The organism is Actinomadura sp. B10D3, assembly GCF_039871695.1.
GTDB lineage: Bacteria > Actinomycetota > Actinomycetes > Streptosporangiales > Streptosporangiaceae > Spirillospora > Spirillospora madurae.
Genome location: NZ_JBDPLY010000021.1, coordinates 1 through 110,008, shown reverse-complemented (window position 1 = coordinate 110,008; position 110,008 = coordinate 1). Strand labels below are relative to the sequence as shown.

Annotated in this window: 113 protein-coding genes and 1 riboswitch (1 of these 114 cut by a window edge); of the genes, 60 read left to right on the top strand and 53 right to left on the bottom strand. The window is 73.6% G+C overall.

Annotated features, from left to right (window positions below):
• From uvrC to whiA, 4 genes are all read left to right on the top strand, one after another.
• A protein-coding gene (gene uvrC / locus ABGB11_RS27955) for an excinuclease ABC subunit UvrC (protein WP_347637409.1) crosses the window boundary here: on the top strand, nucleotides 1-170 show its end. 1,840 nt of this gene lie to the left of the window's left edge; 170 of the gene's 2,010 nt are visible here — the last part of the coding sequence; the start codon falls outside the window, past its left edge; it ends in the stop codon at nucleotides 168-170.
• Nucleotides 167-1,045, top strand: a complete 879-nt coding sequence (gene rapZ, locus ABGB11_RS27950; protein WP_347637407.1) for an RNase adapter RapZ — start codon at nucleotides 167-169, stop codon at nucleotides 1,043-1,045. Before uvrC ends, rapZ begins: the two co-directional genes overlap by 4 nt.
• A 52-nt stretch (nucleotides 1,046-1,097) precedes the next feature.
• A complete protein-coding gene (yvcK, locus tag ABGB11_RS27945; protein ID WP_347637503.1) occupies nucleotides 1,098-2,063 on the top strand; it encodes a uridine diphosphate-N-acetylglucosamine-binding protein YvcK in 966 nt (321 codons plus the stop codon).
• A gap of 61 nt (nucleotides 2,064-2,124) precedes the next feature.
• Nucleotides 2,125-3,105, top strand: a complete 981-nt coding sequence (gene whiA, locus ABGB11_RS27940) for a DNA-binding protein WhiA (RefSeq protein WP_347637405.1) — start codon at nucleotides 2,125-2,127, stop codon at nucleotides 3,103-3,105.
• 127 nt (nucleotides 3,106-3,232) lie between these two features.
• Here the strand turns inward: whiA and ABGB11_RS27935 are convergent, their stop codons facing one another.
• From ABGB11_RS27935 to ABGB11_RS27925, 3 genes are read right to left on the bottom strand one after another with little or no spacing between them, the layout of a single operon-like run.
• On the bottom strand, nucleotides 3,233-4,435 hold the full coding sequence (locus ABGB11_RS27935) for a hypothetical protein (RefSeq protein WP_347637402.1): 1,203 nt from the start codon (nucleotides 4,433-4,435) through the stop codon (nucleotides 3,233-3,235).
• The gene (locus ABGB11_RS27930; RefSeq protein WP_347637400.1) at nucleotides 4,425-5,684 is read right to left on the bottom strand and encodes a hypothetical protein; all 1,260 of its coding nucleotides are present in this window, start codon (nucleotides 5,682-5,684) and stop codon (nucleotides 4,425-4,427) included. The genes ABGB11_RS27935 and ABGB11_RS27930 overlap by 11 nt, the downstream gene beginning before the upstream one ends.
• Nucleotides 5,681-6,388, bottom strand: coding sequence for a hypothetical protein (locus tag ABGB11_RS27925; protein ID WP_347637398.1), 708 nt, complete (start codon nucleotides 6,386-6,388; stop codon nucleotides 5,681-5,683). The genes ABGB11_RS27930 and ABGB11_RS27925 overlap by 4 nt, the downstream gene beginning before the upstream one ends.
• Before the next feature lie 172 nt (nucleotides 6,389-6,560).
• On the opposite strand from ABGB11_RS27925, the gene gap reads away from it, so the two are divergent.
• The 7 genes from gap to ABGB11_RS27890 all read left to right on the top strand — a co-directional run bounded on the left by gap (nucleotide 6,561) and on the right by ABGB11_RS27890 (nucleotide 12,550).
• The gene (gene gap / locus ABGB11_RS27920; protein WP_347637395.1) at nucleotides 6,561-7,565 is read left to right on the top strand and encodes a type I glyceraldehyde-3-phosphate dehydrogenase; all 1,005 of its coding nucleotides are present in this window, start codon (nucleotides 6,561-6,563) and stop codon (nucleotides 7,563-7,565) included.
• A 78-nt stretch (nucleotides 7,566-7,643) separates the two neighbouring features.
• On the top strand, nucleotides 7,644-8,876 hold the full coding sequence (locus ABGB11_RS27915) for a phosphoglycerate kinase (RefSeq protein ID WP_347637393.1): 1,233 nt from the start codon (nucleotides 7,644-7,646) through the stop codon (nucleotides 8,874-8,876).
• A 3-nt stretch (nucleotides 8,877-8,879) separates the two neighbouring features.
• Entirely contained in the window at nucleotides 8,880-9,689 is an 810-nt protein-coding gene (gene tpiA / locus ABGB11_RS27910; protein ID WP_347637390.1) for a triose-phosphate isomerase, read from the top strand.
• Between the two features lie 138 nt (nucleotides 9,690-9,827).
• On the top strand, nucleotides 9,828-10,067 hold the full coding sequence (gene secG, locus ABGB11_RS27905; RefSeq protein WP_250355740.1) for a preprotein translocase subunit SecG: 240 nt from the start codon (nucleotides 9,828-9,830) through the stop codon (nucleotides 10,065-10,067).
• A gap of 81 nt (nucleotides 10,068-10,148) precedes the next feature.
• The gene (locus ABGB11_RS27900) at nucleotides 10,149-10,520 is read left to right on the top strand and encodes an RNA polymerase-binding protein RbpA (RefSeq protein ID WP_075024192.1); all 372 of its coding nucleotides are present in this window, start codon (nucleotides 10,149-10,151) and stop codon (nucleotides 10,518-10,520) included.
• Nucleotides 10,521-10,775: 255 nt separating this feature from the next.
• Complete coding sequence (locus ABGB11_RS27895; RefSeq protein WP_347637385.1) at nucleotides 10,776-11,963, top strand: MFS transporter; 1,188 nt, start codon at nucleotides 10,776-10,778, stop codon at nucleotides 11,961-11,963.
• A 95-nt stretch (nucleotides 11,964-12,058) separates the two neighbouring features.
• The gene (locus ABGB11_RS27890; protein WP_347637383.1) at nucleotides 12,059-12,550 is read left to right on the top strand and encodes an Lrp/AsnC family transcriptional regulator; all 492 of its coding nucleotides are present in this window, start codon (nucleotides 12,059-12,061) and stop codon (nucleotides 12,548-12,550) included.
• 613 nt (nucleotides 12,551-13,163) lie between these two features.
• Here the strand turns inward: ABGB11_RS27890 and ABGB11_RS27885 are convergent.
• On the bottom strand, nucleotides 13,164-13,430 hold the full coding sequence (locus tag ABGB11_RS27885) for a hypothetical protein (protein ID WP_347637380.1): 267 nt from the start codon (nucleotides 13,428-13,430) through the stop codon (nucleotides 13,164-13,166).
• Between the two features lie 135 nt (nucleotides 13,431-13,565).
• Nucleotides 13,566-13,652, top strand: a riboswitch (ZMP/ZTP riboswitch).
• 53 nt (nucleotides 13,653-13,705) lie between these two features.
• On the opposite strand from ABGB11_RS27885, the gene glyA reads away from it, so the two are divergent.
• Nucleotides 13,706-14,977 carry a serine hydroxymethyltransferase gene (glyA, locus tag ABGB11_RS27880; RefSeq protein WP_347637378.1) on the top strand — a complete coding sequence of 424 codons (1,272 nt, stop codon included), beginning with the start codon at nucleotides 13,706-13,708 and terminating at the stop codon, nucleotides 14,975-14,977.
• Between the two features lie 18 nt (nucleotides 14,978-14,995).
• Here the strand turns inward: glyA and ABGB11_RS27875 are convergent, their stop codons facing one another.
• Both ABGB11_RS27875 and ABGB11_RS27870 read right to left on the bottom strand, forming a co-directional pair.
• Nucleotides 14,996-15,778 (bottom strand): class I SAM-dependent methyltransferase, encoded by a 783-nt coding sequence (locus ABGB11_RS27875; protein ID WP_347637375.1) that lies wholly within the window; start codon nucleotides 15,776-15,778, stop codon nucleotides 14,996-14,998.
• The gene (locus ABGB11_RS27870) at nucleotides 15,762-16,844 is read right to left on the bottom strand and encodes a GNAT family N-acetyltransferase (RefSeq protein WP_347637373.1); all 1,083 of its coding nucleotides are present in this window, start codon (nucleotides 16,842-16,844) and stop codon (nucleotides 15,762-15,764) included. Before ABGB11_RS27870 ends, ABGB11_RS27875 begins: the two co-directional genes overlap by 17 nt.
• A gap of 164 nt (nucleotides 16,845-17,008) precedes the next feature.
• Here ABGB11_RS27870 and ABGB11_RS27865 point away from each other — a divergent pair, with 164 nt between their 5' ends.
• From ABGB11_RS27865 to ABGB11_RS27855, 3 genes are all read left to right on the top strand, one after another.
• The gene (locus tag ABGB11_RS27865; protein WP_347637370.1) at nucleotides 17,009-17,689 is read left to right on the top strand and encodes a carboxymuconolactone decarboxylase family protein; all 681 of its coding nucleotides are present in this window, start codon (nucleotides 17,009-17,011) and stop codon (nucleotides 17,687-17,689) included.
• Nucleotides 17,682-18,269, top strand: a complete 588-nt coding sequence (locus ABGB11_RS27860) for a GNAT family protein (RefSeq protein WP_347637368.1) — start codon at nucleotides 17,682-17,684, stop codon at nucleotides 18,267-18,269. The genes ABGB11_RS27865 and ABGB11_RS27860 overlap by 8 nt, the downstream gene beginning before the upstream one ends.
• Nucleotides 18,270-18,446: 177 nt before the next feature.
• Nucleotides 18,447-19,757 (top strand): FAD-dependent oxidoreductase, encoded by a 1,311-nt coding sequence (locus tag ABGB11_RS27855; protein WP_347637366.1) that lies wholly within the window; start codon nucleotides 18,447-18,449, stop codon nucleotides 19,755-19,757.
• 18 nt (nucleotides 19,758-19,775) lie between these two features.
• Here the strand turns inward: ABGB11_RS27855 and ABGB11_RS27850 are convergent, their stop codons facing one another.
• Complete coding sequence (locus ABGB11_RS27850) at nucleotides 19,776-20,270, bottom strand: MarR family winged helix-turn-helix transcriptional regulator (protein ID WP_347637364.1); 495 nt, start codon at nucleotides 20,268-20,270, stop codon at nucleotides 19,776-19,778.
• Between the two features lie 93 nt (nucleotides 20,271-20,363).
• Between ABGB11_RS27850 and ABGB11_RS27845 the strand changes: the two genes are divergently transcribed.
• Entirely contained in the window at nucleotides 20,364-21,455 is a 1,092-nt protein-coding gene (locus tag ABGB11_RS27845; RefSeq protein WP_347637358.1) for an amidohydrolase family protein, read from the top strand.
• Here ABGB11_RS27845 and ABGB11_RS27840 read toward each other — a convergent pair.
• The gene (locus ABGB11_RS27840) at nucleotides 21,445-22,176 is read right to left on the bottom strand and encodes an amino acid racemase (RefSeq protein ID WP_347637355.1); all 732 of its coding nucleotides are present in this window, start codon (nucleotides 22,174-22,176) and stop codon (nucleotides 21,445-21,447) included. The genes ABGB11_RS27845 and ABGB11_RS27840 overlap by 11 nt on opposite strands.
• A gap of 98 nt (nucleotides 22,177-22,274) precedes the next feature.
• On the opposite strand from ABGB11_RS27840, the gene ABGB11_RS27835 reads away from it, so the two are divergent.
• A complete protein-coding gene (locus ABGB11_RS27835; protein ID WP_347637352.1) occupies nucleotides 22,275-22,820 on the top strand; it encodes an XRE family transcriptional regulator in 546 nt (181 codons plus the stop codon).
• Nucleotides 22,821-22,822: 2 nt separating this feature from the next.
• Here the strand turns inward: ABGB11_RS27835 and ABGB11_RS27830 are convergent, their stop codons facing one another.
• Genes ABGB11_RS27830 through ABGB11_RS27815 form a run of 4 tightly spaced genes read right to left on the bottom strand, consistent with a single transcriptional unit; the run spans nucleotide 22,823 to nucleotide 27,052 of the window.
• Complete coding sequence (locus ABGB11_RS27830; RefSeq protein ID WP_347637349.1) at nucleotides 22,823-24,217, bottom strand: MmgE/PrpD family protein; 1,395 nt, start codon at nucleotides 24,215-24,217, stop codon at nucleotides 22,823-22,825.
• On the bottom strand, nucleotides 24,214-25,026 hold the full coding sequence (locus ABGB11_RS27825; RefSeq protein ID WP_347637346.1) for a cyclase family protein: 813 nt from the start codon (nucleotides 25,024-25,026) through the stop codon (nucleotides 24,214-24,216). The genes ABGB11_RS27830 and ABGB11_RS27825 overlap by 4 nt, the downstream gene beginning before the upstream one ends.
• Nucleotides 25,023-25,868 carry a CoA ester lyase gene (locus tag ABGB11_RS27820; protein ID WP_347637343.1) on the bottom strand — a complete coding sequence of 282 codons (846 nt, stop codon included), beginning with the start codon at nucleotides 25,866-25,868 and terminating at the stop codon, nucleotides 25,023-25,025. The genes ABGB11_RS27825 and ABGB11_RS27820 overlap by 4 nt, the downstream gene beginning before the upstream one ends.
• Nucleotides 25,865-27,052, bottom strand: a complete 1,188-nt coding sequence (locus tag ABGB11_RS27815; RefSeq protein WP_347637340.1) for a CoA transferase — start codon at nucleotides 27,050-27,052, stop codon at nucleotides 25,865-25,867. The genes ABGB11_RS27820 and ABGB11_RS27815 overlap by 4 nt, the downstream gene beginning before the upstream one ends.
• 241 nt (nucleotides 27,053-27,293) lie before the next feature.
• Between ABGB11_RS27815 and ABGB11_RS27810 the strand changes: the two genes are divergently transcribed.
• Genes ABGB11_RS27810 through ABGB11_RS27765 form a run of 10 tightly spaced genes read left to right on the top strand, consistent with a single transcriptional unit; the run spans nucleotide 27,294 to nucleotide 37,716 of the window.
• Nucleotides 27,294-28,544, top strand: a complete 1,251-nt coding sequence (locus ABGB11_RS27810) for an ABC transporter substrate-binding protein (protein ID WP_347637338.1) — start codon at nucleotides 27,294-27,296, stop codon at nucleotides 28,542-28,544.
• Complete coding sequence (locus ABGB11_RS27805; RefSeq protein WP_347637335.1) at nucleotides 28,541-29,557, top strand: branched-chain amino acid ABC transporter permease; 1,017 nt, start codon at nucleotides 28,541-28,543, stop codon at nucleotides 29,555-29,557. Before ABGB11_RS27810 ends, ABGB11_RS27805 begins: the two co-directional genes overlap by 4 nt.
• Nucleotides 29,554-30,609, top strand: coding sequence for a branched-chain amino acid ABC transporter permease (locus ABGB11_RS27800; protein WP_347637333.1), 1,056 nt, complete (start codon nucleotides 29,554-29,556; stop codon nucleotides 30,607-30,609). Before ABGB11_RS27805 ends, ABGB11_RS27800 begins: the two co-directional genes overlap by 4 nt.
• Nucleotides 30,606-31,340: an ABC transporter ATP-binding protein gene (locus ABGB11_RS27795; protein WP_347637331.1), complete on the top strand. Its 735-nt coding sequence runs from the start codon at nucleotides 30,606-30,608 to the stop codon at nucleotides 31,338-31,340. Before ABGB11_RS27800 ends, ABGB11_RS27795 begins: the two co-directional genes overlap by 4 nt.
• Complete coding sequence (locus tag ABGB11_RS27790; RefSeq protein WP_347637329.1) at nucleotides 31,327-32,025, top strand: ABC transporter ATP-binding protein; 699 nt, start codon at nucleotides 31,327-31,329, stop codon at nucleotides 32,023-32,025. The genes ABGB11_RS27795 and ABGB11_RS27790 overlap by 14 nt, the downstream gene beginning before the upstream one ends.
• A complete protein-coding gene (locus ABGB11_RS27785; protein WP_347637327.1) occupies nucleotides 32,022-33,380 on the top strand; it encodes an MmgE/PrpD family protein in 1,359 nt (452 codons plus the stop codon). The genes ABGB11_RS27790 and ABGB11_RS27785 overlap by 4 nt, the downstream gene beginning before the upstream one ends.
• Nucleotides 33,380-34,024 (top strand): aspartate/glutamate racemase family protein, encoded by a 645-nt coding sequence (locus ABGB11_RS27780; protein WP_347637325.1) that lies wholly within the window; start codon nucleotides 33,380-33,382, stop codon nucleotides 34,022-34,024. The genes ABGB11_RS27785 and ABGB11_RS27780 overlap by 1 nt, the downstream gene beginning before the upstream one ends.
• On the top strand, nucleotides 34,021-35,424 hold the full coding sequence (locus ABGB11_RS27775) for an FAD-binding protein (protein ID WP_347637323.1): 1,404 nt from the start codon (nucleotides 34,021-34,023) through the stop codon (nucleotides 35,422-35,424). Before ABGB11_RS27780 ends, ABGB11_RS27775 begins: the two co-directional genes overlap by 4 nt.
• 11 nt (nucleotides 35,425-35,435) lie before the next feature.
• On the top strand, nucleotides 35,436-36,905 hold the full coding sequence (locus ABGB11_RS27770) for a dihydroorotase family protein (protein ID WP_347637321.1): 1,470 nt from the start codon (nucleotides 35,436-35,438) through the stop codon (nucleotides 36,903-36,905).
• Nucleotides 36,906-36,927: 22 nt separating this feature from the next.
• Nucleotides 36,928-37,716 (top strand): IclR family transcriptional regulator, encoded by a 789-nt coding sequence (locus tag ABGB11_RS27765; RefSeq protein ID WP_347637319.1) that lies wholly within the window; start codon nucleotides 36,928-36,930, stop codon nucleotides 37,714-37,716.
• Here ABGB11_RS27765 and ABGB11_RS27760 read toward each other — a convergent pair.
• A complete protein-coding gene (locus ABGB11_RS27760; RefSeq protein ID WP_347637317.1) occupies nucleotides 37,701-38,429 on the bottom strand; it encodes a phosphodiesterase in 729 nt (242 codons plus the stop codon). The two genes, ABGB11_RS27765 and ABGB11_RS27760, sit on opposite strands and share 16 nt — an antisense overlap.
• Nucleotides 38,430-38,476: 47 nt before the next feature.
• Here ABGB11_RS27760 and ABGB11_RS27755 point away from each other — a divergent pair, with 47 nt between their 5' ends.
• A complete protein-coding gene (locus ABGB11_RS27755; RefSeq protein WP_347637315.1) occupies nucleotides 38,477-39,787 on the top strand; it encodes a PLP-dependent aminotransferase family protein in 1,311 nt (436 codons plus the stop codon).
• On the top strand, nucleotides 39,754-39,912 hold the full coding sequence (locus tag ABGB11_RS27750; protein WP_347637313.1) for a hypothetical protein: 159 nt from the start codon (nucleotides 39,754-39,756) through the stop codon (nucleotides 39,910-39,912). Before ABGB11_RS27755 ends, ABGB11_RS27750 begins: the two co-directional genes overlap by 34 nt.
• Before the next feature lie 65 nt (nucleotides 39,913-39,977).
• On the opposite strand, the gene ABGB11_RS27745 is transcribed toward ABGB11_RS27750, so the two are convergent.
• The 11 genes from ABGB11_RS27745 to ABGB11_RS27695 form a co-directional block, all read right to left on the bottom strand.
• Nucleotides 39,978-40,271 carry a hypothetical protein gene (locus ABGB11_RS27745; RefSeq protein WP_347637311.1) on the bottom strand — a complete coding sequence of 98 codons (294 nt, stop codon included), beginning with the start codon at nucleotides 40,269-40,271 and terminating at the stop codon, nucleotides 39,978-39,980.
• A 160-nt stretch (nucleotides 40,272-40,431) separates the two neighbouring features.
• A complete protein-coding gene (locus tag ABGB11_RS27740; protein WP_347637309.1) occupies nucleotides 40,432-41,019 on the bottom strand; it encodes a TIGR03086 family metal-binding protein in 588 nt (195 codons plus the stop codon).
• Nucleotides 41,003-41,488 (bottom strand): SRPBCC family protein, encoded by a 486-nt coding sequence (locus ABGB11_RS27735; protein ID WP_347637307.1) that lies wholly within the window; start codon nucleotides 41,486-41,488, stop codon nucleotides 41,003-41,005. Before ABGB11_RS27735 ends, ABGB11_RS27740 begins: the two co-directional genes overlap by 17 nt.
• Complete coding sequence (locus ABGB11_RS27730) at nucleotides 41,421-41,816, bottom strand: metalloregulator ArsR/SmtB family transcription factor (protein WP_347637305.1); 396 nt, start codon at nucleotides 41,814-41,816, stop codon at nucleotides 41,421-41,423. The genes ABGB11_RS27735 and ABGB11_RS27730 overlap by 68 nt, the downstream gene beginning before the upstream one ends.
• 11 nt (nucleotides 41,817-41,827) lie before the next feature.
• Entirely contained in the window at nucleotides 41,828-42,184 is a 357-nt protein-coding gene (locus ABGB11_RS27725; protein ID WP_347637303.1) for an SDR family NAD(P)-dependent oxidoreductase, read from the bottom strand.
• Between the two features lie 27 nt (nucleotides 42,185-42,211).
• Nucleotides 42,212-44,320 carry an MMPL family transporter gene (locus ABGB11_RS27720; RefSeq protein ID WP_347637301.1) on the bottom strand — a complete coding sequence of 703 codons (2,109 nt, stop codon included), beginning with the start codon at nucleotides 44,318-44,320 and terminating at the stop codon, nucleotides 42,212-42,214.
• A gap of 1 nt (nucleotide 44,321) precedes the next feature.
• Entirely contained in the window at nucleotides 44,322-44,534 is a 213-nt protein-coding gene (locus tag ABGB11_RS27715) for a hypothetical protein (RefSeq protein ID WP_347637299.1), read from the bottom strand.
• A gap of 90 nt (nucleotides 44,535-44,624) precedes the next feature.
• Entirely contained in the window at nucleotides 44,625-45,299 is a 675-nt protein-coding gene (locus ABGB11_RS27710) for a response regulator transcription factor (RefSeq protein ID WP_347637297.1), read from the bottom strand.
• Nucleotides 45,296-46,435, bottom strand: coding sequence for a sensor histidine kinase (locus tag ABGB11_RS27705; RefSeq protein WP_347637295.1), 1,140 nt, complete (start codon nucleotides 46,433-46,435; stop codon nucleotides 45,296-45,298). The genes ABGB11_RS27710 and ABGB11_RS27705 overlap by 4 nt, the downstream gene beginning before the upstream one ends.
• Before the next feature lie 128 nt (nucleotides 46,436-46,563).
• Entirely contained in the window at nucleotides 46,564-47,244 is a 681-nt protein-coding gene (locus ABGB11_RS27700) for a permease prefix domain 1-containing protein (protein ID WP_347637293.1), read from the bottom strand.
• Nucleotides 47,241-47,564 carry a helix-turn-helix transcriptional regulator gene (locus ABGB11_RS27695; protein ID WP_347637291.1) on the bottom strand — a complete coding sequence of 108 codons (324 nt, stop codon included), beginning with the start codon at nucleotides 47,562-47,564 and terminating at the stop codon, nucleotides 47,241-47,243. The genes ABGB11_RS27700 and ABGB11_RS27695 overlap by 4 nt, the downstream gene beginning before the upstream one ends.
• 115 nt (nucleotides 47,565-47,679) lie before the next feature.
• On the opposite strand from ABGB11_RS27695, the gene ABGB11_RS27690 reads away from it, so the two are divergent.
• Together ABGB11_RS27690 and ABGB11_RS27685 are read left to right on the top strand one after the other, a co-directional pair.
• Nucleotides 47,680-48,123: a hypothetical protein gene (locus ABGB11_RS27690; protein ID WP_347637289.1), complete on the top strand. Its 444-nt coding sequence runs from the start codon at nucleotides 47,680-47,682 to the stop codon at nucleotides 48,121-48,123.
• Nucleotides 48,124-48,128: 5 nt separating this feature from the next.
• On the top strand, nucleotides 48,129-48,383 hold the full coding sequence (locus ABGB11_RS27685; protein ID WP_255267695.1) for a DUF3817 domain-containing protein: 255 nt from the start codon (nucleotides 48,129-48,131) through the stop codon (nucleotides 48,381-48,383).
• Here ABGB11_RS27685 and ABGB11_RS27680 read toward each other — a convergent pair.
• Nucleotides 48,371-48,826: a MarR family transcriptional regulator gene (locus ABGB11_RS27680; protein WP_347637287.1), complete on the bottom strand. Its 456-nt coding sequence runs from the start codon at nucleotides 48,824-48,826 to the stop codon at nucleotides 48,371-48,373. The genes ABGB11_RS27685 and ABGB11_RS27680 overlap by 13 nt on opposite strands.
• Before the next feature lie 85 nt (nucleotides 48,827-48,911).
• Between ABGB11_RS27680 and ABGB11_RS27675 the strand changes: the two genes are divergently transcribed.
• Nucleotides 48,912-50,429: an MDR family MFS transporter gene (locus tag ABGB11_RS27675; protein ID WP_347637285.1), complete on the top strand. Its 1,518-nt coding sequence runs from the start codon at nucleotides 48,912-48,914 to the stop codon at nucleotides 50,427-50,429.
• Nucleotides 50,430-50,454: 25 nt separating this feature from the next.
• On the opposite strand, the gene ABGB11_RS27670 is transcribed toward ABGB11_RS27675, so the two are convergent.
• The 7 genes from ABGB11_RS27670 to ABGB11_RS27640 form a co-directional block, all read right to left on the bottom strand.
• On the bottom strand, nucleotides 50,455-51,219 hold the full coding sequence (locus ABGB11_RS27670) for a hypothetical protein (protein ID WP_347637282.1): 765 nt from the start codon (nucleotides 51,217-51,219) through the stop codon (nucleotides 50,455-50,457).
• A 334-nt stretch (nucleotides 51,220-51,553) separates the two neighbouring features.
• Nucleotides 51,554-51,790 (bottom strand): hypothetical protein, encoded by a 237-nt coding sequence (locus ABGB11_RS27665; RefSeq protein ID WP_347637280.1) that lies wholly within the window; start codon nucleotides 51,788-51,790, stop codon nucleotides 51,554-51,556.
• A 244-nt stretch (nucleotides 51,791-52,034) separates the two neighbouring features.
• Nucleotides 52,035-52,700: a response regulator transcription factor gene (locus ABGB11_RS27660; protein ID WP_024935121.1), complete on the bottom strand. Its 666-nt coding sequence runs from the start codon at nucleotides 52,698-52,700 to the stop codon at nucleotides 52,035-52,037.
• A 28-nt stretch (nucleotides 52,701-52,728) separates the two neighbouring features.
• On the bottom strand, nucleotides 52,729-53,157 hold the full coding sequence (locus tag ABGB11_RS27655) for a pyridoxamine 5'-phosphate oxidase family protein (RefSeq protein ID WP_347637278.1): 429 nt from the start codon (nucleotides 53,155-53,157) through the stop codon (nucleotides 52,729-52,731).
• The gene (locus ABGB11_RS27650; protein WP_347637276.1) at nucleotides 53,138-54,337 is read right to left on the bottom strand and encodes a histidine kinase; all 1,200 of its coding nucleotides are present in this window, start codon (nucleotides 54,335-54,337) and stop codon (nucleotides 53,138-53,140) included. Before ABGB11_RS27650 ends, ABGB11_RS27655 begins: the two co-directional genes overlap by 20 nt.
• Nucleotides 54,338-54,462: 125 nt before the next feature.
• Entirely contained in the window at nucleotides 54,463-55,986 is a 1,524-nt protein-coding gene (locus ABGB11_RS27645) for a DHA2 family efflux MFS transporter permease subunit (protein WP_347637274.1), read from the bottom strand.
• Nucleotides 55,987-56,059: 73 nt separating this feature from the next.
• Nucleotides 56,060-56,590 (bottom strand): TetR/AcrR family transcriptional regulator, encoded by a 531-nt coding sequence (locus ABGB11_RS27640; RefSeq protein ID WP_347637272.1) that lies wholly within the window; start codon nucleotides 56,588-56,590, stop codon nucleotides 56,060-56,062.
• Nucleotides 56,591-56,757: 167 nt separating this feature from the next.
• Between ABGB11_RS27640 and fdxA the strand changes: the two genes are divergently transcribed.
• Together fdxA and ABGB11_RS27630 are read left to right on the top strand one after the other, a co-directional pair.
• Complete coding sequence (gene fdxA, locus ABGB11_RS27635) at nucleotides 56,758-57,081, top strand: ferredoxin (RefSeq protein ID WP_347637270.1); 324 nt, start codon at nucleotides 56,758-56,760, stop codon at nucleotides 57,079-57,081.
• A gap of 5 nt (nucleotides 57,082-57,086) precedes the next feature.
• The gene (locus ABGB11_RS27630; RefSeq protein WP_347637268.1) at nucleotides 57,087-57,746 is read left to right on the top strand and encodes a helix-turn-helix domain-containing protein; all 660 of its coding nucleotides are present in this window, start codon (nucleotides 57,087-57,089) and stop codon (nucleotides 57,744-57,746) included.
• On the opposite strand, the gene ABGB11_RS27625 is transcribed toward ABGB11_RS27630, so the two are convergent.
• The 9 genes from ABGB11_RS27625 to tkt all read right to left on the bottom strand — a co-directional run bounded on the left by ABGB11_RS27625 (nucleotide 57,724) and on the right by tkt (nucleotide 70,899).
• On the bottom strand, nucleotides 57,724-58,926 hold the full coding sequence (locus ABGB11_RS27625; protein WP_347637266.1) for an Ig-like domain-containing protein: 1,203 nt from the start codon (nucleotides 58,924-58,926) through the stop codon (nucleotides 57,724-57,726). The genes ABGB11_RS27630 and ABGB11_RS27625 overlap by 23 nt on opposite strands.
• Before the next feature lie 129 nt (nucleotides 58,927-59,055).
• Nucleotides 59,056-59,841, bottom strand: coding sequence for a 6-phosphogluconolactonase (gene pgl / locus ABGB11_RS27620; RefSeq protein ID WP_347637264.1), 786 nt, complete (start codon nucleotides 59,839-59,841; stop codon nucleotides 59,056-59,058).
• A complete protein-coding gene (locus tag ABGB11_RS27615) occupies nucleotides 59,838-60,887 on the bottom strand; it encodes a glucose-6-phosphate dehydrogenase assembly protein OpcA (RefSeq protein WP_347637262.1) in 1,050 nt (349 codons plus the stop codon). Before ABGB11_RS27615 ends, pgl begins: the two co-directional genes overlap by 4 nt.
• On the bottom strand, nucleotides 60,888-62,414 hold the full coding sequence (gene zwf, locus ABGB11_RS27610) for a glucose-6-phosphate dehydrogenase (protein WP_347637260.1): 1,527 nt from the start codon (nucleotides 62,412-62,414) through the stop codon (nucleotides 60,888-60,890).
• A gap of 141 nt (nucleotides 62,415-62,555) precedes the next feature.
• Nucleotides 62,556-64,169, bottom strand: coding sequence for a glucose-6-phosphate isomerase (locus ABGB11_RS27605; protein ID WP_347637258.1), 1,614 nt, complete (start codon nucleotides 64,167-64,169; stop codon nucleotides 62,556-62,558).
• The gene (locus tag ABGB11_RS27600; protein WP_347637256.1) at nucleotides 64,166-65,872 is read right to left on the bottom strand and encodes a phosphoheptose isomerase; all 1,707 of its coding nucleotides are present in this window, start codon (nucleotides 65,870-65,872) and stop codon (nucleotides 64,166-64,168) included. The genes ABGB11_RS27605 and ABGB11_RS27600 overlap by 4 nt, the downstream gene beginning before the upstream one ends.
• A gap of 124 nt (nucleotides 65,873-65,996) precedes the next feature.
• Nucleotides 65,997-67,652: a glucose-6-phosphate isomerase gene (locus ABGB11_RS27595; protein WP_347637254.1), complete on the bottom strand. Its 1,656-nt coding sequence runs from the start codon at nucleotides 67,650-67,652 to the stop codon at nucleotides 65,997-65,999.
• A complete protein-coding gene (gene tal / locus ABGB11_RS27590; RefSeq protein WP_347637252.1) occupies nucleotides 67,649-68,764 on the bottom strand; it encodes a transaldolase in 1,116 nt (371 codons plus the stop codon). Before tal ends, ABGB11_RS27595 begins: the two co-directional genes overlap by 4 nt.
• An 83-nt stretch (nucleotides 68,765-68,847) precedes the next feature.
• Entirely contained in the window at nucleotides 68,848-70,899 is a 2,052-nt protein-coding gene (tkt, locus tag ABGB11_RS27585) for a transketolase (RefSeq protein WP_347637501.1), read from the bottom strand.
• A gap of 723 nt (nucleotides 70,900-71,622) precedes the next feature.
• Between tkt and ABGB11_RS27580 the strand changes: the two genes are divergently transcribed.
• The 3 genes from ABGB11_RS27580 to ABGB11_RS27570 all read left to right on the top strand — a co-directional run bounded on the left by ABGB11_RS27580 (nucleotide 71,623) and on the right by ABGB11_RS27570 (nucleotide 74,928).
• Nucleotides 71,623-72,549, top strand: coding sequence for a heme o synthase (locus tag ABGB11_RS27580; RefSeq protein ID WP_347637499.1), 927 nt, complete (start codon nucleotides 71,623-71,625; stop codon nucleotides 72,547-72,549).
• Between the two features lie 85 nt (nucleotides 72,550-72,634).
• On the top strand, nucleotides 72,635-73,855 hold the full coding sequence (locus ABGB11_RS27575; protein ID WP_347637250.1) for a PrsW family intramembrane metalloprotease: 1,221 nt from the start codon (nucleotides 72,635-72,637) through the stop codon (nucleotides 73,853-73,855).
• 53 nt (nucleotides 73,856-73,908) lie between these two features.
• Nucleotides 73,909-74,928 carry a COX15/CtaA family protein gene (locus ABGB11_RS27570; protein WP_347637248.1) on the top strand — a complete coding sequence of 340 codons (1,020 nt, stop codon included), beginning with the start codon at nucleotides 73,909-73,911 and terminating at the stop codon, nucleotides 74,926-74,928.
• A gap of 36 nt (nucleotides 74,929-74,964) precedes the next feature.
• On the opposite strand, the gene polX is transcribed toward ABGB11_RS27570, so the two are convergent.
• The 5 genes from polX to ABGB11_RS27545 form a co-directional block, all read right to left on the bottom strand.
• Nucleotides 74,965-76,683: a DNA polymerase/3'-5' exonuclease PolX gene (gene polX, locus ABGB11_RS27565; RefSeq protein WP_347637246.1), complete on the bottom strand. Its 1,719-nt coding sequence runs from the start codon at nucleotides 76,681-76,683 to the stop codon at nucleotides 74,965-74,967.
• 39 nt (nucleotides 76,684-76,722) lie between these two features.
• Nucleotides 76,723-77,559, bottom strand: coding sequence for a proteasome subunit beta (prcB, locus tag ABGB11_RS27560; protein WP_347637244.1), 837 nt, complete (start codon nucleotides 77,557-77,559; stop codon nucleotides 76,723-76,725).
• Nucleotides 77,560-77,640: 81 nt separating this feature from the next.
• A complete protein-coding gene (locus ABGB11_RS27555) occupies nucleotides 77,641-78,609 on the bottom strand; it encodes an EamA family transporter (protein WP_347637242.1) in 969 nt (322 codons plus the stop codon).
• 29 nt (nucleotides 78,610-78,638) lie between these two features.
• A complete protein-coding gene (locus tag ABGB11_RS27550) occupies nucleotides 78,639-79,355 on the bottom strand; it encodes an ABC transporter permease (RefSeq protein ID WP_347637497.1) in 717 nt (238 codons plus the stop codon).
• Between the two features lie 80 nt (nucleotides 79,356-79,435).
• Nucleotides 79,436-80,374, bottom strand: a complete 939-nt coding sequence (locus ABGB11_RS27545) for an ABC transporter ATP-binding protein (RefSeq protein ID WP_347637240.1) — start codon at nucleotides 80,372-80,374, stop codon at nucleotides 79,436-79,438.
• 304 nt (nucleotides 80,375-80,678) lie between these two features.
• Here ABGB11_RS27545 and ABGB11_RS27540 point away from each other — a divergent pair, with 304 nt between their 5' ends.
• From ABGB11_RS27540 to ABGB11_RS27505, 8 genes are all read left to right on the top strand, one after another.
• Nucleotides 80,679-81,470 carry a metalloregulator ArsR/SmtB family transcription factor gene (locus tag ABGB11_RS27540; protein ID WP_347637495.1) on the top strand — a complete coding sequence of 264 codons (792 nt, stop codon included), beginning with the start codon at nucleotides 80,679-80,681 and terminating at the stop codon, nucleotides 81,468-81,470.
• Complete coding sequence (gene sufB / locus ABGB11_RS27535) at nucleotides 81,467-82,879, top strand: Fe-S cluster assembly protein SufB (protein ID WP_347637238.1); 1,413 nt, start codon at nucleotides 81,467-81,469, stop codon at nucleotides 82,877-82,879. The genes ABGB11_RS27540 and sufB overlap by 4 nt, the downstream gene beginning before the upstream one ends.
• The gene (gene sufD / locus ABGB11_RS27530; protein ID WP_347637236.1) at nucleotides 82,879-84,015 is read left to right on the top strand and encodes a Fe-S cluster assembly protein SufD; all 1,137 of its coding nucleotides are present in this window, start codon (nucleotides 82,879-82,881) and stop codon (nucleotides 84,013-84,015) included. The genes sufB and sufD overlap by 1 nt, the downstream gene beginning before the upstream one ends.
• Entirely contained in the window at nucleotides 84,012-84,326 is a 315-nt protein-coding gene (locus ABGB11_RS27525) for a non-heme iron oxygenase ferredoxin subunit (protein ID WP_347637234.1), read from the top strand. The genes sufD and ABGB11_RS27525 overlap by 4 nt, the downstream gene beginning before the upstream one ends.
• Before the next feature lie 26 nt (nucleotides 84,327-84,352).
• Nucleotides 84,353-85,117: a Fe-S cluster assembly ATPase SufC gene (gene sufC / locus ABGB11_RS27520; protein WP_347637232.1), complete on the top strand. Its 765-nt coding sequence runs from the start codon at nucleotides 84,353-84,355 to the stop codon at nucleotides 85,115-85,117.
• A 107-nt stretch (nucleotides 85,118-85,224) separates the two neighbouring features.
• On the top strand, nucleotides 85,225-86,490 hold the full coding sequence (locus ABGB11_RS27515) for a cysteine desulfurase (protein ID WP_347637230.1): 1,266 nt from the start codon (nucleotides 85,225-85,227) through the stop codon (nucleotides 86,488-86,490).
• A 55-nt stretch (nucleotides 86,491-86,545) separates the two neighbouring features.
• On the top strand, nucleotides 86,546-87,004 hold the full coding sequence (sufU, locus tag ABGB11_RS27510) for a Fe-S cluster assembly sulfur transfer protein SufU (protein ID WP_347637228.1): 459 nt from the start codon (nucleotides 86,546-86,548) through the stop codon (nucleotides 87,002-87,004).
• Entirely contained in the window at nucleotides 87,001-87,366 is a 366-nt protein-coding gene (locus ABGB11_RS27505) for a metal-sulfur cluster assembly factor (protein ID WP_347637226.1), read from the top strand. Before sufU ends, ABGB11_RS27505 begins: the two co-directional genes overlap by 4 nt.
• Nucleotides 87,367-87,415: 49 nt before the next feature.
• Here the strand turns inward: ABGB11_RS27505 and ABGB11_RS27500 are convergent, their stop codons facing one another.
• A complete protein-coding gene (locus ABGB11_RS27500; RefSeq protein WP_347637224.1) occupies nucleotides 87,416-87,988 on the bottom strand; it encodes a hypothetical protein in 573 nt (190 codons plus the stop codon).
• Nucleotides 87,989-88,141: 153 nt separating this feature from the next.
• Between ABGB11_RS27500 and ABGB11_RS27495 the strand changes: the two genes are divergently transcribed.
• On the top strand, nucleotides 88,142-89,323 hold the full coding sequence (locus ABGB11_RS27495; RefSeq protein WP_347637222.1) for a histidine kinase: 1,182 nt from the start codon (nucleotides 88,142-88,144) through the stop codon (nucleotides 89,321-89,323).
• Nucleotides 89,320-89,997, top strand: coding sequence for a response regulator transcription factor (locus tag ABGB11_RS27490; protein ID WP_347637220.1), 678 nt, complete (start codon nucleotides 89,320-89,322; stop codon nucleotides 89,995-89,997). The genes ABGB11_RS27495 and ABGB11_RS27490 overlap by 4 nt, the downstream gene beginning before the upstream one ends.
• Nucleotides 89,998-90,085: 88 nt before the next feature.
• On the opposite strand, the gene ABGB11_RS27485 is transcribed toward ABGB11_RS27490, so the two are convergent.
• Nucleotides 90,086-90,481: an ABC transporter permease gene (locus tag ABGB11_RS27485; protein ID WP_347637218.1), complete on the bottom strand. Its 396-nt coding sequence runs from the start codon at nucleotides 90,479-90,481 to the stop codon at nucleotides 90,086-90,088.
• Between the two features lie 68 nt (nucleotides 90,482-90,549).
• Between ABGB11_RS27485 and ABGB11_RS27480 the strand changes: the two genes are divergently transcribed.
• From ABGB11_RS27480 to ABGB11_RS27470, 3 genes are read left to right on the top strand one after another with little or no spacing between them, the layout of a single operon-like run.
• Nucleotides 90,550-91,188 carry an AIM24 family protein gene (locus ABGB11_RS27480; RefSeq protein WP_347637216.1) on the top strand — a complete coding sequence of 213 codons (639 nt, stop codon included), beginning with the start codon at nucleotides 90,550-90,552 and terminating at the stop codon, nucleotides 91,186-91,188.
• Nucleotides 91,188-91,841 (top strand): AIM24 family protein, encoded by a 654-nt coding sequence (locus ABGB11_RS27475; protein WP_347637214.1) that lies wholly within the window; start codon nucleotides 91,188-91,190, stop codon nucleotides 91,839-91,841. The genes ABGB11_RS27480 and ABGB11_RS27475 overlap by 1 nt, the downstream gene beginning before the upstream one ends.
• A 3-nt stretch (nucleotides 91,842-91,844) precedes the next feature.
• On the top strand, nucleotides 91,845-92,606 hold the full coding sequence (locus tag ABGB11_RS27470) for an AIM24 family protein (RefSeq protein ID WP_347637212.1): 762 nt from the start codon (nucleotides 91,845-91,847) through the stop codon (nucleotides 92,604-92,606).
• Nucleotides 92,607-92,646: 40 nt separating this feature from the next.
• On the opposite strand, the gene ABGB11_RS27465 is transcribed toward ABGB11_RS27470, so the two are convergent.
• Nucleotides 92,647-93,441, bottom strand: a complete 795-nt coding sequence (locus ABGB11_RS27465) for a VOC family protein (protein ID WP_347637210.1) — start codon at nucleotides 93,439-93,441, stop codon at nucleotides 92,647-92,649.
• 318 nt (nucleotides 93,442-93,759) lie between these two features.
• Here ABGB11_RS27465 and ABGB11_RS27460 point away from each other — a divergent pair, with 318 nt between their 5' ends.
• From ABGB11_RS27460 to ABGB11_RS27450, 3 genes are all read left to right on the top strand, one after another.
• Complete coding sequence (locus tag ABGB11_RS27460) at nucleotides 93,760-95,358, top strand: ABC-F family ATP-binding cassette domain-containing protein (RefSeq protein WP_347637208.1); 1,599 nt, start codon at nucleotides 93,760-93,762, stop codon at nucleotides 95,356-95,358.
• Nucleotides 95,359-95,474: 116 nt separating this feature from the next.
• Nucleotides 95,475-95,687 carry a helix-turn-helix domain-containing protein gene (locus tag ABGB11_RS27455; RefSeq protein WP_021596738.1) on the top strand — a complete coding sequence of 71 codons (213 nt, stop codon included), beginning with the start codon at nucleotides 95,475-95,477 and terminating at the stop codon, nucleotides 95,685-95,687.
• A gap of 146 nt (nucleotides 95,688-95,833) precedes the next feature.
• On the top strand, nucleotides 95,834-96,670 hold the full coding sequence (locus ABGB11_RS27450; protein WP_347637205.1) for an enoyl-CoA hydratase/isomerase family protein: 837 nt from the start codon (nucleotides 95,834-95,836) through the stop codon (nucleotides 96,668-96,670).
• A gap of 42 nt (nucleotides 96,671-96,712) precedes the next feature.
• Here the strand turns inward: ABGB11_RS27450 and ABGB11_RS27445 are convergent, their stop codons facing one another.
• Nucleotides 96,713-98,674, bottom strand: coding sequence for a Xaa-Pro dipeptidyl-peptidase (locus ABGB11_RS27445; protein ID WP_347637203.1), 1,962 nt, complete (start codon nucleotides 98,672-98,674; stop codon nucleotides 96,713-96,715).
• 191 nt (nucleotides 98,675-98,865) lie between these two features.
• On the opposite strand from ABGB11_RS27445, the gene ABGB11_RS27440 reads away from it, so the two are divergent.
• Nucleotides 98,866-100,815, top strand: coding sequence for an ABC transporter ATP-binding protein (locus ABGB11_RS27440; protein WP_347637493.1), 1,950 nt, complete (start codon nucleotides 98,866-98,868; stop codon nucleotides 100,813-100,815).
• A 6-nt stretch (nucleotides 100,816-100,821) separates the two neighbouring features.
• Here ABGB11_RS27440 and ABGB11_RS27435 read toward each other — a convergent pair whose 3' ends face one another.
• Nucleotides 100,822-101,790 (bottom strand): sulfotransferase, encoded by a 969-nt coding sequence (locus tag ABGB11_RS27435; protein ID WP_347637201.1) that lies wholly within the window; start codon nucleotides 101,788-101,790, stop codon nucleotides 100,822-100,824.
• 188 nt (nucleotides 101,791-101,978) lie between these two features.
• On the opposite strand from ABGB11_RS27435, the gene ABGB11_RS27430 reads away from it, so the two are divergent.
• From ABGB11_RS27430 to ABGB11_RS27415, 4 genes are all read left to right on the top strand, one after another.
• Nucleotides 101,979-102,701 carry a Sir2 family NAD-dependent protein deacetylase gene (locus ABGB11_RS27430; protein ID WP_347637491.1) on the top strand — a complete coding sequence of 241 codons (723 nt, stop codon included), beginning with the start codon at nucleotides 101,979-101,981 and terminating at the stop codon, nucleotides 102,699-102,701.
• A gap of 88 nt (nucleotides 102,702-102,789) precedes the next feature.
• Complete coding sequence (locus ABGB11_RS27425; RefSeq protein WP_347637199.1) at nucleotides 102,790-103,908, top strand: LD-carboxypeptidase; 1,119 nt, start codon at nucleotides 102,790-102,792, stop codon at nucleotides 103,906-103,908.
• On the top strand, nucleotides 103,905-104,795 hold the full coding sequence (locus ABGB11_RS27420) for a hypothetical protein (protein WP_347637197.1): 891 nt from the start codon (nucleotides 103,905-103,907) through the stop codon (nucleotides 104,793-104,795). The genes ABGB11_RS27425 and ABGB11_RS27420 overlap by 4 nt, the downstream gene beginning before the upstream one ends.
• 28 nt (nucleotides 104,796-104,823) lie before the next feature.
• Nucleotides 104,824-105,951, top strand: coding sequence for a glycerate kinase (locus ABGB11_RS27415; RefSeq protein WP_347637195.1), 1,128 nt, complete (start codon nucleotides 104,824-104,826; stop codon nucleotides 105,949-105,951).
• A gap of 10 nt (nucleotides 105,952-105,961) precedes the next feature.
• On the opposite strand, the gene ABGB11_RS27410 is transcribed toward ABGB11_RS27415, so the two are convergent.
• Nucleotides 105,962-106,948, bottom strand: coding sequence for a helix-turn-helix domain-containing protein (locus ABGB11_RS27410; protein WP_347637193.1), 987 nt, complete (start codon nucleotides 106,946-106,948; stop codon nucleotides 105,962-105,964).
• A 228-nt stretch (nucleotides 106,949-107,176) separates the two neighbouring features.
• On the opposite strand from ABGB11_RS27410, the gene ABGB11_RS27405 reads away from it, so the two are divergent.
• Nucleotides 107,177-107,671, top strand: a complete 495-nt coding sequence (locus ABGB11_RS27405; protein ID WP_347637191.1) for an ATP-binding protein — start codon at nucleotides 107,177-107,179, stop codon at nucleotides 107,669-107,671.
• Here ABGB11_RS27405 and ABGB11_RS27400 read toward each other — a convergent pair.
• Entirely contained in the window at nucleotides 107,668-108,300 is a 633-nt protein-coding gene (locus ABGB11_RS27400) for a hypothetical protein (RefSeq protein ID WP_347637190.1), read from the bottom strand. The two genes, ABGB11_RS27405 and ABGB11_RS27400, sit on opposite strands and share 4 nt — an antisense overlap.
• A 94-nt stretch (nucleotides 108,301-108,394) precedes the next feature.
• Here ABGB11_RS27400 and ABGB11_RS27395 point away from each other — a divergent pair, with 94 nt between their 5' ends.
• Nucleotides 108,395-109,876 carry a PLP-dependent aminotransferase family protein gene (locus tag ABGB11_RS27395; RefSeq protein ID WP_347637188.1) on the top strand — a complete coding sequence of 494 codons (1,482 nt, stop codon included), beginning with the start codon at nucleotides 108,395-108,397 and terminating at the stop codon, nucleotides 109,874-109,876.
• Nucleotides 109,877-110,008: the final 132 nt, after the last annotated feature.

Genomic DNA, 110,008 nt, shown 5'->3' with positions numbered 1-110,008 from the left:
TCAAGCACTTCGGCTCGCTCAAGCGGCTGAAGGACGCGACGCCCGAGCAGGTCGCCGAGGTCCCGGGCATCGGCATGCGCAGCGCCGAGAGCATCGTCGCGGCACTGCACGGCGGCGCCGTCCCGGCGGGCGGCGCGGGCGACGGGGAGCACAGGGGGAGACGGTCATGACGAGCGAGACGAAGATCCCGGACATCGTGATAGTCACCGGCATGTCCGGGGCGGGCCGCAGCACCGCGGCCAAGTCCCTGGAGGACCTCGACTGGTTCGTGGTCGACAACCTGCCGCCGGGACTGCTCGCCACGATGGCCGACCTCGGCGGCCGGGTGAAGGACGCGGTGCCGCGCATCGCCGTCGTCGTCGACGTCCGCAGCCGCGCGTTCACCGAGGACCTGCACTCCTCGATCGCCGAGCTGGAGGCGCGCGGCGTCCACCCGCGGGTGGTGTTCCTGGAGGCCGGCGACGCCGACCTGGTGCGCCGCTTCGAGAGCGTCCGCCGCCCGCACCCCCTCCAGGACGACGGGCGCCTGGTGGACGGCATCGCCCGCGAGCGCGATCTCGTCCGCGAGGTCCGCGCCGAGGCCGACCTGGTCATCGACACCAGCGGCCTGAACGTGCACGAGCTGCGCAACAAGATCATCGGTTTCTTCGGCACCGACACCGGCGAGTCCAGCCTGCGCGCGACCGTCGTGTCGTTCGGCTACAAGTACGGCCTGCCCGTCGACGCCGACCTGGTGGTCGACTGCCGGTTCCTGCCGAACCCGCACTGGGTGCCGGAGCTGCGGCCGAAGACGGGCCGCGACGCCGCCGTCCGCGACTACGTCCTCGGGCAGCGCGGCGCAAAGGAGTTCCTGGACGCCTACTCCGAGGTGCTCCGGCTCCTCGCCGACGGCTACGAGCGCGAGGGCAAGCACTACGTGACCCTTGCCGTGGGATGCACGGGCGGAAAACACCGTAGTGTGGCCATGGCGGAACAGATCGCCGCCCGGCTGCGGGACGAGGGCATCGAGGTGCAGGTCGCCCATCGTGACCTCGGCCGCGAGTGACAGCCCGCGCCGGGTCCCGGCGGGGCACCCGGACGAGGAGAGAAACGGCACGGTGAAGCCGCCAGGCCCGAAGGTCGTCGCTCTCGGCGGGGGCCACGGCCTCTACGCCTCGCTGTCGGCGCTCCGCCGCGTCACCGACCGGCTGACGGCGATCGTCACCGTCGCCGACGACGGCGGCTCCAGCGGACGGCTCCGCCGCGAGCTCGGCGTGCTGCCGCCCGGCGACCTGCGCATGGCGCTCGCCGCCCTGTGCGGCGACGACGAGTGGGGGCAGACCTGGCGGGACGTTGTCCAGCACCGTTTCCGCAGCCAGGGCGACCTGCAGGACCACGCCGTCGGCAACCTCCTCATCGTCGCGCTGTGGGAACTGCTCGGCGGCGGCGCCGCACCCGGCTCCACCGTCGCCGGCCTCGACTGGGTCGGCCGGCTGCTCGGCGCGCACGGCCGCGTCCTGCCGATGGCCGCCGTGCCGATGGACATCGTCGCGGAGGTCCGCGGCGCCGACCCGTCCCGTCCCGACGAGATCACCCACGTCAAGGGGCAGGTGGCCTGCGCGAAGACGCCCGGCAGCGTGCTCGGGGTGTCGCTCGTGCCCGCCGACCCGCCCGCCTGCCCGGAGGCGCTCGCCGCCGTCGACGACGCCGACTGGATCGTGTTCGGCCCCGGCTCCTGGTTCACCAGCGTCCTGCCGCACCTCAAGGTGCCCGCGCTGGTCCGCGCCCTCACCACCTCCCGCGCCCGCCGCGCCGTCGCGCTGAACCTCGCCCCCCAGCCCGGCGAGACCGACGACTTCTCGCCGCAGACCCACCTGGAGGTGCTCCAGGCGCACGCGCCCGACCTGCGCGTGGACGTCGTCCTCGCCGACCGCGGCGTGGTGGACGACACCGCGGCGCTCGACAAGGCCGTCCAGGACCTCGGCGGGCGCCTCGTCCTCGCCGACGTCGCCGCCGACGACGGCTCGCCGCGTCATGAACCCGCCCGCCTGGCCCAAGCCTTCGTACAGATATTCGCCGAGTGACGACCGGCGCGGCCGTCATCGGCCAGACTGCTGGAAGTCCGATACGGGGAGGGTTCAACAGATGGCGATGACCGGTGTGGTCAAGGACGAGCTGAGCAGGCTCACGGTGCTGAAGCCGTGCTGCCGCAAGGCCGAGGTCTCGACGCTGCTGCGGTTCGCGGGCGGCCTGCACCTGGTCAGCGGCCGCATCGTGATCGAGGCGGAGATCGACACCGGGGTCGCCGCCCGGCGCCTGATCAAGGACATCGCGGAGGTGTTCGGGCACACCTCGGAGGTCGTCGTCCTCGCGCCGAGCGGCCTGCGCAAGGGCAACCGCTACGTGGTCCGCGTCTTCCGGGACGGCGAGTCGCTGGCCCGCCAGACCGGCCTCATCGACAACAACGGCCGCCCCGTCCGCGGCCTGCCCCGGCACGTCGTCGCGGGCGGCGCCTGCGACGCCGAGTCGGCCTGGCGCGGCGCGTTCCTCGCGCACGGCTCGCTCACCGAACCGGGCCGCTCCATGTCCCTCGAGGTGACCTGCCCGGGCCCGGAGGCCGCGCTCGCCCTCGTCGGCGCCGCCCGCCGCCTGAAGATCCACGCCAAGGCCCGCGAGGTCCGCGGTGTCGACCGCGTCGTCGTGCGCGACGGCGACGCCATCAGTGCCCTGCTCACCCGGCTCGGCGCCCACGACAGCGTCCTCGCCTGGGAGGAGCGCCGGATGCGGCGCGAGGTCCGCGCCACCGCCAACCGCCTCGCGAACTTCGACGACGCCAACCTCCGCCGCTCCGCCCGCGCCGCCGTCGCCGCCGGCGCCCGCGTCGCCCGCGCCCTGGAGATCCTCGGCGACGACGCCCCCGAGCACCTCGTCAATGCCGGCCGCCTCCGCCTGGAGCACAAGCAGGCGTCCCTGGAGGAACTCGGCCAGCTCGCCGACCCGCCCCTCACCAAGGACGCCATCGCCGGCCGCATCCGCCGCCTCCTCGCCATGGCCGACAAGCGCGCCGGCGACCAGGGCATCCCCGGCACCGATGCCAACCTCACGGCCGACATGCTGGCGCCGTAGTTCATTGGGGGGCGACACCCCATACCCCCCGGTCACGACCGGCCTGCGCTCGCTCCGCGCGCCTGCCCGTGACCCCGGCTGAGGTCGAGTCCTGGAGGGGACCTTGTGCTTCAGCCGAGAGGGTTTTCTAATCGCCTCTCAGGATGCGGGGGATCAGGTCTTCGCGTAGTTGGCCGTAGCCGGTTTCGGCCCAGACGCTCTGGGCGGGGTCGGCCTCGTAGTAGGGGACCGTGCGGCCGGCGCGGCGGTCGGTGAGGACGTCGGGGGTCTGCTTGTCGCGGGTGGCGCGGGCGCACGCGCGGCAGGTCCGGACGCGGAGGCGCTCGCGGGAGCCGACGGGGCGCCAGTCGAGCTTGTTCGTGGCGTCGCCGTGGAGGGGGTTGAAGAAGCACAGGGGGACCGGCGGGATCTCCGGCTTGCCGTTCGCCAGGGCCTGGGCGGAGGCGAGCGCGTCCCGGCCCTGGTCGACCAGGACGAGGACGCCGGCCAGGTCGGGGACGCCGTCCGCGGCGTCGAGGGTCTTCCCGGCGGCCTGGTAGGCGTCCAGGGCCTTGGCCATCAGGGCGCGGGTCCGCTCGTCGGTGGTGGGGACGGTGGTCTCGTCCAGAAGCTCGCCGAACGCGATGACCTCGTGGGACGCCTGCTCGCGGAGCTGGTCCCGCGTGGCGCGGCTCGCCGTGGCGAAGACCGTGCGCGGCATCAGCAGGCCGTCGCCTTCGCGGCGGACGGACGCCATGCGGCGGCGCCGCCACAGGAGGAGGCCGGCGACGCCGAGGACGGCCGCGCCCGCCGCGCCGGCGCCGAGCGGGACGAGCGAGCCGCCGTCCTCGTTCTCTGTCTCCTCGGATGCCGGCTGCGTGCTGCGGCGTGCGTTGACGCGCTCGTGGAGCTCGTCGGAGAGGCGGTCGTACTCCCGTGCGGCGGTGCCGGAGATGATCAGGTCGAGGGCGCGGGTGAGCCGGGCCGCGAGCGGCGCGTCGTCCATGGCCTGGTCGATGGTGACGGCGCCGGTGGCGTCGCGGGCGCCGTGGTCGCCGCCCCACTCCCGGGCCGTCAGGTTCTCGGTGTCGTCGTCGAAGGTGATGAAGATGCCGTCGCGGCCGAGGCGGTCGTGGACGACGGTCGCGAGCTGGTCGGCGTCCGTCCACGTGCCGCCCTTGACCATGGGGACCAGCACGATGAAGACCCGGGTCGGCGCCTTCTTCAGCTTCGTGAGGAGCTTGCGGCGCTCCGCGGCGGGGAGCGCGGAGGCCAGGGACGGGTCGACGTGGATCGGGGAGCGGCGCAGGGACGCGGCCAGCCGTTCGCCGGGGGACGGTTCAGTCAACACCGAGGTACCTCATCACGCTGGGGAGGAAGTTCTTGCCGCGGCTGCCCCACGCCGTGTCCTGCCACACTCCGGGGACGAGGGTGTGCGGGCGGCGGCCGTCCGGGCCGGGGATCGTGAGGAGGTGCTGCTCGCCGAGGCCGTACCGCTTGTCGAACTCGCGGCAGCGCTTGCAGAGCGGGCACTCACGGGGCACGCCGTTCTCCTCCAGCTTCCGGACGCGCTTACGGACGACGGACTCCCCGTGGAGCGGATTCACCAGGCAGGGCGCGGGCGGGGACGCGATGTCGCGGGTGAGCGCGATCTGTCCCTGCCGGGCGAGGACGATGGCGCCGACCAGGTCGATCGCCTTGTTCTCGTCGTCCTTGGCGTCGTCGTAGAGGATCTGGGCGGCGTCGTAGGCGGAGACGGCGTAGCGGCGCCCGCGTCCTTTGTCCGTGGCGGCGAGCAGGCGGTTCAGCCGTTCGACCTCCTTGGCCGCCTCGCGCCGGAGGCGGCGCATGCCGGGCTTGCGGCTCGTCCAGGAACTGCGGCGGACCTTGGTCTCGTCGCCGCGGCCGAGGAGAGCGAGGACGCCGATGCCGAGCCAGTACAGGACCGCGGCGCCGGCCGGGCCCGCGAGGAGGAGGCCGGTCAGGAGCGGAGACCTGATCTCGGGCTCGGCCGGCGTGAACTCGTTCTCCTTCCCGAACGGGTCGGGGGTGGAGTACATCTCCGGCGTCTCCGGTGATGCCGTGGGCGCCGTGGCGTAGCCGTCCAGGTGCCGGGAGATCCGGTCCGCAAGCCCGGTGAACGGACGCTCGGGGTCGGGCGGCTCGTAACCGCCCGGGTCGCCCTCGTCGAGGGGGGCGTAGGGGGGTCGGCGGGGGACGCGGAAGGCCATCGACTCCAGGTAGCCGCGGCCGTTGACCATCAGGTAGAGCCCGTCCCGGCCCGTGCGGTCGCGGAGCATGTGCAGGAACGCCTTGTCGTCTCCCTGCGACTCCGATTCGCTCGGGTTCGGCATCAGCACGACGTACACCGGCGTGCCGATCGATTTCGCGGTCGTGCCGATGGCCGCGTCGAGCCGTGCCCGGTCGGGCGCGCCGAGCGCTGCGGAGACGTCCGGGTCGACGAACAGCGGGTCCTTGGCGAGCGCCGCGGCGACACGTTCGAGCCGGTGGTAGGCGTGCGGCGGCGGTGCCTCCGCGGAGGCGGCGGACGGCCACGCGGCGAGGGCGACGGCGGCGAGCAGGACGAGGACCCGTCTCATCGGCGCCCCTTCGCCGGCGTCTTCTTTCTCTTCTTCTGTTTCACACGGTGGCGGATGAGCAGGGCGAGGATCGCCCCTCCGCTGAGGGCCGTCCCGGCGCTGAACACGCCCCGTTCGATGGAGGCCGCGCGCCGGTCGGCCGCGTCATCGGCGTCCAAGGCCTTTCTGAGTTCGGACTTGGGCTGCGGGCGCGGATGGTCGCGCCGCTCCCGGGCCCGGCCCGACAGGGCGATCTCCACGAACCGCTCGATCATCTCGGGCGCGCTCGCGTCGTGGGGGAGTTCGAACTTCGCGGCCCACCAGGCGTCGTCGACCTGGAGGCGCCGGCCCCCGCCGAACTGCCTCGCCTCGCCGTAACCGCCGGACGGGGCCACCACGATGTACACGCCGTCCTTGCGCAGCCGGTCCCGGAGCAGGGACACCAGGGAGGCGGTGGGGTTCTCCTCCCCCAGTCCGGAGGTGGGCGTCACCGCCACGTACGCGGGGACGCCGAGCCGCGCGACGGACGCCTTGATCCGCGCGGCCGCGTCGGCGGACAGGACGCGCGGAGCGTGGTCGGTCACATAGACGGGATCGCGGCGGAGCGCGGCGGCGAGGTTGTCCGCCCTGCTCACCGGCTTGGCGCGGTCCACCGCTGACGAGGGGGCAGGAATCAGCATCACTCCCACCAGCCCCACGAACAGGACGAAGCACCCACGCCACATGGTCGGGGAGTGTAGTGATGATCGTGCCGGATCCCCCCATCGGGGGAGCGGTGGATCACCCTGGAATCCCACGCGACCGGTGTCGGGCTACCCGTGGGTCATTGGATAGGGTCTGAGATGGGGGTGAACCCCGGATCGACCGTAGCTAACGATGTACGAGGAGAGCCGTTCCGTGACCATCCGAGTAGGCATCAACGGGTTCGGCCGGATCGGCCGTAACTTCTACCGCGCGGTGAAGGCGTCCGGGGCCGACATCGAGGTCGTGGCGGTCAACGACCTGACGGACAACGCCACGCTGGCCCAGCTGCTCAAGTACGACAGCATCCTCGGCCGCTTCCCCGAGGACGTGCGCGCCACCTCCGACGAGATCGTCGTCGGCGGGAAGGCGATCAAGGCCTTCGAGGAGCGCGACCCCGCGAACCTCAAGTGGAGCGACGTCGGCGCCGACGTCGTCGTGGAGTCCACCGGCTTCTTCACCGACGCCACCAAGGCCAAGGTGCACGCCGACAACGGCGCCAAGAAGGTGATCATCTCCGCGCCGGCCAAGAACGAGGACCTCACCGTCGTCCTCGGCGTGAACGAGGACAAGTACGACCCGGCGAACCACACGGTGATCTCCAACGCGTCCTGCACCACCAACTGCCTGGCCCCGCTGGCGAAGGTCCTGCACGACAACTTCGTCATCGAGAAGGGCCTGATGACGACGATCCACGCCTACACGCAGGACCAGAACCTGCAGGACGCGCCGCACAAGGACCTGCGCCGCGCCCGCGCCGCCGCGGTGAACGTCGTGCCGACCTCCACCGGAGCCGCCAAGGCGATCGGCCTGGTGCTGCCCGAGCTGAACGGCAAGCTCGACGGCTACGCGCTGCGCGTCCCGGTGCCGACCGGCTCGGCCACCGACCTCACCGCCACGCTGTCCCGCGAGGTGACGGCGGAGGAGGTCAACGAGGCGTTCAAGGCGGCCGCCGAGGGCCCGCTTAAGGGCTACCTCACCTACACCGAGGACCCGATCGTCTCCAGCGACATCGTCACCGACCCGGCGTCCTGCATCTTCGACTCCGGCCTGACCAAGGTCATCGGCGACCAGGTGAAGGTCGTCGGCTGGTACGACAACGAGTGGGGCTACTCCAACCGCCTCGTCGACCTCGTCAAGCTCGTCGGCGCGTCGCTGTAATCGACCGCCACCCGCGCCGTGGCCGCGCACGAACACGCGGCCACGGCGCGGCCGTGTACGGAAGGACATCGCAACCCGATGCGCACCATCGACGATCTCGACGTCGCCGGCCGGCGCGTCCTCGTCCGCGCGGACCTGAACGTTCCCCTGGAGGACTCCGGCCCCCGTCCGGGGGGTGTGGGGGGTCGCCCCTCCACCTTGATGCGGATCAGCGACGACGGCCGGATCCGGGCCAGCCTGCCGACCATCGAGGCCCTGCGGGCCCGGGGCGCCAGGGTCATCGTCTGCGCCCACCTGGGCCGCCCCAAGGGCCAGGTCAAGCCCGAGTTCTCGCTGGCCCCGGTGGCCGCGCGGCTCGGCGAACTGCTGGGCACGGACGTGGCGTTCGCCGCGGACGTCGTCGGCGACTCCGCCCGCGCCGCGGCCGAGGGCCTCTCCGACGGCGGGGTCGCGCTGCTGGAGAACCTGCGGTTCGAGCCGGGCGAGACGAGCAAGGACGACGCCGAGCGCGGCGCGCTGGCCGACCGGCTGGCCGCCCTCGCCGATGTGTACGTCGGCGACGGCTTCGGCGCGGTGCACCGCAAGCACGCGTCGGTGTACGACGTGCCGGCGCGGCTCCCGCACGCCGCCGGAGGGCTGATCGCCGCCGAGGTCGCGGTGCTGAAGCGGCTCACCGAGGACGTTGAGCGCCCCTACGCGGTGGCCCTCGGCGGCTCCAAGGTGTCCGACAAGCTCGGGGTGATCGACAACCTGCTCGGCAAGGCCGACCGCATCCTGATCGGCGGCGGCATGGTGTTCACCTTCCTCAAGGCCCAGGGGCACGAGGTCGGCAAGAGCCTCCTGGAAGAGGACCAGCTCGGCACCGTCCGCGAGTACCTGCGGCGCGCCGAGGAGACCGGCGTGGAGTTCGTGCTGCCAATCGACGTCGTCGCGGCCGCGGCGTTCGCCGCCGACGCCGCCCACGACGTGGTCGCGGCGGACGCGATCCCGTCCGACCGGCTCGGCCTCGACATCGGCCCGGAGTCGGGCAAGCTGTTCGCCTCGCGCCTCGCCGGCGCCAGGACGATCTTCTGGAACGGCCCCATGGGCGTGTTCGAGATGGAGCCGTACTCGCACGGCACCCGTGCCGTCGCGCAGGGCCTCATCGACTCGGGCGCGTTCACCGTGGTCGGCGGCGGCGACTCCGCCGCGGCCGTCCGGCGGCTCGGCTTCGACGAGGCCGCCTTCTCCCACATCTCGACCGGCGGCGGCGCGAGCCTCGAATACCTCGAAGGCAAGACGCTGCCGGGCCTGCAGGCTCTGGAGGACTGACCGATGGCCCCCGCGACACCGTCCGGCAGGCAGAGCGGCCGCAAGCCGCTGATGGCCGGCAACTGGAAGATGAACAAGACGCACCTCGAGGCGATCGCGCTCATCCAGAAGATGGCGTTCGCGCTCAAGGACGCCGACTACGACGCCGTGGACGTCGTCGTGCTCCCGCCGTTCACCGCGCTCCGCTCGGCGCAGTCGCTGATCGAGGCGGACAAGCTCGGCATCCAGTACGGCGCGCAGGACGTCTCCCAGCACGCCTCCGGCGCCTACACCGGCGAGATCTCCGCCGAGATGCTGGCCAAGCTCGGCTGCTCCTACGTCACCGTCGGGCACTCCGAGCGCCGCCAGTTCCACGCCGAGGACGACGCGGTCGTCAACGCCAAGGCCAAAGCCGCGCTCGCCGCCGACATCACCCCGATCGTGTGCATCGGGGAGGGGCTGGACGTCCGCAAGGCCGGCGGCCACGTCCCGCACTGCATCGAGCAGCTCGACGGCGGGCTGGAGAAGATCCCCGCCGAGCAGGTCCGGCGCACCGTGATCGCCTACGAGCCGGTCTGGGCGATCGGCACCGGCGAGGTCGCCACCCCGCAGGACGCGCAGGAGGTCTGCGCGGCCGTCAGGACGCGGCTCGCCGAGCTCTACGACGGCGGAGTGGCCGACGAGGTGCGTATCCTGTACGGCGGTTCGGTCAAGGGCGGCAACGTCGCCGGGATCATGGCGCAGGACGACGTGGACGGCGCCCTGGTCGGTGGTGCCAGCCTGGACCCGGGAGAGTTCGTCAAAATCTGCCGGTACCGGGATCTGCCCGCCTGATCAAAACTGATCAATTCTGCGTGAACTGGGGGTTCTTGCCGAACCAGCGGGCACTTCGTCGTACCCTTCGTAGCTGACGGGTAAACCGCCCGGCCCGACCCCCAGGTCCCTGAACTACAGACAAGGCGCTGAAGAAACGTGATCATCGCATCTTCCATCGTGCTCATCGTCACGAGCCTGCTGATGGTCGTCCTCGTCCTGATGCACAAGGGCAAGGGCGGGGGGCTGTCGGACATGTTCGGCGGCGGGGTCTCGTCCTCCCTGGGCGGGTCGTCGGTGGTCGAGCGCAACCTCGACCGGCTGACCGTGGGGGTCGGCGTGGTCTGGTTCGCCTCGATCATCGTGCTCGGGCTGCTGTTCAAGCACAAGGGCGTCTGAGCCGCCCGTCCAACACATGCGAGCGCCGCGCCGTCCCAGGAGGTCACGGGCGGCGGCGGAACACCAAGCGAGGAGTAATCCGTGGGTAGTGGCAACGCGATCCGGGGCAGCCGTGTCGGGGCCGGTCCGATGGGAGAGGCGGAGCGGGGCGACGCCGCCCCCCGCGTCTGGGTGACCTTCTACTGCGCCAACCGGCACGAGACCCGCCCCAGCTTCGCGACGGACGTCGCGGTTCCCGAGACCTGGGACTGCCCGCGCTGCGGGTTCCCGGCCGGGCAGGACGCGGACAACCCTCCGGCCCCGCCGAAGACCGAGCCGTACAAGACGCACCTCGCGTACGTGAAGGAGCGCCGAAGCGACGAGGACGGCGAGGCCATCCTCGAGGAGGCGCTGGCCAAGCTGCGCGAGAAGCGTGCCGCCGTGAAGCAGGCCATGCAGGCGGCGGCCCGCTGACGACCCTGCTCCACCCTGTGGCCCGGCCCCGCTGAGGGGTGCGGGCCACACGTCGTTCCCGGGCCTGCCGCCCGGCCCGTCAAGGGGTGTGACCTGGTTCGATATCGGCTTGCCTATCGGTTCCGGGTGGATATCCATATTGGACACCGCATGATCGGCTCTGGTCTGCTGGGCGGCGTCGGAACCACCTCCCGGGGGAAGCAGGTGCCGCCCCACGGGCCGCCGCGAAATGAGCCTGCCTGAAGTGAGAAGGCCATGACGGTCGCCGCTCCCGCGCCCGCCACCGCGCCGCCCGCCGCGGACCCCTCCGGCCGCCGGGTGGTCGTGACCGTCGTCGCGATCCAGCTCGCCGCCTGCCTGGGGTTCTTCTCGGTCATGGCGCACCTGGTCGCGCATCTCCGGCACGACCTCGGGCTGCTGGCCGGCACGGTCGGGCTCGTCCTCGGGGTGCGGGTCGGCCTGCAGTACGCGCTCCTGCTGCCCGTCGGGGCGGTCACCGACGCGATCGGCGCGCGGCGCACCGGGGCGATCGCCTGCGCGGTCCGCGCGGCGGGCTTCGCGCTGCTCGGCGCCGCCGGTGGGGTCGGCGCGCTGCTGTGCGCGGCCGTGGTCCTCGCCGTGGGCGGGGCGCTCTACAACCCCGCCGCCCAGAGCCTGCTGGCGGGGGTGGAACCCACCCGCCGGTCCGGAGGGTTCGCCGCCTACGTCGCGACCCAGCACATCGCGACGGTCGCGGGCCCGCCCGTGGGGCTCGCCCTGGTCACCCTCGGGCCGGGGTTCGGTGCCCTGGCGGGCACGGCCGCCGCCCTTTGGACGATCGCCGGGGGCCTGTTCCTCCTCCTGCCCCGGTCCGGCGGGAGGCCGGCGCCCGTCCGGTTCGGCGCCATCGCCGCCGGGGCGCGGGCGGCGCTCGGCGACCGCACGTTCCTGCTGTTCGCGCTGATGACCGCCCCCACGACGCTGCTCGCCACCCACATCATGACCGCCGTGCCGCTCCTCGGGTTCACCTCCGGCGCGGCGACCCTCGCCTTCTGCGTGTTGGCCGCGGTCGCGGCGGCCCTCCAGCCGCTGGTGGCGGCCGGGCGGCGGGGCGAGCGGCCGTGGGTGCTGCGCCTCGGGCTGCTCTGCGCCGCGGCGGCGTTCTGTGTCCTCGCCCCGCTGGACGGGACGCAGTCCGGCCCGCTGCTGCTCGCGGCCGTCCTGAACGGCGTGGCGAACGGCCTCATCCAGCCGGCGATCTTCCAGCGCGCCGCCCGGCACGCGCCGTCCGGACGCTTCGGCTCCTACTACGGAGTCCTGGCGTTCTGCGCCGGCATGTTCGCGTTCGCGGGGGACCTGGTGATCGGACGGATGTTCGACCTCGGACCGGCGGGCGCGGCGGGGGCGCTGCTCGGGGTCGGCGCCTTCGCGCTCGCCGCCGCGATCGGCACCCGTGGCCCGTGACTCCCGGCGTCGAATAATCTTCGGAGTACGGGACGTCCGGGCGCGTTGTCCGCACGGGAGTTCGGCGTCCGGCGGCGAGTTCGGGAGGCGGGGACGTGGACGCGATCGACCAGGCGATCCTCCGGCGCCTGCAGCGCGACGGGCGGCAGACCAACCGGGAACTGGCCGAGGCGGTGGGGATCGCGCCGTCCACCGCGCTCGAGCGCACGCGGGCGCTGCGTGCCCGGGGCGTCATCACCGGCGTCCACGCGGCCGTCGACCTGGAGCGGCTGGGGCGCGGCGTCCAGGCGCTGATCTCGATCAGGATCCGGCCGCAGTCGCGCGAGGCCATCGAGTCCGCCCGGGACAGCATGGCGTCGATGCCCGAGACGATCGGCGTCTTCGTCGTCACGGGCAACGAGGATTTGCTGGTGCACGTGGCCGTGTCGAGCACCGCCTACCTGCGCGACTTCGTCCTCGACCGGCTGGCCCGCCGCAAGGAGTACGTGGACGTCCGGACGATCGTCGTGTACGACTACGTCCAGCCGGTGGAGCAGTCCGAACTTCCGTCGGCGGGGCCGCCCGAGACCCGAACCTCGTACAGATGAGCGACGGTTCCGGTGCGCCTCGTCGAATGAATGACCGGCATGCGATGGCTGAGTCGAACGAACGACGTCGTGTCGGATGATAGGCCGCATATTTTCCTAGCGTCGGTCGCATGTACCGACGAAACACTTCCTTCGGCACGGGGTCGGTTCTGGCCGCGGGCGTGCTGTGGGGGACGGTCGGTCCGGCGCAGGTGCTGGCCGAGTCCTCCGCCGGTGCCGTCGCGGTCGGCGGCGCCCGGATCTTCTCCGGCGGGCTGATCCTCGCCGTACTGGTCCTGGTGACGGACCGGCGCGCCTTCGGCGCGCTGACCCGGCGGGCCTGGCCGCCCGTCGCGGCGGCCTCGGCCGCGACCGGGATCTTCCAGGCGTCGTTCTTCAGCGCGGTCGACCGGACCGGCGCCGCCGTCGCGACCGCCGTGGTGTTCGGGCTCGCCCCCGTCTCCACCGGCCTCTGCGAGCGGCTCGTCCTCGGCACCCGGCTCCGCCGCCGCTGGTGGGCGGGCACGGCCTGCGCGATCGGCGGCGTGGCGCTGCTGATGGTGCCCGCGTCGGCCGTGCGCGTCGACCCGGCCGGGATCGCGCTCAGCCTCGTCGGCGGCACCTGCTTCGGCGTCTACACGGTCTCGGCCAAGGTCCTGACCGGCCGGGACGTGGCGATGACCGCCGCGGTGTCGGTCACGCTGCTGGCCGGGGGAGCGGCCCTGCTGCCCTGGACGCTCGCCGAGCTGCCGGCCCTGGCCGAGCCGCGGTCGGCGGCGCTGGTGGCCTGGCTCGGCGTCGCCGCGACGGCCGTCGCGTACATGGCCTTCGTCGCCGGCCTCGGCCGCGTGACGGCCGCGACCGCGGGAACGCTCAGCCTCGCCGAGCCGCTCGTGGCCACCGCGCTCGCGATCGCCGTCCTCGGGGAACGGCTGTCGGCGCCCGTCGCGGCCGGATCGCTGCTCCTGCTCGGAGGCCTGTTCGTCGTCTCGGTCCCGGCGAAGGCCCGGCGCCGGCGGGAGGCGGCTCGGTATGATGGCGGGTACGCGACTGGCGCAGTCAAGGTGGAGACGACCACCGGGGAGCGAAAGTAGTCCGCACACCGCGCGCCTGGGTGTACGGGTCCCCGTCGCCGGGGCGCCCGAAGTCCCGGCGCCAACAGCGCGGAGGCTTGCGATGCACGAACCGGCCGTACCTCACCTGCAGGGTCAGGACCCCGAGATCGCCGGGCTGGTGGAGGCCGAGGCCCGCCGCCAGTACGAGAAGATCCGCCTGATCGCCTCGGAGAACTACGTCTCGACCGCGGTGCTCGAGGCCGCCGGCACCGTCCTGACCAACAAGTACTCCGAGGGCTACGCGGGCAAGCGGTACTACGAGGGCCAGCAGAACGTCGACCCGATCGAGCTGCTCGCCATCGAGCGGGCGAAGGAGCTGTTCGGCGTCGAGCACGCCAACGTCCAGCCCTACTCCGGCTCGCCCGCCAACCTCGCCGTCTACATGGCCTTCCTGGAGCCCGGCGACCCGGTGATGGGCCTGTCGCTGCCGATGGGCGGCCACCTCACGCACGGCTGGTCGGTGTCGGCGACCGGGAAGTGGTTCCGCCCCGTCCGGTACGACGTGCGCGCCGACACCGGCCGGGTCGACATGGACCAGGTGCGCGACCTCGCCCTCAAGGAGCGGCCGAAGCTGATCTGGTGCGGCGGCACCGCCATCCCGCGCACGATCGACTTCCCCGCGTTCGCCGAGATCGCCCGCGAGACCGGCGCGGTGCTCGCCGCCGACATCGCGCACATCGCGGGCCTCGTCGCCGGCGGCGCCCACCCGTCCCCCGTCGGCCACGCCGACGTGATCACCACGACCACGCACAAGACGCTGCGCGGCCCGCGCGGGGCGATGATCATGTCGACCGCCGAGCACGCCAAGGCGGTCGACAAGGCCGTCTTCCCCGGCCTGCAGGGCGGCCCGCACAACCACACCACCGCCGCGATCGCCGTCGCGCTGAAGGAGGCCGCGCGGCCCGACTTCACCGGGTACGCCCGGCAGGTCGTCGCGAACGCCAAGGTCCTCGCCGCCGCGCTGCTCGACCGCGGCTACGACCTGATCTCCGGCGGCACCGACAACCACCTGATTCTCATCGACCTGACGAACAAGGGCGTCGCCGGCAAGCCCGCCGCGCAGGCCCTCGACCGCGCCGGGATCGAGCTGAACTACAACGCCGTCCCGTTCGACCCGCGCAAGCCGTTCGACCCGTCCGGGCTCCGGCTCGGCACCGCCGCGATCACCACCCGCGGCGTCGGCGAAGACCGGATGCCGCGAATCGCGGAGTGGATCGACGAGGTCGTCCAGGCCGCCGCCAAGCAGGACGAGACGGTCGTGGACCGGGTCGCCGGGCAGGTCCGCGAGATGCTCGCGGCCTACCCGATGCCCGGCTGGAAGGCCGCGCCCTGACCCCGGCGGGGGAGGGCCTCAGCGCGGGCGCAGCAGTGTGATCATGCGCCAGGCCTCGGGGTCGGTGAGGGCGACCGCGCCCTCGCCGGCCCCGAAGTCGCCGTACTGCGCCACCGCCTCCAGGCCGCCGGCGAGGCGGAGCGCGGCGTCCAGCTCGGTGGCGCTCCAGAACCGGTAGGGCACCACGTCGCGGATCACGCGCGTCGCCCCGTCCCCGGTGATGGTCAGGGTGACGTGGTCGTCGGAGATCTGGGTGACCGGGTCCAGCCGGTCGGAGGGCTCGCCCCACCGCACGCCCGCCTGCACGCCGTCCCGCTCGACCGTCCAGCCCGTGCTGACGCTCGGCTCGTCGCCCAGCCGGTCCCGCGGGTGCGACATCTCCACGATGTAGAGGCCGCCGGGAGCGAGGTGCGCGGCCACGCGGCGCAGGTGCGCGACGAACGCGTCCAGCGTCATCAGGTGGGACGTGGAGTCCAGCATGGTCACGACGAGGTCGAACCGGCGGCCGAGGGCGAACCGCGTCATGTCGTCCTGGACGACCTCCAGCTCGACCCCGCCGCGCTCCGCCTCGCGGGCGGCGTAGGCGCACATCCGCGGGTTGAGGTCGAGCGCCGTTGCGGCCACCCCGCGGCGGGCGAACTCGCGGGCGTGCTCGGCGGGCCCGGCGGCCAGCTCCAGCACCGTCGCGGGCGCCGCGCCCCGTTCGGCGCACCAGGCGAGGAGCACGTCCACCTCGGCCGGCACGTCGCGGAACGAGCACGCCAGGTCGTACGCCCACGGGTCGTCATAGATGCCGCTCACCCGCCCATCCTGCCAGCGCCCCGCCGGTCCCGGCGGGGCGGCCGTCGAGCCGCAGCCTGATCTCCACGACCTCGGTGTCCTCGGTGCGGCGCGTCCGCCCGCCGAGCGAGGTCAGCAGGCGCCGCATCCGCGCGTTCTCGCTGAGCGCCGTCGCGCGCACCTCCACCAGGCCGCGGTCGCGGGCCAGCGCCAGCAGCAGCCCGGCGAGCCAGCGGCCGAGCCCCCGCCCCTGCCAGGCGTCCTCGACCAGGAGCGCGAGCTCCGCGACGCCCGGATCGACGACGTGGATGAGGTGGGCGAGCGCGAGCAATGACCCGTCCGGCCCCTCCGCGACCAGCGTCAGGCCGCGCGACCGGTCGCAGAACCGCTCGATGACCCGCCGCGGCGGGTACGGCTTCGGGCTGAAGTACCGCATCCTCCGGCTGTCCTGCGAGCAGCGCTCGTGCAGCGCCCGGACGGCCTCGGCGTCGCGCCGCTCGATCGGCCGGACGACCACTTGCGTGCCGTCGCGCAGCACGATCCGTCGGGACGCGGGACGGCGGGACGCGGCGGGCCGCGCGGCCCGCACCAGCGCGTCCGCCCGTGCCGCCTCGGTCGCGGTGAACGGCAGCCCGAACCTGCGCAGCCGCACGGAACGGCCGCGGACCGGCACGTCCAGGACGCACCGGTCCGGTTCCCCTTCCTCGCGGGGCTCGTCCGCGGGCGAGGCCCACCGCGCCTCGTCGGCGCGCAGCAGCTCGCCCAGGACCTCGGGCACCGCGTGCGGCTCGGCGCGCAGGCGGGCGGCCAGGGCGAGGGCGCGGGTCGGCTCGTCCACCAGCTCGTGCGGCCGGGCGGGGAGCACCGCGGTGCGCGCCCCGCCCGCCGCGCCCAGCGTCTCGGCGAGGGTCCGCGCGTCCGCGCCGCCCCGCGGCACGTCCACGATGAACTCGTCCACCACCCCGTCGGCGTCGAGCTGGACGGACAGCCCGAGGATGTTGGCGCCGCGCCGGCCCAGCGCGGCGGTGAGCAGGGCCAGCCGGCCGGGCCGGTCCTCGATCTCGGTGCGGATGCGGAACAGCGGCATGGGAACGTTCCCTCCGGGGTCCGGGAGCCCCGTTCGTGCCCGGTGCGGTCGCCGACCAGGCTCGCCGACGCGTGTTACGCGACCGCTACGTCATCGTGTGCCAGGGGTTTCACATTCCGGACGGGGGGTTGAGCCGCCCGCGCCGACCGCCTAGCGTGCGGTAAGTGATCGACCCCGTGAGCGGTGAGCACGTCAACGATCGACCCCGGCCCGGCCCGTCCACGACGCGGCTGCCGCTGCTGCTCCCCGGCTCGCTCAGCGACGAGCAGCGAGCCGTGTACGAGGCGGTGACGGGCGGCCCCCGCGCCGCCGGCCGCACCCCGCCGTTCGGGCTCGCCGACGACATCGGCAGGCTCCAGGGCCCGTTCAACGCCATGCTGTACAGCCCGGCCGTCGGGCTCCCGCTGCAGGACCTCGGCGCCGCGCTGCGCTTCCGGACCGGGTTCACCAAGCGCGAGCGGGAGATCGCGACGCTGGTCGTCGCGGCGCACGCCCGGTCCGACTACGAGTGGTACGCGCACGAGCGGATCGGGCGCCGGCACGGGCTCGGCGACGACGAGATGGACGCGCTGCGCGAGGGCCGCGCGTCGATGTTCGCCGACGTCCGGGAGCGCGTGGTCTACGAGGCGGCGCGGCAGCTCGCCGCCGAGGGCGACCTGGCCGACGCGGTCTTCACCGAGGCCGCCGCGACGCTCGGCCGCGCGGCCGTCGTCGAGCTGGTCGCGCTCGTCGGCTACTACCAGGCGCTCGCGCTGCAGCTGCGCGTCTTCCGAGTGGGCGTCCCGGAGGGCGAGCCCACGCCCGAGTGGCCCGCGGAACCCGCCGCGGGGGACGGCGATGTCTGAGGTGCTGCGCACGGTGCGGCTCGTGCTGCACCCGGTGTCGATGCGCGACCACCGCGCCCTGCTGACGCACTGGACGGGGCCGCTCGTCCGGCGCCACCTGTTCGACGACCGGATGGTCACGCCCGTCCAGGTCAGCGAGATCATCGAGGCCAGCGAGCGGGACTTCGCGACCGAGGGGTACGGGCTGTGGGCGCTGCGCCCCGCCCGCTGGTCCGCGGGCGCCGACGACCCGGCGCCGGGCGACCCGCTGGTCGGCGTCGCCGGGCTGAGCCACCACGAGGGGCCGCTCGGCCACGGCGTAGACGTGGAGATCCTCTACAGCCTGGAGCCGGACCACTGGGGTCGGGGCCTGGCCGCCGAGGCGTCCCGCGCGGTGCTCGACTACGCGTTCGGGGTGGTCGGGGTGCACCGGATCACCGCCGAGATCGACATGGCCAACGCCGCGTCGGCGGAGATCGCCCTGCAGCTCGGGATGCGCCGGTGGCGGGACGGGCCCGCCGGTCCGGACGGCGCCGCCTATTACGCGGCCGACCGGTCACGCTGGATCGGATCCCGTCGAATCGTCGATGCGGTCCCATAGATTCCGTCGTCAAAGGTTGATTTCGGTGCGGAATACAGCAGTATGAGCCCATGAGTTCCTCCACGGGCCGGGCGCCGCTCGCCCCCGGCTTCGTCAACGGCGGCGTGTCCTTCTGGTACCGGGACGCCGGGCGCCCCGTCCCCGGGGCCCCGCCTGCCGGGCCCGCGCACCGCCGACGTGTGCGTCGTCGGCGCCGGGTACACCGGGCTCTGGACGGCCTACTACCTCAAGCGCGCCCGCCCCGACCTGCGGATCGTCGTGCTGGAACGCGAGTTCGCCGGGTTCGGCGCGTCGGGCCGCAACGGCGGCTGGGTACTGGGCGAGATCGCCGGGTCCCGGGAGCGCTACGCCGCCCGGCACGGCCGGCCCGCCGCGATCGCGCTGCAGCGCGCCATGTTCGGGGCGGTGGACGAGGTCGTCCGGGTCGCCGCCGAGGAGGGCATCGGTGCCGGGCTCGTCAGGGGCGGCGTCCTGCACGTCGCCCGCAACGCCGCCCAGCGCGCCCGGCTCGCCGCCATGGTCGCCGAGGCCCGCTGCTGGGGCTGGACCGACGACGACCTCGTCCCGCTGCCCGCCGGGGAGCGCGACGACCGGCTGCGCGTCGAGGGCGCGACCGGCGCCGCCTGGAGCCCGCACTGCGCCCGCGCGCAGCCCGCGGAGCTCGTCCGCGGCCTCGCCGGGGCGGTCCGGGACCTCGGCGTACGGATCTACGAGGGGACGCCCGTCGTCCGCATCAACGCGCGCCGCACCGGCGGGCCCGCCGCCGCCGTCACGCCGTACGGGACCGTCACGGCCGGGTACGTCCTGCGCGCCACCGAGGGGTTCACGGCCGCGCTCCCCGGGCACCGCCGCGACTGGCTCCCGATGAACAGCTCCATGATCGTCACGACCCCGCTGCCCGCCCGGACCTGGAAGGCGATCGGCTGGGAGCGCCGCGAGCTGCTCGGCGACATGGCGCACTACTACATGTACGCCCAGCGGACCGCCGACGACCGGATCGCCTTCGGAGGCCGGGGCCGCCCCTATCGCTACGGGTCCCGCATCGACGACGGAGGCCGCACCGAGCCGGCGACGATCGACGCGCTCTGGACGATGCTGACCGCGATGTTCCCCGCCGTCGCCGACGAGGGGCAGGTCGACCACGCGTGGTCGGGCGTCCTCGGCGTGCCCCGCGACTGGTGCGCGACGGTGGTGCTCGACCACGGGACCGGCCTCGGCCACGCCGGAGGCTACACCGGGCACGGCGTCGCCAGCGCGAACCTCGCGGGCCGCACCTTCCGTGACCTCGTCCTGGGGGAGGACACGGAGCTGACCGCGCTGCCCTGGGTGAACCGGCGCGTCCGCCGCTGGGAACCGGAACCGCTGCGCTGGCTCGGCGTCCACGCGATGTACGCCCTCTACCGCGCGGCCGACGCCCGCGAGACGTCCGCCGGGTCGGCGCGGACGTCGTCCCTGGCGCTCCTCGCCGACCGGATCACCGGCCACTGACGAGGGACCCGCCCGGGGTCAGGAGCGCCCGCCCTCCTCGCCGGGCGCAGGGGCGGCCGCGTGCTCCACGATGCCGGTGAGCAGCGCGACGAGCCGTTCACGGTCGCCGGGGGAGAGCCATCCGAACAGCCGCCCCCCGACGGCGTTCGCCGTCTCCGCGGCCGAGCGCGCGCGCCGCCGTCCCTCGGTGGTCAGCTCGATCGCGTAGGCGCGCCGGTCGCGGGCGCTGCGGTTGCGCACCGCGAGCCCGAGCCGCTCCAGCTCGTCCATGATCCGGACGACCGCGGACTTGTCCAGGCCGAGGAGCGCGCCGAGGCGCCGCTGGCTGGTGGGCCCGAGCCGGTCGAGCGCGGATAGCACGGCCGAGTGCCTGGTCTCGATCCCCAGCGGCCGCAGCTCGTCGCTCAGCGCGCCGCGCGCCGCCTGGTGGGCGGAGGCGAGCAGAAAGCCCAGCGCGGCGTCGTCCGTCCGCGGGTCGCCGAGCGGGGTCGGCTCCGGAGGTTGGTTGTCCACTCCGTGGATTTTAGTGCCCGTCGATATAGTCTCAAGCAAGACATTCTCATATACTCCTAATCGGGCGGCCGCGACGAGAGGTTGGAGGCACGGATGCGCGCTGAGGACGAGGACCGCGCGGCCGGCGGTCCGAGCCGGCGGCGGGTACTGGCGTCGGCCGCGGCCGCCGGCGCCGTCGCCGTGACCGGGCTGGGCACGGCCGGCGCCGCCGCGGCGCCGGGGCGCGGCCCGCGGGCGGGACGGATCGACACCCACCACCACGCGCTCCCGCCCGCGCTGCGGGCGTGGGCCGTCGAGCACGGCCTGCTGCCGCCCGAAGGCGGGCCGAACTGGGGCCGCTGGGACCTCCACCGGACCCTCGACACCATGGACGCCCTCGGCATCGCCGCGGGGGTGGCGTCGGCGCCCGCGCCGCCCGAGGCGCTGCGCGACCGGGAGGTCGCCGTCTCGGGGACGCGCGTGTTCAACGAGTCGCTCGCCGGCCTGATGCGCGACCATCCCACCCGGTTCGGCTTCTTCGCCTACCTGCCGCAGTTCCACGTCGACCTGGCGATCAGGGAGGCCGCCTACGCCCTGGACGAGCTGGGCGCCGACGGCGTCCTGCTGATGGCCAACGCGGGCGGCCGCTACCTGGGCGATCCCGTGTTCGAGCCGCTGTTCGCCGAGCTGGACCGGCGCCGCGCGGTCGTGTTCGTGCACCCGGCGGGGCTCGCCGACGCGCGTCCCGTCCCGGGCATCGAGGAGTGGATCGCCGACTTCATGCTCGACACGACCCGCACCGCGCTCAGCCTTATCACCGCGGGGACCCTCGACCGGCACCGGCACCTGTCGGTGATCCTCTCCCATGCCGGGGGCTTCCTGCCCTATCTGGGCGGGCGGGTCGAGCATGCGGGCCGCGAGGGCGAGGGGCCGAGCCCGGAGGCGTTCCGGCGCGCCGTGCGGCGCTTCTACTACGACACCGCCATGCCCGCCTCCCCGTACGCGACGCCGACGCTGCTGGCCGCGGCGGGCGCGGGGCGGCTGCTCTTCGGCACCGACTGGCCGCAGATCGACCGCCCCGAGGTGGACAGGACGGTCGCGCTGCTCGACCGCGATCCGTCGCTGACCCGGCGGGCGCGCGCCGCCGTCGACCGGGAGAACGCGCTGCGACTCCTGCCGACCCTGGCGCGGCGGCTCAGGGGGTGAGAGCCGGGCCGCCGCGCCACGTAGGGATGGCGCGGCGGCCCACCGCCGCGTCGAACGCGGCACGAGCCAGCAGGCGCGTGGAGTCCAGGGTCGGCAGTGGCGAGACGTCCGGCGTGACCAGCAGCGGGATCTCGGTGCACACCAGCGCGACGGCGTCGCAGCCCCGCTCGGCGAGCCGGCCGATGATGCGCACGTACTCGCGCCGCGAGTCCTCGGTGAGGACGCCGTTGACCAGCTCCTCGAAGATGATCCGGTTGACGGTCTCCCGGTCGGCGGCCTCCGGGACCTCGGCGGCGATGCCGCGCGCGGCCAGCTCCCGCGGGTAGACGGGGCCGTCCATCGTGTAACGGGTGCCGAGCACGCCGACCCGCGTGCGGCCGTCGCGGGCGGCCCGGTCGGCGACGACCTGCGCGATGTGCAGGCCGGGCAGCGCGAGGTCCGCGCCGGGGCGTTCGAGGGCCATGTGCGCGGTGTTGTCCGGGCACACGAAGAAGTCGGCGCCCGCGGCGGCGAGCCGCCGGACGCTCTCGGCCAGGGTCTCCCGGATCGAGTCGTGGTCCCCGGCGTCCCAGGCGGGCATGCTGCGCGCCAGCGCGATGAGGTCGAGCGTCACGTCCGGATGGTCGTCGGGGCCGAGCTCCCGGAAGCCCTCGTGGCAGAAGGTCCGGAAGCACAGCGCGGCGCCTTCGGCGCTGTGGGCGAGGATGCCGAGATGCCTCATGGTCCCGCTCCCGTTCGATATGGCGAACAAACGTCCAGTAGCCTGAACATACCTGACATGTTCGCTGTGTCGAACACCCGGACTTCTGGAGCGAACACATGGACCTGATCGCGCTGATCGCGGCGTCGATCCGCCGCGAGCGCGAGCGCTCCGGGCTCTCCCAGACCGAGCTGGCCAGGCGGGCCGGGCTGGCGAAGTCGACGCTCTCCCAGCTGGAGTCGGGCACGGGCAACCCGAGCGTCGAGACCCTCTGGGCGCTGAGCACCGCTCTGAACGTCCCGTTCAGCCGCCTCGTCGACCCGCCGCGCCCGGCCGTGCGGGTGATCCGCGCGGGGGAGGGGCCGGCCGCGCACTCGGACACGTCCGACTACACGGCCGCGCTGCTCGCGTCCTGCCCGCCGAACGCCCGCCGCGACCTTTACCGCGTCACCGCCGAGCCCGGGGCGCCGCGCCTGTCCGACCCCCATCCGCCGGGCACCACCGAGCACGTCGTGCTGAGCGCGGGGCGCGCCCTCGCCGGGCCCTCGGCCGAGCCGGTCGAACTGGCCCCGGGCGACTACATCACCTACCCCGGCGACGCCCCGCACGTCTTCGAGGCCCTGGCCCCCGGCACCTCAGCGATCTACCTCATGGAGCACACCTGAGGTCAGGCCAGAAGGGACGTCAGCGAGCGCACGTCCTCCACGCCGGCGAGGCCGTAGACGGTCTCGGTGATCCGCTCGGCCCGGGACTCCGTGACGCGGCGCAGGGCGTTCAGCCGGAACTTCGTCGCCAGCTCGTCCGCCGAGAGCGGGTTGCCGGGACCGCCCCGGTTGGCGTCCACCCGCTCCTCCAGGAGCGCCCCGTCCCGGGTGCGGACGCGCAGGACGGCCGGGAACTGGTGCGGGAAGATCTCGTCGCAGCGGGCGTCCGGCACGCAGCGGACCTTCGTGGCCAGCGCCAGGCGACGGGGGTCCGCGGCGGCCTCGTCGGTGAAGTCCTCGTGGAAGACCCCGAGCCCGCCGCCGCCGAGGAGGGCGGCCGCGACGGTGTAGGGGCCGGAGAACGCGGCGTGGTACCCGGACTCCGGACGGGCCTTGTCCTCGTGCGGCTCGCCGATCGTCCGCAGGACGGGTGTCGGCGCGCCCAGCTCGATCGACTCGACGTCGTCGGGGTCCAGGCCGCGGGCACGCAGGCGCAGCGCGGCGTCGATGCCGGCGTGCGTGAAGTGGTTGCACGGATACGGCTTGAAGAAGATGCCGGGAAGCTCCCAGTGCTCGCCCAGGCCGGACGTGAGCGCGTCCAGGTCGACCCGGTCGCCGCAGAACGCCTGGAGCAGGCCGAAGCGGCCTTCGAGGACGGTCGGCGGCCCCGTGATCCCCGTGCGCGCGAGCCCGGCCGCGGTCACGGCGGCGTGCGCGGCCCACCCGCAGTGGATCCGCTTCACGGTGCCGCCGGTGCGGTTGGCCTCCAGGATCCCCGAGCCCATGCTCGCCGCGATGCCCATGGCGTGGGCGATCCCGGCGGCGTCCAGGCCGGACAGCACGGCGGCGGACGCGGCGGCGCCGACCGCCCCGCAGATCGCCGTGGCGTGCTGGCCGCGCTCGAAGAACACCGAGTTGCCGAGCGCGCGGTCGTACCCGGCCATGCCGAGCCGGACGGTGATCTCGACGCCGGCCCCGACCGCGTCCAGCAGCCGGGCCCCGCTCTCCCCCCGCGCCTCCGCGACGGCCAGCGCCGCGGGCACCACGGACGCCGACGGGTGCAGGACGGACGGCAGGTGCGTGTCGTCGAAGTCCAGCGAGTGGGCGAGCGTCCCGTTGAGCAGGGCGGCGCTCGGCTCCGGGAGCCGCGCGCCGGTGCCGATCGCCGTGGCCCGGCCGGCCCCGCCCCACTCGGCGACCAGTTCCCCGACGGCCCTGGCCGGGCGCTCCCCGGTGGCCGCCAGGCTGTTGCCGAGCGCGTCCAGGACGCGCCGGGCGGCGTCGGCGCGCAGGTCCGCGGGCAGGCCGCGGGACGCGGCGGACGCCGCCAGTTCCGCGAGCCGCTGGACGGGCGTCATGCCGACACCGCGGCGAGGGGGCGGACGGGGGAGCCGGTCCCGCCCTTGATCCGCAGCGGGGCCAGCACGAACACGAACTCGTGCAGCCCGGCCTCGGCGAGCGCCTCCAGGTTCAGGTGCTCCAGGATGAAGATCCCCGACTCGACCAGCAGGATCCGGTGCACGGGCAGCACCGCGTGGCCCGCGCCCTCGGGGATCTGTTCGTAGGCGGTCGTGTCGGCGCCCGTCGCGGTGATCCCCCGCTCGGCCAGCCACCGCGCGGCGGACGGGGTCGCTCCCGGCACGCCGGTCTCCCTGCCGAGGTAGGCGGTCGCGTCGCCGAAGGCGCGGGCCCACCCGGTGCGGATCAGCGCCACGTCGCCGGGCCGGGGCTCCGCGCCCGCACGCTTGGCGGCGAGGTCGAGGTCCTCGGCCGTCACGCCGTGGCCGGGCGGCAGCGTCGCCACCTCGTGGACGGCCGCCACGTCCAGCAGGACGCCCCGGCGGAGCAGGCCGGGGAGGTTCTCGGCCCCGTGCCGGGTGAAGACGCCCCCGCGCTGCGCGTCGGCCGCGGAGACCCCGCCGTGCAGCCTCCCGTCGTGGCTGACGTGGGAGAGCGCGTCGATGTGCGTGCCGACGTGCCCGCCCGTCACGATGATCTCGTTGGCGGCCGAGCCGCCGTCGGGGCGCTCCATGTCGCCGTGCCGCCGGATCAGCGTCATCCGGAATCCCGGATGGTTGGGGGAGCAGGGCATGCCGGTGAAGAACGGCTGGCCCAGCTCGATGAGCCGGACACCTCCGGCCACGGCGGCGAGGAGCGGGTCGGTCATGGGGTGCGGCCTTCCTTGAGAGGGCGGGCGGCGGACTCGGCGGAGGCGGCGGCGTCGAGCAGCCAGGCGGCGCGCTCGACGACGGCCCTGTCCACGAACCGGCCGGCGGAGTCGATCCACGCGGCGTCGCCGCGCTCGGTCACCTGGCTCATCAGCTCGCGCGCCCAGGCGACGTCGCCGGGGTCGGGCGCGCAGGCCTCGTGCACGACGGGGATCTGCGCGGGGTGGATCACCGAGCGGCCGAAGAACCCGGCTCGGCGCCCGGCGAGGGTTTCGGCGCGGAGCCCGTTCAGGTCGCGGACGGCGGTCCACACGCTCTGCGGCGGGGACGGGAGCCCGGCGGCCCGCGCCGCCACCACCACCCGCGACCGCGGCCACGCCAGCGCGTCGCCGCCGGACACCCGCAGGTCGGCGGCCAGGTCGGCCTCGCCGAGCGAGATGCCGGCGACCAGCGGGTGCGCCGTCGCGAGGGCCATGGCGTTCTCGACCCCGAGGGCCGACTCCAGGACGGGGAACACCGGGACGCCGAGCGCGCCGGCGACGCGGCGCAGCTCGTCCGGGTCCTCGCACTTGGGGATCCGGACCCCGGCGAGCCCGCCCGGCGCGCTCGCGAGCAGGGCGATGTCGTCGGCGCCGTCCGGCGTGGCGGGCGCGTTGATCCGCACGTGGGCGCCGTGCCCGGCGGCGAGCGTGTCGAGGACGGCGCGCCGCGCCCGCGCCTTGGCGGACGGGGCGACCGCGTCCTCCAGGTCGAGGACCACCGCGTCCGCCTCCGACGCGAGCGCCTTGCCGATGCGGTCCGGCCGGTCGCCCGGGACGTAGAGCCACGAGCGGGGCGTCACTTGATCACGCCCTTCGCGCGCAGGTCGTCCAGGCCGGCCCCGTCAACCCCGTAGCGGGCGAGGATCTCGGCGGTGTGCGCGCCGAGCGGCGGCCCGGCCGACTCGATCCGCCCCGGGGTCCGGGACAGGCGGAACAGGATGTTCTGCATCCGCACCGGCCCCAGCTCGTCGTCGGGGACGGTCGCGATCGTGCCGAGCGCCTCGAACTGCGGGTCGGCCATGACGTCGGCGGCGGTGTAGACAGGAGCGACCGCGGCCTGCGCCTCCTCGAAGGCCTTGACGACCTCGTCCCGGTCGCGCGCGGCGATCCACGAGCCGACGGCCTCGTCCAGCACGTCGGCGTGCGCGGCGCGCTCGGCTCCGGTGCCGAACCACGGCTCGTCGATCAGCTCGGGCCGGCCGACCAGCCGCATCACGCGCTCGGCGATCGACTGGGCGCTGGTGGAGATCGCGACCCAGCCGCCGTCGCGGGTCCGGTAGGTGTTGCGCGGCGCGTTGTTGTGGGAGCGGTTGCCGGTGCGGGCCTGCAGCTCGCCGAGCTGGTCGTAGGTGATGATCTGCGGGCCGAGCAGGGTGAGGATCGGCTCGATGATGGCCAGGTCGACCACCTGCCCCTCGCCGGTCGCCTCCCGCGCCCGCAGCGCCGTCATCACCGCGAACGCGGTGGTCAGCGCGGCGATCCCGTCGGCGAGGCCGAACGGCGGCAGGGTCGGCGGGCCGTCCGGCTCCCCGGTGATCGCGGCGAACCCGCTCATCGCCTCGGCGAGCGTCCCGAACCCGGGCCGCCCGGCGTACGGGCCGGTCTGCCCGAACCCGGTCACCCGCGCGAGGACGAGCCGCGGGTTGACCTCCCGCAGCTCGTCGTAGCCGAGGCCCCAGCGCTCCAGCGTCCCCGGCCGGAAGTTCTCGATCACCACGTCGGCGTCGGCGGCCATGCGGCGGAACAGGCCCTGCCCCTCGGGCGAGCCGAGGTAGAGGGTCATCGCCTTCTTGTTCCGGCCGAGCATCTTCCACCAGAGCCCGACACCGTCGCGCTGCGCGCCATGGCTGCGCACCGGGTCGCCGCGCGGGTGCTCGATCTTGACGACCTCGGCCCCGAAGTCGCCGAGCAGCGTCGCGGCGAGCGGGCCGGCGAACAGCGTGGCCGCGTCGAGGACCCGGACTCCGGACAGGGCGTCGGTCATGGACGGTACCGCCTTCGAGGGAAGATCGTTCCGCTAAGAGAAACGGTGGTCGGTCATTCGGCCGGTTCGCGGACGCGCCCCGGACTTTCCAAATTCGCACTGCTTGTTGAGTCACGTCAAGTTAGCTCTAGATATTGACCGGGTGGCGTGACGGGTGCCACGATGGCGCATCAGTGACCTGTTGTTCCTCCTAGCGGAACATGGAAGGGCGGAACATCGGGCAGAGCGGCGGGAGAGATGAATGTCGGCTCGAAAGCTCGCCGCCGGGCTCGGGGCCTGTGCGGTCCTGCTGGCCGCGGCCGGCTGCGGCGGCTCGGCGCCGTCCGGCGCGGCCGGAGTCGCGGCCGGACGCGACGAGGGCCCGGTCAAGATCGGCGCGCTGCATCCGGTCAGCGGCGCCAACGCGGCGGACGGCCAGCAGATGCGGCGCGGCGCGCGGATGGCGGTGGAGGCGATCAACGCCGCGGGCGGCATCAGGTCCCTCGGCGGACGCAAGGTCGAGCTGGAGACCGGCGACACCCAGGGCAAGGCGGAGGTCGGCCAGAGCGAGGCCCAGCGGCTCATCTCCGAAGGGGCGGTCGGGCTCGTCGGCACCTATCAGAGCGCCGTCAGCACCAACGTCGCGGTCGTCGCCGAACGCAACCGGGTGCCGTTCGTCATGGACGTCACCGCCTCGGACGCGATCTTCGCGAACGGCTACCGGTACTCGTTCCGGGTGCAGCCCGGCAGCGCGGCCATCGCGGGCGCCGCCGCCCGCTATCTCAAGGAGGTGTCGGACCGGGCGGGCAAGCCCGTGCGGAAGGTCGCGTTCCTGCATGAGCAGACCGACTTCGGCAGCGGCGCCGCCGAGGCGTTCACCAAGGCGGCCGCGAAGCTCGGCATCGAGGTCGGGCCGGACATCAGCTACGACGCGCTCACCGTGTCCGACCTCACCGCGCAGGTCACCCAGGTCAAGGCGTCCGGCGCGGACGTGCTGGCCGTCGCGGGCTACTACCGCGACAGCCTGCTCGCCGCCAAGGCGATCGCCGCGGTGAAGCCGGACCTGAACGCGGTCTGGGGCGTCTCGAACGGCGCCTTCGACCAGCCGAAGTTCGTCACCGACGGCGGCGCCACCGCCGAGCGGATCTTCAGCACCAACTACCACTTCGACGCCAGGAACCCGAACACGGCCCGGCTGCGGGCGGACTTCCAGCGGCGCTACGGCGCCCCCATGCGCACGGGCGCGGTCCTCGCCTACGACGCGGTCCAGGTGATCGCGCAGGGGGTGGAGCGCGCGGGCACCACCGACGCGGAGAAGGCGCGCGACGCCATCGCGTCCTCGAAGGTCGAGCCCCTCACGGTCGGGACCGGCCCGATCACGTTCGCCCCCAACGGGGACAACAGCAACGCCCTGCCCGTCCTCATGCAGGTCCAGGGCGGCCAGGTCAGGCAGGTCTATCCGCAGGAGAAGGCCGAATCCCAGCCCAACTACTCGGTGACGTGGCGGTCATGAGCAACATCGGAACCAAGGCCCAGTCCCCTCCCGCCCCCGCCGTCCGCCGCCTCCTCGGCGGCGACGGGACCGGGGCCCTCCTCAAGCGCGCCGCCGTCACCGGCGGCCTGGTGGCCGCCGCGATCGCGGTCGCCCTGATCAAGTCCGGCAGCGGCCTGGTCGTCTGGCAGTCGGTGGTCACCGGCCTGCTGATGGGCGGGCTCTACGGCCTCATCGCGATGGGCCTCACGCTGATCTTCGGCGTGCTGGACATCGTCAACTTCGCGCACGGCGCGCTGCTCGCCATCGCGATGTTCATCTCGTTCGGCGTCGTGCAGGGCACCGGCCTGCACCCCTACCTGACCCTGCTGGTCGCCGTGCCGGCGCTGTTCCTCATCGGCGCGGTCGCGCACCGCGGCCTGCTCGCCGGGGCGGGCGGCGCGTCCCTGGAGAACCAGCTGCTCATCACGCTCGGCCTGTCGCTGCTGCTGGAGAACGGGCTGCTGATGTTCTTCGGAGCCGAGCCCAAGAACGTCGCACTCCCCGGCGACTTCCAGTTCTCGCTGTTCGGCGCGGTCGTGCCGGGCGCCCGGCTGTACGCCTTCGTCGGCGCGGTCCTGATCGGCGCCGCGCTGTTCTGGCTGCTGCGCCGCACCCGGCTCGGGACGGCGATCCGCGCGGTCGCCGCGAACGGGCAGGGCGCCGAACTGGTCGGCGTGAACGTCCGGCGCGTCCACACCCTCACGTTCGCGATCGGGACGGCCTGCGCCGGGGCCGCCGCGGTGCTGGCCGCGCCGCTGGTCACCGTCACGCCGACGCTCGGCGAGCAGTTCAACATCACCGCGTTCGTCGTCGTGGTGCTCGGCGGTATGGGCAACGTCGCCGGCGCGCTCGCCGGCGGGCTGCTGATCGGGCTGGTCGAGCAGCTCACCACGATCTACATGGACGGCCAGAGCTCGCTGCTCGGCGTGTTCGCCGTCTTCCTGGTCGTGCTGTTCCTCCGGCCGCAGGGACTCTTCGGGGGGCGGTCATGACGGGCATCACGCTGACCGGACGCCCCGGCGCGGGCGCCGCCCGCCCGGCCAAGGCGCCGCCGCTGCGGCCGCAGAACCGGCAGCTCGCCGTCCTCGCGGTGCTGCTGGTGGCCGCGATCCCGCTGCCGCTGGTGCTGCCGCCCGCGCAGGGCGCCGTCGCCGTCCGCATCCTGATCTTCGCGCTGACGGCCATCGGCTGGAACGTGATGAGCGGGTTCGGCGGGATGTTCAGCTTCGGGCACGCCGCGTTCTTCGGCCTCGGCGCCTACACCAGCGCCTACCTGCTGGTCGAGCACGATGTGTCGCCCTGGATCGGGATGCTCGCCGGGATGGCGGTCGCCGCCGCGGTCGCCGTCGTCATCGGATTCTTCGCGTTCCGGTACAAGCTGAAAGGCGCCTACTTCGCGCTGGCGACGTTCGCGTTCGCCGAGATGCTGCGGCTGGTCGTCACGACGACGGAGTTCACCAACAAGGCGGTCGGGTTCACCGTCCCGCTCATCCAGGGCGCGTCGTTCTGGAAGATCCAGTTCGCGGCGGACTCGCCCGCCTACTTCTGGATCGCGCTCGGACTCGCCGGCCTGGCCGCCCTGGCCAGCATCCTGTTCCTGCACTCGCGGACCGGCCGCTACGTCACCGCCATCCGCGACGACGAGCTCGCCGCGGCGTCCCTCGGCACGCCCGTGATGCGGTACAGGCTGGTCACGGTCGCCCTCTCGGCCGCGATCACCGCGGTCGCCGGCGCCTTCTACACGCAGTACTACCTGTTCGTGAACCCGGACCTGGCGTTCGGGTCGGCGGTGTCCATCCAGGCGATCGCGACCGTCGTCATCGGCGGCATCGGCACGATCTGGGGCCCGGTCGTCGGCGCGGTCATCCTCGGCGCGCTGTCGGACGTCACCGCCACGCTGCTGCGGACGCCGCCCGACTCCCTGAGCTTCCTGCAGGGACGGAGCGGGCTCGACGTCGCCGTCTACGCGGTCCTGCTGATCCTGATCGTCCGGCTGCTGCCCAAGGGCATCGTCGGGACGATCTCCGAGAGGTGGCGCAGATGAGCATCCTCACCGTGACCGGCGTCGGCAAGGGCTTCCGGGGCCTGCGGGCCCTGTCGGAGATCGACTTCCAGGTCGGGGAGGGCGAGATCCTCGGCGTCATCGGCCCCAACGGAGCCGGGAAGACGACGCTGTTCAACGTCATCTGCGGAGCCCTCGCCCCCGACGCGGGACGGGTGGAGTTCGGCGGCCGGGACGTCACGGGGTCCTCGCCCGACCGCATCGCCCGCGCCGGCATGGTCCGGACGTTCCAGCTGATGCGGCCGTTCGGGAGCATGACCGTCCTGGAGAACGTCGCCCTCGCCGCCCAGCACCGGCGGCAGCCGCCGCTCAGGCTGCGCAGCCGGTCGCTGGACGTCGTGGAGCGCGTCGGCCTCGGGCCCTGGGCGCACTGCAACGCCGCCGAGCTGCCCACGGCCGGGCTGAAGCGCCTCGAACTCGCGCGGGCTCTGGCGATGCGGCCGAAGGTCCTGCTACTGGACGAGGTGCTCGCCGGCCTTGTCCCGGCCGAGCGCGAACCCGTCCTGGACCTGCTCGCGGCGCTCCGCGCGGAGGACGGCACGACGCTGCTTTTCATCGAGCGCATCATGGCCGCGGTGATGCGGCTGTCCGACCGGGTCCTCGTCCTGGACCAGGGCCGGGTGCTGGCCACCGGAACGGCCGAGGAGGTCACCTCCGATCCCCGGGTGATCGAGGCGTATCTCGGAGAGGAGCCCGGCGATGCTGAGGATTGACAAGCTCTGCGCCGGCTACGGGCGGATGCGGATCCTGCACGAGATCGACCTGCGGCTCGGCGAGGGCGAGATCGTCGCGCTCGTCGGCGCGAACGGCGCGGGCAAGACCACGACGCTGCGCGCGATCTGCGGCCAGCTGCGCCCGGAGTCCGGCACGATCACGTTCGGCGGGTCGGCGACGGCCGGGCGGCGCCCCGACCAGCTCGTCCGCGACGGGCTCGTGCACGTCCCCGAGGGGCGGGCCCTGTTCGGCACGCTCACCGTCGAGGAGAACCTGCGGATGGGCGCCTGGACGTGCCCCGCCGAGACCGCCGCCGGCCTGCGCGAGGTGTTCGAGCTGTTCCCCGCCCTCGCCGAGCGCCGCACGCAGGTCGCGCAGACGTTCAGCGGCGGGCAGCAGCAGATGCTCGCGATCGGCCGCGCGCTGATGGCCCGGCCGAGGCTGCTCATGCTGGACGAGCCGTCCACCGGCCTGTCGCCGAAGCTGACGTGGGCGGTGCTGGACGCGGTCCAGCGGATCCGCGACACCGGCGTCGCGGTGCTGCTCGTCGAGCAGAACGCCAAGCAGGCCCTCGGCATCGCCGACCGCGCCTACGTCATGGAGAGCGGGTCGACGGTGCTGCACGGGACGGGCTCCGAGCTCGCCGGGTCCGCCGCGGTCAAGAAGGCGTACCTGGGCCTGTGAGCAACGCGGTTTCGACGGATGCGCGGACGGCCACGGCCCGGCTGGGGGAGTGGGCGGCCCGCCTGGACGTGGCCGGCGTTCCGGCGCCGGTGCTCGACCGGCTGTCGCTGGTCCTGCTCGACGCCGCGGGCGTGACCGCGCTCGGCGCCGGGCAGGACGGCATGCGCGCGGTGCGCTCGTCCTGGAACGCGCCGGACGGGCCCGCCCCGCTCATCGGCGGCGGCCGGTGCGTCCCCGTGGACGCCGCCGCCTGGCTGAACGCGATGGCCCTCGTCTGCCTCGAACTGGACGAGGGCAACAAGTACGCCAAGGGGCACCCGGCGGCGCACGGCTTCCCGGCGGTCCTGGCACTGGCGTGCGAGCTGGACGCCTCCGGGCGCGACACCGCCGCCGCGCTCCTCGCCGCCTACGAGGTCGCGTCCCGGTTCGGGCGGGCGACGCGGCTGCGGCCCGGCGCGCATCCGCACGGCGGCTGGGGCGTCGCGGGCGCCGCCGCCGGGTGCGCCCGGCTGCTCGGCCTCGGCCCCGGCCGGGTCGCCGCCGCGATCGACACCGGGGCCGGGCTGCCGGTCGCCGGCCATTTCGCGTCCGCGACCGGCGGCAACCCGGTGCGGGACGCGTGGATCGGCGCCTCCAACCTGTCCGGCCTGGTGGCGGCGCGGATGGCGGCCGCCGGGATCGCCCGCAACACCGGCACGGCGGCGCTCTCCCTCGGGAGCCTGCTGGGCGAATTCGACCCGTCGGAGCTGACCGGCGGCCTCGGCGAGCGCTGGGACATCACGCGCGGCTACTTCAAGCGGCACGCCTCCTGCTCGTTCACCCACCCGGCCGCCGACGCGGTGCTCGACCTGCGCGGCGGCCTCGACCCGTCCCGGATCACCGGGGTCCTGGTCGAGACGCACGCGCTCGGCGCCGGGCTGGGCTCGGCGGAGTGGGACAACCGGCTGTCGGCGATGTTCTCCACGCCGTTCGCCGTCGCCGCGGCCCTGCTCGACGGCGAGGTCGGGCCGCGCACGGACCCCGGCGACCCGGCCCTGCGGGCGCTGGCGCGGCGCGTCCGGCTGGCGGAGGCGGCCGACCTGACCGCGCGCCTCCCGGACGAGCGCGCCGCCCGCGTCACGGTGTCGCTGGACGACGGGACGACCCGCACCCGCGAGATGACGAACCCCGTCGGCGACGCCGACCACGACCCGCTGGAGGAACGGGACGTCCTGGCGCTTCTCAAGGGCTGGCTGCCCGGGCACGCGGGCCTGGTGGACCGCGCGGCGGCCTTCGCCCGCGCCCTGCCCGCCCTGGACCACGTCGGCGAGGCCCTGCGCGGGCTCGCCGGCGACGAGACGAAGGAGCCGCACTGATGCGCGCACTGGCGGTGACGCCGATCCATCTGCCGCCGGAGGAGATCCGGCGCAGGCAGGCCCGCTACGACCGGCTCGCCCCGCCCGGCCTCGCGGTCGAGTTGCGCGACGTCGGCCCGGCCGCGCCCGGGTCCCTCGACGACGAGGCGTCGGTCCGGGCGTCCGAGCGGGAGGTCGCCGCCGCGCTGGCGGGGGCGCGGCAGGGCTTCGACCTCGCGTTCCCCGACTGCGTGCTCGACCCGGCCGTCCCGGACGGCCCGGCTGACCAGGGCGTTCCGGTCAACGGGCTGCTTAAGCTGAGCGGTATGCACCTTGCCGCGGCGAACGTCCGGTTCGGGGCGGTGGTGCGGAACGAGGCGATCGGCGCGGAGCTCGGGCGCCGCCTCAAGGGCTACGGCCTGGAGGCCTATGTCGCCGGGATCGCGATCCTGGAGCTGCCCTTCGACGCCATCGCCGACGCGGACGCCTGGAACGCCGCCCTCGCCGAGGCCGTGGACGCGCTCGCCGCCGCCGGCGCCGCCGCCGTGATCAACGGCTGCTCGGCCGTCGACGTCGAGGAGGACCGGTTCGCGGCCCGCGTGGTCGATCCCACGGCCCTCGCCCTGAAGCTGATGACCCTGACGACGGCGGGGAGGAGCGCGTGACCGGCGGTCCCGACCTCGTCGTCGCGGGCGCGGGCGGCGGCCTCGCCGGTGCGCTGCGCGCCGCCGAACTCGGCCTCACCGTGCTCGTCGTCGAGGCGAGCGAGCACTTCAGGCGTGGCAACAACACCTCGATGTCCACCGCGATGTTCCCCGGCGCGGGCTCCCGCTGGCAGGCGTCCGAGGGCGTCGGCGACTCGCCGGAGCGCTTCGTCGCCGACATCATGGCCAAGACCGGGGGACAGGCGGACGCCCGCCTCGCCCGCACGCTGGCCGGCGTCAGCGGGCCCCTCGTGGACTGGCTCGCCGACTCGGCCGGGCTGCCGCTGTCCCTGGTGACCGACTTCACCTACCCCGGACATTCCGTACCGCGCTGCCACTCGGTGCCCGGACGGCACGGCTCCACCGTGATCGACCACCTCGCGCGCCGCGTCCGCGACGACCCGGGCATCGACCTGCTCGTCCCGGCCAGGCTCGTGGACGTGCGCACCGGCCCGGACGGCGCGGTGGACGCCGCCGTCGTCCAGTACCCGGACGGGACGCGCGAGGACATCCCGACCGGCGCGGTGCTGCTCGCGACCAACGGCTTCGGCGCCGACCGCGCGCTCGTGGAACGCCACCTGCCGGAGATCGCCGGCGCCCTCTACCAGGGCGGCGACCAGTCCCTGGGCGACGCGTTGCGCATCGGCGGCGGCCTCGGCGCCGCCACCGGCTACCTGGACGCCTACCAGGGCCACGGCGCCGTCGCCGCCGGTGCGGGCACCCTGGTCGGCTGGGCCACCGTGATCCACGGCGCGATCATGGTCGACCGCGGGGGGCGCCGGTTCGGGAACGAGACCCGCGGCTATTCCGAGTACGCCGCCGAGCTGGCCGCCCGGCCCGGCGGCACGGGCTGGATCGTCCTGGACGAGACCGTCGCCGGGCAGTGCGAGCGGTTCAAGGACTTCCGGGACACCGTCGAATCCGGGGTGCTCGTCTGGGCGGACGACGCCGAGGGCCTCGCCGAGGCCACCGGCCTGCCCGCCGGAGCCCTCGACGCCGAGCTCGCCGCGAGCGGCGCCGCCGCACGCGGCGAACGTCCCGACGACCACGGCCGCACCCACTGGGAACGGCCGCTCGCCCCTCCGTACGCCGCCGTCCGCGTGGTCCCCGCCCTGTTCCACACGCAGGGCGGGCTGCTCGTCAACGGGGACGCGGCCGTCGTCGATCCGGACGACCGGCCCATCCCCGGCCTGTACGCGGCGGGCGGCGCCGCCGCCGGGATCTCCGGTCACGGCGCCGGCGGGTACCTGCCCGGCAACGGCCTGCTGCCCGCCTTCGGGCTCGCCTACCTGGCGGCCGGCGCCGTCGCCCGCGGCAGAGCCCCGGAGACGGCCGCCCACATGACCACCCGCGAGAACTGAGGAGAGATCTCATGGCGACGACCGAGCTGCTGCTGAAGAACGTGCGGGTGGTCCGCCCCGACGCGCCCGAGGGCACCGAGCCCGAGCTCGCGGACATCGCGGCCAACGACGGCACCATCGTCCGCGTCGCGCCCGGCCTGCCGGACGACGACGCCGCCACCGTGGTCGACGGGCGCGGGCGGCTCGCCTTCCCCGGCGTCGTGGACGCCCACCAGCACTGGGGCATCTACAACGAGCTCGCGACCGACACCCGCAGTGAGAGCCGTGCCAGCGCCCAGGGCGGTGTCACCACGTCCCTGACCTACATGCGCACCGGCCAGTACTACCTGAACAAGGGCGGGCCTTACCGCGAGTTCTTCCCCGAAGTGCTGAGCGCGGCGCAGGGCAACGCCTACGTCGACTACGCCTTCCACCTCGCGCCGATGACGGCCGAGCACATCGGCGAGATCCCGTACCTCGTCGAGGAGCACGGCGTCACCTCGTTCAAGGTCTTCATGTTCTACGGGAGCCACGGCCTGCACGGGCGCTCGTCCAGCCAGAGCGACTTCCTCATGACGCCGCCGGACGAGCGCTACGACCTCGCGCACTTCGAGTTCGTCATGCGCGGCATCCAGCAGGCCCGCGAGCGGCTCGCGGAGTACGCGCCGCACATCTCGCTGTCGCTGCACTGCGAGACCGCCGAGATCATGACCGCCTACACCAGGATGGTGGAGCGCGAGGGGTCCCTCAGCGGGCTGCGCGCCTACAGCGCGTCCCGCCCGCCGCACTCGGAGGGGCTCGCCGTCACGATCGCGTCCTACCTCGCGCACGAGACCGGCCTGCCCACCATCAACCTCCTGCACCTGTCGTCGGAGAAGGCGCTGTCGGCCGCACTCACCATGGCGGGCGCGTTCCCGCACGTCGACTTCCGCCGCGAGGTCACCATCGGGCACCTGCTCGCCGACGTCGACACCGCGCACGGCCTCGGCGGCAAGGTCAACCCGCCGCTGCGCGACCGCGCCGACGTCGAGGCGCTCTGGCGCCACGTGCTCGCCGGTGAGGTCGACTGGGTCGTCAGCGACCACGCCTGCTGCCGCGACGAGATGAAGTTCGGCGCCGACCGCGACGACGTCTTCGTCGCCAAGTCCGGCTTCGGCGGCGCCGAGTACCTGCTGCCGGGCCTGGTCGGGGAGGGGCTGAAGCGCGGCCTGCCGCTCCAGCGCGTCGCACGGCTGACGTCCTGGAACCCGGCCCGCCGCTACGGCCTGCTCCGCAAGGGCGCCCTCGCCGAGGGCTACGACGCCGACATCGCGCTGGTCGACCCGGACGCCTCCTGGACGGTCCGCGCCGCCGACTCCGAGTCCGCCCAGGAGTACACGCCGTTCGAAGGGTTCGCCATGACCGCCCGGGTCACCGACACCTTCGTCCGCGGCCACCATGTGTACGCCGGCGGCCGCGTCGCCGGCGACCCGGTCGGGCGCTATCTGCACCGCGGCCGGTGAGCCCGTTCCCTAGGATCGTCCAGTGACCGATCAGACCGCCGCTCCACCCTCGGGGGGAACCGAGGTCGCCGGGCGCGTCGCGGACGTGCTGCTGCTGTTCGCCGGTGGGCCCGAGCACCTCGGCGTCACCGCGATCAGCCGCGAGCTCGGCATCTCCAAGGCCGTCGTCTACCGCATCCTGCAGTCGCTGGTGTCGCGGGAGATGCTGGAGGCGGGCACGTCCGGCTACCGGCTCGGCCCCGCCGCCGTCGCCCTCGGCGTCAGCGCGCTGCGCGCCTTCAACGTCCGGCAGGCCGCCGCGCCCGTCCTGCGCCGCCTGCGGGACGACACCGGCGAGACGACCACGCTGTCCGGGCTCGTCGGGGACGAGCGGGTCTACCTCGACCAGTTCGAGAGCCCCCACGAGGTCAAGATGACCGTCGAGGTGGGCCGGCGCTTCCCGCTGCACGCCGGCTCCTCGGGCCGGGTGATCCTCGCCTTCCTGCACGGGGAGCAGCGCGAGGCGATCCTGGCCCGCCCGCTGGCGGCGCTGACCGAGCGGACCGTCACCGACGTGGAGGCCCTGCGGGCCCGGCTCGCGGAGACGTCCCGGGAGGGCGTCGCCGTCTCCCTCGGGGAGCGGCAGGCCGACGCCGGGTCCGTCGCCGCGCCGCTCTTCGGCCCGGACGGCGAGGTGCACGGCTCGATCAGCGTGTGCGGCCCGCGGCACCGCTTCACCCCGGAGGCCGTCGATCGCTACCGGACGCTCGTCCGCGACGCCGCCGAGCAGATCACCCGGACCTGGACGACGCACCGCTACACGGTGCGGTAGTGCGTGGTCAGGCGTCCCTCGTCGTCCAGGACGTGGAACGCCAGGCCCGGGGGAGCGCCGTAGTCGGCGATGTCCCCGCCCTGCCAGGGCAGGGTGAGGGTGGACACGACACCGGGCGCGACGAGCAGCGGCCGTCCGGCGAAGGTCGTGGCCGCCGCCGTGTGGGCATGCCCGCACAGCACGGCCACCACCTGCGGGTGGCGGGCGATGACCTCGGCCAGGCGCTCCTCCTGGAACTGGCGGATCTCGTCCACGTACGGGATCCCCAGTTTCACGGGCGGGTGGTGGAAACAGACGAACACCGGTTCCCCGGGGACCTCCGCGAGCCGCCGGTCGAGCCAGCCGATCGTCTCCTCGTCGAGGAGCCCGTGATCCTTCCCGGGGACGGTCGAGTCGCACATCGCGAACGTGGCGCCCGCGATCCTGTGGACCTGGTTGATCGGACCGCCGGCGGGCGGCTCGTCGAGGAGGACCTCGCGGTACGGCGCGCGCACGTCGTGGTTGCCGGGGCACATCAGCACCGGATGCGGGGACGTCAGAACCTTCCGGGCCCGCTCGTACTCGGCGGTCTCGCCGTGGTCGGCGATGTCCCCGGTGACGAGGACGGCGTCGACCGGCACGGCGTTGACGTGGTCCATGACCCGCGCGGTGCGCTCGAAGCTCCGGTCGCCGCCGTCCAGGTGCGTGTCGCTGAGATGGGCGATGACAATCATGCCGGCGAATCTAGGCCGTCACCGGACCAGAACTAAGATCCGGTTACATGCCGAAATCTTGGTCCGGTTCCGTCGACCTGCATCTGGACATCGATCCGTCCGGCGGCCGCCGGGCCGGCCTGGAGCGCGCCCTCCGCGCCGCCATCGGCACCGGGCGCCTCGCCCCCGGCGCACCGCTCCCCTCGACCCGCACCCTCGCCGCGGAACTCGGCTTCTCGCGCGGCACCGTGAGCGCCGCCTACGACCAGCTCACCGCCGAAGGTCACATCGTCGCCGTCCCCGGCTCCGGCACGCGCGTGGCGGACCACGTGCACCCCGGCGGCTCCGCGGCCCCGCCGGGCCGGACCGGCCTCCGTTCCGCCGAGGCCGGCCTGCCCACCCCGGCGGACCGGCCGCGCGCGGAGCCGCCGGCGCACGACCTTCTGCCCGGACGGCCCGACCTGAGCACGTTCCCGTCCACGGCCTGGCTGCGGTCGACCCGCCGCGTCCTGGCGACGGCGCCCCCCGAGGCGCACGCGCTCGCGGATCCGCGCGGCCGCCCCGAGCTGCGCGAGGCGCTGGCCGGCTACCTCGGACGGGCTCGGGGCGTCCACGCCGACCCGGCGCGGATCGTCGTCACCTCCGGCTACGCCCAGTCCCTCGGCCTCCTGGCCTCCATCCTGCGGGACGCGGGCGCGGCCTCGTTCGCGATGGAGGATCCTGGGCACCCGTTCCACCGTGCGATCGTTCGGCGGGCAGGGCTGGACGTCGCACCGCTCCCCGTGGACGACCAGGGCGCGCGTGCTGGGGCGCTCGAACGCGCCGCAGCCGCAGTGCTCACTCCGGCGCATCAGTACCCGTGCGGCGCCACTCTCCGCCCGGACCGCCGCCGCGCCTTCGTCACCTGGGCGCGCGACACCGGCGGCCTGGTCGTGGAGGACGACTACGACGGCGAGTTCCGCTACGACCGTCAGCCCGTCGGCGCCGTGCAGGGGAACGCCCCGGATCACGTCGTCTACGGAGGGACGGCGTCCAAGACCCTGGCCCCCGCGCTGCGCCTGGCCTGGACGGTGCTGCCGCCGCGCCTGGTCGAGCCCTTCGTGGAGGCCAAGCGCCTCGCCGACGCCCACACCCAGTCGCTCGCCCAGCTCGTCCTCGCCGACCTCATCGAGACGAACGCCTACGACCGCCACATCCGGGCCTCCCGCCTCCGCTACCGGCGGCGGCGCGACCTGCTGGTGGAGACGCTCCGCTCCCGCGTCCCGCACGTCCGCGTCGAGGGCGTCGCGGCGGGCCTGCACGCCCTGATCGTGCTGCCGGCCGGCGGTCCGGACGAAGGCGATTCATGCGCCGTGCCGCGTCCCTCGGGCTGGCGCTGATGCCCCTCCGCGACCACTGGCAGAACTCCGCGGGGCGGCCGCAGGGGTTGATCATCGGCTACAGCACCCCGCTTGCCTCCGCCTATCCGCGGGCCCTGGACGCGCTGTGCACGGCGCTCGCCTGAGCGCATGAATCCGCCGCCCCGCCCCAAGTGGGCGAGACGGCGGATTCCGCGCGACGGTCTACGCCTTACCGGCCGTGGTGGTGGTGGCCGTGGTGGTGACCATGGTGGTGACCGTGGTGGTGGCCGTGGTGCCAGCCGCCGTGGTGGTGGCCGTGGTGGTGGCCGTGGTGGTGCACGCACCTCTGAAGAAGGAAATTCCAGTGCGTCCCGTAGGGGCACGTGCGGGACACCGAGGGCTGAGCCGTGGCCGTCTGCGAGGCGCTCGCCGTCGCCGCGGGTCCGAACGCGGCCAGGCCAGACGCCATGAGCAGGCCGGCCGCGGTGAGCGCCGCCGAGCGCAGCGGAGTCCGAATCTTCATGCTTCCTCCAGTGGTAAGGGCACCGGGCCCGTGTGTGCTCACCAGCAAACCCGACCTGTGATCAACTGACTACAGAGAGCAGGTATAGAGGCGCCCCAGAACACGATGGATCTCGGGTGCGCGTCGGTGATGGGCCCGGCGCCGCCCGCGCAGGAGGTGCTTACATGCCGTTCGGACCGGGTTTCCGCCAGAACGGGTCGCGTCCGATGAATCCGAGCATCTGGGTTTGGACATCCGCATCGGCCGGTACGTCGACGTGAGGTCCGTACTGGCCGGAAGACCGGAGAACGTCCTCTATCGGCCGCATCCCGTCGAGGAGTTGCGCGCAGAAGTCGGGGTCCAGGCCATCGTCCTGGCCGGTGGCCCTGGAGAGGTCCCAGGTGTGCATGAACACGTCGGCCGTGTAGAACCGGTCGATCGCTGTGTCCAGCGGAAGGCTGCCGATGTGCGGGTTGGTGAGCTTCCGGTCAGGCGTCTCCGGATCGTCCAGCAGCGCTTGCACGCCGTCGCTGTGAACCCGCCACGCCTCCACCGGGTCCTCGTCCACGGACGGCCCGCGGGGGAGGTCGATCCCGGCGCCGGAGGCGAGGAACCCGGGGAACCAGTCGGTCAGGTGGCGGACGACGTCGCGCGCCGTCCAGTCCGCGACCGGGGACGGCACGTCCCAGGACCGGGTGCCGAGGACGCGGTCGGTGAACACCCCGGCGACCTGGCGGTGCCGCTCGGCCGGGTCATCGGGCAGCGCCATCGGCGAGCATCCTCTCCAGCTTGGCGTACCCCTGCTCGACACCGACCTCCATGCCGCTGCGCAGCCACGCGTCGCGGTCCTCGAAGCTGTCGACGAGCGACTGCGCCCGCAGCCGTGTCCGGCCGCCTCCGAGGTCGTCGAACCACAGCGTCTCGAGCGCGACCCCGTCGGGCTCGCCCTCGAACGTGAAGGTCTGCACGATGCGGTCCGGCCGCACCTCGTGGAAGCAGCCGTAGAACCCGAACTCTGCGCCGTCCTGCGTCGAGACGTACCGCCAGCTGCCGCCGGTGGTGGCGTCCCAGCGCTCGATACGGGTGCTCATGCCGTCGGGGCCCACCCACCTGGCGAACAGCTCGGGATCGGTGTGGGCGCGGAACACCCGCTCGGGCGCCGCGGCGAAGTCACGGGTCATCCGGATGATCGGCAGCCTCGGGTCGGCCTCGATGACCGTCTCTCTCAGATCGCTCACTGTCGTCTCCCTCCATCTCCGCCAGGACGGCGTCGAGGCGGCGGTAGCGCCGCTCGACGCGGCTCCGGTGGCGTTCGATCCAGGCGTCCATCAGGTCGAGGGCGCCGACCTCCAGGCGCACCGGCCGGGGCTGCGGCCCCCGCGGCCGGCTGACGAGCCCCGCGTCCTCGAGGACCCGCAGGTGCTTGTAGACGGCCTGCAGCGAGATCCGGTACGGCTCGGCCAGCCGGCTCACGGTCACGTCGCCCTCCGAGAGCCGGGCCACCATGTCGCGCCGGGTCGGATCCGCGAGGGCCGCGAAGACCCGGGACAGCGTGTCCGTGGTCATCGCCCTCACTTTCAACTCAACGGTTGAAACGATGCTACCCCGCAGGCCGTCTGTCTGTAAACCATGCGGTTGAAAGCCCTGGTCGTCCCGGACGGCGAGGCGCTGAGGTCAGGGGAGGATCGCGTCGATGTAGCCTCCGTCCACCCGGACGGCGCCGCCGGTCGTGGCCGAAGCTCGGCCACGCCGCGCAGGCCGGCGCCGGGCAGCTCGTCCCGGAGCGCCTGGAGCGTCTCGGCGACGGATTTCTCGGACCGTCCGTTGATCACGGTCGTGGCGCCGGACCGCGCCAGTCCCGCGGCGATGGCCCGGCCGATGCCCTGGGTGGAGCCGCTCACGAAGGCGGTCCGTCCGGTGAGATCGATGTCCATGCGACGATCCTTCCCGAAGCGGCGCCGCTATGCGCGACCCGCGCTGGGACGCTCCAGCGCGACCCTCGGCAGGCGCCGGGCGAGCGGCGCGGGCAGCCACCAGGCGTGCCTGCCGAGCAGGCCCATGACGGCCGGGACGATCAGGCAGCGGATGACCACGGCGTCCAGGAGGACGGCCACGGCGAGGCCCAGGCCGAACTGCTGGAGCATGCGGTCGGGGCTGAGCACGAACGCCGCGAACACGACGATCATGATGGCGGCGGCGGCCGTGATGACCTTGCCGGTGGCGGCCAGCCCCTCCTTGACGGCGTGCGACGGGTCCCGTGTGCGCTCCCACTCCTCGTGGACGCGTGACACCAGGAACACCTCGTAGTCCATGGACAGCCCGAACACGATCGCGAAGATCATCACCGGGATGAACGCCTCGATCGGGCCGCTCTGCGCGCCGAACCGGCCGTCCTGGAAGACCAGGGTGATCGCGCCGAGGGCGGCCGAGATGGACAGCAGGTTGAGCAGCGCGGCCTTGACCGGGATCAGCAGCGAGCGGAACACCACCATCAGCAGCAGGGCGGACAGGCCGACGACGACGGCCACGAACAGCGGCATCCGCGCCGACACCGAGTCCGAGAAGTCCTGCGCGGCCGCGGTCGGGCCGCCGACCAGGTAGCCGGTTCCGGTGCGGTCCGACAGCGACGGGAGCACCTCATTGCGCAGCTCGTGGGCGAGGGCGGTGGTGGCCTCGTCCTGCGGCGCGGTGGTGGGGTAGGCGATGACGGCGGACACGGCCCCGTCCTTGGACGGCAGCGGCGGCGTCGCGGCGGCGATGCCCGGGGTCTCGGTCAGCGTCTGCCGGAGCGGCCCGGGGTCGCCCTGGGCGACCACGATGAGCGGGCCGTTGAAGCCGGGGCCGAACCCCTCGGCGAGCAGGTCGTAGGCCTGCCTGCTGGTCGTGGACGGGGCGTCGTTGCCGGCGTCGGCGAAGCCGAGGCGCATGTCCAGCGCCGGTGCCGAGAGGGCGAGCAGCGCGGCGACCGCGACGAGCAGCGCGGGCACAGGGCGGCGCTGGACGGCCGAGGCCAGCCGGCGCCAGCCGCCCTCCCGCGGACGCTCCTTCGCGGCCCTCTTGAGGACCTGGCGCTGGATCCTCCCGCCGAAGACGCCCAGCAGGGCGGGCAGCAGCGTCAGCGACGCCGCCATGGTGACCAGCACGGTCAGGGCCACGGCCAGCGCGACGCCCTGGAGCGAGCCGAGGCCGAGCGCGATCAGGCCGAGCAGCGCGATGATCACCGTGCAGCCGGCGAAGAACACCGTCCGCCCGGCCGCGTCCAGGGCCCGGCGGGTCGCGGCGGCGGTATCGGCGCCCTCGCGGAGCTCCTGCCGGTACCGGTAGAAGATGAGCAGCGCGTAGTCGACGCCGACGCCGAGGCCGATCAGCATCATGATCGGCGGGGTGAAGTCGGCCACCGTGAAGGCGTGCGAGGCCAGCGCGATCAGCCCGATCGCGCCGCCCACCGCGAACAGCGCGGTGACCAACGGGAGCGCGGCGGCGACGAGCGAGCCGAACAGCAGCACGAGGATGACCAGCGCGGCCAGCATCCCCGCGCCTTCGGCCCCGCCGCCCCCGCCCTCCTCGGCGCCGCGGACCGGGTCGCCGCCGAGCTCGATCCGCAGGCCGTCGCCGGACGCGGCCCGCGCGGTATCGATGATCTTGGTGACGCGGTCCGCGGGAACGTCCTGCGCGGCCCTGTCCAGCGTGACGGTGGCGTAGCCGATCGTGCCGGACTCCGAGACCGTCAGCGGACCGACGGCGGAGACCGACGGGAGCCCGCGCACGCCGGCCAGCATCGCGTCGATGCCCGGCCGGTCGCCGGCGAGGCCCCGCGGGTTCTCGGCGACGATCTGGACGGTGGCGCCCGCCTCCCGGGAGCCGTGCTCGGTCATCAGGTCGGCGGCGGCCTGCGAATCGGTCCCGGGCAGCGCGAAGTCGTTGTGGTAGGCGGTGCCGGCGGCCTGCGAGCCGACGGTGATCACCGCGACCACGACGACCCACAGCGCGAGCGCGGCCCAGCGGTGGCGCTGCGACCAGGCGGCCAGGCGTCCGAAACGGCCGGCCGGGGGAGTGCCGGGGGTGGTCATGTCAACCTCGCTTCGAGATGCGGGCGCCGGCGGCGGCGCCGATCAGGGCGGACAGGATCGGCACGACGACGAAGGCGGCGAGCAGCACGGGCGTGCCGTCGACGTCGAGCGTGCGGTCCAGGACGAAGGTGAAGAACGCGCCCACGGTCTCGGTCAGCAGGAAGCCCGCGGCTCCGCCGACGAAGAACCCGATGAATGCGCCGGTGACGTTCATGGCCCCAGCGTCCGGGCGCGGGAGGTCGCCGCGCATCGGCCCGCGGTCGGCACCCGGGGCACCCCGCCGGTTGCGGGGCGGGCGGGCCGGTTACCTCCCGGGTCGCATCCAGCGGGGGTTGACCATGCCCGACTCGTAGGCGAGCACGACCAGCTGGGCGCGGTCGCGCGCGCCCACCTTCGCCATGATGCGGCTGACGTGCGACTTGACGGTGGCGGGGCTGAGGACGAGCCGGCCCGCGATCTCGTCGTTGCTCTGCCCGGCGGCGACGAGCAGCATGACCTCGCGCTCGCGGTCGGTGAGGGACTTCAGGCGGGGACCGGGCTCGGGGACCTCGACCCGCCCGGCGAACTCGCCGATGAGCCGCCGCGTCACGGACGGGGTGATCAGCGCGTCGCCGCGCGCCGCGACCCGCACGGCGTGGATCAGCTCGGCCGGCTCGGTGTCCTTCAGCAGGAAGCCGGTGGCACCGGCGCGCAGCGCGCCGTACACGTACTCGTCCAGGTCGAACGTGGTGAGGATGACGACGTGGACGCCGTCCAGCCGCGGGTCGGCGGTGATGCGCCGGGCGGCCTCCAGGCCGTCCATCCGGGGCATCCGGACGTCCAGCAGCGCCACGTCGGGGCGCAGCTCGCGGCAGGCGGCCACGGCCCGCTCGCCGTCGGCGGCCTCCCCGGTCACCGTGATGTCGTCCTCGTCGTCGAGGATGGAGCGGAACCCGGCCCGCACCAGGCCCTGGTCGTCGGCCAGCAGCAGCTTGATCACCGTGCGGACACCTCGTTCCGGTAGGGGAGCCGGGCCCGGACGAGGAAGCCGCCGTGCGGCCCGGGTCCCGCGGTCAGTTCGCCGCCGAGGGCGCGGGCCCGCTCCCGCATGCCGTCCAGCCCGCTGCCCGTGCCCGGGGCGGCGGCCTGGCCGGGGCCGTCGTCGGCGACCTCGACCAGCAGCTCGCCCCGCCCGTGCTCGCCGGGCCCGTGCTCGACGGTCACGGTGACCTCCGCGGCGGCGGCGTGCCGGGAGACGTTGGTGAGGGACTCCTGGACGATCCGGTAGGCGGCGAGACCGACCTCGGTGGGCGGGTCCGCGGCGGCGGTGACGCGGCCGTGCACGGTGAGCCCCGCCGACCGCGCGGACCCGATCAGGTCGCCGAGCGCGTCCAGGCCCGGGGAGGGGGCCGTCGGCGCCTCCTCGTCGGCCTGCCGGAGCACCCCGAGCGTCGCGCGCAGGTCGCGCAGGGCGTCCCGGCTCGTCTCCTTGATGGCGGCCAGCGCGGCCTCGCCCTGGGCCGGGTCGCGGTGGAAGCGGTGCAGCGACGTCCCGGCCTGGACGTTGATGAGGGAGAGGTGGTGTCCGACGACGTCGTGCAGCTCGCGGGCGATGCGCAGCCGCTCCTCGCCCGCGGCGCGCCGCTCGGCCTCCTTCAGGTAGGCGAGGCGGCTGTGCCGGACCCAGCCGAGCGCGACCATCGCCACCACCCATCCGGTCAGCATGAACAGCGCGACGCCGTTGACGTCCTCGTTCCCGAGCAGCGTCCCCGTCCCGGTGCAGATCACGGTGAGGGCGGCGAGGACGACGGCCGCCTGGAGCCTGCCGCCCGCCGCGACCAGGTAGAGGGCGACGATGAGCGCGATCATCAGGCCGCCGTCGTTGACGCTGGCGACGTAGTACAGCCCGGTCGTGACCAGGGACAGGGCGGCGACGGCCACCGGGTGCCGGCGGGCGAAGTACAGCGCGCCGCAGGTGAGGAGGATCAGCGCCCAGCCGAGCACCGTGCGCGGCCACGGCTCGTCGCCGGCGCCGATGACCGAGTTCAGGCTGCTGACCGACACCACCAGCAGGACACCGCCGGCCAGGGCCGCGTCCCGGAAACGACCGCGCTGCAGGGGACCGCCACCACCCATACGGCCAGCGTAGACGCGGAGGACGTCCGGCACCGTCCTCCGCCCGGGCCAACGCCCCGGCCCGGACCCGCAACCGCTGGTGTAGGCGGACGCCCCGCGGCCGCAACCGGAGTATGACGCGGCGGGCGTCAGGCGCGGGCGGCGCCGTACCCCGGGAGCCGGGCGCATTCCCGGCATGCGCGGGACGAGGCCGCGACCACGGCATGGGACGCGGCGGTGAAACCGCCGGAGAGCACCATCAGCCCCCAGTCCCCGGCGAGCGCCGAGGAGACGACCAGGGCGAGCGCGGCGAGGCCCATGGCCACGGCGGACGCGGTGCCGGTCCACGCGACCGCCAGGGGCAGCCGGGACGGCACCGGCACGCGGCGGGCGACCGGGCCGGTCGCGGCGAGGGTGGCGGCGGCGAGGAGCCCGGCGGTGACGGCGACGCAGGCGACATGGACGGCGAGCAGCCGCAGCGGCCAGCCGTGGCCGGGCCCGGACGTCCAGATCAGCAGCCAGCACAGGGTGAGGAACGGGACGGCCAGCGCGGCGGCGCGGGCGGTGCGGCGGGTCTGGGCGAGGGTCAGCTCCCGCTGGCAGCCGGGGGCCAGCTCGTCGGCGGTGCCGAACTCGTGCACCGCCCGGCGGACGGCGTGCTCGTGCGGCAGCCCCGCACCGGTGTGGGCGGTGACGGTGTCGGCGAACCCGTCGCGGATCTCCTCGACCATCCGCGCCTTGGCGCGGGCCGGTCCGCGCAGGGCGCCCGCGAGTGCGGCGGCGTACTCCTCGGCGCACGCCTCGACGGGGTCGGCTCCGGGCGCGGTCATGTGGCGGGGTTCAGGACGGAGCCGATCGCGGCGGTGAACTCGCGCCACGCCGCCCGCTCCTCGGCGAGGGCGCGCCGCCCCGCGTCGGTCAGCTCGTAGCGGCGGCGCCGCCGCTCACCGACCGCGTCCCAGCTGCTGCGCAGGTACCCGAGCCGCTCCAGCCGCTGCAGGGTCGGGTAGATCGTGCCGGTGCGCAGCTCCAGCGCGCCGCCGCTGCGGCGCTGCACCGCGGTGATGATCGCGTAGCCGTGCAGGGGCCCGTGCTCCAGCACGGCCAGCAGCAGGCCGTCCAGATGCCCGCGCACCGCGTCCGCCCTCATGTCCGTGCTCTCGTGATCCGGGCCCTCATGAGTAGGCAGCCTACACATGGCGGGCGTAGGCGTGGTACCTATTGGCAGCAAACATATTGAGAGCCGACCTATGAAGGGCCGAGTCATGACCAAGGTGCTGCTGTCGGTGCACGTCCTCGCGGCGATCCTGGCGATCGGACCGGTCGCCGTCGCCGCCTCGGTGTTCCCGCGCTGCGTGCGCCAGGCGGAACCGGGCGACGGGACGCCCGCGTTCCTGCACCGCATCTGCCGCGGCTACACGGTGCTCGGCGCCGCCGTCCCGGCCTTCGGGCTCGCGACCGGCGCGAAGATGGGGGTGCTCACCGACGCGTGGCTGATCGTGTCGATCGTCCTGACCGCGGCCGCCGCCGCGCTGCTCGCGCTGGCGATCCTGCCCGGACAGCGCAGGCTGCTCGCCCTCGCGCCCGGCGGGGACGTCCCGGCCGCGGCGGTGGCGCGCCTGGCCGGCCTCACCGGGACCTTCAACCTGCTGTGGGCGGTCGTCGTCGTGCTCATGATCGTCCGCCCCGGCTCCACCACGGGAGCGTGAGGCCGGTGCGCGCCCTCCGGATCGCCGCGGCGGCCGAGGCCGTCTCCCTGGTCGTCCTGCTGGTCAACCTGGCCACCGTGCACGCGCCGGCGGTCTCCTCCCTCGTCGGGCCGCTGCACGGCACGGCCTACCTCGCCGTGATCGCGCTCACCCTGCTGGAGCCGCCCGTGCCGGGCGCCCGGCTGCGCGCCGTCGTCCCCGGGATCGGCGGCCTGCTCGCCCTGCGGCGGCTCGGAACCCGGGACGCTCAGCCCTCGTAGCCGTTGACGAAGCGGGCGAGGAGGCGGGCGAACTCGGCGCGCTCCTCGTCCGTCCAGTCGCTCATGGCCTTGGCGAAATGCTCCTGCCGGGTGCGGCGGGTCGCCTCCACGACGGCCCGCCCGGCCCTGGTCAGCTCCAGGTGGATGCGCCGGCCGTCCTCCTGGGACGCGACGCGGCGGATGTAGCCGGACTTGACCGCCTCGGCGACGATCCGGCTGCCGCGCGAGGCGTCGACGCCGAGCCGGGACGCGACCAGCCCGACGCTCATCTCCTCCCCGGGCCGGTCGGGGCCCTCGTCCACGACGTCCACGACGTGCAGGACCTGCACGTCCACGGGGAGGTTGTGGTCCCGGATCGCCGCCTTGCCGAGCCGCTGCCGCGACATGCCCCGGCGCAACTTGACCATGCTCCGCTCGACCGCGTCCAGTGCCTCGTCGCCCATGGCGGCCAGTCTAGCTAGGTTGCGTCACTCATCTGTGTGCGCATAGCATTCACTTGCTCAAAGCATATGACTGCGAGGTGCATTGATGGTGGCGACGACGGCGCCGATGACCCACCGCCGGCGGCTGCTGGTCTTCGGCGGGCTGATGCTCGCCGGGCTCATGTCCTCGCTGGACGCGACGGTGCTCGGCACCGCGCTGCCGGCGATCGTCGGGGACCTCGGCGGGCTCGGCCGCATCGCCTGGGTGTCCACCGCGTACGTGCTGGCCACCAGCGTGACCGTCCCGCTGTCGGGACGGCTCGGGGACCTGTTCGGGCGCCGTCCCGTCCTGCTGACCGGGCTGCTGGGCTTCCTCGCCGGGTCGGCGGCCTGCGGCGCCGCGCCGAGCATGACCTGGCTGATCGTGTTCCGCGCCGTCCAGGGCGCCGCCGCCGGATGCCTGATGAGCTCGATGTTCGCGCTCACCGGCGAGCTGTTCGAGCCGCGGGAGCGGGCCCGGTACCAGGGCTACTCGGCGGCGATCTTCGCGGTCTCCAGCATCGCGGGGCCGCTCGCCGGCGGGTTCCTCACCGACCACGCCTCATGGCGGTGGGTGTTCTACGTCAACCTGCCGCTCGGCCTCGCCGCCACCGCCACGACCGTGCTGTTCCTGCGCCTGCCGAAGCCCCGCCGCCGGCCGCGGATCGACGTCGCCGGCATCGTCCTGCTCGGCTCGGCGGTCACCTGCTTCACCCTGCTCACCAGCTGGGCCGGGACGCGCCACGCGTGGACGTCGCCGGTCGTGCTCGGGCTGGCCGCCGCGGCGGCGGTGCTCTTCGCGGCGTGGGTCCTCGCCGAGCGGACGGCGGCCGAGCCGATCATCCCGCCGCGCCTGTTCCGCGACCGGTCGTTCAGCGTGGCCTGCGCCGTCGCCGCGGCCGGCGGCGCCACCGGCTTCGGCCTCGCCACCTATCTGCCGATGTTCTTCCAGGTCGTCAAGGGAGTGGACGCCACCCGGTCGGGCCTGCTGCTCCTGCCGATGATGGCCGCGCTCCTCACCGCCTCGGCGGCCGCCGGGCGCCGCATCCACCGGACCGGCCGCTACCACCGGCTGCCCGCCGCCGGCATGGCGATCAGCGCGGCGGGCGTGGCGCTGCTGGCGACCATGGACGCCGGCACCGGCCCGTTCACCGCCGGCTGCTTCATGGCCGTCCTCGGGTTCGGGGCCGGGCTGTCCCAGCAGGTCGTCCTGCTGATCGCGCAGAACGCGGCACCGCCCGGGGATCTCGGCGCGGCCAGCTCCGGGGTGTTCGCGACCCGCATGCTCGGGACGGCCGCCGGGATGGCGGTGTTCGGCTCCATCGTGTCCCACCGGTTCGCCGAGGAGGTCGTCCGGCGCGTCCCGGACGGGCAGGCGCCCGCGTACGCCGACGCCGTCCGCCCCGAGGTGCTCGGCACGCTCCCCGCCCCGGTCCGCGACGGTGTCGCCGAGGCGTTCGCGGACGCCTTCTCCACCCTGTTCGTCGCGGCACTGCCCGTCCTCGCCGCAGGCCTCGCCGCGGCGCTGCTGCTCAGGCACGTCCCCCTGGCCCCGCGCGGCCAGGCGAAGCCCCCGCGCGGCTAGATGGCTGATGGGTCGATGCCGTCACCTAGAAGAGGTGGTCCCGTTCTCTCAGCCACTCGTCGTGTGCCTGCTCCAGTCGTGGCCCTGGATAGAAGCGTTCTCGGGTGAGAGCGAAGCCGAGTACTCCGGCACGCAGCGGCTCCGGCGCGCCGGGGCGGATGCCCAGCACGGTGGGCTCCAGGGCATCGTCCTGGCCCGCGAGTACCGTGCCCAGCCGTTCGCCTTGCGGCCCGATCACCGCCCTCTCCACCGGACCGAGCCGGTCGGCCGGCGAGATGGTGGCGAGCGGGGCCGTGTCCTCGTCGGGCCCGAAGACGTCCGCGTGCGCGGGGCGCATGAGCTGCCGCCGGACGATGGCCATCAGCCGCCCGTCCAGGTCGTACGCCACGGTCTCACCACGACGGTAGTCCGGGACCCCGAAGTCCACCGTGTAGTACGGTGCGCCCGCCGGCGACGTCACCGTGATCCGGCACGACAAGGGCGGGAAGTCCGGACCAGGGTGCGTGGAGTGCAGCTTCGCGAACAGCGTCCCATCCCGGTGCCGGATCGCCGCATGCCCCACGCGCAGCACCTGCTCTCCGGATTCGTCCAGGTGACGCCGCACGCGGGAACGGGAACGGGACCGTCGCGCGAACCAGACGGCCGGGAGGACGACGGTCACCAGCGCCGTCAGCAGGAACAGCAGCATCATCGCGATGGTGTAGACCCAGGCGCCCACGCGCGCGTCCACGACCTCGTCCCCGAGCACGCGGACGGGAATGGTGCTGCCCGGGGCGGCGCTGATCTCCATTCGCTCGGTGCCGCTGCGGTCACCCGCCGTCCATTGGACGGTGCAGTAGTGACTGTCTCCTCGGCCGCAGTGCAGCACGCGCGATGTGAGTCGGCAGCGGTCGGGGTCTGGACTGGGTGAAGCGTTCTACCCGTGCCATTGCGGTGATCAGCGGGGAGCGGGCGAGAACGTCTCGCAGTCTTCTGCCCGCAGTGGTTTTGGGGATCATGCGGACGTTCGGGGGCGATCTGCTGTCTCTTGGCGACCAACGGACGGTGGGCGGCGTCGTAGCGGGCGAACGCGGTGTGGTGGTCACCTCCCGCGGCGGCGAGTTCTCCAGCGAGGAGATAGGCGCCTATTGTCGCCGGCTCTGCGCCTGCCCCGGCCCGAAGGCGAGCCGACGGACGTTGGAGTGCATTCCGTCGGCACCGGCGACGAGGTCGAAGCGGCGGGTGGGCCCGTGCTCGAAGGCGACCGTCACGGCGTCGCCATCCTGCTCCAGACCGCGGATCGAATCGCCGAACAGGTACTCGGCGCCGGTCACCTCGTGCAGCAGCGCGATCAGGTCACCGCGCATGATCTCGGTGGACATCGGGTCCAGGGTGTCGAAGGCGATGCGAGGTCGCGCTCCAGGCGGCCACCGCACTGCTGGCCGAGCCGGGAGCCACCCTCACCGTCGAAGCCATCGCAGCCAGGGCCGGACTCGGGGCGGCGACGGTGATCGCGCGCCACCGGCCCCCGTCCGAGGAGCTGACCGGGGCCTTCCTCGCCGTGCTGATGGACGGCTTGGGAGCCGCACGCGGCGAGGTCCGGTGGACGAGGTCTCGATCACGTCCCTAGTCGTCGAGGGCGGCGTCGTGGACGAGCAGCGCGATCTGGACGCGGTTGTTCAGCTCCAGCTTCGTCAGCAGGCGCGACACGTACGCCTTCACGGTGGCGACGCTGAGCGACAGCTCCCGGCCGATCTCGCTGTTGGTCCGGCCGCGCCCGACGAGGGCGGCCACCGCCCGCTCGCCGTCGCTCAGCCGGCCGAGCAGCTCGCGGGCGCGGGCCCGGCGCGGGTCGGCGCCGCTCTCGGCCACGTACGACATCATCTTGCGCAGCACCGCCGGCGACATCATCGGCTCGCCCGCCGCGACCTGCCGGATCGCCCGGACGATCTCCGGCGGCGGGGTGTGCTTCAGCAGGAATCCGCTGGCCCCCGCCCGCATCGCCCGCAGGATGTGGTCGTCGGTGTCGAACGTCGTCAAGATGATGATCTCGGGCGGGTCGCGGCGGGAGCGCAGCAGCCCGGTCGCGGCGAGACCGTCCACCCGCGGCATCCGGATGTCCATCAGCACGACGTCGGGACGGTGCTGGTTGACCGCGGCGACGACCTCGGCGCCGTCGGAGACGTCGGCGACGACCTCCAGGTCCTCGGCGCTCGACAGCATCATCGACAGCCCGGCGCGGACGAGCGCGTCGTCGTCCACGATCAGCACCCGGACGTGAGGGGAGTCCATCCGATCACCCTACGGCCCGCGGGCCGGGTCAGGGCCGGCGCAGGCGGCGCCCGCTGACCTCCGTCGCCGCGAGCCGGAACCACGCCTCCCGGTCGCCGCCGGGCCAGGGATCCACCCGCGGGATCTCGGCCTTCTCCTCCTCCGTCAGGGCGTGGGCGCCGCCGCGCAGGAGCACGCTCCAGCCCGCATGGCTCGCCTCGTCGAACCGGTCGACCTGGAACGCCGCCCGCACCTCGCCGCCGACGACGGACGTCAGCAGGCTGTGGCTCAGCCGGCCGGACACCGACGTGCGGAAGACCACCGCCTCGTCGGCGACCGCGTAGTTCACCGGGATGACCGTCGGCCCCTCGCCGTCGTCGAACGCGACGCGGCCGATGACGCCGTCCGAGATGAGCCGCAGGCACTCGGCGCGGTCGAGCTCTTCCAGCACCGGCCGCTCAGAGGAGTTCGCTGCCATGCGTATCACCCTTCCCAGCGGCCCCGGCACCATGCGCGGTCTCCAGCGGGAGGCGGGCGCGCAACCGGAACCGGCCGTCCCCGGTGCGGCCGTGCTCCAGCGCCCCGCCCAGCAGCGCCACGCGCTCGGCGAGCCCGACGAGCCCCGCGCCGGAGCCGGGCAGCGGGAGCGCGGGCGGGCCCGGCGGCACGGCGTTGACGATCTCGATGTCCAGGTCGCTCCCGGCGGCGAGCGTCACCCGGACCCGGGCGCCGGGCGCGTGCTTGCGCGCGTTGGTCAGCCCCTCCTGGACGATCCGGTAGGCGTGCCGGCCGACCCGGGACGGGATCCGGCCCGGATCCGGGACGTCCTCCTCCAGGGTGACGCGGCCCCCGGCGCGCCGCGACTCCTGGACGAGCGCGGCCACGTCGCCGAGCGTCGGCTGGGGCCGCTCGGGCTCCGCCCCGGCCGCGTCGTCCCGCAGCACGCCGATCACCTCGCGCAGGTCCTCCATCGCCTCGTAGGCGTTCTGCCGGATGATCCCGGCGGCCTCGCGCTGGTCGGCGGGCGCGTCCGGGCGGAACTCCAGCGCCCCCGCGTGCACGGCCAGCAGCGAGATCCGGTGCGCGAGGACGTCGTGCATCTCGCGGGCGATGCGCTCGCGCTCCAGCAGCCGCGCCTCCTCGACCCGCAGGCGCTGCTCGGTCTCGGCGGCCCGGGCCCGCTCCTCCAGCGACGCGATCAGCTGGCGCCGGGAGCGGACGAGCATCCCCGCGGTGATCAGCACCAGGTACAGGAGAGCGAACGTGACGGCGCCCTGGCGGAACTGGTGGTCGGGCGAGGTGATCCGGAACAGCGCCAGGATCAGCGCGAGGTTGGCCGCGGCGATCGGCAGGAGCGTCCGCCAGGGGCGGAGCATCGCCAGCGAGTACATCGCGACCGCGGTGGCGCCGAGCGCCGTGGTCGCCGTCCACTGCGTGAAGGTCATCGTCACCGCGACGGCGACCGGGTACCGGCGGCGGAACAGCAGGAGGGCGGCGCAGTGCAGCCCGCCGAACGCCAGGTCGCGCGGGACGGAGATCGTCTCGCCCGCGGGAGGGTCCTCCAGCGTGCCGAGGAGCAGCAGCACGCCGAGCATCCCCGCGCCGGCGGCCAGCCCCGCGTCGTCCAGCCATTCGCGCCACGATCGCCTGAGGGTCACGGCCCCAACGGTAGCCAGACGCCCCGCTTCCGCCAGTGGCCGCAGGTCGCGGTGCCCATCGACTTTGGTATGCGGGCATGCCGAGGGGCCGCGCGGGTTCCGCGCGGCCCCTCGGGCGGGACGGCTCAGCCGCGGCCGGGCAAGTACCGGACGGCGAGCGCCGTGGTGACCAGGATGACGGCCGCCGTGACCAGCACGCCGAGGCCGGCGCCGTGGACGAACGCCTGCGCGGCGGTCTCCCGCAGCGAGGCCGCGGCGGGCGCGGGCAGGTGCCGCGCGATCCCGGCGGCGGCGCCGACCGACTCGCCCGCGGCGCCGTCCGGCATGGAGCCGGAGTAGGCGGTGGCGGCGATGCTGCCGACGACCGCGACGCCGAGGACGGTGCCGAGGTTGCGGGTGGTGTTGCTGACCGCCGAGCCGACGCCGGTCTTGTCGGGCGGCAGCGAGGTCATGACCGCCTGGGTGGCCGGGGCCATGGTCAGCCCGATCCCGGCGCACAGCACCATCGCTGCGATCACGTAGTGGACGTAGCCGGTCCCGCCGGACGCGGTGGCGAAGAAGACCAGCCCCGCGGCGGCGGTCAGCAGCCCGGCCGCCATCGCGGCGCGGATCCCGAACCGGGCGGCGAGCCGGGTCCCGGCGGGGGACGCCACGGTCAGCGCGAGCGCGCCGGGCAGCGCCCGGACCCCGGCCTCCAGCGGCGAGTAACCGAGGACGAACTGGTAGATCTGCGTGAGGACGAAGGTGACTCCGGCGAGCCCGAAGAACAGCACCATCACCGAGACCGCGGCTGCGGTGAACCGCCCGTCCCGGAACAGGCTCAGATCCAGCATGGGCTGGGCGCCGCGGACCTGGGAGACGCCGAAGGCCGCCAGCAGGACGGTCGCGGCCGCGAAGCGCAGCAGCGTCCCGGACGTCGCCCACCCGCTCTCGCCCGCCTCGATGACCGCGTAGGTGAGCGAGCCCAGCCCGGCCGCGGCGAGCACCGCGCCTGTCGCGTCGATGCGCGGCCGGTGCGGCGCGGACGAGGCCGGCACGAGGAGCCGTCCCGCGACCAGCGCGACGAGGACGACCGGCAGGTTCACCGCGAAGATCGCGCCCCACGAGTAGTGCTGGAGCAGCCAGCCGCCCGCCGTCGGGCCGATCGCCACGCCGAGGCCGCTCACCGCCGACCACAGGCCGATCGCCTTCGCCCGCTCGCGCGGGTCGGTGAACACGGCGGTCAGCAGCGCCAGCGTCGCGGGCATGATCAGCGCGGCGCCGGCGCCCATGACCGCGCGGGCCGCGATCAGCTGCCCGGCGGTGGACGACACCGCGGCGCCGAGCGATCCGGCGCCGAACACCAGCATTCCGGCGGCGAGCGCGCGGTGCCGGCCGAACCTGTCGCCGAGGGTTCCGGCGGGCAGCAGCAGGGCGGCGAAGACCAGGGTGTAGGAGTCGACGATCCACGCCAGCTCCCCGGCGCCGGCGCCGAGTGAGGAGGACAGGGTGGGGATCGCGACGTTGACGATCGTCGTGTCGACGACGATCACGAGCAGCGACAGGCACAGCACGGCCAGCGTGTACCAGCGGCGCGGGTAGGCGGTGGGAGCCTGCGCGATCGGCGGGGCGCTCGACGGCGCGGCGGGTGTTGCGGTGGGGGAGGACACTGAGGCTCCAATTGATTGATAGACCTATAAATGAGTCGCCGAAAAGGAACCCCGCCGCGGCGGGGCGGGGGGGTCAGAAGACCATGTCGGTGTACTCGGACGGGAGGTCGAGCACGGCACCGAGGTTCAGGAGGTTGCCGGCGGCCATGAAGCGGGCCACCGTCGCGTGGTCGGCCCCCGTCCGCTCCCTGAGCATGTCGGAGACCTCGATGAAGCCGCGCCTCATGAACTCGCGGATCTCCGGATCGGCGGAGGCGGCGTACCCCTGCATCTGGAGGCGCCGCGCGTCGGTGTCGCCGAGGAGGCCGCGGTAGGTCCGGCCGAGCACGGCGAGCGTCTCCTCCGGGGTGTCGCGCTGCGTCCAGGCCGCCGCGAACGCGTCCCGGATCTGCTCGCGCGAGCGTTGCAGGCAGGCGAGGAACAGGGCCTTCTTGTCGTCGAACAGGGCGTAGATGTAGGGCTGGGAGATGCCGGCCCGCTTGGCGACGTCGGCGGTCTTGGTGGCGTGGTACCCGAACTCGGCGAACACGCTGATCCCGGCTTCGAGCACCTGCTCACGGCGCTCCTCGGCGGTGGGTCTGCGAGTGCCCCGTGTCGTTGCCATGGCTTCATTATTGATACACCAATCAAAACTGTCAACCCCGTCCGCGGTTTTCTCCATGGGGCGGCCCCCACCGTGCGGCGGACCGCTGGCCGGAGCCCGCTGACGGGCGGCGCCCTCCTCGCACAATTAGTACATGTATTATTGTATTAATTCGCGAGGAGGGCGCCGTGACCTATGTGATCGCCGAGCCGTGCGTGGACGTCAAGGACCGGGCCTGCGTCGACGAATGCCCGGTCGACTGCATCTACGAGGGCGAGCGCATGCTCTACATCCACCCGGACGAGTGCGTCGACTGCGGCGCGTGCGAGCCGGTCTGCCCGGTCGAGGCGATCTACTACGAGGACGACCTCCCGGAGAAATGGGAGGCCTACACCGCCGCCAACGCCGAGTTCTTCGACGACCTCGGCTCGCCGGGAGGCGCGGGCAGGCTGGGTGTGCTCGACCGCGACCACTCCCTCGTCGCGGCACTGCCGCCGGCGGGGGGAGGATGAGCGGCATGCCGTCCGAACGCCCCCGCCCCGAGAAGTCGCCGCGCCGCCGCGAGGTCCTGGACGTCCTGCGTGACGAGGGCTCCCCGCTCGGCGTCACCGAGGTCGCCGAGCGCCTCGGCGTCCACGTCAACACCGCGCGCTTCCACCTGGACGCCCTCGCCGCCGAGGGCGCGGTCGAGCGCACCGTCGAGCAGGCGTCCGGCCCGGGCCGCCCGCGGACCGTCTACGCCCCGCGGCCCGGCATGGACCGAGGCGGCGCCCGCGGCTACCGCCTCCTCGCCCAGATCCTGCTCAGCCGCCTGGCCGCCGAGGGCGCCGATGGCCGCTCCGACGCCGTCCAGGCCGGACGAGAATGGGGCCGCTACCTCGTGGAGCGCCCTCCGCCGTTCCGGCCGGTGACCGGGGAGGAGGCCACCGGCCGCCTCACCGCGCTGCTGGACGACCTGGACTTCGCCCCGCGCCCCGACGGGGGCGTCATCCGGCTCCGGCACTGCCCGTTCCTCGAACTGGCCGAGGAGTACGGGCGGCTGGTCTGCGACGTCCATCTCGGGCTCATGCAGGGGGCGCTCGCGGAGCTGGACGCGCCCGTCGCGGCCGACCGGCTGGAGCCGTTCGCCGAACCCGGCGCCTGCCTGGCGCACCTCACGTCAGCGGCGCGCCCGTGACCGGCTTGCCGGTCGCGCTGCCCGCGAGCCAGCCGTCCCAGTCCTTCGCCCACGGGGTCGGGCCGTTCCCGAACCGCAGCTGCCGCGACGTTCCGGTCACCTTCACGATGTCGCCGCGGTTGGTGAAGTCGTAGAACCACTTGGCGTCCGAGGGCGAGGCGTTCACGCACCCGTGGCTGACGTTGTCGTTGCCCTGCGAGTCGGTCGACCACGGCGCCGAGTGCACGAACGTCCCGCTGTAGGTGAGCCGGACGTTCCACTTGGTCGGGATCCGGTACTCGCCCGGGTTCCCGGTGGTGGACGAGTCCATGATGATCTTCGCCGCCTTCTCCTGGGCGATCATCGTGCCGCTGTAGCTGTCGTGGCCCGGCTTGCCCAGGCTGACCTTCATCGTCCGCACGGTCTTGCCGCCGTCGGTCACCGTCGCGCGGTGCTTCTTGGCGTCGATCGTGGTGACGTGCCGCGGGCCCACCGTGAAGCTGACGCTGCGGTCCTTCATCCCGTACATGCCCTCGCCGGCCTTCAGTCCCGCCAGGTGCGCGACGACCTCCACCTTCTGACCGGAGGGCCAGTACTCGCGGGGCCGGAAGTCGACCTCCTTGTCACTGACCCAGTACCAGGCGCCCTCGACCGGCTTCGACATGCGGACTTCGAGCGCCTTCTCGACCGCCACCTTGCCGGCCTTGGTGCTCACGGGCCTGGACAGCAGCACCTGCACCGGCATGCCGACGCCGACGGTCTCGCCGTCCAGCGGCGACATGCCGCTCTCCAGCTTCTTCTCCGGCGTCAGCGTCGTGAACGTGGACGTGGCGGTGACCTGCTTGCCGTCCTCCCCAGTGCCCTGCGCGGTGACCGTGTACGTGGTGGACGGCCGCAGCGTCCACGCCGACTTCCAGGAGGTGCGGTCCTGCGCGAGCGTGCCCTCGGCCTTCGTCTTCTTCTTGCCGTAGGTGAGGGTCACGCCGGTGAGCCTCCCGTTGGCGGCGGTGACCGTGACGGGCTTGTCGGGCGCGGCCTGCCTGGTGCCGGTCGCCGGCGTGATGTCCAGCTTCACGGCGTCGCCGCCCTTGCCGCCGTCCCCGGCCTTGCCGCCGTCGCCGCCGGACGAGCAGCCCGCCGCGGCGATCACCACCGCCCCGATGACCGCCGCACTCGCCATCCCGGTCCGACCCTTGAGCACCTGAGAACTCCTCACGCTCGACGCGGGCTGTCCCATGGTCAGGGTATGCGCGGTTTTACGCGAGGCATGCGAAACCGCGGGGACTGTTCATCGTTCTCTCAGGACGCGCGGGCCTTCCCCAGCGGCGGGTCAAGCGGGCGCCGCGCCTTCCTCGCCTGGTGGGAGGGCGGACGCGGCGGCGCGGTCCAGCAGGAACAGGGTGCGTTCCCGGCCGCGCGCGCCGGCGCACGGGACCCGCTCGGGGTCCGCGTTCGGGGAGAGTCCCCGCCGGACGGCCTCCGCCTTCGACCCGCCCGCCGCCAGCATCCACACCTCCCGCGCGGCCCTCAGGGCGGGGAACGTCAGCGAGATCCGGGTGGGCGGCGGCTTCGGCGCGCCCCGCACCGCCACCACCGAGAGCTTCTCCTCCCGCGGCCCCGCCATGTCCGGGAACAGCGACGCCACGTGCGCGTCGGGGCCGACCCCGAGCATCAGCACGTCGAACGGCGGCACCGGGCCCGCGCCCCCGGCTCCCGCGGCGGCCCGCAGTTCGGCGGCGTACCGCTCGGCCGCCGCCTCCGGGTCGTCGCCGTCCGGGCCGTCCGGCGCCGGCATGGCGTGCACCCGCGCCGGGTCGACCGGCACGTGGTCGAGCAGCACCGCGCGGGCCCCGGTCTCGTTGCGCTCCGGGTCCCCGCGGGGCACGAAGCGCTCGTCGCCCCACCACAGGTCGAGCCGGCCCCAGTCGACCGCGTCGCGAGCGCCGGTGGCGGCCAGAACGGCGAGCACCGCCGTGCCGACGCCGCCGCCGGTCAGTACGACCGACGCCGCGCCGCGCGCCGCCTGGGCGTCCGCGATCCGGGTCACCAGCCGCGCCGCGGCGGCCTGGGCGAGGACGTCCTGGTCCCGGTGGAGCAGGACCTCCGGCGGGGTCATCCGTCCCCCGACCCGCCGCGCGGCTTCTTCGCCCTGGAACGCGGCTTGGCCGCCTCCTTCTGCGCGGGGCCGGTCTCGGCCGCCTCGGCCGTCGCCGACACCGGCTCGCTCGCCACGCCCGGCTCCTGCGTCCCGCCCGCGAGGTCCTTGGCGAACCGCGCGGCGGCCTCCTGGTAGACCTCGTCGGGGTCGAGGCGCCGCAGCTCCTCGGCCAGCAGCTCGGCCATCGGGCGCCGCATCAGCGACACCTGCCGGTCGGGCTGGCCGGGACGGCACAGCGTCGCCACCCGCCCGTCCGGGCGGTGGATCACGATGTCGCCGCCCGTGGTCGCCAGCCGGACCCCGGTGATGCCGGGGCCCGCGGAGACCGTCCGGTCCACCGCGACGCCGAGCCGGATCGACAGCCACGCCGCCAGCAGCTCCGCGCTCGGCGAGTCCGGCTCGGCCAGCACCTCGCCGCCGGTGATCTCGTCGTGGTCCTGGTCGAGCGCGGCGGCCAGCAGCGACCGCCACGAGGTCAGCCGCGTCCAGGTGAAGTCGGTGTCGCCCGGCCGGTACCCCTCGGCGAGCAGGGCGAGGGTCCCGAGCCGGTCGCGCGCCGCGTAGGAGTCGGTCACCCGGCGCTGCGCGAGCACCCCGAGCGGGTCCTTCGCCGGGACCTTCGGCACCTTGCCGCCCGGCCACCACGTCACGACCGGGGTGTCGGGCATCAGCAGCGGCACGACGACCGAGTCGGCGTGCTCGGCGAGCGGCCCGTACATGCGCAGCAGGACCGTCTCGCCGGGGCCGGTCTCGCCCATGCGGATCTCGGCGTCCAGCCGGGAGGAGTTGCCCCGCGGGTCGCGGGAGATGACGGTCAGCACCCGGCACGGGTGCTCCCGCGCCGCCTCCGTCGCCGCCCGCACCGCGTCGTACTGCGCCGACTCGTCCGTCACGATGATCAGGGTGAGCACCATCCCGACGGCCGGGCCGCCCATCAGATGCCGGGACTGGGTCAGCGCGTCCTGGATCTTCCGGGTGGTGGTGCCGGTGAGATCGATGTTCATCTAGAGCCGCCTCCAAGTGCGCCCGTCGCGCGCCATCAGCTCGTCGGCGCTGTCGGGTCCGTAGCCGCCGGACTTGTACTGGTCAAGGCCGCCCCGGCTCGCCCAGTACTCCTCGATCGGGTCGAGGATCCTCCAGGACAGCTCGACCTCCTCCTGCCGCGGGAACAGCGGCGGATCGCCGATCAGCACGTCCAGCAGCAGCCGCTCGTAGGCCTCCGGGGACGCCTCGGTGAACGACTCGCCGTAGGCGAAGTCCATGTTGACGTCGCGGATCTCCATCGAGGTGCCGGGCACCTTCGAGCCGAAGCGGACCGTGATGCCCTCGTCCGGCTGCACCCGCATCACCAGGGCGTTCTGCCCGAGCTCCTCGGTGTCGGTGTGCGAGAACGGAAGGTGCGGCGCCTGCTGGAACACCATCGCCACCTCCGTCACCCGGCGGCTGAGCCGCTTGCCGGTGCGCAGGTAGAACGGGACGCCCGCCCAGCGGCGGTTGTCGATCTCCAGCTTCACCGCGGCGTAGGTCTCGGTGCGGGAGTCGGCGGGGATGCCGTCCTCGTCCAGGTACCCGTTGACCTTCACGCCGCCCTGCCAGCCCGCCGCGTACTGCCCGCGCGCGGTGGAGTCGGCGAGGTCGCCGGCCACCCGCACCGCCGACAGGATCTTGGCCTTCTCCGCGCGGACCGCCTCCGCCTGGAAGGACGTGGGCTCCTCCATCGCGGTCAGCGCCAGCAGCTGCAGCAGATGGTTCTGGATGACGTCGCGGGCGGCGCCGATGCCGTCGTAGTAGCCGGCCCGGCCGCCGATCCCGATGTCCTCGGCCATCGTGATCTGCACGTGGTCGACGAACGAGCGGTTCCAGATCGGCTCGAACATCGTGTTGGCGAACCGCAGCGCCAGGATGTTCTGCACCGTCTCCTTGCCGAGGTAGTGGTCGATCCGGAAGATCGACTCCTCGGGGAAGACGCGGTGGACGGTGTCGTTCAGCTCCTGCGCGGTCTTCAGGTCGCGGCCGAACGGCTTCTCGATGACGACCCGGCGCCAGGCGCCCTCCTCGCGGTCGGCGAGCCCGCTGCGCTGCAGCTGCTCGACGACCTGCGGGAACGCCTTCGGCGGGATCGACAGGTAGAAGGCGTAGTTTCCGCCGGTGCCGCGGCTCTCGTCCAGCTCCTTGACCGCCATCGACAGGGCGTCGAACGCCCCCGCGTCGTCGAACGTGCCGGGGACGAAGTGCATGCCCTCCGACAGGTGCGTCCACACGTCCTCGCGGAACGGCGTCCGGGCGTGCGCCTTCACCGACTCGTAGGCGATCTGGCGGAAGTCCTCGTGCTCCCAGTCGCGGCGCGCGAAGCCCACCAGGGAGAAGCCCGGCGGCAGCAGCCCGCGGTTCGCCAGGTCGTAGATGGCCGGGAGCAACTTCTTACGCGACAGGTCGCCGGTGACCCCGAACAGCACGAGCACGCACGGCCCGGCCACCCGCGGCAGGCGCTTGTCCCGCGGGTCGCGGAGCGGATTGGCTGTGTTGGTCACGTGGCCCCCTCTGATAGCACTGCGCCTTCTTCTGCTTCTGCTCCTGGTACTGCTGCAAGCATCCTGCCCCAACTCGTCCGGAGGGCCGCAATCGCCGGTTCCCCGTCCCGGGGTCCCGACCGCCGCCCGCGGCGCGTGCGCTCACCCGCCGCCCCGGGCCGCGTCGAGCAGCCGGGTGAGCCCCGCCCAGCGGTCCTGCAGATGGAGCCGTACCACCGGGCGGCCCGCCGCGCGCGCGTCGCGGGCGTCCCCGAGCGCCCGCGCGAGCTGCAGCACGCCGAGCCGGTGGTGCCGGCCGGGGACCGGCACGTCGCGGACGACGTTCCCGGTCACGAGGAGGTATACGCCCGCGCCGGGTCGATCATTCCCGGGCGCGGGCGGCGGGGCGCCCCAGCCGACCGTGACCGGGCGGCCGCAGCGGGCCGCGAGCAGCGCGGCCAGCCGGCGCACCTGCGCGCCCTGGCCGTCCGCCTCGTCGGGATCCAGGTAGGCGACGAGCGCGAGGTGCCCGTCCGCGCCGACCCCGCGGGCCAGCGCGTCCAGCAGCTCCTCCACGCCGGACGCGCCGGCGAGCGCGGGGACGGTCGTGTGCACCTCCACGGCCCGGCCGGGGTCGCCGTCGGTGAACAGCGGCTCGCCGGTCCCGTCGTCCAGCGTCATCGGGGCCGGGCGGGCCGCCGGCACGAGCGGGTCGGCGTCCAGCAGGTAGCAGGCGACGGCGGCGGCGTACTCCCACACGACGAGCTGCGCGGCGAGCGGGCCCGCGACGGTGGCGTCGTCCTGGTGGGGGCGGCCGCCGAACGTCACCAGGAACAGGTCGTCGGCGGGGACGATCGGCATGCCGCCGGTCTGGACGACCGGGGTCAGCAGGCCGCCGGCCGTCTCCTCCAGGAGCGCGGCGACCCACCCGGCGATGCCGGGCAGCGCCTCCGCACGGCCGCCGAGCACGGTCGCCCGCCGCCCGGCGCGGACCGCGCCGCCGAGGATCGCGCCGAGGACGAGGCCCGGGTTGTTCTCCGGCCGGGTCAGCGCCGGGAGGACGGCGGTGGCCTCCTCCAGCAGCGTCCGCACGCCGACCCCGGCCAGCGCGGCCGGCACCAGCGCGTAGGGGGACAGGGCGCCGAACGCGGTGGCGGCGGGCGCCTCCACCAGCGGATGCCCCGCCTCCATCGCGTGCTTGGCGGCGGCGGCGCCCGGTTCCGCGACCGTGACGAACCGGCGCTCCACCTCGGCGGGGGACAGGCCGTGCTCCGCCAGCGCCTCCGCGAACACCTGCCGGAGCGTCTCGGCGCCGGCGTCGTCGCCGGTGACCACGACCATCGTCCGGCCCAGCCGCTCGTCGTCCTCCCGGATGCGCAGCACCGGCCCGGGTTCGGGCCCGTCCAGCACGGTGAGCGGCGACGGGCCCTGGCCGGCGGCTCCCCGGTGGGCGTTGACGATCAGCTCGGCGGCGCGGGCCGGGGCGCCGCCGCCGAGCAGCACGACCTCGGACAGCCCGGCCGCACGCGCGTTCGCGCGGAGCTCTTCGGCACGGTCCAGGACGGCGCGGCCAGGCCCCGGCTGGCCCGGCCAGCACAGCGGGCGGCCGTCCACTCCGGCGGTCGCGGCGGACGGCCACAGCGACGCGTCCTCCGACGCCAGGCGCACCGGGACCTGGTCGATCCAGAGCCGGCCCAGCGCCCGCTCGGCGGCCTCCTTGAGCGGCCCGCGGGCGGTGATGGCCGTCTCCCCCGAGACGACGGCGGTGAAGCTCACGGCCGACGCGCCCCCGCGACCGCCCGCACAGCCTCCAGAAGCTTCTCCGTGCCCTCCACCGGGTTGCGCAGGTGCAGCCGGATCACCGGCAGCCTGCGCTCGCGCAGCGCCCGCAGCTCGCCGAGCGCTCGCGCGATCTGGAGCTGCGCCAGGCTGTAGGGGCGGCCCGGCACGGGGTGCGCGGCGAGCTCGTCGCCCGGCGCCGGGTCACCGGTGATGATCAGGAACGCGCCGTTGCCGGGGCCGTCCTTGTGGACGGGCCCCGTCGCGTGCGGGTAGCCGGGGCCGGGCCCGTAGGCGACCGGGCGGCCCGACGCGCGGGCCAGCGACGGCGCGAGGTAGCGCCCGGAGAAGTCGCCCGACAGGTAGGTCATCACCGCGAGGTAGCCGTCGGACGGGACGGCCGCGACCAGCCCGCCGAGGACGGTCCGCAGCTCGGCCCCGGGCGGCCACGGGAAGTCGGCGTGCACCTCGATGTCGTCCTCGACGTACACGGGCCGCTCGGAGGTGAGCGGCCCGCCGCCGGCTGTGCGCAGCAGCGTCGCCGCGTCGTCCTCGGCCTCCTGGACGACCGTGCTGCCCGCCTCGAACGGGTTCACCCCGAGCAGCCACCCCGCGACCGCCGTCGCGTACTCCCACAGCAGGAACTGCGCGCCGAGCGGCGCCCACACCGACGTGTCGGACTCGTCCTGTGCCGCCGTCCGCGGGTTGACCGACACGCCGTGCACGTCGGGGAAGTCGCCCTTGGCGCCGGGCGGTTCGAACGCCAGCACGCCGCGGCCCCGCTTGCCGGTGCCGACCGCGAGGAGCTGGGTGATCCACGAGCTCAGCGCGCCCGACCCGCCGGGCTCGCGCAGCAGCACCTTGTCGCGGGCGATCCCGCCGGGCCCCTGCTGCGCGCTGCCGCCGAGGACCGCGCCGAGCAGCAGGCCCGGGTTGTCCTCGTCCCTGGCCAGCGACGGCACCAGGGACGCCGCCTCCTCCAGGAGCCGGTCGGCGTCCGCGCCCGCCAGCACCGCCGGGACGAGCCCGTACGCCGACAGGGCGCCGTAGTGCCCGGGCAGGTACGGGTCGGTCAGCCCGATCCGGTACCCGCACTGCCGGGCGAAGTCGTGCAGCGGGCTGCCGTGGTCGGTGATGACCAGGAACCGGCCCGCGATCTCCCGCTCGGACAGGCCCCGCTCGCGGAACGCGGCCGAGAAGATCCTGCGGTAGGCGTCGCCCTCCAGCGACACGCCCGCCTTGCTCGCCAGCACGACGAGCGTCCGGTCGAGCCGCTCCATGGCGAACGCGAGCGCGGCGGTGTCGCCGCCGTCCAGGACGGTCAGTTCGCCCGCCGGGCTGGCGCCCTCGCCGGGACCGGCCGCGCCCGCCGCCGCGCCGGCGAGCGCCGGCGTGTGCGTGTGCGCCTCCATGATCGCCTGGGCGGCGAGGCTCTCCGCGCCGACGCCGATCAGCACGATGTGGTCGAGGCCCGAGTAGCGCGCCTCCGAGACCAGGCCGTTCACCTGGTTCAGCAGCCCGCGGGAGGCGAAGGGCAGGTCGAGCCAGCCCAGCCGGCTGTGGTCCACCGCCCGCCGCCCCCACAGCCGGGGGTCCTTCGCGGCCAGCGCGCCGGGGACGCCGCAGCTCACGAGGTAGTCCCTCGCCTGCAGCGCCGAGTCCAGCACCTCGCCGCGCGTCAGTACGTCGAATCCGGACACCGTTCCCTCCCGGCCCCCATCGTTTCAGGAGAGAAAGGGCATCCGCGACCATCTCCCTCGATCTTCTTGGTCGCCTCCCGAACAGGGCCGGTCGCGCTGCGTCCGCGCCGGCGGGTGCGCGGGGTCAGCCGAGCGCCCGGGTGAGCTGCGCGATGCCCTCCGCCCGGTCGCGAAGGTGGAGCCGGACGGCGGGGCGGCCCAGCGAGCGCAGCACGCGCAGGTCGCCGAACGCCTGCGCAAGGTGCAGCTCGCCCAGGGTGTACGGCCGGCCCGGCACCGGGACGTCCTCGGTGACCGCGCCCGTGATCTGCAGGAACGCTCCGCCGGGCGGCCCGCCCTTGTGGTACTGGCCCGCCGTGTGCAGGTAGCGGGGCCCCCAGCCGAACGTCACGGGGACCGCGCGCTTGCGGACGTCGGCGCCGCGTGCGGCCAGCAGCGGCCTCACCTCGGCGGCCGCGGCATCGCCCTGGCGGCTCAGATACGCGAGGACGGCGAGGTAGCCGCCGTCCTGGACGTCCGCCAGGAGCGTCTCCAGCGCCTCCGCCAACGTCCGCGCGCCGCGCAGCGCGTCCTCCGGAGCGTGGACCTCCACCGCGCCCTCGACCAGTTCCGGCGGCCTGCGCAGGACGGTCGGCGCGGCGCCCTCCTCCGACCGCAGCAGCGCCGCCGTGCTCTCCCGCGACTCGCCGACGTCCGGTTCGGCGAACGGGTCGACACCGATCACCCGGCATGCCACCGCGACCGCGTACTCCCACAGCAGGAACTGCGCGCCGAGCGGCCCGGCGACGGTGACCCCCGCCTCCCGGCCCGGACCGGGTTCGTCGGGCCGCCGGCCGAGGACGATCCGCCGCAGGTCGTCGGTCAGCTCGAACCCGGGGGAGTCGACGCTCTCCACCACCACCGGGAGCAGGCCCTTGCCGTCCTTGCCCATCGCCCCCGCGACCAGCTGCTCCGCCCACGCGGCGAACCCGGCCAGCCCGGAACCGAGGTCGGCGATCACCAGTTTGTCGCGGGCGCCGAGTGCCGACGACCCCAGCGCCGCCCCCAGAGCCAGCGCGGGGTTGTCGTACGGCTGCCGTAGCGCCGCCGCGAACCGGGCCGCCTCGTCCAGCAGGACGTCGGCGTCCACGCCCGCGAGCATCGCCGGCACCAGCGCGCGGGCGCCGAGGGCGCCGAAGCGCCCGTCCACGTCGGGCTCGGCCAGGACGAGATGGTGGCCCGTCTCGCGGGCGGCGCGTTCGAGGTCGGCCCCCTCCTCGGCGACGACGACGAACCGGCGCGCCAGATCCGCGCCGCGCAGCCCGGCCTCGGAGAACGCGCGCCCGAAGACGCGCCGCAGCGCCGCGGCCTCGGCGCCGTCGTCCGCGACCACCACTAGCGTCCGGTCCAGGTCCCCGGCGAGGACACCGGACACCTCGTGCGGATCGGTGGTGTCGAGGATGGTCAGCCCGGCGCCCGCCGTGCGGCAGATCGCGTCCGCGGCGAGCGCGGTCCCCCCGGACGCGGCCAGCACGACCCGGTCGAGGCCGGCGCCGCGGGCGTCGCCCACCAGGCCGGCCAGCCGGTCCCGCAGCGACCGGGAGGTCTCCGGCAGGCCCAGCCAGCCGAGCCGGCGGGCGGCGAGCGGGGCCGCGTCGGGCCCCCACAACCTGGCGTTCCGGGACGTCAGCGACCTCGGTACGCCGTCGGAGACGAGACGGTCCAGGACCGTCTCGCTCTCGTCGACGACGGCTCCGCGGATGGTGACCGAGATCCCCCCGGCGGTCACCACCGAGGTCATGCGCCGTCCTTCTTGGCCTCCAGCTCGCCGGTGATGGAGTCGAGCAGCTCCTTCCAGGAGGCCGCGAACTTGTCCACGCCCTCCTCCTCCAGGACCCGCACGACGTCGTCGTAGTCGACCCCGGCCTCCTTCAGCGCCGCCATGTGCGCGCGGGCGTCGTCGTAGGCGCCACGGACGGCGTCGCCGCGCACCTCGCCGTGGTCGGCGACCGCGTCCAGGGTCGCCTCCGGCATCGTGTTGACGGTCCCCGGCGCGACCAGCTCGACGACGTACAGGGTGTCGGGCAGATCCGGGTCCTTCACGCCGGTCGACGCCCACAGCGGGCGCTGGGGACGGGCCCCGGCGTCCTTCAGCGCCTTCCACCGGTCGGTGCCGAACTTCTCCTCGTAGAGCGCGTACGCGAGCCGGGCGTTGGCGACGCCCGCCTTGGAGCGCAGCGCCTTGGCCTCGTCCGAGCCGATCTTGTCGAGGCGCTTGTCGATCTCGGTGTCGACCCGGCTGACGAAGAAGGACGCCACCGAGGCGATCTTCGACAGGTCGTGGCCGTTCTCCCGGGCCTTCTCCAGGCCGGCGAAGAACGCGTCGATGACCTTGCCGTAGCGCTCCAGCGAGAAGATCAGCGTCACGTTCACGCTGATGCCCTCCGCGAGCGCCGCGGTGATGGCCGGCAGGCCCTCCTCCGTCGCCGGGATCTTGATGTAGAGGTTGGGCCGGTCCACCAGCCACCACAGCGCCCGCGCCTCCGCGAGCGTCCGGCGGGTGTCGCGGGCCAGCCGCGGGTCGACCTCGATCGAGACGCGGCCGTCCAGCCCCTCCGTCCGGTCGTACACCGGGCGGAGCACGTCGCAGCCCCAGCGGATGTCGAAGGTGGTGATCGAGCGGGACGCCTCCTCGACGTGCACGCCGCGGGCCGCGAGGTCCCGGACTTGGTCGTCGTACGCGCTGCCCTTGCTCAGCGCCTTGGCGAAGATCGTCGGGTTGGACGTGACCCCGACCACGTTGCGCTCCCGGACCAGCTTCTCCAGGTTGCCGGTGCGCAGGCGCTCGCGGCTGATGTCGTCCAGCCAGATCGACACGCCCTCGTCCGAGAGCCTCTTCAGGTTGTCGCTCATCGCTTTCTCCTCGTCCTCGTCCGTGCGCCGGGCGGGACGCGGGGCCCCGGCTCGCGGGGCCCCGCCCGCCTCACGGCCCGTTCTCAGTTGCCGGTGGTGGCGCCGCGCCCGGCCTGCTTCACGTTCGCCTTGATCAGGCTGGCCTTGGCCGCCGCCACGACCCGCTCGGAGGTGAGCCCGAACTGCAGGAACAGCGTCTTGTAGTCGGCGGAGGCGCCGAAGTGCTCCAAGCTCACCGACTCGCCGTCGTCGCCGATGTAGCCGCGCCAGCCGAGCGCCACCCCGGCCTCCACGGACACGCGGGCGCGCACCCCCGGCGGCAGGACCTCCTGCCGGTAGGCGTCGGTCTGCTCCTCGAACCACTCCACGCACGGCATCGACACGACCCGGGTCGGGGTGCCCTCGGCCTGCAGCGTCTCGCGGGCCTCCAGCGCCATCTGGACCTCACTGCCCGTCGCGATGATGATCACGTCGGGGCGGCCGCCCTCGGCGTCCGCCAGCACGTACCCGCCGCGGGCCACGCCCTCCGCGGACGCGAGGTCGCCGCCGCGGTCGAACGTCGGCAGCTTCTGCCGGGTCAGCGCGATGCCCGCCGGCCGGTCGGTGTGCCGCAGGATGGTCCGCCACGCGACCGCCGTCTCGTTGGCGTCCGCCGGCCGGACGACGTCCAGCCCGGGGATCGCCCGCAGCGCCCACAGGTGCTCGACGGGCTGGTGCGTCGGGCCGTCCTCGCCGAGGCCGATCGAGTCGTGCGTCCAGACGAAGGTGACCGGCAGCTTCATCAGCGCCGCGAGCCGGACCGCCGGGCGCATGTAGTCGCTGAAGATCAGGAAGGTGCCGCCGTACGGGCGGGTGCCGCCGTGCAGCGCGATGCCGTTGCAGATCGCGGCCATCGCGTGCTCCCGGACGCCGAAGTGCAGCGTCCGGCCGTAGCGGTGGCCGGGGAACTCCTTGGTCTGGAACTCCTCCGGGATGAAGGACGGCTCGCCCTTCATCGTCGTGTTGTTGCTCTCCGCGAGGTCGGCCGAGCCGCCCCACAGCTCCGGCAGCACGGGCGCCAGCGACGCCAGCACCTCACCGGACGCCGCCCGGGTCGCGATGTCCTTGCCGGGCGCGAAGTCCGGCAGCGCCCCCTCCCAGCCGTCGGGCAGCGTGCGGGACGAGATCCGGTCGTACTCGGCGGCCCGCTCGGGGTTCGCGGACCGCCACGCCTCGAAGGCCTTGCTCCACTCGGCGTGGGCGGCGCGGCCCCGGTCGCTCACCTCGCGGGCGTGCGCCAGCACGTCCTCGGGGACCTGGAAGCTCTCCGCCGGGTCCAGGCCGAGGACCCGCTTGGTCGCGGCGACCTCGTCGGCGCCGAGCGCCGAGCCGTGGATCTTCCCGGTGTTCTTCTTGTTCGGCGCCGGCCAGCCGATGATCGTGCGCAGCGCGATGAAGGACGGGCGGGACGTCTCGGCCTTCGCCGCCTCGAACGCCGCCGCGAGCGCGGCCACGTTCTCCTCGTAGTCGCCGTTCGCGGTCCAGTCGACGTGGTGGACGTCCCAGCCGTACGCCGCGTAGCGGGCCCGCACGTCCTCCGACAGCGCGATCGCCGTGTCGTCCTCGATCGAGATGTGGTTGTCGTCGTAGAGCAGGACAAGGTTGCCGAGCCGCTGGTGGGCCGCCAGCGCGCTCGCCTCGTGGCTAATGCCCTCCTCGATGTCGCCGTCGGACGCGAACACCCAGACGTTGTGGTCGAAGGGGGACTCGCCCTGCGGCGCGTCGGGGTCGAAGAGGCCGCGCTCCCGGCGGGCCGCCATCGCCATGCCCACCGCGTTCGCCAGGCCCTGGCCGAGCGGCCCCGTGGTCGTCTCCACGCCGGCCGTGTGCCCGTACTCGGGGTGGCCCGGGGTGAGGCTGCCCCACTTGCGCAGCGACATCAGGTCGTCCAGCGTCATCGGGTAGCCCGACAGGTACAGCTGGATGTAGAGGGTAAGGCTGGAGTGCCCGCAGGAGAGCACGAACCTGTCGCGCCCGGCCCAGTGCGGATCGGTCGGGTCGTGCTTCAGGAAGCGCTGGAAGAGAAGGTAGGCGGCGGGGGCGAGGCTCATCGCGGTCCCGGGGTGACCCGATCCGGCCTCCTCGACGGCGTCCATGGCGAGGGCGCGGATGACGTCCACCGCCCGCCGGTCCTGGTCGGACCATTCAAACGTGCTGTTGTCCCTGCTCACGGAACGCCAGGCTCCTCTCGAACCGGTGTCAGAATCCACTCTGTACGTTGTTCGCCGTACTCGTGCGCCGCACCCCGCCGCGGCGCTGCGCGCCGTGCCGGGCCCGCGGGGCCCGCAAAGGACAACGTCCGGCGGCGCGGCGCCTCTTCCCCCGCCCCGCGCGGCCGCCCCGTCCGCGGCCCAGCGACGATCATGTGCGCTCGTCGCGAGCCTATCGCGCGGGAGGGCCGCCGCAGGCGGGGAGCGGCGCGCACGGAGGGACCGGGTCCCCGGCCGCACCGCTCATGCACCCTTGCCCGAACGCCCCGCGGGCTAACCCCCCGCGCGGGGGATCCCGCGGGTGATACGTCCCTCGCCGCGGCACTCCCGGCGGGCGCGCGAGCGAACCTCACGGCGCGTCCAGCGACCCGGTGCGCGCCCCCCGGAGGGGGCGGACTACAGTGATTGCGCGGCTGACGGCAGTGGCCGCGGCAACACGACCAAGCCGAAGTCGCACCATGCCGAGGCCGGCCCGGATCGCGGGGGCATCGCCGAGGGTGGCGGCGGCTTTCTCATCCCTAGTCAGACGTGGACCCGATTGTGACGGTGCTGAGTAACAAGCGCGGGATCGAGCTCGACGAGCATGTCCCGGACGTGCCCGACGTGCCCTTGGGCACGCTCGTGCCCCCCGCCGAGCGGTCCGCCCGGCGGACGCTCGCGGCGAGCGTCCGCGCCTACGTGGCGCTGACCAAGCCGCGCGTCATCGAGCTGCTCCTGATCACCACGATCCCGGTGATGTTCCTCGCCGAGCGGGGCGTGCCGGCGCTGCCCACCGTGCTGCTGACGCTGGCGTTCGGCACCATGTCCGCGGGGGCCGCCAACGCGATCAACTGCTACATCGACCGCGACATCGACGCCAAGATGCGCCGCACCCGGCGCCGCCCGCTGGCCCGCCACCAGGTCACCCCGGCCCGCGCCCTCATCTTCGGGGTGACGCTCGCCGTGCTGTCCACGGCCGGGTTCCTGCTCACCGTCAACCCGGTCGCCGCGGCCGGGTCGCTGTTCGCGATCCTGTTCTACGTCTTCGTCTACTCGCTGCTGCTCAAGCGGCGCACCGCGCAGAACGTCGTGTGGGGCGGCATCGCCGGGTGCATGCCCGTCCTCATCGGCTGGGCCGCCGTCACCGGCGGCGTCGCCTGGACGCCGCTCGTCCTGTTCGGCGTCGTGTTCCTCTGGACGCCGCCGCACACGTGGACCCTCGCGATGCGGTACCGCGAGGACTACGCGATCGCCAAGGTCCCGATGCTGCCCGTCGTCGCGTCCGAGCGCCGCGTCGTGACCGAGAGCCTCGTCTACACCTACGCCACCGTCGCCTGCTCGCTGCTGCTGTGGCCCGTCGCCGGGATGGGCCCGGTGTACGGGGCCGTCGCGGTCGTCCTCGGGGCGGTCTTCCTCGCCGAGGGCCACCGGCTGCTGAAGGCGGTCCGCGCCGGCGTGACCGGCGTCCACCTGCGGCCGATGCGGTTCTTCCACCTCTCCAACGTCTACCTCGCGCTGCTGTTCACGGCCGTGGCGGTCGACCCGCTCCTGCACTGACGCGGGACGCGGCGCCGCCGGGCGGGCACCGTCCGTGACCTCCGCGCGTGGGCGGCCGGTCCCACCTGCCGTTACCCTTCGCGGTATGGCGCCCATCGACCCCAAGGCCGTGCTCGAAGGCCGGATCCCCGGCCGCCCCCCGGTCGGCCTGATCCTTGGCATGACCGTCTCCGGGCTGTGCGCCGTGGTCGCGCTCGGCGCGGCCGCCGCGTTCGGCGGCGCCGGCTTCTGGGTGGGGGTCCTGCTCGCCATCCTGCCGATCCCGGTGCTGATCGCGCTCGCGCTCACCCTCGACCGGCTGGAGCCCGAACCGCCCCGGGCACTGGCCTTCGCGTTCATGTGGGGCGCGGGCGTCGCCGTGCTGGGCGCCCTCGTCCTCAACACCGCCGGCCTGCTCTACGTGACCGTGCCGATCTTCGGGGAGACCGAGGGGCACTTCGTCAGCGCCACATTCGGCGCGCCCGTCATCGAGGAGACGCTGAAGGGCGCCGCCCTGTTCGGCCTGCTCTGGTTCCGCCGCAACGAGATCGACGGCTTCGCGGACGGCATCATCTATGCGGCCATGGTCGGTCTCGGCTTCGCCATGATGGAGAACATCACCTACTACATGCGGGCGTTCGAGGACGGTGGCGCGCAGCAGCTCCAGGCGGTGTTCATCCTGCGCGGCCTGATCGCGCCGCTGAGCCATCCGCTGTTCACCTCGATGACCGGCCTCGGCGTCGCCTACGCCGCCACCCACCGGCGCGGCCAGCTCCTCGCGCCGCTCGCCGGGCTGCTCGGCGCGATGATCCTGCACGGCCTGTGGAACGGGTCCGCCGCGTTCGGGCTCGGCGGCCTCGGCATCGTCTACCTGCTGGACTTCGGTGTCCTGGTCGCGCTGATCGTGGTCGTCTCCGCCGAGCGCCGCACCACCGTCCGCCGCATCGAGACCTACCTGCCGATGTACGCGGGGACGGGCCTGGTCACGCCGCAGGACGTGCGGATGCTGCGCTCCATCCCGTCCCGCCGCGCGGCCCGCCGCTGGGCCCGCTCGGTCGGCGGCCCGCCCGCCGCCCGCGCCATGACCGACTACCAGCTCGCCGCGACCGAGCTGGCGCTGCTGCACAAGCGCGCCGAGCGCGGCGTCGCCGAGCCGCACTGGTTCGGCACCCGCCGCGACTCGCTGCTGGAGCTGATGTCGCTGGCCAGGCAGGCGTTCCTGCGCACCCCGCCGCGCCCGGGGACGAGCCGGGCGGGCGGCCCGCCGTGGGCGGCACAGGGCCCGTCGGGGTTCCTGCCGCCGCAGCCGCCCGGCCCGTACGGCTGACCGGGCCGGCGTAACCGGGGGCCGGATCACGGCCCCCGCGCACCGCCCATACGATGGTCCCCGTGGCAGAGCGACCGTCGTCCAACCTCCTGATCCGGACGTGGAACGCCGTGTGGCGTCCGACCCCCGGATCGCTGCGGCTGCTCGCCCTCCTCGGCGTCATCGGCAACGTCGTGATCGTCGTCAGCGGCGGCGCCGTCCGGGTCACCAAGTCCGGTCTCGGCTGCCCCGACTGGCCGCGCTGCACCGGCGACAGCCTCGTCCCCACGCACAGTCCCGAGCACCACGTGCTCAACATGTCGATCGAGTTCGGCAACCGGCTGATCACGTTCGTGGTGCTCGGCATCGGCGTGCTGGTGTTCGTCGCCGCGCTGCGGCTGCGCCCGCGCCGCCGCGGCCTGGTCTGGTGGGCGCTCGCCCAGCCGATGAGCGTGGTCGCGCAGGCGGTCATCGGCGGCATCGTCGTGCTGACCGAGCTGCACCCGGCCGCCGTCTCGCTGCACTTCCTCGTCTCGCCGGCCCTGCTGGTGTTCTGCGTGGCGCTGTGGGTCCGCGCGGGGGAGGGGGACGCGCCGCCCCGGCGGCTCGCCGGCCCCCGGACGCGCGCGCTGGCCGCCGCGCTCCTCGTCTCGTGCGCCGCCGTGCTCGTCGCGGGCACGGTCGTCACCGGCACCGGCCCGCACGCGGGTGACGCCGAGGCCCGCCGCTACGGCTTCAACATCACCGACGTCGCCCGCATCCACGGCGAGCTGGCCTGGGCCACCATCGCGCTGGCCGCCGCCGTCATCGTCGCCCTGTACCGCTCGGGCGCCGCGGCCGGCCGCGACCTGGGCCCCGCCCGCCGTCGCGGCCTCGAGCTGGCCGGGATCATCGTCGCCCAGGGTGCCGTCGGCTACATCCAGTACGCGCTCGGGGTCCCCGAGGGGCTCGTGCTCCTGCACATGCTCGGCGCGGTCCTGATGTGGATCACGGCGTTCCGCCTCTTCTTCGCGCTCCGCGACCGCGGCCCCGTGCCGACCGCCGAGGAGGCGCCTCCGGTCGCCTCCCGGGCCGAGGCGCCGCAGCCGGCCTGACCCGGGTTCCGTGGCCCTTGAACGCCAGCGCTGGCGTCAGCGCTTCTGCAGGAACGCGCGCAGCCGTTCCAGCGGCCAGGTGTTGATGACGTCGTCGGGGGTCAGCCACCCGCGCTGGGCGGTGCCCACGCCGTAGCGGATGTTGCGGTGGTGGCCGAGCGAGTGCGCGTCGGTGTCGATGGAGAACTTCACGCCGAACCGCTTCGCGCGCCGGATCAGGCCGGCGGGCAGGTCGAGGCGGTCCGGGAAGGAGTCGATCTCGATGGCGGTGCCGGTGCGGGCCGCCGCGCGGAAGACCTCGTCCCAGTCGGCGTCGACGGGCGGGCGGCGGCCGATGCTGCGGGCGGTGGGGTGCCCGATGACGTGCACGTGCGGGTTCTCGCAGGCCCGGACGAGGCGGCGCGTCATGACGTCCTGGTCCTGGGTGAAGTGGGAGTGGACCGAGGCGACGCACACGTCGAAGCCGGAGAGGAAGTCGGCGTCCCAGTCGACGCCGCCGTCCGGGTCGATGTTCAGCTCGGTGCCGTGCAGGAGCCTCAGCCCCGGGTACTCCTTCTGGAGCTCGGCGACCCGCTCGCGCTGGGCGAGCATCTTCTCGTCCGTCATCCGCTGCATGACCAGGTTCGGGGCATGGTCGGTGATGGCGTAGTACTCCAGGCCGCGTGCCTGCGCGGCGGCGACCATGTCCTCCAGGGAGGCGACGCCGTCGGTCAGGTCGGTGTGGCTGTGCAGGTCGCCGCGGAGGTCCTCGACCGTGACGAGGCGGGGCAGCTCGTCCTTGAGGGCGGCCTCGATCTCGCCGGTGTCCTCCCGGAGCGTCGGATGCACCCACGGGAGGCCGAGCCGCTCGTAGACCTCCTCCTCGGTCTCCGACACGATCAGCTCGTCGGTCTCGGCGTCGAAGAGGCCGTACTCGGAGAGCTTGAGGCCCGCCTTCACGGCGATCTCCCGGGTGCGGATGTTGTGGGCCTGCGAGCCGGTGAAGTACTGGAGCGCCGCGCCCCACGACTCGGGCGGGACGACCCGCAGGTCGACCTGGAGGCCCTTGGCCGTCCGGACCGACGTCTTCTTGTCGCCGCCCGCGATGACCTCGGCGACGAACGGGAGCGCGGTGAACGCCTCCATGATCGGACGCGGGTCGCGGGACGCGGCGAGGACGTCCACGTCGCCGATCGTCTCGCGCATGCGGCGCAGCGACCCGGCATGGGCGCAGCGCTCGACCTGGGGGAGCCGGGAGAGTGTGGCGACGACCTCGTCGGCGACGCTCGCGGCGACGTCGACGAGGACGCGGGTGCCGGAGCTCTCCATCAGCTCGATGCCGCGGAGGATGTTCTCCTCGGTCTTGGCGCCGAAACCCTTGAGGCCCCGGAGCCGGCCCTCCTTGATCGCGGCGCCCAGCTCGTCCACCGAGGAGATGCCGAGCTCCTCGTAGACGGCGAGGGCCTTCTTCGGACCGAGCGTGGGGATGGCGGTGAGCGCCCGCACCCCGGCCGGGATCTGCGCGCGCAGCTCCTCGACCTGCCGGATCGTGCCGGTGGTGGTGTAGTCGAGGACCTTCTTGGCGATCGCCTCGCCCACGGTCGGGATCGTGCGCAGCCCGGCCAGGTCGAGCTCGGAGATGTCGTCGGGATGGCCGGCGATCGCCCGCGCGGCCTTCTCGTACGCCCTGATCTTGAAGGCGTCCCCGCCCGTGATCGAGAGCAGGTCGGCCAGTTCCTGGATGAGGGCCGCAGCCTCGTCGTTCGCCCGTGCCATACGGCCGAGTCTAGAAGCCGGGTCGGACGTTTCCGGAGATCAGCGCAGCGGCGCGGCCGGCCCTCCGGGACGGTCCATCCGGCCCCGCACGACCTCATCGGCGATCGCCGAGACCTGCTCCTCGGGAAGGCGCCGGTAGCCGTCGTCGGTGACCACCGCGATCGTCGGGTAGATGCGCCGCGTCGGGTCGGGGCCGCCGGTGGCGGCGTCGTCGTCGGCGGCGTCGTAGAGCGCGTGCACGCAGACCGTGGCCGCGTCCTCAAGCGACAGGTCGTTGCGGTAGAGCTTCTTCAGGGCGCCGAGCGCATACGGGGAGCCCGAGCCGTCCGCGTGGAACTCGCGTGCCTCCTGCGGGGCGCCGGTGATGTCGTAGGTGTAGATCCGCCCCTCACCGGACTCCGGGTCGTAGCCGCTGAACAGCGGGACGACCGCGAGGCCCTGCAGGGCCTGGGCGAGGTTGGCCTGGATGACGGCGCCGAGCCGGCGCGCCTTGCCCGGCAGCGACAGCGGGACGGTCTCCATCTTCTCGTAGTGCTCCAGCTCCACCTGGAACAGGCGCACCATCTCCAGCGCGAGCCCGACCGTCCCCGCGAACGCGACGGCGGAGTACTCGTCCGCCCGCTGGACCTTGTCCAGCTCCCGGTAGGCGATGCGGTGGCCCTGCGTGGCGCGCCGGTCGCCGGCCATCATGACCCCGCCCGGGAACGTCAGCGCCAGCACGGTCGTCCCGTGCGGCAGCTCCGGGGCGTCCCCCTCCGGCACCCGGTTGACGGGAAGCAGCTCGGGGGAGTGGACGCGCAGGAAGTCGACGAACGACGCCGACCCCGCCTCGAAGAACTCGGGCGGTATCCCCTGGTCCTCGCTCCGGCCGATCACGGGCGGCTCCTCTCCGGCTCGCTGGTCCGACGCCTGATCCTTTCACCCTGCCACAGCATTTTGCGACACAACGCCGCTCGGTCAGGGTTCCGGAGCCTCTGGCGGATCCTCCTGACTTCTGGTGGCGCCCGCGCAGGCCACGATGACGCAGCAGATCGCGACCCACTGGCGGAAGGTGAGGATCTCGCCGAGGAGCGCCACCCCGACGAGCGCGGCCACCGCGGGCTCCAGGCTCATCAGGATGCCGAAGACCCGGGCGGGCATCCGCCGCAGCGCCTCCAGCTCCAGCGAGTACGGGATCACCGACGACAGGAGCCCCACCCCGAGGCCGATCAGCAGCAGCTGCGGGTCGAGCAGCGCGCTGCCCGCGGACGCCACCCCGAGCGGCAGGATCGCGACCGTACCGACGACGCTGGCGAGCGCGAGGCCGGTGGAACCGGGGAACCGCCGGCCGGTGGCGGCGGTGAGCAGGATGTACCCCGCCCAGCACGCACCGGCCAGGAGCGCGAACGCGATGCCGACCGGGTCCACGGCGCCCGTGCCGCCCCGGGCCAGCAGGACGACGCCCGCTCCCGCCAGGATGACCCACAGCGCGTCGCGGGGACGCCTGGACGCGACGATCGACACCGTCAGCGGCCCGAGGAACTCGATCGTGACCGCCACCCCCAGCGGGATCCGCGAGAACGACTGGTAGATCGAGAAGTTCATCAGCGCCAGCGCCAGCCCGAAGCCCGCGGCGATGGCGAGGCTCGATCGGGAGTGGTCGCGCAGGACGGTCCGCAGCGCCTTGCGGGCGAGGAACCCGAGCACGATCGCCGACGTCAGCAGCCGCATCGTCACGACGGCGCTCGGCGGGAGCCGGTCGAACAGGTGCTTGGCGAGCCCGGCCCCGACCTGGAGGGAGATGATGCCGAGCAGGATCAGTGCGGGCGGCGGCACCGACCCCAGCGACAGCGTCCGCAACCGGCCGGACGCCCGCGACACCCCACCGATCGAGCCTGTGCCCTGTGGGGGGACGACCCCCCACACCCCCCGGTTCGCTTCGCTCATCCTTCGAGCGCTTCAGCCAATGCCATGCATCACTCCCACTTGAAGAACCGGGCGGCGAGGGCCAGGCCGGCGACGGCCCAGACCGCGAGGACGATCAGCGGGCCGCCGGGAAGCGCGGCGTCATCTTGCAGGACCTGCCGCAACCCGTCGGCGAGCGCCGAGATGGGCAGCAGTTCCAGGGCGGGCTGCACCGGGCCGGGGAACCGGTCCAGCGGGAACACGACGCCGCCGACCGCCAGGAGCAGGATATAGACGAGGTTCGCCGCGGCGAGCGTGGCCTCGGCGCGCAGCGTCCCGGCCATGAGCAGCCCGAACCCGCTGAACGCGGCGGTGCCGAGCAGCAGCAGGACGACCACGGAGGCGGGGTCGCCGCGCGGATGCCAGCCGAGCGCCAGCGCGACCGCGCAGATCACCGCGGCCTGGACCGCCTCCACGGCGAGCACGCTGAGCGTCTTGGCGGCGATGAGCCCGCCGCGCGGCAGCGGAGTGGCGCCGAGCCGCTTGAGGACGCCGTAGCGCCGCTCGAAGCCGGTGCCGATGGCCTGGCCGGTGAACGCGGTGGACATGACCGCGAGCGCGAGGATCCCCGGCGCGAGGAAGTCGACCCGGCGGCCGGCACCGAGGTCGAGCAGCGAGGTGCCGCTGAACAGGGCGAGCAGCACGACCGGGATGATCAGGGTGAGCAGCAGCTGCTCGCCGTTGCGCAGCACGGTCCGGAACTCGTAGCGGGCCTGGGACACGATCATCCGCGGCAGCGGCACCGCGCCCGGGGCGGGGGCGAGGACCAGGGCGGGGGGTTTGGGCGAGGCGGTCTTGTCCGCGGCGGTCACGAGCGCAGCTCCCGTCCGGTCAGTTCAAGGAAGACGTCCTCCAGGGTGCGGCGCTCGATCCGCAGGTCCTCGGTCATGACGCCGTGCGAGGCGCACCAGGCGGTGACGGTGGCCAGCAGCTCGGGCCGCACGTCCGCTTCGATCAGGTAATGCCCGGCGGGGGACTCCTTCGCGGCGCTCCCCACGGGCAGCGCCGACAGCAGCTCCTCCAGGCCGAGGCCGGGGCGGGCGCGGAACCGCAGCTGCCGCTCGGCGCCGGTCAGCTCCTCGGGGGCGCCCTCGGCGACCACCCTGCCGTGGTCGACGATGACGACGTGGTCGGAGAGGCGCTCGGCCTCCTCCATGTTGTGCGTGGTGAGCACGACCGAGACCCCCGCCGCGCGCAGCTCCCCGATCAGGTCCCAGGTGGCGTGCCTGGCCTGCGGGTCGAGGCCGGTCGTGGGCTCGTCCAGGAAGACGAGCTCGGGCCGCCCGACCACGGCGACGGCCAGCGACAGCCGCTGCTGCTGCCCGCCCGACATGCGGCGGAACGGGGTGCGGGCGTGCTCGGTGAGGCCGAGCCGCTCCAGCAGGGCGGACGTGTCGAGCGGCGAAGAGTGGAACGACGCGACGAGCTTCAGGAACTCGCCGGCGCGGGCCGTCCCCGGCACGCCGCCGGACTGCGGCATCACGCCGACCCGCGGCTTCAGCGCCCGCCCGTCCGCGAGCGGGTCGAGGCCGAGGACGCGGACGGTGCCGGAGTCGGGGCGGCGGAACCCCTCGCAGATCTCGATCGTGGTGGTCTTGCCGGCGCCGTTCGGTCCGAGCAGCGCGGTGACGGCGCCCCGGGCGGCGGTGAGCGTCAGGCCGTCCACGGCCGGGCGTGCGGCGCCCGCCGCGCCGTAGCGCTTGACGAGCGAGACCAGCTCGACGGCGCCGTCTCCGGGGGTTGTCATGGAGACGAGTTTAGATCCGGGGGATGAGGACTCCGCGCCCGGTCCCGCCGCCGGTCCGGCGCCGGGCGCGGTCAGGGCTCCGGGTGAGGGCGCGCGCGAGCACGCGATGAGGACGCGGTATACAAGGCGGCGGCGCTCTGTGCCGCCGGGGGACGAAAGCCCAGGTTAGGTAAGGCTTACCTGCGTGAGCTACGACATCGGGATTCCGGTGTTTCGCGGGAAGTAATTACGGCACACTGATGTTGTGAAAAACGTGAGCGAGGACCAGACGACCGCCCCGGCCGCCACCGCGCGGCCGTTCGGCGTGCCGTCGGCGCCTGGCCGCACCGAGCGCGACACGCGCGCGCGGGTGGCCCGGCTCATCCTCGAACACGGGCCGGTCACGGCGTCCACGCTGGGGGAGCGCGTCGGGCTCACGCCGGCCGCGGTCCGCCGGCACCTGGACGCGCTGCTGGCCGAGGGCATGATCGAGGTCCGCAAGGCGCGGGTCCCGCAGACCCGGCGCGGCCGGGGGCGTCCCGCCAAGTGGTTCGCCATCACCGACGCCGGGCGCAGTGCCTTCGTGCACGCCTACGACGACCTGGCGACCAGCGCGCTGCGGTTCCTCGCCGAGACGGCCGGCGGCCACGCGGTCGCCGAGTTCGCCCGGCGGCAGATCGCCGATCTCGAGCGGCGGTACCGGCCGGTCGTGCAGGGCGCTCCGCCCCACCAGCGGGTGCGCATTCTCGCCGAGGCGCTCTCGGGCGACGGCTACGCGGCCGCCGCCGCGAAGGCGCCCCAGCCGGGCGGCGGCGAGCAGCTGTGCCAGCACCACTGCCCGGTCGCGCACGTCGCCGCGGAGTTCCCGCAGCTGTGCGAGGCCGAGACCGAGGCGTTCAGCCGGCTGCTCGGGACCCCCGTGCAGCGACTGGCGACGATCGCCCACGGCGACGGCATCTGCACCACCCATGTCAGCTCACGCTCCCTGTGCGGGGCGGGCGAGGACGACGGGGAAGGCGATTCCGCCGCGAGCGTCACCCCTGGCGGGGACGCGGGGGAGCCATCCCCCGAACACACAAGGATCAGTGACGAGGAGTCCGGAGGGACCTCCCTATGACTACGGCAGCCCACCCAGAGCTGGAAGGGCTCGACAGGTACAAGTTCGGCTGGGCCGACTCCGACGAGGCGGGCGCCTCGGCGAAGCGCGGGCTGAACGAGGACGTCGTCCGTGACATCTCGGCCAAGAAGAACGAACCCCAGTGGATGCTCGACCTGCGCCTCAAGGGGCTGCGGCTGTTCAGCAAGAAGCCGATGCCCACCTGGGGCTCCGACCTGTCGGACATCGACTTCGACAACATCAAGTACTTCGTGCGCTCCACCGAGCAGCAGGCCGCCTCCTGGGAGGAGCTCCCAGAGGACATCAAGAACACCTACGACAAGCTCGGCATCCCTGAGGCGGAGAAGCAGCGTCTCATCGCCGGCGTCGCCGCGCAGTACGAGTCGGAGGTCGTCTACCACAAGATCCGCGAGGACCTTGAGGAGAAGGGCGTCATCTTCGTCGACACCGACACCGGCCTGCGCGAGCACCCGGAGATCTTCCAGGAGTACTTCGGCTCGGTGATCCCCGTCGGCGACAACAAGTTCGCCGCGCTCAACACCGCCGTGTGGTCGGGCGGCTCGTTCATCTACGTCCCGCCGGGCGTGCACGTCGAGATCCCGCTGCAGGCCTACTTCCGGATCAACACCGAGAACATGGGCCAGTTCGAGCGGACGCTGATCATCGCCGACGAGGGCTCCTACGTCCACTACGTCGAGGGCTGTACCGCCCCGATCTACAAGTCGGACTCGCTGCACTCCGCCGTCGTGGAGATCGTCGTGAAGAAGGACGCCCGCGTCCGCTACACGACCATCCAGAACTGGTCCAACAACGTCTACAACCTGGTGACCAAGCGCGCCGTCGCCTACGAGGGCGCCACCATGGAGTGGGTCGACGGCAACATCGGCTCCAAGGTCACCATGAAGTACCCGGCGGTGTACCTGCTCGGCGAGCACGCCAAGGGCGAGACCCTGTCGATCGCGTTCGCCGGCGAGGACCAGCACCAGGACGCCGGCGCCAAGATGGTGCACGCCGCGCCCAACACCTCCAGCAGCATCATCTCCAAGTCGGTGGCGCGCGGCGGCGGCCGCACGTCCTACCGGGGGCTGGTGCAGATCCAGGAGGGCGCCGAGCACAGCAAGTCCACGGTCAAGTGCGACGCGCTGCTCGTCGACCAGATCAGCCGGTCCGACACCTACCCCTACGTCGACGTCCGCGAGGACGACGTCGAGATGGGCCACGAGGCGACCGTCTCCAAGGTGTCGGAGCAGCAGCTGTTCTACCTGATGAGCCGCGGCCTCACCGAGGACGAGGCGATGGCGATGATCGTGCGCGGGTTCGTCGAGCCGATCGCGCGCGAGCTGCCGATGGAGTACGCGCTCGAGCTGAACCGGCTCATCGAGCTGCAGATGGAAGGAGCCGTCGGCTGATGGGGCTGGAGCAGAAGCCTCTCTCGACGCTGCATGAGAAGGCGTCCTTCGAGGTGGGCGACTTCGACGTGCCGACGGGCCGCGAGGAGGAGTGGCGGTTCACCCCGCTGCGCCGGCTGCGCGGCCTGCACAACGGCACCGCCGAGGACGGCGGCAAGGTGCTCCTGGAGGCCGAGGCGGCGCCGGAGGTGACGGTCGAGACCGTCGGCCGCGACGACGAGCGCCTCGGCCGGGCCTACGTCCCCGCCGACCGGGTGAGCGCCCAGGCCTGGACCTCCTTCACCCACGCCACCGTCGTCACGGTGCGGAAGGAGACCGTGGCGTCGGCGCCGACCGTGCTGCGGCTGCGCGGCGAGGACGCCTCGGCCGCCGCCTACGGGCACACGACCGTCGTCCTGGAGCCGTTCGCCGAGGCCACCGTGGTGCTCGCGCACCGCGGTTCGGCCACCTACGCCGACAACGTCGAGTTCGTCGTCGGCGACGGCGCCCGGCTGTCGGTGATCAGCCTGCAGGACTGGGCGGACGACAGCGTCCACGTCTCCCACCAGCACGCCCGCCTCGGCCGCGACGCCCGGTTCGTCTCGCACAACATCTCGCTCGGCGGCGACGTCGTGCGGATCTCGCCGTCGGTCTCCTACGACGGGCCCGGCGGCGACGCCGAGCTGTACGGGGTGTACTTCGTCGACGGCGGCCAGCACCTGGAGCACCGGCTCCTCGTCGACCACGCCGTCCCGCACTGCCGCAGCCGCGTCGACTACCGCGGCGCGCTCCAGGACCAGGACGCGCATGCCGTCTGGATCGGCGACGTGATCATCCGCGCGGAGGCCGAGGGCACCGACACCTACGAGCTGAACCGCAACCTCGTCCTCACCGACGGGACGCGGGTCGACTCCGTCCCCAACCTGGAGATCCTCACCGGCGAGGTCGCCGGGGCGGGGCACGCCTCGGCGTCCGGGCGGCTGGACGACGAGCACCTGTTCTACCTGCAGGCGCGCGGCATCACCTTCGACGAGGCGCGGCGCATGGTGGTCCGGGGATTCCTCGGCCAGCTGGTGGAGCGGATCGAGGTCGCCGAGGTCCGCGACAAGGTCGGGGAGGCGATCGAAGCCGAGCTCGACCGGGGAGCGCGCGCATGACGTACGTCAAGGTGTGCGCTCTGGACGAGGTCCCGCAGGACGGGGCGCTCGCCGTCGAGGTGGACGACACGCCCGTCGCCATCGCGCGCAGCGGCGACGACGTGTTCGCCCTGAACGACATCTGCTCGCACGCCGAGGTCTCGCTGTCCGAGGGCGAGGTCTACAACGGCACGATCGAGTGCTGGCTGCACGGGTCCTGCTTCGACCTGCGCACCGGAAAGCCCACCAACCCGCCGGCCACGCAGCCGGTCGCCACCTACAAGGTCAAGGTCGAGGGCGGGGACGTCTACGTCTCGCTCGCCGGCGACTGACCGCACGACGAAGGACTACACGCACTATGGCCACGCTAGAGATCCGCGACCTCCACGTCTCCGTCGGCGACGGCTCCGACGGGGCGAAGGAGATCCTGCGCGGGGTCGACCTGACCGTGAAGGCCGGCCAGACCCACGCGATCATGGGGCCGAACGGCTCCGGCAAATCCACCCTCGCCTACGCGATCGCCGGCCACCCGAAGTACGAGGTGACCTCCGGCACGGTCACGCTGGACGGCGAGGACGTCCTCGCCATGTCGGTCGACGAGCGCGCCCGCGCCGGGCTGTTCCTGGCGATGCAGTACCCGGTCGAGGTACCGGGCGTCTCGGTGTCCAACTTCCTGCGCTCGGCCGTGACCGCCGTCCGCGGCGAGGCCCCGAAGCTCCGCGAGTTCTCCAAGGAGATGAAGCAGGCGATGGACGGCCTGTCCATCGACCCGGCGTTCGCGCAGCGGAGCCTGAACGAGGGCTTCTCCGGCGGCGAGAAGAAGCGGCACGAGATCCTGCAGCTGGAGATGCTGAAGCCGAAGGTCGCGATCCTGGACGAGACCGACTCCGGCCTCGACGTCGACGCCCTCAAGGTCGTCTCCGAGGGCGTCAACCGGTTCGCCTCCGGTGAGACCGGCGTCCTGCTCATCACGCACTACACCCGCATCCTGCGGTACGTGAAGCCCGACTTCGTGCACGTGTTCGCGGGCGGCCGCGTCGTCGCCGAGGGCGGGCCTGAGCTGGCCGACGAGCTGGAGAACGAGGGTTACGAGAAGTACTCGAAGGCGGGCGCGTCTCTATGAGCGAAGCGAACGCGGGGGGCGTGGGGGGTCGTCCCCCCACAGGGGAGTCAGCATGAGCGAAGCGAACCGGGGGGCGTGGGGGGTCGCCCCCCCACAGGGGAGTCAGCATGAGTGAGCTGCTGCCTGAGGAGGTCAAGAAGGACTTTCCGCTGCTGGGGCGCACGGTGCGCGGCGGGCGTCCTCTGGTGTACCTCGACTCGGGTGCGACCTCGCAGAAGCCCGTCCGGGTGCTGGACGCCGAGCGGGAGTTCTACGAGCGGCACAACGCGGCGCCGCACCGCGGGGCGCACCTGCTCGCCGAGGAGGCGACGGAGGCCTACGAGAACGCCCGCGCGTCGATCGCCCGGTTCATCGGCGCGACGCCCGGTGAGATCGTGTTCACCAAGAACGCGACCGAGGGCATCAACCTGGTCGCGTACGCGATGAGCAACGCGGCCACCGCGGGCCCGGAGGCCGGGCGCTTCGCCGTCGGCCCCGGCGACGAGGTCGTGGTGTCGGAGATGGAGCACCACGCGAACCTCGTCCCGTGGCAGCAGCTGTGCCGGAGGACCGGGGCGACGCTGCGCTGGTTCGGCATCACCGACGAGGGCCGGCTCGACCTCCAGAACCTCGACGAGCTGGTCAACGAGCGCACGAAGATCGTCGCGCTGACGCACCAGTCGAACGTGCTCGGGACCGTCCCGCCGGTCGAGCGGATCGTGGAGCGTGCCCACGCCGTCGGCGCGTTCGTCCTGCTGGACGCCGCGCAGTCGGTTCCGCACCAGCCGGTGGACGTCACCCGGCTGGGCGCCGACTTCCTCGCGTTCTCCGGGCACAAGATGCTGGGCCCGACCGGCATAGGCGTGCTGTGGGGCCGGAGCGAGCTGCTGGAGGCCATGCCGCCGTTCATCACCGGCGGTTCCATGATCGAGGTCGTCCGGATGGAGGAGACCACGTTCATGCCGCCGCCGCAGCGGTTCGAGGCCGGCGTGCCGATGACGGCGCAGGCGGTCGGGCTCGGGGTGGCCTGCGACTACCTCGCCGAGATCGGCATGGACCGCGTGCACGCCCATGAGGAGGCCCTCGTCGCCTACTCGCTGGAGCGGCTGGGTGAGATCCCCGGCGTCCGCATCATCGGGCCCGGCACCACCGAGGCACGCGGCGGCGCGGTGTCGTTCACCGTCGAGGACATCCACCCGCACGACGTCGGCCAGGTCCTGGACGACCTGGGCGTCGAGGTGCGCGTCGGCCACCACTGCGCGTGGCCGATCTGCCGCCGCTTCGGCATCCCGGCGACCACCCGCGCGACGTTCTACCTCTACAACACGCTCGGCGACGTGGACGCGCTCGCCGACGCGGTCCGGCAGGCCCAGAAGTTCTTCGGGACCACCTGAGGAACAGGCCAGGCCGGGCCCTGGTTGTAGCGAGGAAAGGCTTGGAAAGGACGACATGCAGTTGGAGGCGATGTACCAGGAGGTCATCCTGGACCATTACCGCAACCCCCTGCACAAGGGGCTGCGGGAGCCGTTCGAGGGCGAGGCGCACCACGTCAACCCGACGTGCGGTGACGAGGTGACGCTGCGCGTCCATCTGGACGGCGAGGGCCAGGACGCCACGGTCGCCGACGTCTCCTACGACGCCATGGGCTGCTCGATCAGCCAGGCGAGCGCCTCGGTGATGTCCGACCTGGTCATCGGCAAGTCCGTGAAGGAGGCGATGGCGGTCGGCGAGGAGTTCCTGTCGCTGATGCAGTCCCGCGGCCAGGACGTCGAGCCCGACGAGGACGTCCTGGAGGACGCCATCGCCTTCGCCGGGGTCTCCAAGTACCCCGCCAGGATCAAGTGCGCCCTGCTCGCCTGGATGGCGTGGAAGGACGCGACCGCCCGCGCTCTCGGAGAGGCATCATGACCGACACGCCCGCGACCGACACCCCGGCGACCGACGCGCCCGCCAAGGAGGCGCTGTCCCCCGAGCAGGAGGAGGTCCTGGAGGCGCTGAAGGACGTCGTCGACCCCGAACTCGGCATCAACGTCGTCGACCTCGGCCTCGTCTACGGCGTCGACCTGTCCGACGAGGTCGCCACCCTGGACATGACGCTGACCAGCGCCGCCTGCCCGCTCACCGACGTGATCGAGGACCAGGCGCACTCCGCCCTGGACGGCCTGGTCAAGGACGTCAAGATCAACTGGGTCTGGCTCCCGCCGTGGGGCCCCGACAAGATCACCGACGACGGCCGCGACCAGCTCCGCGCCCTCGGGTTCAACGTCTGACCGCACCGTGCCGTGAGGCCGCGCCCCGCCCGGGGCGCGGCCTCACGCGTCACCGGGGCCGCGCGGGCTCGGCGGGCTCCGCGGCGGCGTCCTTGGGCTTGGGCGGCCACAGGGTGGTGGTGATCGGCCACAGGGACCAGATCGCGAGGACCGTGCCGAGCCGGCCCAGCCAGCCGGTGAGGGCGTGCGTGCGGTCCGCGTCGCCGACGAGTGCGATCATGGCGAGCAGGAGGCCGCAGGCGATCGCGGTGGCCAGGGCGGCCTTCCCGAACTCGCGCCACTCGTAGCGGACGCGGGCCGCCCCGTACCTGGGCCTGCCGCGCGGCGGGGGACCGCCGGCGAAGCGGTGCGCGAACCGCTCGTCGGCCCACCGGACCATGCTGTGGCCGAAGGCGACGGAGTAGCCGAGGTAGGCGGCGGCCAGGCCGTGGCCGGTGCCCGCGGTCGCGCCGCCGCGCAGGTCGGTCGCAGTGGCCGCCAGCAGGACCAGGTCGACCAGCGGGACGCACAGGAGGAGCACCGCGCCGGTGCGGCGGAGGCGCAGCGGGTAGCGGGCGGCGAGGCCGGCCGCCAGCACCACCCAGAACCCGATCTCGCAGGCCGCGATGACCCCTATCAGCACATGACCTCCCCGCTGGAACCGGATTCCATCGTGCGCCCGGGCGGTGCGCGGAATCGTCCTCTGAGGTGAGGTTTCGCGGGTCCTCCGAAGGATGTACGGAGGCTCCTCACGCGGGTGGACGGCGGACCCCGGCGGGGATGCTGTGATGGAGGCGTGCACAGGCTCCGACGTCTCACCACCCGGCAGGACGCCCTGATCGCCGCGGGCTCGCTCGTCGGCGGGCTGGTGGTCCTGGGGGCGCACGGGTACACGCTCTGGTCCAAGGACTGGGACGTGTCGCTCTGGCTGCGGCTCGTGCCGCTGTCCGGGCTCTGCCTCGCGATGCTGCTCCGGCGGAAGGCCCCGATCACCGGGCTGCTGCTGGCGACGCCGTTCAACTTCGCCGACGTGGTCTTCGGGCCGAGCCTGGCCACCGCGATGATCTACGGCGACGCGCTGTACGCGGCGAGCCTGTACGGGCGCCGCCGCACCGCGGAGTGGCTGCTCGGCGTGACGCTCGCGGGCAGCCTCGCGGTGGCGGCCGGGGTCGGGATCGTGCTGCACGGCGTCGCGGTCGCCGTGGTGGGCGGGTCGGTCGCCGGCGTCGTGTGGGTGGCGCCGGTGCTGACCGCGATGGCCGTCCGGGAGCACCGGGAGCGGGCGGAGGCGGAGCGGCAGCGCGCCGAACAGGTCGCGCGGCTGGCCGAGATGGACCGGCGGGCCGCGGTGTCCGCCGAGCGCGCCCGGATGGCCCGCGAGCTGCACGACGTGATCGCCAACCATCTGAGCGCGGTGGCGCTGCACTCCTCGGCCGTCCTGAAGGTGCCCGACCTCGACCGGGACGGGGTGAACCGGGCCATGGAGGTCATCCGGGAGAACAGCGTGCAGGGCCTCGCCGAGATGCGCCGGATGATCGGGCTGCTGCGGGAGGGCGGCGCCGAGGACCCGGCCGCCCAGCCGCGGCTCGCCGAGCTCGGGCGGCTCGTCCGGGGCAGCGCGCGGTCGGACCTGTCGGCGCGGCTGGAGGTCACCGGGGACCCGCCCGAGCTGCCGGCGGCGGTCGAGCTGGCCGCCTACCGGATCGTCCAGGAGGCGCTGACCAACGCGCTGAAGCACGCCGGGCCCGGCCGCGCCGACGTGCGGGTCGCCTACGGCGGGAAACGCGTGGTGATCGACGTGCTCAGCCCGCTGGGCCGGGACGGCTCGCGGCTGCCCGGCACGGGAAGCGGCCTGGTCGGGATGCGCGAGCGGGCCGTCATGCTCGCCGGAGAATTCGACGCGGGGCCGGACGGCGCGCACTGGCGCGTGCACGCCGAGCTGCCCGTCGACCACCTGCAGGGGGAGAGGGCGTCATGATCGAGGTGCTGGTCGCCGACGACCAGGCGGCGGTGCGGGCCGGCCTGGTGCTGATCCTCGGGTCCGCCCCCGACGTCCGGGTGGTCGGCGAGGCCGCCGACGGGGCGCGGGCGGTGGAGCTGGCCCGCGAGCTGCGCCCGGACGTGGTGCTCATGGACGTGCGCATGCCCCGCCTGGACGGCATCGCCGCCACCCGGGAGATCGCGGGCTTCACCGACGTCCTGGTGCTGACGACGTTCGACATGGACGAGTACGTGTTCGGGGCCCTGCGCGCGGGGGCCGCCGGGTTCCTGCTCAAGGACGTCGACGCCGACAGGCTGGTGGACGCCGTGCGGACCGTGGCGGCGGGCGAGGGGATCATCGCCCCGAAGGTCACCCGGTGGCTCATCGGCGCCTTCGCGTCCCGGCCCGCGGCGCCCGCGGAGACGCCGGGGCTGGACGAGCTGACGCCGCGCGAGCGGGAGGTGTTCCGGTGCCTCGGCGAAGGCCTGTCCAACGGGCAGATCGCGGCCCGCCTCGCCATGGCCGAGACGACCACCAAGACGCACGTCAGCCGGATCCTCGGCAAACTGGGGCTCAGCAGCCGCGTCCAGGCGGCCATCCTCGCCCAGGAGACGGCCGCTCGCGGACTTTTCCCCCTTGATCCACGTAAGGGATCATCCGGGGCGTCCTGAGGCCGCAGCGGCGATCTCAGCGCGACATCGTCAGCGCGACATCGTCAGCGCGACATCGCGGGCGTGAACGACGGAGGGGAGGCGGGGGTCACAGACCGCGGCCGGCGGCCAGGGCGGACAGCAGGTACGTGACCCCGGCGACGGCCGCCAGCCACGCGTAGGGGGTGACGTCGGCGCCGCGCAGCGCCTGGACGACGAGCGCGGCGACGACCGCGACGGTCAGCATGTCGCCCGTCATGGCGGAGGCCCGCAGGTGCGCCCGGGCCCGCGTGCCGGACCCGAACGACTCGCTGAACGGCAGCGCCGGCTCGTTGCGCCGGTACGCGAGGTAGACGGCGTACCCGGCGAGGGCGGCGAGCGCGACCAGGGCCGTCCCCGACCGCCCGTCGGCGGCCAGCACGGCCCCGACCACGATCCCGGCGCCCAGGGCGAGCCCTGGCACGGCCCAGCGGCTGAGACTGCGGCGTTCGGGAGCGATCCACATGGGGCTCATCCTCTCCGATCCGCGCGTGCGGCGGACCGTCAACGCGCCGGGCGGTATCTTCTCGATCCGTGGCGCAATTTCGGTTGAACGGCTCGAAGATGCTCGCCGTCGACCTCGGCGGGGAGACCATCAGGGCGCTGAACGGCTCCATGGTCGCCTACGAGGGGCAGATGGCGTTCAAGCGGCAGGGCATGACGGGCGGTGAAGGCCTGCGCGGCGCCCTCAAGCGCAGGGTCGCCGGCGAGGGCATGACCCTCATGGAGATCACCGGGCAGGGGACGGTCTACCTGGCGAGCGAGGCGACGGAGGTGACGCTCGTCCAGCTCACCGGCGACACGCTCTTCGTGGAGTCGGAGAGCCTCCTCGCCCTCGACGGGAACCTGCAGACCGGGGTGCAGTTCGTCGGGCTGCGGGGCATGGGCACCGGCCAGGGGCTCGCCACCACCAAGGTGGACGGCCACGGGACGATCGCGATCCTGTCCCAGGGGCCCGCGATCGCGCTGGAGGTGACACCGCAGACGCCGCTGTGCGTCGACCCGCACGCCTACGTCTGCCATCACGGGCAGCTCCAGCAGGACGTGGTCACCGACGTCAACTGGCGGACGGTGATAGGCCAGGGGTCTGGAGAGAGCGTGCAGTTCCGGTATCAGGGGCACGGGCTGGTCTACGTCCAGCCGGCTGAGCGCGGCGGGATTTTGGAGATCTGATGCCTGGATACCAGTCGATCAACTCCAAGATGCTCCAGGTGCCGATCGGGCCGGGGCAGGAGGTCTACAGCAAGCGCGGCGCGATGCTCGCCTACACCGGGCCGGTGTCGTTCGCCCCGTCCACCACGGCCGGGCAGAGCATGGGCGGCGCCATCGGGCGCGCCGTCGCCGGCGAGCGCAGCGCGATGATGCACGTGACCGGGCAGGGCACCGTCATGTTCGGCCACGGCGGCCTGGACGTCACGGTCATCGACCTGAACGGCGCGGACACCCTGTACGCCGAGGCCGACCGGCTGCTGGTGCACGACGCGTCCCTGCAGGCCGGGACGATGTTCATGGGCGAGCAGGGCGGCGTCCGCGGGATCGTCCGCGGCGCGGTCACCGGGCAGGGACTGTTCACCACGACGCTCACCGGGCACGGCTCGTGCGCGCTGCTGTCGCACGGCGGCGTGATGGAGCTGCCGATCAACCCGCAGCGTCCCGTGCACGTCGATCCGCAGGCCTACGTGGCCCACCGCGGCCAGGTGGAGAACAAGCTCACCGCCGCCGCGGGCCTGCGCGACTTGATCGGGCGCGGCTCCGGCGAGGCGTTCCAGCTGCAGCTGAGCGGTTCCGGCGTCGTCTACGTCCAGGCCAGCGAGAGGAAGATCTGACCCGTGAGCACGTTCGGCACGCAGACCTGGAACCCGCACACCCTCCCGGCCAACGACAACGTCAACTCCTACGCCTTCAGCGTCGACCTCAACGGGCAGTGGTTCGCGCAGAAGGGCAAGATGATCGCCTACTACGGGCAGATCAGGTTCGAGGCGCTGTCGGCGGGCCCGCTGGACTCCCTCGTCGCGCACACCTTCAACTCGCCGCTGTACGCGCAGGACTGGATCGTCGCGCAGGGGCAGGGCAAGCTCATCCTCGCCGACCGCGGGTTCGACGTGAACTCCTTCGACCTGGAGAACGGCAACCTGACGGTCCGGGCCGGCAACCTGCTGGCGTTCGAGCCCGGCCTGGAGCTCAAGCAGTCGATCATCCCCGGGTTCCTGACGCTGATCGGCACGGGGCGGTTCGTGGCGGCCTCCAACGGGGCTGTCCACTTCGTGGAGCCGCCGATCAGGGTCGACCCGCAGGCGCTGCTCGGCTGGGCCGACTGCCCGTCCCCGTGCCACCACTACGACCACTCCTACATGCGCGGGGCGTTCGGCGCCGCGCGGATGATGTTCGGGATCGGCGGCTCGTCGGGGGAGGAGCACCAGTTCGACTTCACCGGCCAGGGGACCGTGCTGATGCAGTCGTCCGAGGTCGTGATGAACGAGGACGTCCTGCTGCGCGACCTGGAGGGCCAGATCGGGCTGGTGGGCACCTCCGGCCTCCAGCGGCTCCAGCGGACGATCACCCAGCGGCTGTCGGCCGAGCGCCAGGGCTGAACCCCTCGGGGCCCGGGCGCCGGGCCCCGAGGGACAGCCGTCACGCCTCGGGGTCGGGCGCGGGCTTCATCACGTGGAACGGCACCCCGAACGGGTCGCGGACGGCCGCCGACCGCCCGTACGGGCTGTCCTGCGGCTCGGAGTCGACCGTGCCGCCTCCCGCGCGGACCTTGCGGACCGCCTCGTCGGCGTCGTCGACGGCGAAGTACGTCGTCCACGACGAGACGGGCCCGCCGCCGCCACCGAGGACGATGGTCGAGCCGCCGAGCACGCCGCCGATGTAGCGGCCGTTGCCGGGCCGCTTGAGCGCGGTGTAGTCCATGCCGGGCACCGCCTCGCGCTCGTAGCCGAACACCGCGGTGTAGAACTCGCAGGCGGCCTCCGAGTCCTGCGTGACCAGCTCGTTCCACACGAACGATCCCGGGGCGTTGACGATCCGGGAGCCCGGGTGGCTGCGGCCCTGCCACAGGCCGAACTGCCCGCCCTGCGGGTCTCTGACGATCGCCATGCGGCCCTGGTCCATGACGTCCATGGCCGGGACGACGACCTCGCCGCCCGCGTCGGTGACGAGCTTGACGGTCCCGTCGCAGTCGTCGGCGGCGAAGTAGACGCTCCACCAGTACACGTCCGGCTGGTCCTCGGGATTCGTCATCATCCCGGCGACGGGCTCGCCGCGCAGGGTGCACAGGTTGTAGTGGCCGCCCTCCGGCCCGGTGTCCTCGAACTGCCAGCCGAAGAGCTCCCCGTAGAACGTCTTGGCCCGGTCGAGGTCGGGCACGCCGATGTCGAGCCAGTTGGGCGTCCCGTCGGGCATGTTGCCCGTGACGTGGGTCATCCGCCTCACCCTCCTTCGTGCTGGGACCGCAGGCCCCGATGTCGTCCCGTCGCACGTCCCCCACCGTCCATCCTCGCCCCGCGAGCCCCGTTCACACATCCGCCGGGCGCCACGGGCATGGCCGGGACCGGCCGCCGTCCCCCGGCCCCGCCCGCCGCCCGCCGGCGGACGAGCTCCGCCCGGCGGTCACGTACACTGGACGGATGGTTCCGCTCCCGAACTGACAGGCCGCCCAGCGCGCCCCGGTCACGCGACCGCGCGGCGCGCTGTTTCGTGCGTCCGTCCACCGAGCCGTCCCTCCAGGGGAGCCCAGTCACTGTGATCATCGCGAAAGACGTCGAGCTGCGCGCCGGGTCCCGGCTGCTGATCGAGGCCGCCACGTTCCGGGTCAACCCCGGCGACCGGGTCGGCTTCGTCGGCCGCAACGGCGCCGGCAAGACGACCCTCACCAAGGTCCTGGCGGGGGAGGCGCTGCCCGCCCAGGGCGCCGTGACGTCCTCCGGCACGATCGGCTACCTGCCGCAGGACCCGCGCGGCGTCGACCTGGCGGAGCTGGCCCGCGACCGGATCCTGTCCGCCCGCGGGCTGGACGAGGTGATCCGCAAGCTGCGCGCCGCCGAGGACGCCATGGCGACCGCGACGGGCGCCGACCGCGACAAGGCCGTCCGCCGGTACGGGCGCCTGGAGGAGCGGCTGCACGTGCTCGGCGGCTACAGCGCGGAGGCGGAGGCCGCGTCGATCGCCTCCAGCCTCGGCCTCCCCGACCGGGTGATGACCCAGCCGCTCGGGACGCTGTCGGGCGGCCAGCGGCGCCGGGTCGAGCTGGCCCGCATCCTGTTCTCCGGCGCCGACACCCTGCTGCTGGACGAGCCGACGAACCACCTGGACGCCGACTCGATCGTGTGGCTGCGCGACTTCCTCAAGGGCCACCAGGGCGGCCTCGTGGTGATCAGCCACGACGTGGAGCTGCTGGACGCGGTGGTCAACCGGGTGTTCCACCTGGACGCCAACCGGTGCGTCGTCGACATCTACAACGTCGGCTGGAAGAAGTACCTCGACCAGCGCGAGACCGACGAGCGGCGCCGCAAGCGCGAGTCCGCCAACGCGCACCGGCAGGCCTCGGCGCTGCTGTCGCAGGCCGACAAGATGCGCGCGAAGGCCACCAAGGCCAAGGCCGCCCAGCAGATGGACCGGCGCGCCCGCCAGCTGCTGGCGGGCGTCGAGGGGGAGCGGCAGGCCGACAAGGTCGCCAAGATCCGCTTCCCGGACCCGGCTCCGTGCGGCAAGACCCCCCTCACCGCGGAGGGTTTGTCGAAATCGTACGGATCTTTGGAGATTTTCACCGACGTGGACCTGGCCGTCGACCGGGGCAGCCGCGTCGTCGTCCTCGGCCTGAACGGCGCCGGGAAGACGACCCTGCTGCGCCTGCTGGCGGGCGTCGACAAGCCCGACACCGGCATGGTCGTCGCCGGCCACGGCCTGCGGATCGGCTACTACGCCCAGGAGCACGAGACCCTGGACGTCGAGCGGTCCGTGCTGGAGAACATGCAGTCGGCCGCGCCCGGGATGATGCCGGTCGAGGTCCGCAAGATCCTCGGCTCGTTCCTGTTCTCCGGCGACGACGTCGACAAGCCCGCGGGCGTGCTGTCGGGCGGCGAGAAGACCCGGCTGGCGCTGGCCATGCTCGTGGTCTCCAGCGCCAACGTGCTGCTGCTGGACGAGCCCACCAACAACCTCGACCCGGCCAGCCGCGAGGAGATCCTCGGGGCGCTGCGGACGTTCGCCGGAGCCATCGTCCTGGTCACCCACGACGAGGGCGCCGTCGAGGCGCTCGCGCCGGAAAGAGTGATTTTGCTCCCCGATGGTGTGGAAGATATCTGGAGTGACGAGTTTGCCGATCTGGTGACGCTCGCGTGACCTGCGGGGTGACTTCCGCAGATCTTTTCTGGCCGAGTGGGTAGCCGAACCGGCGGGAATGACTGATCATGGCGGGGGATAACGCAGCGGTCACCACATCACTACGGGAGGTACTCGTGGCCGAGACCCTCAAGAAGGGCACCCGCGTGACCGGTGCCGAGCGCGACAAGCTGGCGGCGGACCTGAAGAAGAGGTACGACTCCGGCGAGAGCATCCGCGCCCTGGCAGCCGCCACCGGCCGCTCGTACGGTTTCATCCACCGGATTCTGACCGAGTCCGGCGTCAACCTGCGCGGTCGCGGTGGCGCGACCCGGGGCAAGAAGTCCTGAACGGACACCGGCCCCCGGATGAGCGCACCGCCTGACCCGGCGCCGCGGCCGGCCGAGTAAGGTTCGGTCGCGGCGACGGACAGGTTCCGGGTCCCGCCCCGTGGACGGCGGGGCGGGCCCGGCTTGGCTCATCGAAAGGACGACCCATGGGGGACGCGACGACCGGCGCGCGGCCGGAAACGGCCACCGGCCCTGTGCAGGAGGGCCCCGCACCGGCGGACCTCGAAAGCGCGGACCTCGACGAAGCAGGTCTCCGCCTCGATGTGGACGGCGCGGTCGCGACCGTCACCCTGAACCGGCCCGAGCGGCGCAACGCCATGACGTTCGCCACGTGGCGCGGCCTCGCCGCGATCGGGCGCTCCCTGCCCCAGGACGTACGCGTCGCCGTCCTGCGCGGCGCGGGCCCGTCCTTCTCGGCGGGCATCGACCTCGGCATGTTCTCCGGCGGCGGCGAGGGCTTCGCCGACGGCGCCGACGCCGAGGGCACCGGCCGCTTCATCGCCGAGCTGCAGGAGGGCTACACCTGGCTCCGGCGCCCCGACATCGTCACGGTGGCGGCCGTGCACGGCCACGCCATCGGCGCCGGCTTCCAGCTCGCGCTGGCCTGCGACATCCGCGTCGTGGCCGACGACGCGAGATTCTGCATGAAGGAGCCCGCGCTCGGGCTCGTCCCCGACCTGACCGGCACCAAGCCGCTCGTCGAGATCGTCGGCATCGGCCGCGCCCTGGAGCTGTGCCTGACCGCGCGGACCGTCCACGCCGACGAGGCGGCCCGGATCGGCCTCGCCGAGACCCTGGTGCCGCGCGACGGCCTGGACGCCGCCGTCCGCGACCTGGTCGGCGCGCTGCTGGCCGTCAACCCCGGCGCGGCCGTGGCGACCAAGCGGCTGCTGTGGGAGGCGGCCGAGAACTCCCTCGACGAGCAGTGCGCCGCCGAGCGCCGCGAGCAGATCGGCCGGCTCCGCGAGCTCTTCGGCGGGTGACCGGCGGGCCGGGGACGCGCACGCCCCCGACCCGCCCGAGGCCTACCGGAGGGACTCCGCTCCGCCGCGCGCCAGCGGCAGCAGCACCCTGCTGACGCCCGGCCGCACGGTGACCTCGGTCCCCGCCGGGTAGCGGAGCGTGTAGTCGTAGTCGGTCGACAGCAGGACGACGCCGAGCCGGTGGCCGGCCTTCACGACGTAGTCGGTGGGTTCGAGGTCCCACCGGAACGTGTAGGTGCGGCCCGGCTCGATCGGGTCGGTGCGGCTGATGCCGTGCCGGTTCCGCACGTCCAGCCAGCCCCGCGTGACGATCTTGTAGGGCGCCGTCTCCGTACGCAGCACCTGCCGGGTCGTGCAGCCCGAGTCGCCCGGCACGCTCTGCCCGAAGCAGACCTCCTGAGTAGTGGCATCGCGGGCGCCCGTGGGACGGGTGCCGGTGCCGTAGTCGACCAGCAGCGCCGTCAAGTACGGCGACCGCTCCCAGTCCCGTGTGGGGGGACGACCCCCCACACCCCCCGGAACCCCGTTAAGCGCTGCCCGCAGCGACACCGACGGGATGCCGTCCACCCGGACGGCCCGGGGGAGTGGCCCGGTCAGGTAGGCGAGCCGGTTCGGGTCGGCCTTGTCCTCGTTGACGAGGAGCTGCTCGGCGGTGCGGGTCTTTCCGGCGTCCGTGAACGACTGAGGCCCGCCGGGCGCCGGGCGCAGGCCGAGGGTGCCGGGCTGTCCGGCGGGCCCGGCGTTCAGGCTCACCGGGACGGTGCGAGTGCCCGGAACAGGCCAGTCCTTCGCCGTCTCCCACGTCCCGTCGGCGCGTTGGACGTCGACGCGCGGCTCCTTCTCGATCCCGTTGCGGATGCCGTAGAGGTACCGGTCGAACCAGTGGTGCGTCTGCCGCAGCCACTCCTCGACGCGCCACCTGAACGGCGTGGCGTGGTTGGCCTGGTGCAGCCACAGCTTGCGCGGCACATCGGCCTTCTTGAGGGCGTTCCACCACTGCACAGAGTTCTTGACCTTGACGTTCCAGTCGTTCAGCCCGTGCACGACCATGACCGCGGCCCGGACGTCCCGCGCCTGGCCGACGTAGTCGCGCTCGGCCCACACCTTGGAGTAGTCGCCGGTCTCCCGGTCCTGGGCGGCCTCGATGTCGTCGATGACCTTCGCGCAGACCTCGGGGTTCTGCCGGGTCAGCACCGCCTTGGCCAGGACGTCCAGGTCCTCGCCCTGGAAGCCGCCGGGCGCGACGACGCCGCCGTTCGCGCGGTAGTAGTCGTACCAGCTGGAGATCCCGGCGATCGGGACGATCGCCTTCAGCCCCCGCACGCCGGTGGCGGCGGCCATGTTCGGCAGGGTCCCGTTGTAGGACTGCCCGATCATGCCGACGTTGCCGGTGGACCAGGTCGCCTTCACCGGTCTCCCGTCGGGCGACCAGCCGCGGGCACGGCCGTTCAGCCAGTCGACGGCGGCCTTGGCCCCCGCCTGCTCGCTGCGGTCGCCGGACGTCGGGCAGCCGGTCGAGCCGCCCGTCCCGATGCTGTCGAGGTTCGCGACGGCGTACCCGCGCGGCAGGAAGTAGTTGTCGTAGTAGCCGGGGAAGATCTCCGCGAGGTTCCGGTGCGTCGTGGTCAGCGAGCGCGCCCGCGCGTCGCCGATGTCGACGGGGTGGTTCGGTACGTCGTTGATGCCGGCCCAGTACGGGCTGGGCTCCAGGATCGTGGGTACCTTGAGACCGGCGGTGGAGGTCTCCTTCGGCCGCATGATCCGCATCTGCACGCGGTCCCGCACGCCGTCGCGGTCGCTGTCCGCGGTCGTCTCGATCATGACGGTCTGGGTGACGGCGTCGGCACGGGAGAACACCGGCTGCGTCTCGCCGTCCCGGACCGTCACCCGGTGCGCGCCGGGGTCCGGCCTCGTGGGTCCGGCCGCGGCCGCGGGCGCCGCGGTCGCGGCGAGGGCGGCGGTGAGGGTGATCGCGCCGGCGCCGCCGGCGAGGCGTCTTCTCATGGGGGCTCCTGGGGGATGTGAGCCTGGCGGTGACGATCACGCTCGCACCGGCGGGACGCCTTGTCCAGAGGCGGTTACGCCGTGAGCGGAGCCGGGAAGGCACCGGGCCGGGCGCGCGTTGACCCGGCCGGACGCTTGAGATGCTTACTTGATTACGTCGACATCCGGAGGCGCTCGTGGGAATGCCGGGAATGCCGGGCAACGGCTGGCAGGTGATGGCCTCGTTCCGCAAGGACAGCTCCGTCACCCGGCAGAAGCTGAAGCCCGGCACCGTGCGGCGGATCGCGGGCTACGCCCGGCCCTACGTCCGCGAGCTGGCGCTGTTCCTCGGGCTGAACACGATCTCCGCGCTGATCGTCGTCGCCAACCCGCTGCTGCTCAAGGGGATCATCGACCAGGGCATCGTGTCCGGCCGGCAGGGCGTCGTCGTCTGGCTCGCCGCCGCCGTCGCCGGGCTCGCCCTGGTGGAGGCGGTGCTCGGGCTCGCGCAGCGCTGGTACTCGGCGCGCATCGGCGAGGGGCTCATCTACGACCTGCGCAGCCAGGTCTTCGGCCACGTCCAGCGGCAGCCCGTCGCGTTCTTCATGCGGGCGCAGACGGGCTCGCTCGTCAGCCGTCTCAACAACGACGTCATCGGCGCGCAGCGCGCCCTCACCACCACCCTGTCGTCGGTCGTGTCCAACGTGATCAGCCTGATCCTGGTGCTGGTGACGATGCTGATCCTGTCGTGGCAGGTCACGCTGATCGCGCTGCTGCTCCTGCCGATCTTCATCCTGCCGGCCAAGTGGGTCGGCAAACGCCTCCAGCGCGTCAGCCGCGAGCAGATGGTGCTGGACGCCGAGATGGGCTCGCTGATGACCGAGCGGTTCAACGTCGCCGGCGCCATGCTCGCCAAGCTCTACGGGCGCCCCGCCGAGGAGGAGGAGAACTTCTCCGGGCGCGCCGCCCGCGTCCGCGACGTCGGGATCGTGGCCGCCATGTACGGGCGGGTCTTCTTCACCGCGCTGACGCTGGTCGCCGCGCTCGCCACCGCCATGGTCTACGGCGTCGGCGGCTACCTGGTCGTGGACGGCACCTTCCAGCTGGGCACGCTCGTCGCGCTCGCCACCCTGCTGACCCGCATGTACGGGCCGCTCACCGCCCTGTCGAACGTCCACGTCGACGTGATGACCGCGCTGGTGAGCTTCGACCGGGTCTTCGAGGTGCTCGACCTCAAGCCGCTCATCCGCGACCGCGACGGCGCCCGCGCGCTCGCCGAGGCGCGCGCACCGGCCGGGAACGGCGGCGGGCCCGCCCTGGTGAAGGCGCCCGCGATCGAGTTCGACCACGTCCGGTTCGCCTACCCGTCGGCGGACGAGGTGTCGCTGGCGTCGCTGGAGTCGATCGCGCGCACCGACACCGCGCCGGGCCGGGAGGTCCTGCACGAGGTGTCCTTCACCGCCGCGCCGGGGCGGCTCGTGGCGCTGGTCGGGCCGTCCGGCGCCGGCAAGTCGACGATCACGCACCTGGTGTCGCGGCTCTACGACGTGTCCGGCGGCGCGGTGCGGATCGGCGGCGCCGACGTCCGCGACGTCACCCTGGAGTCGCTGCGGGCCGAGGTCGGCGTCGTCAGCCAGGACGCGCACCTGTTCCACGACTCGATCCGCGAGAACATGCGCTACGCGCGGCCGGACGCCACCGACGAGGAGATCCTCGCCGCGCTGGACGCCGCGCACATCGGCGATCTCGTCGGCGCGATGCCCGAGGGCCTGGACACCGTGGTCGGCGACCGCGGCTACCGGCTGTCGGGCGGGGAGAAGCAGCGCCTCTCGATCGCCCGGCTGCTGCTCAAGGCGCCGTCGGTGGTCGTCCTCGACGAGGCGACCGCGCACCTGGACTCCGAGTCCGAGGCGGCCGTCCAGCGGGCGCTGCGCACCGCGCTCGCGGGCCGGACGTCCCTGGTGATCGCGCACCGGCTGTCCACGATCCGGGAGGCCGACCAGATCCTGGTGATCGAGGACGGCCGGGTGGCCGAGCGCGGCCGGCACGAGGAGCTGCTGCTGGAGGGCGGCCTGTACGCCGAGCTGTACCGCACGCAGTTCTCCCGCCGCCGCGACGAGGAGCGGGAGGAGCGGGAGACCGAGCCGCTCGGCGCCGAGTGACGGCGCTCAGGCGTCGGAGCCGAGCCGGTAGCCGAGCCGGCGCAGCTCGGTGCCGGCGACCTTCTCGACCTGGGCGGCCTGCCGCGGGGTGAGGCGCTCGCGCCAGGCTCCGACGCCCGGGTCGGCGGCATCGCGCGCCCCGGCCCGCACGAGGCCCGTCAGCGCGGTCCTGGACAGCGGCGCGTCCAGGTACTCCGCCAGGTCGGCGGCGACCCGGCGGGGCTTGGCGACGAGCTCCTCGTAGCGGACGGTGAACAGCTGATCCTCGGGCACCTGGAGCCGGAGCCTGGCGCTGAGCCGCACCGAGCCGCGCCAGCGCAGCGCGCACTTGACGGCGGGGGCGGCCTGGGGCCACCGGTTGCGCTCGGTGTGGTCCTCGACTCCGAAGAACGGGTTCGGGAACACCGTGTCGAGGTTGGCGAGGCCGGGCTTGAACCAGGCCAGGCAGCGCTCGTCGGCGAGCATGTCGGCGACCGCGTCCCGGCCGTCGCGGATCACCTGGACGAGCTGGGCGTCGGGGAAGGCGTCCAGGATCACGTCGGCGCTGTAGATCAGGTCGGGGGAGGCGTCGGCGAACCGGGCGAGCCCCTGCGGCTCCACGCACGGCCCCGGCAGCTCGGCCTCGGGCACCGGGCGGGCGGGCGGCACCGGCGGGCGCGGCGGCAGCCCGGCCAGCTCCCGGCACTGGTCCGGGCACTCCGCGCAGGCGCGCGCCGAGACCTGCCACGCCTGCGCGTAGGCGTCCCGCAGCACCCGCGCGGCGCCCTGCCCGCGCTCGGTGGCGATCGACGGCTGCCGGGCGAACGCGTAGGTCACGCGCAGCACGCCGGGCCGGCCGGTGGTCAGGTGGAAGCCGGGGGAGCGCTTGACCGCGCGCGCCAGGAGCTCCGCACCCGAGTGCGGAGCGCCCAGGATGAACACCGGGCGGCGGACCTTGGTGCCGTTGATCACCAAGATGTGCGGCGTCGATCTCATACCGGGCCAAGTTTGTCACCTTTTGAGGCCCGGTCAGGCCGTGACCCTCCGTAAGGGGCGGCCCGATACCCATCCGTTAACCGCCGCGGACCGGTTCGTTGCGCGAACCACGGGGAGGCACCCCGGCGCCTACCATGTGGAGGGTGGACGCTCCCCTGACGCTCGCCGAGCTTTTGCCGAAGGCCGGGATGATCACGGTGCTCACCGGCGCCGGGATCTCCACCGACAGCGGGATCCCCGACTTCCGCGGCCCGCAGGGCGTCTGGACGAAGGACCCGGCGGCCGAGGCGATGTCCACCATCGGCGCCTACCTCGCCGACCCCGAGGTGCGGCGCCGCGCCTGGCGGTCCCGCCGTGACAACCCCGTCTGGGAGGCCGAGCCGAACGCCGCCCACACCGCCCTGGCCGAGCTGGAGCGGGCGGGGCGGCTGCGCGCGCTGATCACCCAGAACATCGACGGGCTGCACCAGCGCGCCGGGTCGTCCGCCGGGAAGGTCATCGAGATCCACGGCACGATGCGGGAGGCCGTCTGCCTGTCCTGCGGCCTGCGCACGCCGATGCCCGAGGTCCTCGCGCGCGTCGACGCCGGGGAGGACGACCCGCCCTGCCTGGAGTGCGGCGGCGTTCAGAAGTCCGCGACGATCTCCTTCGGCCAGGCCCTCGACCAGGACGTGCTGGACGCGGCGATCGCCGCCGCCCGCTCCTGCGACCTGTTCCTCGCCGTCGGCACCTCGCTGACCGTCCAGCCCGCGGCCGGGCTCTGCCTGGAGGCGGTCGACGGCGGCGCCCGCCTGGTGATCATCAACGCGGAGGAGACCCCGTACGATGGCGTGGCCGACGCGGTACTGCGGCGGCCGATCGGCGAGACGCTGCCGCGCCTCGCCGGCCTCGCGCTCGGCACGGGGCGATGATCTGTTGGCGGGTCGTGACCGGTCGCCCCTTCCGCTGGCGTCCGGATCCTGACAAGCTCTATCCGTCGCGGTGCGAGGAGGGATCGGGTTGAACAGCGGGGGCGCCCGCGCGGAGGTGGCCGGCGGGCCGTCCGACGCGCCCGCCGTCGGCATGCCCGGCGGCCTGCCGCATGTGCGACAAGCCCACAGGTACCGGCGGTTGCGGCCGGGCGACCGGGTCGCGGTGGTCGCCCCGAGCGGCCCCGCCGAGCCCGCCCGCCTGGAGGCGGGGTGCGCGGTCCTGCGCGACCTCGGCCTTGACGCGGCGGTCGGAAAACACGCCCTCGACCGAGTCAACCTGGGCGTTCCCGGGCCCGTCCGCGACGACTGGCACCGGCTGGCCGGAAGCGACGCCGACCGGGCCGCCGACCTGCAGGACGCCTGGTGCGACCCCCGGGTCCGCGCGGTGATCTGCGCACGCGGCGGGTACGGCGCCACCCGCGTCCTCGACCTGCTCGACTGGAGCGCTCTGCGCGCCGCGACCGAGGAGTCGATCGCCTCCGGCGCCGGCCCGAAGATCCTGCACGGCTCCAGCGACATCACCGCCCTGCACACCGCCTTCGGCGCGAGCCTCGGCGTCACCACGTCCTTCGGCCCGATGCCGGCGGGCCTCATCGCCGACTCCGGCCCGGACGCGCCGCGGGAGTCCCTGGACGCCCTGCGCGCCGCCCTGTTCGGCGGCCCCGTGACCCTGCCCGGCGCCCGCGCGCTGAGCCCCGGACGCGCGGAGGGCCCGCTCACCGGCGGCACGCTCTCGCTCCTGACGGCCCTGCTCGGCACCCCGTACGCCCCGCCGCCCGCCGCGGGCCGCATCGTCTTCCTGGAGGACGTCACCGAGGCGCCCTACCGGGTCGACCGCATGCTCGTCCAGCTGCTCCTGGCCGGATGGTTCGACGGCGCCGCCGGCGTGGCGCTCGGCACCTGGACCGACTGCGGCGACCGGGCCGAGCTCGACTCGGTGTTCGCCGCCCGGCTCGGCCCGCTCGGTGTCCCGGTCCTCGCGGGCCTGCCCGCCGGGCACGGGCCGCGCCAGCACAGCCTGGAACTCGGCGCCCCCGCCGTCCTGCACGCCCCCGGCCCCGCAGACCCCGCAGCGAAAGATCCGCACCCCGCCGTGCCGGACACCGGCGCGCTCACCCTCGAAGCGCCCTCGGGAGGTGCGCGATGAGCGGCCGCCACGCCCGTCCCGAATCATGGGACGACGGGACCCTCGACTCCCTGCTCGTCCTGGTCGCCGAGAGCCTCGGCTACACCTGCAGCCGCGCGCCCGGCGAGGTCATGCTGCTGGAGGGCGCGAACCGGCTGCACGTCAGCCTGCGCGACCTGCGGCAGCTCGCCCGGCTCGTGCCGCGCGACGACTGGCCGGCGCTGGTGTCCGACCACGTCACCACGATCGTCACCGCGGTCGAGGAGCCGCTGGACCTCAGCGACTTCGACCTCGCCCAGCACCTGCTGCGCACCCGCATCTACCCGGCGGAGGCCGACAACGGGGTCCTCGCGGCGCGGCCGTTCGCGCCCGGCCTGATCGAGGTCGTGGTGGTCGACACGCCCACCACCGTCCGCACGGTCACCACCGAGGAGATGAACGGCTGGCCGGTGTCGGGCGACGCGCTGTTCATGCTGGGCCGCGCCAATGTCCGCGCCGACGGACCGCTCCAGCTCGACGAGCAGGACCTCGGCGGCGTCCGCGTCTCGGTCCTGCACGGCTGGACCTTCTACGCCGTCACCCACCTGGCGTGGCTGGAGGAGTACCTGCCGATCGGCCCGTACGGCGCGCTGGTCATCGCCCCCAACCGGAGCCTCATCGTCGCCCACCCGCTCCAGATCTCCGCGGGCCACCCGAGGGCCCGCTACCGCGAGGCCGTCGCCGCGGCGACCGAGCTGCAGGCGCAGGCCCACCGCGCCTACGAGGAGGGGCCGGGGTCGCTCAGCCCCCACCTGTACTGGTGGCGCGCGGGCGAGCTGACGTACCTGGCGACCCGCTACGAGGGCGACACGATGGTGCTGCCGGAGGAGTTCGCCTCCGTGCTCGCGACGCTCGCGGCCGAGCGATGAAGACGGCGCTGACCACGGCGGAGCGGTGATGCGGGTCGTCGTCGCGCCCGACTCGTTCAAGGGCAGCCTGTCCGCCGCGGCGGTGTGCGCCGCCGTGGAGGAGGGCGTCCGCCGGGCCGCGCCCGCCGCCGAGGTCGTCGCGGTCCCGATGGCCGACGGCGGCGAGGGCACCCTCGACTGCTTCCTCAGCGCCCGCGCGGGCGAGGCGGTCGAGGTCGCCGCGACCGACCCGCTCGGACGCCCGGTCAAGGCCCGCTACGCCCTCTCCGGCGACGGGACGTCCGCGGTCGTGGAGCTGGCGGCGGCGTCCGGGCTGCCGCTGGTGGAGGACGTCCCGCCCGACCCGATGAACGCCGCCACCACCGGCACCGGCGAGCTGATCGCGGACGCGGTCCGGCGCGGCGCCCGGGACGTCCTGGTCTGCATCGGCGGCAGCGCCAGCACCGACGGGGGCGCCGGGCTGCTGCGCGCCCTCGGCGTCCGGTTCCTGGACGCCGCCGGCGAGGAACTGCCGCCCGGCGGCGCCGTGCTCGCCCGGCTGGCGTCGGTCGACGACTCCGGGCTGCCGCCGGAGGTGCGCGGTGCCCGGTTCCGGGTCGCCTGCGACGTGACCAACCCCCTCGTCGGGCCGGACGGCGCCGCCGCCGTGTTCGGCCCGCAGAAGGGCGCGTCCCCGGAGCAGGTGGCCGAGCTCGACGCCGCCCTCACCGTCTTCGCCGACGTGCTGGCCGCGCACAGCGGGGTCCGCGTCCACGGCGTGCCGGGCGCCGGCGCGGCCGGCGGCACCTGCGGCGGCCTGGTCGCCCTGCTCGGCGCCGAGCCGTCGGGCGGCGCCGCCCTCGTCGCCGAGGCCGTCGGCCTCCCGGACGCGCTCGCGGGTGCCGATCTGGTGTTCACCGGGGAGGGGCGGGTGGACGGGCAGAGCGCCGCGGGCAAGGTCGTCTCGGCCGTCGCGGCGCTCGCCCGCGACCGGGGCGCGCCGTGCGTCGCCCTGGCCGGCGGGGTGGCGGGACCGCTGGACGAGCTGCACGCGCTCGGCCTGACCGCCGCGTTCAGCCTGGCCGACGGCCCGCGGACGCTCGCCGAGCTGAAGGCGGACGCCGCGCCGCTGCTGGCCGCGCTCGCCGAGCAGGCCGCCCGCCTCTACCTTCGCTAGGTGCACCCGGTCAGGTGCCACCGAGATCATGGCCGAGTGCATCGTCCAGGACGGCGGCGTGCCGATGATCGCGTGGGCTGACGCCGTACTGGGCGCGGAACGCCCGGCTGAGGGTGGAGGCGTCCGGAAATCCCCACCGCGCGCCGATCTCGGCGATGGACAGACCCGCGTAGCGGGGGGCGCGAAGCTCCTCGGCGCACCGCCTCAGCCGCTCCGCGCGCAGCCACCGGCCGAAGGTGATCCCCTCGAGGGAGAACAGCCGGTGCAGTTGGCGCAGCGAGATGTTGTGGGCCGCGGCGACCTTGGGCGGCGCGAGCTGCGGGTCGGACAGGTGCAGGCGCATGTGGAGCTGGATGCGGCGAAGCAGTTCCTCTCCAGACGAGGGGGGCGGCCGCTCGACGCCGGCGACGGAGGCGAGGGCGGTCGCAATGAGGTCCAGGGACATCCTGCCAAGCAGTTCCCTGGTCACCGGATCGACCGTGCCCGCGGCCTGTGCGGCGTTGAGCAGGAAGGGAGTGACCAGCCGCCCCAAGGGCGAGTTCATGGCGATCCGCCGCATGGTGGCGCCGCCCGTCTCGACGTCTCGCTCGCTGAGGGCGGTGCGAGGGAACTGCAGCACGAGGCTGTCGAAATGGTGCCCTTGGAAGTCCGCGCGGTAGGGCCGCGTGCTGTCGAACAGGACGAGGTCACCGTAGCCGAGAACCGCCTCGCGCCCGTCCTGGCATGCGATGGTCCGGCCGTGCAGTTGCAGCGCGAGCAGTCCGTAGGGTTCCTCCGTCGACCGTAGGTATCGGGGCGAGCGCTCGATCGTCATGGGGTCGATGAGGACGCGCGTCGCCTGCACCGGCCCGATCTCGTGTTTGCGAACCTCGCCCTCGAACGGTCCGCCGCCGGTCTGCGCGACCTCGAGCTGAACGAACGTCCTGCAGATGACCTCGTGCCAGTAGGCGAGTCGCTCCCGGGGCGGGACCTGGTTGGTGGACTGCACCTCTGCCACGACTTCAGGCTAGGTAGGTCAAGCAGGGACTAACAAGAGTGATTTGTCCGTCAGTGCACTGTTGATTGACGTCTAGTGCAAAGAACTCTTCACCAGGCCATCACTTCGTAATGTCCCAAGCATCGGCACCATGCCTGACCGATGAACAGGACTCTGCGAGAAGTGATCGATATGCCAGTCGAGGGATACACCACCGCTTGCCCGGAAGCCTTGCCACGGGAGGTCGCGGTGACGGGCCGGAGGAGCGGCCGTGGAGACGAGAGCGGGGCCGTGGAGGACGTCCAGCCACCAGAGCGCTGCGAGGTCGAGGCCGGCGCCGGCTGGCCCGAGATGCGGGGTCTGTTCGGTGTGGCCGTGTTTCCGGGGGTCGACCGTTCGCCGGCCCTCGCCCGCCGGTTCGTGCGCGAGGTGCTCGGGGCGAATCCGGCGGCCGACACCGTGGAGCTGTGCGTCAGTGAGCTGGTCACGAACGCCGTGCGTTATTCGGCCAGCGGAGACGGCGGCCGGGTCACCGTGGCCATCGCCGAGGACGGTGACGTCATCCGTTGCGAGGTCACCGACGACTGCGGGACGCCGTCGACACCGCACCTCAGGGACGACCCCGGTGCCGAACACGGACGCGGCCTGATCATCGTCGACGCCGTGTGCACTCGCTGGGGCGTCACCCCCGGACCGGAGAGCGTGACGGTGTGGTGCGAGTGCACCGCGGCGGAGGGCCGTTAGGGCACGGGGGCCGGCTCCGGCTCCGGTTCCCGCGCGGGCTCGACGGCACGGGGTTTGATGGTCAGGACGGGCAGCAGGACGTGGGTCAGCGGCCCGATCGCGACGGCGTACAGCAGCGTCCCGACGCCGACGGTCCCGCCGAGCAGCCAGCCGGCTCCCAGCACGGTCAACTCGATCACCGTCCGGACCACGCGGAGCGAGTGTCCCCGCGCGGCGAACCCGGTCATCAGCCCGTCGCGGGGCCCCGGGCCGAGGCCGGCGCCGATGTAGCAGCCGGTCGCGAAGCCGCCCACCAGGACGGCCGTGACCAGGTACGCCCAGCGCGCGGCGAGCGGGCCCGGGTCGGGCAGCAGCCACAGGAACAGGTCGGCGAACACGCCGATGAGAATGACGTTGCTGACCGTCCCGATGCCGGGGCGCTGTCGCAGCGGGATCCACGCGAGCATCACGGTCGCGCCCGCGATGATGATCCAGGCCCCGATCGACAGCCCGAAGTGCCGCGAGAGGCCCTGGTGGAAGACGTCCCACGGATCGTTGCCGAGGCCGGAGGACACCTGGAGGGCGATCCCCAGCCCGTACAAGGCCAATCCGATGAGGAGCTGCACCAGACGGCGCGCCATCAAGGCCATTGTTGTTTCTCCAGTCGCTCGTAGCCGTCAACCCGTCCCACTCTGCTGGCAAGTGGACTGGAAGCTATAGGACCAATGTGCGAAAGTGGCCTGTATGAGCACGCGTTATGTGAGCGGTCCGAACCTGGCCCGGCTGCTGGGCGACCTGTCGGGCGAGCGTCCCGTCTACGCCGCCCTGGCGCGGGGCGTGCGCGGGCTCGTCCTGGACGGCCGGCTCGCGCTGCGGACCCGGCTGCCCGCCGAGCGCGACCTGGCCGCCGCGCTCGGCGTCAGCCGCACCACCGTCACCACCGCCTACGACCGGCTCCGCGACGAGGGCTACATCGAGAGCCGGCAGGGGGCGGGGAGCTGGACGGCGCTGCCGCCCGTGCGCATGTCGTCGGCCGGCGCGCAGGCCCCGCCCGACGGCGCCGCCCCGGCCGGGCGGCGGTACGGCATGGCCCACCCGACGCCCGACGACCCGTCCTTCATCGACCTCGCGTGCGCGGCCCCCGGCGCCCCGGCCGTCTTCGGCGACGCGGTCGCCGCGGCGGTGGCGGAGCTGCCCCGGCACAGCTCGGGGCCCGGCTACGAGCCCGCCGGGCTGGCGGGCCTGCGGCAGGTCATCGCGGACGGCTACACGGCCCGCGGCGTCCCGACCCGGCCCGACCAGATCGTCGTCACCACCGGCGCGCAGCACGCGTTCACGCTGCTGACCCAGCTCCTCGTGGAGGCGGGCGACGCCGTCATGGTGGAGCGGCCCACGTACCCGCACGCGCTCGGCGCCCTCCGACGGCGCGGCGCCCGGCTCGTCCCGGTCGGCGTCAACGAGGGCTGGGACGTCGAGCTCGTCGCGGGCGCCATGCGGCAGACCGCCGTCCGGATGGCGTACACGATCCCCGACTTCCAGAATCCGACCGGGTACCTGATGTCCGCGGACGAGCGGGCCGCGCTCGTCGACGCCGCGCGCCGGGCCGACGCGTTCCTCGTCGCCGACGAGACCTTCGCCGACCTCGCCCACGACCCGCACGCGCCGCGCGAGCCGGCCCTCGCCTCCTTCGACACCGGAGGGCGGGTCATCACGATCGGCTCGGCGTCCAAGCTGATGTGGGGCGGGCTGCGGATCGGCTGGATCCGCGCCACCGCGCCGCTCGTCCGCCGCCTGGTGCTCGCCCGCGAGCCGTTCGACATGGCGAGCCCGGTGCTGGACCAGCTGATCGTCCGGGAGCTGCTGCTGCGGATCGAGGAGGTCCGCGCCGAGCGCGCCGAGACCCTGCTGCGGAGCCGGGACGCGCTCGGCGGAGCGCTGCGCGAGCTGCTGCCCGGCTGGGACTTCCGGCTCCCCGCCGGGGGCATGTCGCTGTGGGCGCGGATCGGCGCCCCCGTCGCGTCGCGGCTCGCGGAGGCGTCCGAGCGGCTCGGCGTCCGCGTGGTCGCCGGCCCGGTCTTCGGCGCGGACGGCGTCCTGGAGGACTACGTGCGCCTCCCGTACGTCCTGCCGCCGGACACGCTCCGGCAGGCCGCCGAGCGCATCGCCCTCGCCTTCCGGGAGGTCGAGGCGGCGCCGGCGGCCCGGCCCCTGCCCGCCTACGTCTGACCGGGGCTAGTACTACATCACTAGATCGCGGTTGGTGACTGGTGGGTATCGGTCAGTGATCAGGATGGGGTGTGCGAGCGTGTCGGCATGCCCCCATCCCCTGAGAACGCCGCTGCCGGAGCGGTGACACGT

Bases quoted from the DNA above. Each gene is read 5' to 3' on its own strand.
- ABGB11_RS27435 (WP_347637201.1), bottom strand. From the start codon at position 101,790: ATGAGATCGACGCCGCACATCTTGGTGATCAACGGCACCAAGGTCCGC.
- ABGB11_RS27870 (WP_347637373.1), bottom strand. From the start codon at position 16,844: ATGCCGCTGTTCCGCATCCGCACCGAGATCGAGGACCGGCCCGGCCGG.
- ABGB11_RS27545 (WP_347637240.1), bottom strand. From the start codon at position 80,374: ATGACAACCCCCGGAGACGGCGCCGTCGAGCTGGTCTCGCTCGTCAAG.
- ABGB11_RS27445 (WP_347637203.1), bottom strand. From the start codon at position 98,674: ATGAGAAGACGCCTCGCCGGCGGCGCCGGCGCGATCACCCTCACCGCC.
- glyA (WP_347637378.1), top strand. From the start codon at position 13,706: ATGCACGAACCGGCCGTACCTCACCTGCAGGGTCAGGACCCCGAGATC.
- ABGB11_RS27925 (WP_347637398.1), bottom strand. From the start codon at position 6,388: ATGTGGCGTGGGTGCTTCGTCCTGTTCGTGGGGCTGGTGGGAGTGATG.
- ABGB11_RS27525 (WP_347637234.1), top strand. From the start codon at position 84,012: ATGACGTACGTCAAGGTGTGCGCTCTGGACGAGGTCCCGCAGGACGGG.
- ABGB11_RS27840 (WP_347637355.1), bottom strand. From the start codon at position 22,176: ATGAGGCATCTCGGCATCCTCGCCCACAGCGCCGAAGGCGCCGCGCTG.
- ABGB11_RS27440 (WP_347637493.1), top strand. From the start codon at position 98,866: ATGCCGGGCAACGGCTGGCAGGTGATGGCCTCGTTCCGCAAGGACAGC.
- ABGB11_RS27680 (WP_347637287.1), bottom strand. From the start codon at position 48,826: ATGGGCGACGAGGCACTGGACGCGGTCGAGCGGAGCATGGTCAAGTTG.
- ABGB11_RS27395 (WP_347637188.1), top strand. From the start codon at position 108,395: ATGAGCACGCGTTATGTGAGCGGTCCGAACCTGGCCCGGCTGCTGGGC.
- ABGB11_RS27915 (WP_347637393.1), top strand. From the start codon at position 7,644: ATGCGCACCATCGACGATCTCGACGTCGCCGGCCGGCGCGTCCTCGTC.
- tpiA (WP_347637390.1), top strand. From the start codon at position 8,880: ATGGCCCCCGCGACACCGTCCGGCAGGCAGAGCGGCCGCAAGCCGCTG.
- sufC (WP_347637232.1), top strand. From the start codon at position 84,353: ATGGCCACGCTAGAGATCCGCGACCTCCACGTCTCCGTCGGCGACGGC.
- sufU (WP_347637228.1), top strand. From the start codon at position 86,546: ATGCAGTTGGAGGCGATGTACCAGGAGGTCATCCTGGACCATTACCGC.
- ABGB11_RS27670 (WP_347637282.1), bottom strand. From the start codon at position 51,219: ATGGAGATCAGCGCCGCCCCGGGCAGCACCATTCCCGTCCGCGTGCTC.
- sufD (WP_347637236.1), top strand. From the start codon at position 82,879: ATGGGGCTGGAGCAGAAGCCTCTCTCGACGCTGCATGAGAAGGCGTCC.
- ABGB11_RS27415 (WP_347637195.1), top strand. From the start codon at position 104,824: ATGCGGGTCGTCGTCGCGCCCGACTCGTTCAAGGGCAGCCTGTCCGCC.
- ABGB11_RS27490 (WP_347637220.1), top strand. From the start codon at position 89,320: ATGATCGAGGTGCTGGTCGCCGACGACCAGGCGGCGGTGCGGGCCGGC.
- ABGB11_RS27810 (WP_347637338.1), top strand. From the start codon at position 27,294: ATGTCGGCTCGAAAGCTCGCCGCCGGGCTCGGGGCCTGTGCGGTCCTG.
- ABGB11_RS27665 (WP_347637280.1), bottom strand. From the start codon at position 51,790: ATGTCCACCGAGATCATGCGCGGTGACCTGATCGCGCTGCTGCACGAG.
- ABGB11_RS27595 (WP_347637254.1), bottom strand. From the start codon at position 67,652: ATGACCTCGGTGGTGACCGCCGGGGGGATCTCGGTCACCATCCGCGGA.
- ABGB11_RS27700 (WP_347637293.1), bottom strand. From the start codon at position 47,244: ATGACCGCGCCCGGAGCCGACCCCGTCGAGGCGTGCGCCGAGGAGTAC.
- ABGB11_RS27770 (WP_347637321.1), top strand. From the start codon at position 35,436: ATGGCGACGACCGAGCTGCTGCTGAAGAACGTGCGGGTGGTCCGCCCC.
- whiA (WP_347637405.1), top strand. From the start codon at position 2,125: ATGGCGATGACCGGTGTGGTCAAGGACGAGCTGAGCAGGCTCACGGTG.
- ABGB11_RS27695 (WP_347637291.1), bottom strand. From the start codon at position 47,564: ATGAGGGCGGACGCGGTGCGCGGGCATCTGGACGGCCTGCTGCTGGCC.
- ABGB11_RS27465 (WP_347637210.1), bottom strand. From the start codon at position 93,441: ATGACCCACGTCACGGGCAACATGCCCGACGGGACGCCCAACTGGCTC.
- ABGB11_RS27930 (WP_347637400.1), bottom strand. From the start codon at position 5,684: ATGAGACGGGTCCTCGTCCTGCTCGCCGCCGTCGCCCTCGCCGCGTGG.
- ABGB11_RS27835 (WP_347637352.1), top strand. From the start codon at position 22,275: ATGGACCTGATCGCGCTGATCGCGGCGTCGATCCGCCGCGAGCGCGAG.
- ABGB11_RS27760 (WP_347637317.1), bottom strand. From the start codon at position 38,429: ATGATTGTCATCGCCCATCTCAGCGACACGCACCTGGACGGCGGCGAC.
- ABGB11_RS27825 (WP_347637346.1), bottom strand. From the start codon at position 25,026: ATGACCGACCCGCTCCTCGCCGCCGTGGCCGGAGGTGTCCGGCTCATC.
- ABGB11_RS27505 (WP_347637226.1), top strand. From the start codon at position 87,001: ATGACCGACACGCCCGCGACCGACACCCCGGCGACCGACGCGCCCGCC.
- rapZ (WP_347637407.1), top strand. From the start codon at position 167: ATGACGAGCGAGACGAAGATCCCGGACATCGTGATAGTCACCGGCATG.
- tkt (WP_347637501.1), bottom strand. From the start codon at position 70,899: ATGGACGCCGTCGAGGAGGCCGGATCGGGTCACCCCGGGACCGCGATG.
- ABGB11_RS27660 (WP_024935121.1), bottom strand. From the start codon at position 52,700: ATGGACTCCCCTCACGTCCGGGTGCTGATCGTGGACGACGACGCGCTC.
- ABGB11_RS27690 (WP_347637289.1), top strand. From the start codon at position 47,680: ATGACCAAGGTGCTGCTGTCGGTGCACGTCCTCGCGGCGATCCTGGCG.
- ABGB11_RS27715 (WP_347637299.1), bottom strand. From the start codon at position 44,534: ATGAACGTCACCGGCGCATTCATCGGGTTCTTCGTCGGCGGAGCCGCG.
- ABGB11_RS27800 (WP_347637333.1), top strand. From the start codon at position 29,554: ATGACGGGCATCACGCTGACCGGACGCCCCGGCGCGGGCGCCGCCCGC.
- ABGB11_RS27515 (WP_347637230.1), top strand. From the start codon at position 85,225: ATGAGTGAGCTGCTGCCTGAGGAGGTCAAGAAGGACTTTCCGCTGCTG.
- ABGB11_RS27830 (WP_347637349.1), bottom strand. From the start codon at position 24,217: ATGACGCCCGTCCAGCGGCTCGCGGAACTGGCGGCGTCCGCCGCGTCC.
- ABGB11_RS27570 (WP_347637248.1), top strand. From the start codon at position 73,909: ATGGTCCCCGTGGCAGAGCGACCGTCGTCCAACCTCCTGATCCGGACG.
- polX (WP_347637246.1), bottom strand. From the start codon at position 76,683: ATGGCACGGGCGAACGACGAGGCTGCGGCCCTCATCCAGGAACTGGCC.
- ABGB11_RS27860 (WP_347637368.1), top strand. From the start codon at position 17,682: ATGTCTGAGGTGCTGCGCACGGTGCGGCTCGTGCTGCACCCGGTGTCG.
- pgl (WP_347637264.1), bottom strand. From the start codon at position 59,841: ATGACCCCGCCGGAGGTCCTGCTCCACCGGGACCAGGACGTCCTCGCC.
- ABGB11_RS27790 (WP_347637329.1), top strand. From the start codon at position 31,327: ATGCTGAGGATTGACAAGCTCTGCGCCGGCTACGGGCGGATGCGGATC.
- ABGB11_RS27725 (WP_347637303.1), bottom strand. From the start codon at position 42,184: ATGGACATCGATCTCACCGGACGGACCGCCTTCGTGAGCGGCTCCACC.
- ABGB11_RS27430 (WP_347637491.1), top strand. From the start codon at position 101,979: ATGATCACGGTGCTCACCGGCGCCGGGATCTCCACCGACAGCGGGATC.
- ABGB11_RS27475 (WP_347637214.1), top strand. From the start codon at position 91,188: ATGCCTGGATACCAGTCGATCAACTCCAAGATGCTCCAGGTGCCGATC.
- ABGB11_RS27740 (WP_347637309.1), bottom strand. From the start codon at position 41,019: ATGGCGCTGCCCGATGACCCGGCCGAGCGGCACCGCCAGGTCGCCGGG.
- ABGB11_RS27450 (WP_347637205.1), top strand. From the start codon at position 95,834: ATGGGGGACGCGACGACCGGCGCGCGGCCGGAAACGGCCACCGGCCCT.
- ABGB11_RS27750 (WP_347637313.1), top strand. From the start codon at position 39,754: ATGCGCCGTGCCGCGTCCCTCGGGCTGGCGCTGATGCCCCTCCGCGAC.
- ABGB11_RS27400 (WP_347637190.1), bottom strand. From the start codon at position 108,300: ATGGCCTTGATGGCGCGCCGTCTGGTGCAGCTCCTCATCGGATTGGCC.
- ABGB11_RS27745 (WP_347637311.1), bottom strand. From the start codon at position 40,271: ATGAAGATTCGGACTCCGCTGCGCTCGGCGGCGCTCACCGCGGCCGGC.
- ABGB11_RS27550 (WP_347637497.1), bottom strand. From the start codon at position 79,355: ATGATCGTGTCCCAGGCCCGCTACGAGTTCCGGACCGTGCTGCGCAAC.
- ABGB11_RS27630 (WP_347637268.1), top strand. From the start codon at position 57,087: ATGCCGTCCGAACGCCCCCGCCCCGAGAAGTCGCCGCGCCGCCGCGAG.
- ABGB11_RS27575 (WP_347637250.1), top strand. From the start codon at position 72,635: ATGGCGCCCATCGACCCCAAGGCCGTGCTCGAAGGCCGGATCCCCGGC.
- tal (WP_347637252.1), bottom strand. From the start codon at position 68,764: ATGAGCGACAACCTGAAGAGGCTCTCGGACGAGGGCGTGTCGATCTGG.
- ABGB11_RS27755 (WP_347637315.1), top strand. From the start codon at position 38,477: ATGCCGAAATCTTGGTCCGGTTCCGTCGACCTGCATCTGGACATCGAT.
- ABGB11_RS27815 (WP_347637340.1), bottom strand. From the start codon at position 27,052: ATGACCGACGCCCTGTCCGGAGTCCGGGTCCTCGACGCGGCCACGCTG.
- ABGB11_RS27615 (WP_347637262.1), bottom strand. From the start codon at position 60,887: ATGAACATCGATCTCACCGGCACCACCACCCGGAAGATCCAGGACGCG.
- ABGB11_RS27420 (WP_347637197.1), top strand. From the start codon at position 103,905: ATGAGCGGCCGCCACGCCCGTCCCGAATCATGGGACGACGGGACCCTC.
- sufB (WP_347637238.1), top strand. From the start codon at position 81,467: ATGACTACGGCAGCCCACCCAGAGCTGGAAGGGCTCGACAGGTACAAG.
- ABGB11_RS27640 (WP_347637272.1), bottom strand. From the start codon at position 56,590: ATGGCAACGACACGGGGCACTCGCAGACCCACCGCCGAGGAGCGCCGT.
- ABGB11_RS27720 (WP_347637301.1), bottom strand. From the start codon at position 44,320: ATGACCACCCCCGGCACTCCCCCGGCCGGCCGTTTCGGACGCCTGGCC.
- ABGB11_RS27805 (WP_347637335.1), top strand. From the start codon at position 28,541: ATGAGCAACATCGGAACCAAGGCCCAGTCCCCTCCCGCCCCCGCCGTC.
- ABGB11_RS27730 (WP_347637305.1), bottom strand. From the start codon at position 41,816: ATGACCACGGACACGCTGTCCCGGGTCTTCGCGGCCCTCGCGGATCCG.
- ABGB11_RS27675 (WP_347637285.1), top strand. From the start codon at position 48,912: ATGGTGGCGACGACGGCGCCGATGACCCACCGCCGGCGGCTGCTGGTC.
- ABGB11_RS27655 (WP_347637278.1), bottom strand. From the start codon at position 53,157: ATGGCAGCGAACTCCTCTGAGCGGCCGGTGCTGGAAGAGCTCGACCGC.
- ABGB11_RS27485 (WP_347637218.1), bottom strand. From the start codon at position 90,481: ATGTGGATCGCTCCCGAACGCCGCAGTCTCAGCCGCTGGGCCGTGCCA.
- ABGB11_RS27845 (WP_347637358.1), top strand. From the start codon at position 20,364: ATGCGCGCTGAGGACGAGGACCGCGCGGCCGGCGGTCCGAGCCGGCGG.
- ABGB11_RS27795 (WP_347637331.1), top strand. From the start codon at position 30,606: ATGAGCATCCTCACCGTGACCGGCGTCGGCAAGGGCTTCCGGGGCCTG.
- ABGB11_RS27705 (WP_347637295.1), bottom strand. From the start codon at position 46,435: ATGGGTGGTGGCGGTCCCCTGCAGCGCGGTCGTTTCCGGGACGCGGCC.
- ABGB11_RS27555 (WP_347637242.1), bottom strand. From the start codon at position 78,609: ATGAGCGAAGCGAACCGGGGGGTGTGGGGGGTCGTCCCCCCACAGGGC.
- ABGB11_RS27780 (WP_347637325.1), top strand. From the start codon at position 33,380: ATGCGCGCACTGGCGGTGACGCCGATCCATCTGCCGCCGGAGGAGATC.
- ABGB11_RS27895 (WP_347637385.1), top strand. From the start codon at position 10,776: ATGACGGTCGCCGCTCCCGCGCCCGCCACCGCGCCGCCCGCCGCGGAC.